General features: G+C 70.5%; 101 protein-coding genes and 1 pseudogene (1 of these 102 cut by a window edge). 67 read left to right on the top strand and 35 right to left on the bottom strand.

The window, feature by feature from the left end; all coding sequences use genetic code 11:
* Window positions 1-132 precede the first annotated feature (132 nt).
* Window positions 133-504 carry a hypothetical protein gene (locus KSO98_RS03885; RefSeq protein ID WP_225283602.1) on the top strand — a complete coding sequence of 124 codons (372 nt, stop codon included), beginning with the start codon at window positions 133-135 and terminating at the stop codon, window positions 502-504.
* A gap of 1 nt (window position 505) precedes the next feature.
* On the opposite strand, the gene KSO98_RS03880 is transcribed toward KSO98_RS03885, so the two are convergent.
* Complete coding sequence (locus KSO98_RS03880; protein ID WP_225283601.1) at window positions 506-1,984, bottom strand: leucyl aminopeptidase; 1,479 nt, start codon at window positions 1,982-1,984, stop codon at window positions 506-508.
* Window positions 1,985-2,014: 30 nt separating this feature from the next.
* Here KSO98_RS03880 and gcvT point away from each other — a divergent pair, with 30 nt between their 5' ends.
* From gcvT to KSO98_RS03790, 18 genes are all read left to right on the top strand, one after another.
* Complete coding sequence (gcvT, locus tag KSO98_RS03875; RefSeq protein WP_225283600.1) at window positions 2,015-3,148, top strand: glycine cleavage system aminomethyltransferase GcvT; 1,134 nt, start codon at window positions 2,015-2,017, stop codon at window positions 3,146-3,148.
* A complete protein-coding gene (locus KSO98_RS03870; protein ID WP_225283599.1) occupies window positions 3,149-3,400 on the top strand; it encodes a hypothetical protein in 252 nt (83 codons plus the stop codon). It abuts the gene before it with no gap.
* Window positions 3,400-4,893 (top strand): amino acid permease, encoded by a 1,494-nt coding sequence (locus tag KSO98_RS03865; RefSeq protein WP_225283598.1) that lies wholly within the window; start codon window positions 3,400-3,402, stop codon window positions 4,891-4,893. Before KSO98_RS03870 ends, KSO98_RS03865 begins: the two co-directional genes overlap by 1 nt.
* Before the next feature lie 95 nt (window positions 4,894-4,988).
* Window positions 4,989-6,341, top strand: coding sequence for an NCS2 family permease (locus KSO98_RS03860; protein WP_225283597.1), 1,353 nt, complete (start codon window positions 4,989-4,991; stop codon window positions 6,339-6,341).
* A gap of 146 nt (window positions 6,342-6,487) precedes the next feature.
* Entirely contained in the window at window positions 6,488-7,333 is an 846-nt protein-coding gene (locus tag KSO98_RS03855) for a PhzF family phenazine biosynthesis protein (RefSeq protein WP_225283596.1), read from the top strand.
* 9 nt (window positions 7,334-7,342) lie between these two features.
* Complete coding sequence (locus KSO98_RS03850) at window positions 7,343-8,152, top strand: thymidylate synthase (RefSeq protein WP_225283595.1); 810 nt, start codon at window positions 7,343-7,345, stop codon at window positions 8,150-8,152.
* Window positions 8,145-8,663 (top strand): dihydrofolate reductase, encoded by a 519-nt coding sequence (locus tag KSO98_RS03845; protein WP_225283594.1) that lies wholly within the window; start codon window positions 8,145-8,147, stop codon window positions 8,661-8,663. Before KSO98_RS03850 ends, KSO98_RS03845 begins: the two co-directional genes overlap by 8 nt.
* A 12-nt stretch (window positions 8,664-8,675) precedes the next feature.
* Entirely contained in the window at window positions 8,676-9,788 is a 1,113-nt protein-coding gene (locus tag KSO98_RS03840; protein ID WP_225283593.1) for a calcium:cation antiporter, read from the top strand.
* Between the two features lie 145 nt (window positions 9,789-9,933).
* Complete coding sequence (locus tag KSO98_RS03835) at window positions 9,934-10,431, top strand: hypothetical protein (RefSeq protein ID WP_225283592.1); 498 nt, start codon at window positions 9,934-9,936, stop codon at window positions 10,429-10,431.
* Between the two features lie 105 nt (window positions 10,432-10,536).
* Window positions 10,537-11,472: an LLM class F420-dependent oxidoreductase gene (locus KSO98_RS03830; protein WP_225283591.1), complete on the top strand. Its 936-nt coding sequence runs from the start codon at window positions 10,537-10,539 to the stop codon at window positions 11,470-11,472.
* A 34-nt stretch (window positions 11,473-11,506) separates the two neighbouring features.
* Window positions 11,507-11,728 (top strand): hypothetical protein, encoded by a 222-nt coding sequence (locus tag KSO98_RS19025; protein WP_225283590.1) that lies wholly within the window; start codon window positions 11,507-11,509, stop codon window positions 11,726-11,728.
* On the top strand, window positions 11,695-12,585 hold the full coding sequence (dapA, locus tag KSO98_RS03820; protein WP_225283589.1) for a 4-hydroxy-tetrahydrodipicolinate synthase: 891 nt from the start codon (window positions 11,695-11,697) through the stop codon (window positions 12,583-12,585). The genes KSO98_RS19025 and dapA overlap by 34 nt, the downstream gene beginning before the upstream one ends.
* Window positions 12,586-12,625: 40 nt before the next feature.
* Complete coding sequence (locus KSO98_RS03815; protein WP_225283588.1) at window positions 12,626-14,311, top strand: ribonuclease J; 1,686 nt, start codon at window positions 12,626-12,628, stop codon at window positions 14,309-14,311.
* 120 nt (window positions 14,312-14,431) lie between these two features.
* Window positions 14,432-17,179, top strand: a complete 2,748-nt coding sequence (locus KSO98_RS03810; protein ID WP_225283587.1) for a DNA translocase FtsK — start codon at window positions 14,432-14,434, stop codon at window positions 17,177-17,179.
* Window positions 17,179-18,741: a helix-turn-helix domain-containing protein gene (locus KSO98_RS03805; RefSeq protein ID WP_225283586.1), complete on the top strand. Its 1,563-nt coding sequence runs from the start codon at window positions 17,179-17,181 to the stop codon at window positions 18,739-18,741. Before KSO98_RS03810 ends, KSO98_RS03805 begins: the two co-directional genes overlap by 1 nt.
* A 126-nt stretch (window positions 18,742-18,867) precedes the next feature.
* Window positions 18,868-20,316, top strand: coding sequence for a 30S ribosomal protein S12 methylthiotransferase RimO (gene rimO / locus KSO98_RS03800; RefSeq protein WP_308012728.1), 1,449 nt, complete (start codon window positions 18,868-18,870; stop codon window positions 20,314-20,316).
* Window positions 20,317-20,372: 56 nt separating this feature from the next.
* Window positions 20,373-20,984: a CDP-diacylglycerol--glycerol-3-phosphate 3-phosphatidyltransferase gene (gene pgsA, locus KSO98_RS03795; protein WP_225283584.1), complete on the top strand. Its 612-nt coding sequence runs from the start codon at window positions 20,373-20,375 to the stop codon at window positions 20,982-20,984.
* A gap of 177 nt (window positions 20,985-21,161) precedes the next feature.
* A complete protein-coding gene (locus KSO98_RS03790) occupies window positions 21,162-28,139 on the top strand; it encodes an ExeM/NucH family extracellular endonuclease (protein ID WP_225283583.1) in 6,978 nt (2,325 codons plus the stop codon).
* A 37-nt stretch (window positions 28,140-28,176) separates the two neighbouring features.
* Here the strand turns inward: KSO98_RS03790 and KSO98_RS03785 are convergent, their stop codons facing one another.
* Window positions 28,177-29,976 carry a glycoside hydrolase family 15 protein gene (locus KSO98_RS03785; protein WP_225283582.1) on the bottom strand — a complete coding sequence of 600 codons (1,800 nt, stop codon included), beginning with the start codon at window positions 29,974-29,976 and terminating at the stop codon, window positions 28,177-28,179.
* Window positions 29,977-30,007: 31 nt separating this feature from the next.
* On the opposite strand from KSO98_RS03785, the gene KSO98_RS03780 reads away from it, so the two are divergent.
* Together KSO98_RS03780 and KSO98_RS03775 are read left to right on the top strand one after the other, a co-directional pair.
* A complete protein-coding gene (locus KSO98_RS03780) occupies window positions 30,008-30,514 on the top strand; it encodes a CinA family protein (protein WP_225283581.1) in 507 nt (168 codons plus the stop codon).
* Between the two features lie 45 nt (window positions 30,515-30,559).
* The gene (locus KSO98_RS03775; RefSeq protein WP_225284141.1) at window positions 30,560-30,859 is read left to right on the top strand and encodes a helix-turn-helix domain-containing protein; all 300 of its coding nucleotides are present in this window, start codon (window positions 30,560-30,562) and stop codon (window positions 30,857-30,859) included.
* Window positions 30,860-30,919: 60 nt separating this feature from the next.
* Here KSO98_RS03775 and KSO98_RS03770 read toward each other — a convergent pair whose 3' ends face one another.
* The 3 genes from KSO98_RS03770 to KSO98_RS03760 are packed head-to-tail and all read right to left on the bottom strand — an operon-like array spanning window position 30,920 to window position 37,515.
* Complete coding sequence (locus tag KSO98_RS03770) at window positions 30,920-31,687, bottom strand: DNA-formamidopyrimidine glycosylase family protein (protein ID WP_225283580.1); 768 nt, start codon at window positions 31,685-31,687, stop codon at window positions 30,920-30,922.
* Window positions 31,674-36,224 (bottom strand): ATP-dependent helicase, encoded by a 4,551-nt coding sequence (locus KSO98_RS03765; RefSeq protein WP_372457764.1) that lies wholly within the window; start codon window positions 36,222-36,224, stop codon window positions 31,674-31,676. The genes KSO98_RS03770 and KSO98_RS03765 overlap by 14 nt, the downstream gene beginning before the upstream one ends.
* Before the next feature lie 19 nt (window positions 36,225-36,243).
* Entirely contained in the window at window positions 36,244-37,515 is a 1,272-nt protein-coding gene (locus tag KSO98_RS03760) for an APC family permease (RefSeq protein WP_225283578.1), read from the bottom strand.
* 62 nt (window positions 37,516-37,577) lie between these two features.
* Between KSO98_RS03760 and KSO98_RS03755 the strand changes: the two genes are divergently transcribed.
* The 7 genes from KSO98_RS03755 to KSO98_RS03725 all read left to right on the top strand — a co-directional run bounded on the left by KSO98_RS03755 (window position 37,578) and on the right by KSO98_RS03725 (window position 42,319).
* Window positions 37,578-38,120: a DinB family protein gene (locus tag KSO98_RS03755; RefSeq protein ID WP_225283577.1), complete on the top strand. Its 543-nt coding sequence runs from the start codon at window positions 37,578-37,580 to the stop codon at window positions 38,118-38,120.
* The gene (locus KSO98_RS03750) at window positions 38,120-38,314 is read left to right on the top strand and encodes a DUF3046 domain-containing protein (RefSeq protein ID WP_225283576.1); all 195 of its coding nucleotides are present in this window, start codon (window positions 38,120-38,122) and stop codon (window positions 38,312-38,314) included. The genes KSO98_RS03755 and KSO98_RS03750 overlap by 1 nt, the downstream gene beginning before the upstream one ends.
* Before the next feature lie 214 nt (window positions 38,315-38,528).
* Window positions 38,529-39,575 (top strand): recombinase RecA, encoded by a 1,047-nt coding sequence (recA, locus tag KSO98_RS03745; RefSeq protein WP_225283575.1) that lies wholly within the window; start codon window positions 38,529-38,531, stop codon window positions 39,573-39,575.
* 14 nt (window positions 39,576-39,589) lie between these two features.
* Window positions 39,590-40,228 (top strand): regulatory protein RecX, encoded by a 639-nt coding sequence (locus KSO98_RS18780; RefSeq protein WP_225283574.1) that lies wholly within the window; start codon window positions 39,590-39,592, stop codon window positions 40,226-40,228.
* A complete protein-coding gene (locus tag KSO98_RS03735; RefSeq protein WP_225283573.1) occupies window positions 40,225-41,127 on the top strand; it encodes a PPK2 family polyphosphate kinase in 903 nt (300 codons plus the stop codon). Before KSO98_RS18780 ends, KSO98_RS03735 begins: the two co-directional genes overlap by 4 nt.
* A complete protein-coding gene (locus KSO98_RS03730) occupies window positions 41,124-41,900 on the top strand; it encodes a HipA family kinase (protein WP_225283572.1) in 777 nt (258 codons plus the stop codon). The genes KSO98_RS03735 and KSO98_RS03730 overlap by 4 nt, the downstream gene beginning before the upstream one ends.
* Complete coding sequence (locus KSO98_RS03725) at window positions 41,897-42,319, top strand: DUF3037 domain-containing protein (protein ID WP_225283571.1); 423 nt, start codon at window positions 41,897-41,899, stop codon at window positions 42,317-42,319. The genes KSO98_RS03730 and KSO98_RS03725 overlap by 4 nt, the downstream gene beginning before the upstream one ends.
* An 82-nt stretch (window positions 42,320-42,401) precedes the next feature.
* Here the strand turns inward: KSO98_RS03725 and KSO98_RS03720 are convergent, their stop codons facing one another.
* Genes KSO98_RS03720 through KSO98_RS03710 form a run of 3 tightly spaced genes read right to left on the bottom strand, consistent with a single transcriptional unit; the run spans window position 42,402 to window position 45,659 of the window.
* On the bottom strand, window positions 42,402-43,145 hold the full coding sequence (locus tag KSO98_RS03720) for a sirohydrochlorin chelatase (RefSeq protein WP_225283570.1): 744 nt from the start codon (window positions 43,143-43,145) through the stop codon (window positions 42,402-42,404).
* A gap of 49 nt (window positions 43,146-43,194) precedes the next feature.
* Window positions 43,195-43,938: a phosphoadenylyl-sulfate reductase gene (locus KSO98_RS03715; RefSeq protein WP_225283569.1), complete on the bottom strand. Its 744-nt coding sequence runs from the start codon at window positions 43,936-43,938 to the stop codon at window positions 43,195-43,197.
* Window positions 43,935-45,659 carry a nitrite/sulfite reductase gene (locus KSO98_RS03710; RefSeq protein WP_225283568.1) on the bottom strand — a complete coding sequence of 575 codons (1,725 nt, stop codon included), beginning with the start codon at window positions 45,657-45,659 and terminating at the stop codon, window positions 43,935-43,937. Before KSO98_RS03710 ends, KSO98_RS03715 begins: the two co-directional genes overlap by 4 nt.
* A 431-nt stretch (window positions 45,660-46,090) precedes the next feature.
* Here KSO98_RS03710 and KSO98_RS03705 point away from each other — a divergent pair, with 431 nt between their 5' ends.
* Window positions 46,091-47,533, top strand: a complete 1,443-nt coding sequence (locus KSO98_RS03705) for a glycine hydroxymethyltransferase (protein WP_225283567.1) — start codon at window positions 46,091-46,093, stop codon at window positions 47,531-47,533.
* Between the two features lie 111 nt (window positions 47,534-47,644).
* Here the strand turns inward: KSO98_RS03705 and KSO98_RS03700 are convergent, their stop codons facing one another.
* Window positions 47,645-48,292 (bottom strand): response regulator, encoded by a 648-nt coding sequence (locus tag KSO98_RS03700; protein ID WP_225283566.1) that lies wholly within the window; start codon window positions 48,290-48,292, stop codon window positions 47,645-47,647.
* Entirely contained in the window at window positions 48,289-49,443 is a 1,155-nt protein-coding gene (gene macS / locus KSO98_RS03695) for a MacS family sensor histidine kinase (RefSeq protein WP_225283565.1), read from the bottom strand. Before macS ends, KSO98_RS03700 begins: the two co-directional genes overlap by 4 nt.
* Window positions 49,444-49,511: 68 nt before the next feature.
* Here macS and KSO98_RS03690 point away from each other — a divergent pair, with 68 nt between their 5' ends.
* On the top strand, window positions 49,512-49,802 hold the full coding sequence (locus tag KSO98_RS03690; protein ID WP_225283562.1) for a YiaA/YiaB family inner membrane protein: 291 nt from the start codon (window positions 49,512-49,514) through the stop codon (window positions 49,800-49,802).
* 67 nt (window positions 49,803-49,869) lie between these two features.
* On the opposite strand, the gene KSO98_RS03685 is transcribed toward KSO98_RS03690, so the two are convergent.
* The 6 genes from KSO98_RS03685 to KSO98_RS03660 all read right to left on the bottom strand — a co-directional run bounded on the left by KSO98_RS03685 (window position 49,870) and on the right by KSO98_RS03660 (window position 56,278).
* A complete protein-coding gene (locus tag KSO98_RS03685; RefSeq protein WP_225283561.1) occupies window positions 49,870-50,874 on the bottom strand; it encodes a DUF2804 family protein in 1,005 nt (334 codons plus the stop codon).
* Window positions 50,875-50,952: 78 nt separating this feature from the next.
* A complete protein-coding gene (locus KSO98_RS03680) occupies window positions 50,953-51,303 on the bottom strand; it encodes a GntR family transcriptional regulator (protein WP_225283560.1) in 351 nt (116 codons plus the stop codon).
* A complete protein-coding gene (locus tag KSO98_RS03675; RefSeq protein ID WP_225283559.1) occupies window positions 51,300-52,700 on the bottom strand; it encodes an MFS transporter in 1,401 nt (466 codons plus the stop codon). The genes KSO98_RS03680 and KSO98_RS03675 overlap by 4 nt, the downstream gene beginning before the upstream one ends.
* Window positions 52,697-54,394 (bottom strand): acyl-CoA dehydrogenase family protein, encoded by a 1,698-nt coding sequence (locus tag KSO98_RS03670; RefSeq protein WP_225283558.1) that lies wholly within the window; start codon window positions 54,392-54,394, stop codon window positions 52,697-52,699. The genes KSO98_RS03675 and KSO98_RS03670 overlap by 4 nt, the downstream gene beginning before the upstream one ends.
* 204 nt (window positions 54,395-54,598) lie before the next feature.
* Window positions 54,599-54,850, bottom strand: coding sequence for a DUF3263 domain-containing protein (locus tag KSO98_RS03665; RefSeq protein ID WP_225283557.1), 252 nt, complete (start codon window positions 54,848-54,850; stop codon window positions 54,599-54,601).
* Between the two features lie 30 nt (window positions 54,851-54,880).
* Window positions 54,881-56,278: a pyridoxal phosphate-dependent decarboxylase family protein gene (locus KSO98_RS03660; protein WP_225283556.1), complete on the bottom strand. Its 1,398-nt coding sequence runs from the start codon at window positions 56,276-56,278 to the stop codon at window positions 54,881-54,883.
* Between the two features lie 54 nt (window positions 56,279-56,332).
* On the opposite strand from KSO98_RS03660, the gene KSO98_RS18405 reads away from it, so the two are divergent.
* Window positions 56,333-56,467 (top strand): hypothetical protein, encoded by a 135-nt coding sequence (locus tag KSO98_RS18405; protein ID WP_263642329.1) that lies wholly within the window; start codon window positions 56,333-56,335, stop codon window positions 56,465-56,467.
* A 10-nt stretch (window positions 56,468-56,477) separates the two neighbouring features.
* On the opposite strand, the gene map is transcribed toward KSO98_RS18405, so the two are convergent.
* Window positions 56,478-57,245 carry a type I methionyl aminopeptidase gene (gene map / locus KSO98_RS03655; RefSeq protein ID WP_225283555.1) on the bottom strand — a complete coding sequence of 256 codons (768 nt, stop codon included), beginning with the start codon at window positions 57,243-57,245 and terminating at the stop codon, window positions 56,478-56,480.
* Between the two features lie 61 nt (window positions 57,246-57,306).
* Here map and KSO98_RS03650 point away from each other — a divergent pair, with 61 nt between their 5' ends.
* Entirely contained in the window at window positions 57,307-57,705 is a 399-nt protein-coding gene (locus KSO98_RS03650) for a limonene-1,2-epoxide hydrolase family protein (protein ID WP_225283554.1), read from the top strand.
* 82 nt (window positions 57,706-57,787) lie between these two features.
* A complete protein-coding gene (locus tag KSO98_RS03645) occupies window positions 57,788-58,189 on the top strand; it encodes an SRPBCC family protein (RefSeq protein WP_225283553.1) in 402 nt (133 codons plus the stop codon).
* Between the two features lie 12 nt (window positions 58,190-58,201).
* On the opposite strand, the gene KSO98_RS03640 is transcribed toward KSO98_RS03645, so the two are convergent.
* The 3 genes from KSO98_RS03640 to KSO98_RS03630 are packed head-to-tail and all read right to left on the bottom strand — an operon-like array spanning window position 58,202 to window position 61,324.
* Entirely contained in the window at window positions 58,202-59,890 is a 1,689-nt protein-coding gene (locus tag KSO98_RS03640; RefSeq protein WP_225283551.1) for an ABC1 kinase family protein, read from the bottom strand.
* 55 nt (window positions 59,891-59,945) lie between these two features.
* Window positions 59,946-60,617: an MBL fold metallo-hydrolase gene (locus KSO98_RS03635; protein WP_225283549.1), complete on the bottom strand. Its 672-nt coding sequence runs from the start codon at window positions 60,615-60,617 to the stop codon at window positions 59,946-59,948.
* Window positions 60,617-61,324, bottom strand: coding sequence for a maleylpyruvate isomerase family mycothiol-dependent enzyme (locus KSO98_RS03630; RefSeq protein ID WP_225283547.1), 708 nt, complete (start codon window positions 61,322-61,324; stop codon window positions 60,617-60,619). Before KSO98_RS03630 ends, KSO98_RS03635 begins: the two co-directional genes overlap by 1 nt.
* 56 nt (window positions 61,325-61,380) lie before the next feature.
* Here KSO98_RS03630 and uvrA point away from each other — a divergent pair, with 56 nt between their 5' ends.
* The 10 genes from uvrA (at window position 61,381) to whiA (ending at window position 75,672) form a co-directional block, all read left to right on the top strand.
* A complete protein-coding gene (uvrA, locus tag KSO98_RS03625; protein WP_225283546.1) occupies window positions 61,381-64,350 on the top strand; it encodes an excinuclease ABC subunit UvrA in 2,970 nt (989 codons plus the stop codon).
* Between the two features lie 77 nt (window positions 64,351-64,427).
* Complete coding sequence (locus KSO98_RS03620; RefSeq protein WP_225283545.1) at window positions 64,428-64,865, top strand: Rieske (2Fe-2S) protein; 438 nt, start codon at window positions 64,428-64,430, stop codon at window positions 64,863-64,865.
* A 16-nt stretch (window positions 64,866-64,881) separates the two neighbouring features.
* Window positions 64,882-66,843 carry an excinuclease ABC subunit UvrC gene (gene uvrC, locus KSO98_RS03615; RefSeq protein ID WP_225283544.1) on the top strand — a complete coding sequence of 654 codons (1,962 nt, stop codon included), beginning with the start codon at window positions 64,882-64,884 and terminating at the stop codon, window positions 66,841-66,843.
* Complete coding sequence (rapZ, locus tag KSO98_RS03610) at window positions 66,843-67,736, top strand: RNase adapter RapZ (RefSeq protein WP_225283543.1); 894 nt, start codon at window positions 66,843-66,845, stop codon at window positions 67,734-67,736. Before uvrC ends, rapZ begins: the two co-directional genes overlap by 1 nt.
* Before the next feature lie 2 nt (window positions 67,737-67,738).
* Window positions 67,739-68,740, top strand: coding sequence for a gluconeogenesis factor YvcK family protein (locus KSO98_RS03605; protein WP_225283542.1), 1,002 nt, complete (start codon window positions 67,739-67,741; stop codon window positions 68,738-68,740).
* Window positions 68,741-68,879: 139 nt separating this feature from the next.
* Window positions 68,880-70,205: an ABC transporter substrate-binding protein gene (locus tag KSO98_RS03600; RefSeq protein WP_225283541.1), complete on the top strand. Its 1,326-nt coding sequence runs from the start codon at window positions 68,880-68,882 to the stop codon at window positions 70,203-70,205.
* Between the two features lie 9 nt (window positions 70,206-70,214).
* On the top strand, window positions 70,215-71,246 hold the full coding sequence (locus KSO98_RS03595; RefSeq protein ID WP_225283540.1) for a carbohydrate ABC transporter permease: 1,032 nt from the start codon (window positions 70,215-70,217) through the stop codon (window positions 71,244-71,246).
* Entirely contained in the window at window positions 71,243-72,130 is an 888-nt protein-coding gene (locus tag KSO98_RS03590) for a carbohydrate ABC transporter permease (RefSeq protein WP_225283539.1), read from the top strand. The genes KSO98_RS03595 and KSO98_RS03590 overlap by 4 nt, the downstream gene beginning before the upstream one ends.
* 103 nt (window positions 72,131-72,233) lie before the next feature.
* Window positions 72,234-74,633, top strand: a complete 2,400-nt coding sequence (locus KSO98_RS03585) for a beta-xylosidase/alpha-l-arabinosidase (RefSeq protein ID WP_225283538.1) — start codon at window positions 72,234-72,236, stop codon at window positions 74,631-74,633.
* Window positions 74,634-74,688: 55 nt separating this feature from the next.
* Window positions 74,689-75,672 carry a DNA-binding protein WhiA gene (gene whiA / locus KSO98_RS03580; RefSeq protein ID WP_225283536.1) on the top strand — a complete coding sequence of 328 codons (984 nt, stop codon included), beginning with the start codon at window positions 74,689-74,691 and terminating at the stop codon, window positions 75,670-75,672.
* A gap of 24 nt (window positions 75,673-75,696) precedes the next feature.
* Here the strand turns inward: whiA and KSO98_RS03575 are convergent, their stop codons facing one another.
* Window positions 75,697-76,677 (bottom strand): acetylxylan esterase, encoded by a 981-nt coding sequence (locus tag KSO98_RS03575; protein WP_225283534.1) that lies wholly within the window; start codon window positions 76,675-76,677, stop codon window positions 75,697-75,699.
* Complete coding sequence (locus tag KSO98_RS03570; RefSeq protein ID WP_225283533.1) at window positions 76,677-77,726, bottom strand: LacI family DNA-binding transcriptional regulator; 1,050 nt, start codon at window positions 77,724-77,726, stop codon at window positions 76,677-76,679. The genes KSO98_RS03575 and KSO98_RS03570 overlap by 1 nt, the downstream gene beginning before the upstream one ends.
* A gap of 227 nt (window positions 77,727-77,953) precedes the next feature.
* Between KSO98_RS03570 and gap the strand changes: the two genes are divergently transcribed.
* From gap to KSO98_RS03545, 5 genes are read left to right on the top strand one after another with little or no spacing between them, the layout of a single operon-like run.
* On the top strand, window positions 77,954-78,952 hold the full coding sequence (gene gap / locus KSO98_RS03565; RefSeq protein ID WP_225283532.1) for a type I glyceraldehyde-3-phosphate dehydrogenase: 999 nt from the start codon (window positions 77,954-77,956) through the stop codon (window positions 78,950-78,952).
* 3 nt (window positions 78,953-78,955) lie between these two features.
* Window positions 78,956-80,167, top strand: coding sequence for a phosphoglycerate kinase (locus tag KSO98_RS03560; RefSeq protein ID WP_225283531.1), 1,212 nt, complete (start codon window positions 78,956-78,958; stop codon window positions 80,165-80,167).
* Between the two features lie 24 nt (window positions 80,168-80,191).
* Window positions 80,192-80,962 (top strand): triose-phosphate isomerase, encoded by a 771-nt coding sequence (gene tpiA, locus KSO98_RS03555; protein WP_225284140.1) that lies wholly within the window; start codon window positions 80,192-80,194, stop codon window positions 80,960-80,962.
* Window positions 80,963-80,995: 33 nt separating this feature from the next.
* Entirely contained in the window at window positions 80,996-81,226 is a 231-nt protein-coding gene (secG, locus tag KSO98_RS03550) for a preprotein translocase subunit SecG (protein WP_225284139.1), read from the top strand.
* Between the two features lie 31 nt (window positions 81,227-81,257).
* Window positions 81,258-81,617, top strand: a complete 360-nt coding sequence (locus tag KSO98_RS03545; RefSeq protein ID WP_225283530.1) for an RNA polymerase-binding protein RbpA — start codon at window positions 81,258-81,260, stop codon at window positions 81,615-81,617.
* A 69-nt stretch (window positions 81,618-81,686) separates the two neighbouring features.
* Here KSO98_RS03545 and pgl read toward each other — a convergent pair whose 3' ends face one another.
* The 6 genes from pgl to tkt all read right to left on the bottom strand — a co-directional run bounded on the left by pgl (window position 81,687) and on the right by tkt (window position 89,956).
* Window positions 81,687-82,421: a 6-phosphogluconolactonase gene (pgl, locus tag KSO98_RS03540; protein ID WP_225283529.1), complete on the bottom strand. Its 735-nt coding sequence runs from the start codon at window positions 82,419-82,421 to the stop codon at window positions 81,687-81,689.
* Window positions 82,418-83,362 (bottom strand): glucose-6-phosphate dehydrogenase assembly protein OpcA, encoded by a 945-nt coding sequence (locus KSO98_RS03535; RefSeq protein ID WP_225283528.1) that lies wholly within the window; start codon window positions 83,360-83,362, stop codon window positions 82,418-82,420. The genes pgl and KSO98_RS03535 overlap by 4 nt, the downstream gene beginning before the upstream one ends.
* Window positions 83,359-84,930, bottom strand: a complete 1,572-nt coding sequence (zwf, locus tag KSO98_RS03530; RefSeq protein WP_225283527.1) for a glucose-6-phosphate dehydrogenase — start codon at window positions 84,928-84,930, stop codon at window positions 83,359-83,361. The genes KSO98_RS03535 and zwf overlap by 4 nt, the downstream gene beginning before the upstream one ends.
* A gap of 7 nt (window positions 84,931-84,937) precedes the next feature.
* Window positions 84,938-86,608 (bottom strand): glucose-6-phosphate isomerase, encoded by a 1,671-nt coding sequence (gene pgi / locus KSO98_RS03525; RefSeq protein WP_225283526.1) that lies wholly within the window; start codon window positions 86,606-86,608, stop codon window positions 84,938-84,940.
* A gap of 4 nt (window positions 86,609-86,612) precedes the next feature.
* Window positions 86,613-87,731, bottom strand: a complete 1,119-nt coding sequence (tal, locus tag KSO98_RS03520; RefSeq protein ID WP_225283525.1) for a transaldolase — start codon at window positions 87,729-87,731, stop codon at window positions 86,613-86,615.
* A gap of 107 nt (window positions 87,732-87,838) precedes the next feature.
* On the bottom strand, window positions 87,839-89,956 hold the full coding sequence (gene tkt / locus KSO98_RS03515) for a transketolase (protein WP_225283524.1): 2,118 nt from the start codon (window positions 89,954-89,956) through the stop codon (window positions 87,839-87,841).
* 116 nt (window positions 89,957-90,072) lie between these two features.
* Between tkt and KSO98_RS03510 the strand changes: the two genes are divergently transcribed.
* The gene (locus KSO98_RS03510; protein WP_225283522.1) at window positions 90,073-91,023 is read left to right on the top strand and encodes a heme o synthase; all 951 of its coding nucleotides are present in this window, start codon (window positions 90,073-90,075) and stop codon (window positions 91,021-91,023) included.
* Between the two features lie 72 nt (window positions 91,024-91,095).
* On the opposite strand, the gene KSO98_RS03505 is transcribed toward KSO98_RS03510, so the two are convergent.
* The 4 genes from KSO98_RS03505 to KSO98_RS03490 form a co-directional block, all read right to left on the bottom strand.
* Complete coding sequence (locus tag KSO98_RS03505) at window positions 91,096-92,046, bottom strand: DUF559 domain-containing protein (protein WP_225284137.1); 951 nt, start codon at window positions 92,044-92,046, stop codon at window positions 91,096-91,098.
* Between the two features lie 198 nt (window positions 92,047-92,244).
* Window positions 92,245-93,159, bottom strand: a complete 915-nt coding sequence (locus tag KSO98_RS03500; RefSeq protein ID WP_225284136.1) for a COX15/CtaA family protein — start codon at window positions 93,157-93,159, stop codon at window positions 92,245-92,247.
* Window positions 93,156-93,950 carry an ABC transporter permease gene (locus tag KSO98_RS03495; protein ID WP_225283521.1) on the bottom strand — a complete coding sequence of 265 codons (795 nt, stop codon included), beginning with the start codon at window positions 93,948-93,950 and terminating at the stop codon, window positions 93,156-93,158. Before KSO98_RS03495 ends, KSO98_RS03500 begins: the two co-directional genes overlap by 4 nt.
* The gene (locus KSO98_RS03490) at window positions 93,931-94,755 is read right to left on the bottom strand and encodes an ABC transporter ATP-binding protein (RefSeq protein WP_263642355.1); all 825 of its coding nucleotides are present in this window, start codon (window positions 94,753-94,755) and stop codon (window positions 93,931-93,933) included. Before KSO98_RS03490 ends, KSO98_RS03495 begins: the two co-directional genes overlap by 20 nt.
* A gap of 147 nt (window positions 94,756-94,902) precedes the next feature.
* Here KSO98_RS03490 and KSO98_RS03485 point away from each other — a divergent pair, with 147 nt between their 5' ends.
* From KSO98_RS03485 to KSO98_RS03425, 13 genes and pseudogenes are all read left to right on the top strand, one after another.
* Complete coding sequence (locus tag KSO98_RS03485; RefSeq protein ID WP_225283519.1) at window positions 94,903-95,613, top strand: helix-turn-helix transcriptional regulator; 711 nt, start codon at window positions 94,903-94,905, stop codon at window positions 95,611-95,613.
* The gene (sufB, locus tag KSO98_RS03480) at window positions 95,610-97,028 is read left to right on the top strand and encodes a Fe-S cluster assembly protein SufB (protein WP_225283518.1); all 1,419 of its coding nucleotides are present in this window, start codon (window positions 95,610-95,612) and stop codon (window positions 97,026-97,028) included. Before KSO98_RS03485 ends, sufB begins: the two co-directional genes overlap by 4 nt.
* Entirely contained in the window at window positions 97,028-98,215 is a 1,188-nt protein-coding gene (gene sufD, locus KSO98_RS03475) for a Fe-S cluster assembly protein SufD (protein ID WP_225283517.1), read from the top strand. Before sufB ends, sufD begins: the two co-directional genes overlap by 1 nt.
* The gene (gene sufC, locus KSO98_RS03470; RefSeq protein WP_225283516.1) at window positions 98,215-98,973 is read left to right on the top strand and encodes a Fe-S cluster assembly ATPase SufC; all 759 of its coding nucleotides are present in this window, start codon (window positions 98,215-98,217) and stop codon (window positions 98,971-98,973) included. Before sufD ends, sufC begins: the two co-directional genes overlap by 1 nt.
* A 3-nt stretch (window positions 98,974-98,976) precedes the next feature.
* Window positions 98,977-100,272 (top strand): cysteine desulfurase, encoded by a 1,296-nt coding sequence (locus KSO98_RS03465; protein ID WP_225283515.1) that lies wholly within the window; start codon window positions 98,977-98,979, stop codon window positions 100,270-100,272.
* A 14-nt stretch (window positions 100,273-100,286) separates the two neighbouring features.
* Window positions 100,287-100,754, top strand: a complete 468-nt coding sequence (sufU, locus tag KSO98_RS03460; protein WP_225283514.1) for a Fe-S cluster assembly sulfur transfer protein SufU — start codon at window positions 100,287-100,289, stop codon at window positions 100,752-100,754.
* Window positions 100,751-101,062 carry a metal-sulfur cluster assembly factor gene (locus tag KSO98_RS03455; protein ID WP_225283513.1) on the top strand — a complete coding sequence of 104 codons (312 nt, stop codon included), beginning with the start codon at window positions 100,751-100,753 and terminating at the stop codon, window positions 101,060-101,062. The genes sufU and KSO98_RS03455 overlap by 4 nt, the downstream gene beginning before the upstream one ends.
* A gap of 1 nt (window position 101,063) precedes the next feature.
* A complete protein-coding gene (locus KSO98_RS03450; protein WP_225283511.1) occupies window positions 101,064-101,537 on the top strand; it encodes an ASCH domain-containing protein in 474 nt (157 codons plus the stop codon).
* A 186-nt stretch (window positions 101,538-101,723) separates the two neighbouring features.
* The gene (locus tag KSO98_RS03445; RefSeq protein ID WP_225283509.1) at window positions 101,724-102,314 is read left to right on the top strand and encodes an acVLRF1 family peptidyl-tRNA hydrolase; all 591 of its coding nucleotides are present in this window, start codon (window positions 101,724-101,726) and stop codon (window positions 102,312-102,314) included.
* 10 nt (window positions 102,315-102,324) lie between these two features.
* Complete coding sequence (locus KSO98_RS03440) at window positions 102,325-102,699, top strand: DUF6054 family protein (protein WP_225283507.1); 375 nt, start codon at window positions 102,325-102,327, stop codon at window positions 102,697-102,699.
* Window positions 102,700-102,704: 5 nt separating this feature from the next.
* A pseudogene (locus KSO98_RS03435) lies at window positions 102,705-103,364 on the top strand (ABC transporter ATP-binding protein); the annotation flags it as partial.
* Between the two features lie 77 nt (window positions 103,365-103,441).
* Window positions 103,442-105,031, top strand: coding sequence for an ABC transporter permease (locus KSO98_RS03430; protein ID WP_225283505.1), 1,590 nt, complete (start codon window positions 103,442-103,444; stop codon window positions 105,029-105,031).
* Between the two features lie 10 nt (window positions 105,032-105,041).
* Window positions 105,042-105,944: an aminoglycoside phosphotransferase family protein gene (locus KSO98_RS03425; protein ID WP_225283503.1), complete on the top strand. Its 903-nt coding sequence runs from the start codon at window positions 105,042-105,044 to the stop codon at window positions 105,942-105,944.
* Between the two features lie 96 nt (window positions 105,945-106,040).
* Here KSO98_RS03425 and ypfJ read toward each other — a convergent pair whose 3' ends face one another.
* The 3 genes from ypfJ to KSO98_RS03410 form a co-directional block, all read right to left on the bottom strand.
* Window positions 106,041-107,009, bottom strand: coding sequence for a KPN_02809 family neutral zinc metallopeptidase (gene ypfJ, locus KSO98_RS03420; protein ID WP_225283501.1), 969 nt, complete (start codon window positions 107,007-107,009; stop codon window positions 106,041-106,043).
* Window positions 107,010-107,082: 73 nt separating this feature from the next.
* Window positions 107,083-108,429, bottom strand: a complete 1,347-nt coding sequence (locus KSO98_RS03415; protein WP_225283500.1) for an APC family permease — start codon at window positions 108,427-108,429, stop codon at window positions 107,083-107,085.
* Window positions 108,426-109,340 (bottom strand): carbon-nitrogen hydrolase family protein, encoded by a 915-nt coding sequence (locus KSO98_RS03410; RefSeq protein ID WP_225283499.1) that lies wholly within the window; start codon window positions 109,338-109,340, stop codon window positions 108,426-108,428. The genes KSO98_RS03415 and KSO98_RS03410 overlap by 4 nt, the downstream gene beginning before the upstream one ends.
* A gap of 119 nt (window positions 109,341-109,459) precedes the next feature.
* On the opposite strand from KSO98_RS03410, the gene KSO98_RS03405 reads away from it, so the two are divergent.
* From KSO98_RS03405 to KSO98_RS03385, 5 genes are all read left to right on the top strand, one after another.
* Window positions 109,460-110,242: a FadR/GntR family transcriptional regulator gene (locus KSO98_RS03405; protein WP_225283498.1), complete on the top strand. Its 783-nt coding sequence runs from the start codon at window positions 109,460-109,462 to the stop codon at window positions 110,240-110,242.
* Window positions 110,239-111,834, top strand: a complete 1,596-nt coding sequence (locus KSO98_RS03400; protein WP_225283497.1) for an ABC-F family ATP-binding cassette domain-containing protein — start codon at window positions 110,239-110,241, stop codon at window positions 111,832-111,834. Before KSO98_RS03405 ends, KSO98_RS03400 begins: the two co-directional genes overlap by 4 nt.
* A gap of 215 nt (window positions 111,835-112,049) precedes the next feature.
* Complete coding sequence (locus tag KSO98_RS03395) at window positions 112,050-112,313, top strand: hypothetical protein (RefSeq protein ID WP_225283496.1); 264 nt, start codon at window positions 112,050-112,052, stop codon at window positions 112,311-112,313.
* Window positions 112,295-114,190, top strand: coding sequence for an ABC transporter ATP-binding protein (locus tag KSO98_RS03390; protein WP_308012724.1), 1,896 nt, complete (start codon window positions 112,295-112,297; stop codon window positions 114,188-114,190). Before KSO98_RS03395 ends, KSO98_RS03390 begins: the two co-directional genes overlap by 19 nt.
* Window positions 114,190-114,681, top strand: partial view of a GrpB family protein gene (locus tag KSO98_RS03385; protein WP_225283495.1) — the 5' portion only. The gene runs 69 nt beyond the window's last position; 492 of the gene's 561 nt are visible here — the first part of the coding sequence; its start codon is at window positions 114,190-114,192; its stop codon lies off the right edge, out of view. The genes KSO98_RS03390 and KSO98_RS03385 overlap by 1 nt, the downstream gene beginning before the upstream one ends.

Raw genomic sequence — 114,681 nt, 5'->3', positions numbered from 1 at the left:
GGAGTTCCTTCGCTGCGACTGGTGGTGACCCAATCTTGGCACCCTGCCCCCATGTGTCCAGAACCCGGTTCGGATACCAGTGAGTAACCGGAGATGCCACCACGCGGTGGCCCGGGGCGGCACACTTCATCCATGGCCTGGTGGGATCGGTGGCGCCGCGGTCGGCGCTGGAGTGCTCCGACGCGCGACAGCGCCCGTACGGGATCGACGCGCGTACGCGCCGCGGACGGTGCCGACGTCGCGCACCTGGAGTCGTTCATCGAGGCCCGCAAGGGCGTCGAGGGCTTCGTCGAGCCGCGCACGGCGGTCAGCGAGGTGACCCTGCTGCTGGTCGCCCACGACGGTGAGTGGACCCGCCGCCGGGTGCCGTCGGTGCGTTGGGCGCACGAGTTCTGCAACGACCGGCACGTGCCGTCCTACGACGCGGCGGTCGTCGGCGTGCCGCAGCGGATGCGCGACTACAACAGCCGCATCTCCAAGCAGCGCAAGCTCGAGGGCAGATGAGTCAGCCGGCGAGAGCCCGGGCGTAGTCGACCAGCGTCGCCACCGCGGTGCCCGTGCCGCCGGTGGTGATGTGCCCGTACGCGCCGCCGCCGTTCCAGGACGGGCCCGCGATGTCGAGGTGCGCCCACGGCAGGCCGGCGGTGAACTCGCGCAGGAAGGCGCCCGCGAACAGGCCGCTGCCCCAGCGGATCGCGTCGTACTGGGACAGGTCGGCGATCTTCGAGGAGTGCACCCGCTCGGTCATGATCTCGGGCAGCGGCATCGGCCAGGCGTCCTCCCCGGCGGACTTCGCCGCGGCCAGGATCGCCTCGACGGTCCCGTCGGTGCCCATCACGCCGGTGATCCGGTCGCCGAGGGCGGCCACCATCGCGCCGGTCAAGGTGGCGACGTCGATGATCGCGTCGGGTGCGACCTCGGTGGCCCGCACCAGCGCATCGGCCAGGATCAGGCGGCCCTCGGCGTCGGCGTTGAGCATCTCCGAGGTGGTGCCGCCGTAGTGGGTGATGATGTCGCCGGGGCGCATCGCGGCGCCGGAGATCATGTTCTCGGCCATCGGCACGAACGTCGAGATCCGTACGGGGAGCCCGAGCGCGGCGATCACCAGCGTCGCCTGCACCACGCTCGCGGCGCCGTGCATGTCGGACTTCATCGTCGCCATGCCGGAGCCGGGCTTGATGCTCAGGCCGCCTGAGTCGAAGGTGATGCCCTTGCCGACGAGCGCGAGATGCGCGACGGGGTCGGCGGGGGAGTAGGACAGCTCGACGAGCCGCGGCGGGGCCGACGACCCCGAGCCGACGGCCAGGATGCCGCCGCAGCCCATCTCGGCCAGTGCGACCTCGTCGAAGACGGTCGCGCTGACGCCCTGGACCTCGGTGGCCGCGGCCAGGACGGCGTCGGCGAAGACGGGCGGAGTGAGATCGGCCGGCGGCGTGTTGACCCAGTCGCGGACCGTACGGACCGCGGCGGCCAGCGTCTGGGCCTCCTCGAAGGCGGTGACGATCTCGGCCTGCTTCGCGGCCGAAGAGAGCAGGATGACGTCCGCGGGCGCCGGGGAGTCGTCACCGGACCTGTAGGCGGTGAAGGTGTAGCCGCCGAGGATCACGCCCTCGGTCACCGCGCGCACCAGCTCGGGGGAGTCGGCGGGCAGCGCGAGCGCGACCGACGTCGCGTTCGGGACCGCGCGGGCGGCGGCACCGGCACCGCGGCGGAGCGCATCGGTGCTCACCGCGTCGCCGAGGCCGACGAGCACGAGCAGCTGGGCGGACAGCGCATCGCCGGCCGGGACCCGGACGACCTCGCCGGCCTTGCCGGTCACGCCGAGCTGGGCGAGCAGCCCACGGGCCTTGCGACCGTATGCCGCGGTCACCTCCTCGGCGCCGGCGGCGAGCACCGGGCCCTTGGGGCTCTGGAGCACGCCGACCACGACCGCCTCGGCACGGGTCTTGGCAGGGCTCGCGGAACGCAGGGAGTAGGTCGTCACGCGCGCAGCCTACGCGGTACGTTCATGCGCATGGCGGACTCCTCCACTGACCTGCTGACCTCTCCGCTGCACGAGCGCCACGTCGCTCTAGGAGCCAAGTTCGGCGAGTTCGGCGGCTGGTCGATGCCGCTCGAGTACGCCGGCGGCGGCGTGGCCAAGGAGCACACCGCCGTACGGGAGGCGGTCGGGATCTTCGACGTCAGCCACCTCGGCAAGGCGACCGTCCGCGGCCCGGGCGCCGCGGCGTACGTCAACGCCTGCCTCTCCAACGATCTGGGCCGGATCGCGCCCGGCAAGGCGCAGTACACGCTCTGTCTCGACGACGCGACCGGCGGGATCATCGACGACCTCATCGCCTACTACAAGGACGACGAGCACGTCTTCCTGATCCCCAACGCGGCCAACACGACCGAGGTCGTCCGGCGCCTGGCGGCGAGCGCGCCCGAGGGCGTCAGCGTCACCAACCACCACCGCGACTACGTGGTCCTGGCCGTGCAGGGCCCGAAGTCCGACGAGGTGCTCGACGCCGTCGGCCTGCCGTCCGGCCACGAGTACATGTCGTTCGCCGAGGCGCCGTTCGAGGCTCCCTCGGGCGAGATCAGCGACGTGACCGTCTGCCGCACCGGCTACACCGGTGAGCGCGGCTACGAGCTCGTCGCCGCCAACGAGGTCGCGGGCGCCCTGTGGGACGCCCTCCTGGCCGCCGGCGCGCCGTACGGCATCCTCGCCAGCGGCCTCGGCGCGCGCGACACGCTGCGCACCGAGATGGGCTACCCGCTGCACGGCCAGGACATCTCGCCCACCATCAACCCGCTCGAGGGCGGCGTCGGCTGGGCTGTCGGCTGGAAGAAGGAGGCCTTCTGGGGTCGCGAGGTGCTGCTGCCCGTCAAGGAGGCCGGACCGAAGAGGATCCTGCGCGGCATCATCGCCACCGGCCGGGCCATCCCGCGCCCGCACATGAGCGCCTCGATCAGCCCGCACCTCCTGATCGGGGAGGTCACGTCGGGCACGTTCAGCCCGACCCTCAAGCAGGGCATCGGTCTCGTCCTGATCTCTGCGACAGTGGATCCCGAGGCCGAGATCGGCATCGATGTCCGCGGTCGACGCGAGATCTTCCAGCTCACCCGTCCGCCGTTCGTCCCTTCACACGTCCGGGAGCAATGAATGACCGACGCGCCGTCGCCCTACCGTCCGCCCTCTCCGCCGGAGCTGACCTGGTGGTGGCGCCTCCTCGACGCCGCCGGCCAGGAGGTGAGCGTGAGCAGCGAGTACGCAGGCCAGCGCTTCCCCTCGCAGGGTGACGCCGAGTCGTGGGTCGGGGAGGTATGGCGTGAGCTCGCCGACGAGGGGGTGACGGGAGTGACGCTCCTGGAGAACGACCGCGAGGTCTACGGCCCGATGTCGCTGGAGGGCTGATGACCAGCGCGATCGAGCGGGAGCAGCTGGACGAGCAGGAGGGCTACCAGCAGACACTGGGCCGGCGCCAGGTCCAGATGATCGCGATCGGCGGTGCCATCGGCACCGGGCTCTTCCTCGGCTCCGCCGCCCGGCTCAACAGCACCGGCCCCGCGCTGGTCGTCTCGTACGCCGTGGTCGGCGTGATCGCGTACTTCCTGATGCGGGCCCTCGGCGAGCTGGTCCTGCACCGCGCCACCTCGGGCGCGTTCGTGTCCTACATGCGGGAGTTCTACGGCGAGCTCGGCGCGTACGTCACCGGCTGGATGTACTGGCTCAACTGGGCGCTGACGGGCATCGCCGACCTCTCGGCGGTCGGGCTCTACGTCAAGCACTTCAACGCGAGCATGCCCTCGTGGCTGACCGTGCTGATCGCGCTCGCGGTGGTGCTGCTGGTCAACCTCCTGTCGGCCAAGGCCTTCGGCGAGTTCGAGTTCTGGGCCTCGCTGCTCAAGGTCACCGCGATCATCGCGTTCCTGCTCGTCGGCGTGGTGCTGGTCGTCGGCCGGCTCCACATCGGCGACCACCGCGCCGGCATCCAGAACCTGTGGAGCAACCCCGGCGGCTTCTGGCCCACCGGCGGCGGCTACCAGTGGTACGGCCCGGTGCTGATCATGTCGAGCGTCGTCTTCGCCTACGCCGCGATCGAGATGGTGGGTGTGGCGGCCGGTGAGATGAAGGACGCGCGCCGCGAGGTGCCGCGCGCGGTCAACGCGGTCATCCTCCGGATCGGCGTCTTCTACGTCGGCTCGCTGCTGCTGCTCGTCTCGATGCTCCCGACCAAGGACTACGAGTCCGGCACCAGCCCCTTCGTGAGCGTCTTCGACCGGCTCGGCTTCCACGCCATCGGCGACGTGCTGCAGGCGATCCTGATCATCGCCGCGATGTCGAGCCTCAACTCGGGTCTCTACACGACCGGTCGCGTGCTGCGCAGCCTCGGCATCGCCAAGCAGGCGCCCGGCTTCACGCTCAGGATGAGCGGCTCGGGCGTCCCGTACGCCGGCATCCTCATGACCGCGGTGATCTACGCGCTCGGTGCCATCCTCAACGCGATCGCGCCGGGCTCGGCCTTCGACATCGCGCTGGAGTGCGCCTCCATCGGGGTGCTCTTCACGTGGGGCTCGATCTTCGTGTGCCAGATCCGGCTGCGCCAGCTCAGCGACCGCGGCGTCATCCCGCCGAGCACCCTGCAGACGCCGTTCTCGCCGTGGACGAGCATCATCGGGCTCGTCTTCATCGTCCTGGTCGTCGTCGGCATGGCCGTCTCCGGCTGGCAGTCCGATCCGCAGTTCTGGCACAAGACGACGTTCATCGTGGTCGTCTTCGGCATCCCGGCGATCGCGCTGGTGCTCACCATCGGCTGGCTGGTCGCGCGCCCGAAGGTGATCGCCACCACCGGCGGCCGCATCGGCGCGCTGTGGACGCTGGACGGGCCGCGCTACCCGGACCGCTGAGCCGCTCAGGCGGTGACGATCGAAGACGGCAAAAGGTTCCCGGGGTGATATGTATTCCCCTGTTTCATCCCCCGTAGACGCTAGGACGTCCCTCCATGGATCGCTTCTTCCGCATCAGCGAGCGCGGCAGCACCGTGCGCACCGAAGTCATCGGTGGTCTGGTGACCTTCGCGACGATGGCCTACATCGTCGCCCTCAACCCGGCCATCCTCGGCAACGTCAAGGACGGCGCCGGCCTGCAGCTCGACTTCGGTCAGCTCGTCACCGTCACCGCGCTGGTCGCCGGTGTCATGACGATCGCGATGGGCCTGTTCGCCAACGTGCCGATGGCACTCGCGGCCGGCCTGGGAGTCAACGCGTTCGTCGCGTTCACCCTGGTCGCGGGCCGCGGCCTGAGCTGGGCGGACGCCATGGGCGTCATCGTCATCGAGGGCGTGGTGATGCTGATCCTGGTCCTGGTGGGCCTGCGTGAGGCGATCATGAACGCGATCCCGGACGGCCTGAAGCGCGCGATCGGTGCCGGCATCGGTCTCTTCATCGCGCTCATCGGCTTCGTCAACGGCGGCATCGTGATCCACCCCGAGGGCGGTGGCACCGTCGTCGCGCTGAACGAGCACTTCCGCAACTGGAACACCTTCGTCTTCGTCCTCACCCTGCTGGTCGCCGCCGTCCTGATGTCGCGGCGGGTCCCGGGCGCACTGCTCATCGCCATCGTCACCGGCACCGTCGCCGCGATGATCGTCAACGGCGCCTCGGACGGCACGCCGGTCGCGTACGCCACCTGGCCCGACAAGGTCTTCGCCGCCCCGGACTTCGGCCTCATCGGCGACGCCCGCTTCCACGTCTTCACCGTCCTCGGCTGGGGAGCGGGCATCGGCCTGGTCCTGACCGTGCTGATGGCCAACTTCTTCGACGCGATGGGCACCGCCCTGGCGATCGGTCGCGAGGCCGACCTCGTCGACGCCGAGGGCCGCCTCCCGCAGATGCGCCAGGTCCTGCTCGTCGAGTCCGTCGGCGCGGTCGCGGGTGGCGCGGCCTCCGCCTCGTCCAACACGATCTTCGTCGAGTCGACCTCCGGCGTGGCCCAGGGCGCCCGTACGGGCCTGGCGAACATCGTCACCGGCGTGCTGTTCCTGCTGGCGATGTTCGTCTCGCCGATCGTCGGCATCATCCCCTCCTCGGCCACCGGCCCCGCCCTGGTCATCGTGGGTGCGCTGATGATCAGTCAGGCCGCGGGCATCGACTGGTCCGACATGGGCATCGCCGTCCCGGCGTTCGCCACCATGACGCTGATGCCGTTCACGTATTCGATCGCCAACGGTGTCGGTGCGGGCGTCGTCCTCTACGTCCTGATCGCGCTGGGCCAGGGCCAGTGGCGCAAGGTCCACCCGCTGCTGGCGATCGTGGCCGCCTTCTTCGTCTGGTACTTCCTGCGCGGCGTCGTCTGACCCACGCCGGACACGTACGAACGCCGAGGGGCGGGCCGGCTGGTCCGCCCCTCGGCGCGTTCGGGCGCCCGGGCGCCGGCCGTGCTCCGACGCTGCAGGGGTTCCGATTTCGTCCGCCGCGCGCTCGCCTTGGGTAGCGTCGTCGCATGCGTGCCTTCCGCCAGGTCGATGTCTTCTCCGCTGAGCCCCTGATGGGCAACCCGGTCGCGGTCGTGCATGACGCCGACGGCCTGAGCGACGAGCAGATGGCGGCCTTCGCCCGCTGGACCAACCTGTCCGAGACGACCTTCCTGCTCGGGCCCACCGACGCCTCCGCGGACTACCGGGTCCGGATCTTCACTCCTGGGGGCGAGCTGCCGTTCGCGGGCCACCCGACGCTGGGCACCGCGCACGCCTGGCTGGAGGCAGGCGGCGCACCGCGTGGCGAGCGGGTGATCCAGGAGTGCGGCGTCGGCCTGATCGAGGTGCGTCGCGAGGAGGGCCGGCTGGCCTTCGCCGCGCCGCCGCTGCGCCGGTCCGGTCCGGTGTCGCCGCAGGAGCTGCGTGAGATCGCCGCCGGGCTGCGGATCGGGCCCGAGGAGGTCGTGGACGCGCAGTGGGCGGACAACGGCCCGGGCTGGGTCGTCGTACGCCTCGAGGACGCCGCGGCCGTGCTCTCGATCTGGCCGGACCCGGCCTCGCTCGGCGACCTGGCCGTCGGGGTGGTCGGGCTGCAGCCGGCGGGCTCCGACAGCGCCATCGAGGTGCGCGCCTTCGTCGGCGGGCTGGGGGTGGCCGAGGACCCGGTGACCGGCTCGCTCAACGCCGGCATCGCACAGTGGCTGATCGGCGAGGGCGTCCTGCCGCCGTCGTACGTGGCGAGCCAGGGCACCGCGCTCGGGCGCCGCGGGCGCGTCCACATCGACGCGGTCGGCGACACCATCTGGGTCGGGGGCGAGACGCGGACGACGATCGCCGGGACGGTGGATCTGGCCGAGCTCCCGCGCGGCTAGGCTGACCCCGTGCAGTCGTACCTGGATCTCCTGACCCGCATCCTCGACGAAGGGGTGGAGAAGTCGGACCGCACCGGCACCGGCACGCTGAGCGTCTTCGGGCACCAGACCCGCTACGACCTCACCGCCGGCTTCCCGCTGCTGACGACCAAGAAGGTCCACACCCGCTCGGTCTTCGGCGAGCTGCTGTGGTTCCTGCGCGGGGACACCAACGTGCGCTGGCTGCAGGAGCGCGGCATCACGATCTGGGACGAGTGGGCCGATGAGAACGGCGACCTCGGCCCGGTCTACGGCGCGCAGTGGCGCTCATGGCCGGCGCCGGACGGGCGACACATCGACCAGCTCGCCCTCGTGATCGATCAGATCCGAACGAGACCGGACTCGCGGCGCCACATCGTCTCGGCCTGGAACCCTGCCGAGGTCGACGACATGGCCCTGCCGCCATGCCACTCGCTGTTCCAGTTCTACGTCGCCCCCCAGGAGAACGGTCCGGGCCGGTTGAGCTGCCAGCTCTACCAGCGCTCCGCGGACGTCTTCCTCGGCGTGCCGTTCAACATCGCGTCGTACGCGCTGCTGACGCACATGGTCGCCCAGGTGACGGGCTTGGAGGTCGGCGACTTCGTGCACACCCTGGGCGACGCGCACCTCTACCTCAACCACCTCGACCAGGCCCGCCTCCAGCTCACCCGCGACCCGCGCCCGTTGCCGCGGCTGGTCCTCAACCCGGACATCACCGAGATCGACGGCTTCGACCTCAACGACATCGCCGTCCAGGGCTACGACCCGCACCCGGCGATCAAGGCGCCGATCAGTGTCTGAACCCGGTGTCGCCGAGCGCATCACCCTGATCGCGGCGGTAGCCCGCAACGGCGTCATCGGCAACTCTCCGGAGCGGGTCGCCGAGGGCGCTGCCGCGATCCCGTGGCGCCTGCCCGGGGAGCTCGCGGAGTTCAAGGCGATCACCATGGGCGGCGTACTGGTGATGGGCCGGGCCACCTACGACACCATCGGGCGCCCGCTGCCGGGGCGTACGACCGTCGTGGTGACGCGCGACCCGTCCTGGACCGCGGACGGGGTGACCGTGGCGCACTCGCTGGAGGCCGCGCTCGAGGCGGCGCGCGAGGCCGGCGGCGAGACCTTCATCGCCGGCGGTGCCCAGATCTACGAGCTCGCCCTGCCGCTGGCCACCGACCAGATCCTCACCCTGGTCCCGCTCGACGCCGATGGCGACATCGCCTACCCGGAGTACGACCCCTCCGACTGGGTCGAGACCGGGCGCGAGCACCGCGAGACCTACGACCGCGTGCGCCTGCGCCGCGCGGTCGGCTGAGGGCGCGCGCCGATGCTGCTGCGCCTCCAGGGCCTGATGACCCGGCTGCGGTGGACCATCACGCTGCCGATCATCGCCGACATCGAGCTCTTCGTGACGTGGGGGAGTCACCCCTCCGGCTTCGTGGTGGTCTTCATCGCGGGACTGATCGTCGGCGCGGTCCTGGCCGCGGTGCATCACGCCGAGGTCGTCGCCCACCAGGTCGGTGAGCCGATGGGCTCGCTGCTGCTCGCGGTCGCGGTGACCGTGATCGAGGTGGGTCTGATCGTCGCGCTGATGGTGTCCGGCGGGTCGGGCACCGAGGCGTTGGCCCGCGACACGGTCTTCGCGGCCGTGATGATCTGCATCAACGGCATCGCCGGTCTCGCGCTGCTGATCGGCGCGATCCGCAACCGGATGGCGGTCTTCAACCCCGAGGGCACCGGCGCCGCCCTGGCCGCGGTGGCCACCGTCGCGGTGCTGTGCCTGGTGCTGCCGCGGTTCACCACCTCGCACCCGGGGCCGATCTTCACCGGCCCGCAGCTCGCCTTCGCGGCCCTCGCCTCGCTGGCGGTGTACGTGCTCTTCGTCCTCACCCAGACCGGGCGCTACCGCGACTTCTTCCTGCCGGTCGCGCTCGACGGCACGTCGCGCGACCTCGACGACGACGGCCACGCCGACCCGCCCGGGCGCCGCTCGGCCGTGATCAGCGGGGTCACGCTCCTGGTGGCACTCGTCGGCGTGGTCGGGCTGGCCAAGGTCGAGTCGGGCGCGATCAAGGACGGCGTGCACGCCCTCGGCCTGCCCGACGCGGTCGTCGGCGTCATCATCGCGCTGATGGTGCTGCTGCCCGAGTCGATCGCGGCCGTACGGCAGGCGCGCGCGGACCGCGTCCAGATCAGCCTCAATCTCGCGTACGGCTCGGCGATGGCCTCCATCGGTCTCACCATCCCGGCGATCGCGCTGACCTCGCACTGGATCGACGGTCCGCTCGTCCTCGGCCTCGAGCCGACCCAGATGGTGCTGCTCGCGCTCACCCTGGTGGTGAGCACGCTGACCGTCGTCCCGGGCCGCGCCAAGACCCTGCACGGCGGGATCCACCTGATCCTGCTGGCCGCGTTCCTCTTCCTCGCCGCCAGCCCCTAGCCGACTCGGCCCTCGCGCACCGCCGACTCGGCCCCCGCGCACCGCTGACTCGGCCCCCGCGCACGGCCGACTCGGCCCCCGCGCACGGTCGACTCGGCCCTTGCGCATGGTCGACTCGGCCCTCCCGCCGGGGGAGGATCGGACCATGCGTCCGATGCCGTCGATGAAGTACGCGCGGGTCGAGTCCGAGCGGAAGTTCCTTCTCCGATCCGTGCCCGCCGGGGCCCTCGAGGTCTCGACGATCGTGGACCGCTACCTCGACGGCTCGCGGCTGCGGCTGCGGCTCATGGCGCGCGCCGACGGCAGCAGCGTGCGCAAGCTGGGGCAGAAGATCCCGATCGAGCCCGGCCGGGTCGTGCACACCACGATGTATCTCGATGACGCCGAATGGGGCGCGTTGGCGCATCTGCCGGCCGCCGAGCTGCGCAAGGTCCGCCACCACTACCCAGGTGGCCTTGCCGTCGATGTGCTCCCGGACGGCACCGTTGTCGCGGAGGTCGACGGTGGCGAGGAACTGCCGTCCGTCGTGCCGGCGTTCCTGGACGTGATCCGCGAGGTGACCGGCGAGGAGAAGTGGACCGGCGCGGCGCTCGCGCGCACCGGCCCCTCGGCCCTACCGCACGCCGGAGGGCCGACTCGCTGACGCCGGAGGGCCGACTCGCTGACGCCGGAGGGCCGACTCGCTGACGCCGGAGGGCCGAGTGGGGGCTGCGGCAGGGCCGAGTCGGTGGTCGGTAAAGTCTCGGGCATGGAGCTGCGCATCTTCACCGAGCCTCAGCAGGGCGCCTCGTACGACGACCTCGTGACCATCGCCCAGCGGGCCGAGAAGCTGGGGTTCGGAGCGTTCTTCCGCTCGGACCACTACCTCAAGATGGGTGACGTCTCCGGGCAGCCCGGGCCGAGCGACGCGTGGATCACGCTGGCCGGCATCGCGCGCGAGACCTCCACCATCCGGCTCGGCACGCTGGTCACCAGCGCCACCTTCCGCCACCCCGGTCCGCTGGCGATCACGGTCGCCAACGTCGACCAGATGTCCGGGGGCCGGGTCGACTTCGGCCTGGGCGCCGGCTGGTTCGACGCCGAGCACAGCGCGTACGGCATCCCGTTCCCGGCCGTGGGGGAGCGCTTCGACCGGCTCGAGGAGCAGCTCGAGCTGATCACCGGACTGTGGGCCGCCGAGGGCACCTACGACTTCGTCGGCAAGCACTACGAGCTCAGCGACAGCCCGGCGCTGCCCAAGCCGGCGCAGACCGGCGGCCACCGTGGCACGATCCCGGTCCTCGTCGGCGGTCACGGCAAGCGACGCACCCCGGAGCTGGCCGCGCGCTACGCCGACGAGTTCAACGCGCCGTTCGCCAGCCTGGAGGCCACCGCCACCCAGTTCGGCCGGGTCCGCGCCGCGATGGAGGCCGCCGGCCGCGACGCCGCCTCGATGACCTTCAGCACCGCCCTGGTCGCCTGCGTGGGCGCGACCGAGGCAGAGGTCGAGCGTCGCGCCGCTGCGATCGGCCGCGACAAGGCCGAGCTGCGCGAGAACGGCCTGGCGGGGACGCCCGAGGAGGTCGTGGAGAAGATCAAGCGGTTCGCCGAGGCCGGCGCGAGCCGGATCTACCTCCAGATCCTCGACCCGCGCGACCTCGAGCACCTCGACCTGGTCGCCGCGGAGGTCATGCCGCATCTCTGAGGGCGCGTGATGCCCGTCCAAGCTCGAGTACGCGATGAACAAGCAGTGGGAGCGCACCACCTCCGACAACGTCAACCGCACGACCACGACGCTCAAGGGCCTGACCGCGGGTCATCCCACCCTGACGTTCTGGGCGGTCGACCCGGTGCACCGTCCGCCGCTCGCAACCCGCGGGCGGCGGACGGTGCATTCCCAGTGGAGGAGGGACGATAGGCTCAGGCCATGTCGTCTGCTGCTCCGTTCGGAACCGTTCTGACCGCGATGGTCACCCCCTTCGACGCCGACGGCGCCGTGGACCTGGAGCAGGCCCAGAAGGTCGCCGAGCACCTCATCGACAACGGCCACGACGGCCTGGTCCTCTCCGGCACCACCGGCGAGTCGCCGACCACCACCGTCGAGGAGGACGGCCAGATCCTGCGCGCCGTGCGCGAGGCGGTCGGCGCCGACGTCCCGCTCGTGGCCGGCATCGGCACCAACGACACCCGTACGACCCTCCAGCTCGCTGCGCAGGCCGAGGCCAACGGGGCTGACGGCCTGCTGCTCGTCTCCCCGTACTACTCCAAGCCGGGCCAGCGCGGGCTGATCCACCACTTCAAGCAGGTCGCCGACGCCACCAAGGCGCCGATCATGCTCTACGACGTCCCCGGTCGCACCGGCACCAAGATCTCCGCGGAGGTCTACCGCGAGGCCGCGACCTGGGGGCGGGTGAGCGCGGTCAAGTGCGCCGCCGGCGATGTCGCCGAGGCCGGCTTCCTCACCGACCTCGGCTTCTCCGTCTACTCCGGTGACGACCCGCTCACCCTCGGCTTCCTGGCCTACGGTGCGGTCGGCGTCGTCTCCGTCGTCGCGCACGCCGCAGGCACTCAGATCCGCTCGATGATCGAGGCCTTCCAGGCGGGTGACGTCGCGACCGCGCGCAAGATCGACGCGCAGCTGCGCCCGGCGTACGCCGCCGTGATGGGGGTGCCCAACTACGGCGCCGTCACCGCCAAGGGCGCGCTGCAGGCGCTCGGCGTCCTCGACAACCGCTTCGTCCGCTCCCCGCTCGTCCCGCTGGACGACGAGGAGTACGTCGCACTCACCGCCGGCCTCAGCGCCGCCGGTCTTCTGTGATCCATCGCTGAGCCTGAACGACTCGCAAGGAAGGGCCCCTATGAGCCACCCCCATCCCGAGCTCTCCGCTCCGGCCGAGCTCCCCGAGGGCGCACTGCGGGTCACCCCGCTCGGCGGCCTCGGCGAGGTCGGCCGGAACATGACGGTCTTCGAGTACGCCGGCCGGCTGCTCATCGTCGACTGCGGTGTCCTCTTCCCGGAGGACAATCAGCCCGGTGTCGACCTGATCCTCCCGGACTGGTCCTCGATCCGTGACCGCCTCGACGCCATCGAGGCGCTGGTGCTCACGCACGGTCACGAGGACCACATCGGCGCCACGCCGTACCTGCTGCGTGAGCGCCGCGACATCCCGCTGGTCGGCTCCAAGCTGACCTTGGCGCTGCTCGGCTCCAAGCTGCGCGAGCACCGGCTCAAGGAGACGGTGCACCACATCGTCAAGGAGGGGGAGCGGATCACCTTCGGCCCCTTCGAGCTGGAGTTCGTCGCGGTCAACCACTCCATCCCGGACGCGCTCGCTGTGGCGATCCGTACGGGCGCGGGGATGGCGCTGCACACCGGCGACTTCAAGATGGACCAGCTCCCGCTGGACGGCCGGATCACCGACCTGCGTGCCTTCGCGCGGCTCGGGGAGGAGGGCGTCGACCTCTTCCTGACCGACTCGACCAATGCCGAGGTCCCCGGCTTCACCACCGCGGAGAAGAAGATCACCCCGGCGATCGAGCAGGTCTTCCGCGAGTCCTCGCAGCGCATCATCGTGGCCTGCTTCGCCTCGCACGTGCACCGCGTGCAGCAGATCCTCGACGCGGCGGAGAAGTACGGTCGCAAGGTCGGCTACGTCGGCCGCTCGATGGTCCGCAACATGCAGATCGCCTCCGACCTGGGCTACCTCAACGTCCCCCCGGGCGTGATCGTGGACGCCAAGGAGCTCGCCGACCTCCCGCCGGAGAAGCAGGTGCTGGTCTCGACGGGATCCCAGGGCGAGCCGATGTCGGCGCTGTCGCGGATCGCCAACCGGAGCCACAACTTCGTCCAGCTCGCGCCGGGCGACACCGTCCTGCTCGCGTCCTCGCTCATCCCGGGCAACGAGAACGCCGTCTATCGCGTGATCAACGGCCTGGCCCGCCTGGGCGCCAACGTCGTGCACAAGGGCAACGCCCTGGTCCACGTCTCCGGCCACGCCTCGGCCGGCGAGCTGCTCTACTGCTACAACATCGTCCGCCCGCGCAACGTGATGCCGGTGCACGGCGAGGTCCGCCACCTGCAGGCCAACGGCGCGCTGGCCAGCCAGGTCGGCATCGAGAACGTCGTGTACGCCGAGGACGGCTTCGTCGTCGACCTCATGGACGGCGTCGCGAAGGTCGTCGGCAAGGTCGACTGCGGCTACGTCTTCGTCGACGGCACCTCCGTCGGCGACATCACCGAGGCCGACCTCAAGGACCGCCGGATCCTCGGCGAGGAGGGCTTCATCTCGGTGATCATCGTGGTCGACTCGGTCTCCGGGAAGGTCTCCGCGGGTCCCGAGATCCACGCCCGCGGCAACGCGTGGGACGAGTCCACCTTCGACGACATCCGTCAGCCGATCGTGGACGCGGTCAACCGGGTCATCGCCGAGGGCGCCACGGACACGTACGCCATGCAGCAGGCCATCCGCCGGGCGATCGGTCGCTGGGTCTCCGACACCCACCGCCGCCGGCCGATGATCGTCCCGGTGGTCATCGAGGCGTAGCCAGTGGGCCGCGCGTGAGGCGCGCGGCCCCAGCAACGCTGAGGCGCGTGGTGGGGGAGTGGGCGACACGCACTCCTGAGGTCCCTGTGACGGGTGTGATCAACAAATAGGGTGGCCAGCATGGCGACCCGTACGTCTTCCCCGCCGCGTGCCGCCGCGAAAGCACCCGCACGTGGCAGCAGCACCAGGAGCACAGCCAAGGCTCCTGCCAAGAGCGCTGCCCGGCGACCGGCCGCACGCCCGGCCCAGCGTCCGGCGCCGCGCGCCGTCCGTACGGGCCGCGGGCCGATCGCACACACCTTCGACGCGATCGCGCGCCTGATCGCCACGATCTGGATGGGCATCGCCCGCGGCGTCGGAGCGGTGGCGCGCAGCGTCGGCCACACCGCCCGCGACCTCGAGCCCGAGCACCGGCGCGACGGCGTCGGCCTGTTCCTGCTGGCCGTCTCCCTGGTGGTCGCGGCCGCCGTCTGGTTCCAGCTCGCCGGCCAGGTCTTCCACGTCACGCGCGTTGCAGTCGCCGGCTCCGTGGGCAAGGTCGGCTGGCTGGTCCCCCTCGGCCTGGTCTACGCCGCCGTCCGCACCCTGCGCGACCCGCAGAAGGGCGGCCCGGTCGGCCGCCAGGTGATCGGCTGGGGCGCGCTCGCGCTCGGAGTGCTCGGCATCGTGCAGATCGCCAACGGCAACCCGCAGCCCGTCAACGGCGACTCCACCGATCTGCAGTCCGCCGGCGGAGCGATCGGCTACGTCGTCGCCAGCCTGCTGCTCGACCTGCTGCGCTCCGACTTCGTGGTCGTCCCGCTGCTGGCGCTACTCGCCTTCTTCGGCGTCCTGGTCATCACCGCGACCCCGCTCTACCAGGTGCCCCACCGCCTCGCGGAGTTCCGCGACCGCGCACTCGGCCTGCACCACGACGACGACGAGGCTCACGTCGATCTCGACGGCGACCGCTACGACGGCCGGTCGCGTCGTGACCGCTCCAACAAGCTCTTCGCCGACGAGACCGGCAGCCGCAGCGAGATCCCCGCGTACGACAGCCCCGTGCTCGCCGAGCCCCAGCCCAAGAAGCGGCGCGGGAAGAAGGCCGCGGCCGAGAAGGACGCGCTCGACCTGGCCCAGGAGTTCAGCAGCGTCGACCTGCTCGGCCAGGGCGACGATGTCGGGGTCGACCTGTTCCAGGACGCGCCCGGGGAGACGACCGGCTTCTTCGACGCAGCCGCCGACGGGTTCGAGGACGAGGACGGCTCCGAGCGGACCAACCCGCGTCTGAAGAAGATCGCCGACAAGCCGGCCCGTACGGCCCCGGTCGGCGCCCGCGAGCCCGAGAACAAGGGCGAGCTGGAGCCGCCGCCGCACGCCCAGCTCCCGCAGCGCGTCGAGCAGCTCGCGCTCTCCGGCGACATCACCTACACGCTGCCCGACAGCTCGGTGCTCAAGGCGGGCGACGCGCACCAGACCCGTACGGCCGCCTCCGACGAGATCGTCAGCCGTCTCCAGGGCGTGCTCGACGAGTTCGGCATCGACGCGCGTGTCACCGACTACACCCGCGGCCCCACGGTCACCCGCTACGTCGTCGAGGTCGGCGTCGGCGTCAAGGTCGAGAAGATCCTCGGCATCCAGAAGAACATCGCCTACGCCGTCGCCTCCTCCGAGGTGCGCATCCTGAGCCCGATCCCCGGCAAGTCCGCGGTCGGCGTCGAGATCCCCAACCGGGACAAGGAGATCGTCTCGCTGGGCGACGTCCTGCGCTCGGGCAACGCGCGCTCGAACACCCATCCGATGGTGGTCGGCCTCGGCAAGGACGTCGAGGGCGGCTTCGTCGTCGCGAACCTGGCGAAGATGCCCCACCTCCTGGTCGCCGGCGCGACCGGCTCGGGCAAGTCGTCCTTCATCAACTCGATGATCACCTCGATCCTGATGCGCTCCACGCCCGACGAGGTCCGGATGATCATGGTCGACCCGAAGCGCGTCGAGCTGACCGCCTACGAGGGCGTCCCGCACCTGATCACCCCGATCATCACGAACCCGAAGAAGGCCGCCGAGGCGCTCGAGTGGGTCTGCCGTGAGATGGACATGCGGTACGACGACCTCGCCAACTTCGGCTTCCGTCACATCGACGACTTCAACAAGGCCGTGCGTGCGGGCAAGGTCGAGGTGCCCGAGCACAGCGAGCGCGTGCTGAGCCCGTATCCGTACCTGCTCGTCGTCATCGACGAGCTCGCCGACCTGATGATGGTCGCCCCGCGCGACGTCGAGTCGTCGGTCGTACGCATCACCCAGCTCGCCCGTGCGGCCGGCATCCACCTGATCCTGGCCACGCAGCGACCCTCGGTCGATGTCGTCACCGGCCTGATCAAGGCGAACGTGCCGTCGCGACTCGCCTTCGCCACCTCGAGTCTCGCCGACTCGCGCGTCGTGCTCGATCAGCCGGGCGCCGAGAAGCTGGTCGGCCAGGGTGACGGTCTGTTCCTGCCGATGGGCGCCTCGAAGCCGATCCGCGTGCAGGGCTCGTGGGTCGGCGACAGCGAGATCGAGGCTGTCGTGAAGCACGTCAAGACCCAGCTCGAGCCGACGTACCGCGAGGACGTCACCGCCGCGCCGGAGTCCAAGCGCGTCCTCGACGACGACATCGGCGACGACATGGACCTGGTCGTCCAGGCCATCGAGCTGGTCGTCAGCACCCAGTTCGGCTCGACGTCGATGCTGCAGCGCAAGCTCCGCGTCGGCTTCGCCAAGGCGGGACGCCTCATGGACATCATGGAGAGCCGCGGCGTGGTCGGACCGTCGGAGGGCTCCAAGGCCCGCGACGTCCTGGTCAAGCCCGACGAGATCGACGGCGTGATCGCCACCATTCAGGGAGAGATGTGATGGTCGAGATTCGACGCAACGCCCGGCTCGCCGGCGTCATCGCGGCGGTCGCGCTGCTGCTGGGCATCGGGTTCGTGCTGCGCGGCGGTGGCTCGCTCGTCGTGGGCGCCCTGCTGCTCGCGCTGGGCCTCGGCTACGCGTTCGCCGCCTGGGACGCCCGGACCCCGCTCACCGTGGTGGACCAGTACGGCGTACGGATGCGGCTCGGCCGCACCTGGTGCGGCCTGCCGTGGGGCGAGATCGACGAGGTCGAGCATCAGCCCCGCCCGGCCGGAGTCGCCGGACTGTGGCGCGACGGCCGTCTCACCGTGCTGCCGGTCGACAACGCCGCCCAGCTCGACGGCCTCTCCGGGCTCGCGCGGCGCCTCGGGCGTCTCGGCGAGCGGATGTACGGCGTGCCGTTCGCGGTCCCGCTCGGGCTCGGCACCACCGTCTCCGGCGCGGGCGAGAGCCTGACCGACACGCTGCTGGCCCTGGCACCGGCGGAGGTCGACGTCGTCGAGATCGACCCGACGCTGGCGGCCTCGACCGAGGCCGGCGACGTCGCGGATCTCTCCGACACCGCCGAGCGCCCCGTGGTGCCCGCGACCGACACCGCTGAGCGTCCCGCCGTGGTCGAGGAGCCCGCCGTCGTCGAGGAGCCCGCCTTCCTCGCCAGCCCGACCCCGAGCCCGCTGCGCGAGCCCACCGTGGCCGTCCGTGCGGAGGTCGTCGGCCAGGCCGCGCTCGCGCCGATGGATGCCGACCTCGACGCCACCCAGTACGTCCAGGTCGTCCCCGAGCACAGCGACCAGCGCCGCGAGGTCGTCTTCGACGATCTGGTCGACTCCGCCATCATCCCGGCGGCGAACCCGGTCGTCGGCCCGCAGCTGGCCGCCGCCCGCGCCCGGGTCGGCCTGAGCATCGACCAGCTCGCCGAGCGCACCCGGATCCGTCCGCACGTGCTCGAGTCGATCGAGGTCGACGACTTCCTGCCCTGCGGCGGCGACTTCTACGCCCGCGGCCACCTGCGCACCATCGCCCGGGTCCTCGGCGTCGACGCGGCCCCGCTCCTCGAGACGTACGACGCCACCTACGCCGACGCGCCCGTCGACCCGCGGGCGGTCTTCCAGGCCGAGCTGGCCAGCAGCCACGGCGGCGGTCTGCGCCCGGTCCGCGGCGGCCCGAACTGGTCGGTCCTGGTGGCCGCCGTGATGGCGGTCGTCCTGATCTGGTCGGTCGCGCGCCTGGTGATGGCCGGCTCCCCGTCCTCACCCGCCCCGCAGATCAGCCTCGACAGCGGCTCGGCCGGCACCAGCAATCCGTACGGCAAGACCGCCTCGCCGGTGCCTGTCACGCTGACCGCAGCGGGCGGCGGCGCGCAGGTCGTCGTGCGTGACGCCACGGGCACGGTCGTCTTCACCGGTGACCTGTCCTTCGGCCAGAGCAAGACCCTCAAGGTCGCCCCGCCGGTCCGCGTCCAGTCGAGCGACGGCTCGCTCGCCGTCTCGGTCAAGGGCGGCAAGCCCGAGGCGATCGGCTCCATCGGCCAGTCCGCGCAGAAGACGTACACCGCCGACTGACGCACGCTGCAGCATGCCGAATCAGGGTCCTCGCGAATCGTCGCGAGGACCCTGATCGCGTCATACTCGACTGCGATGACTGAGACTGCCGAGGCCGCTGACCCTGCTGCGACGACCGCCCCTGTTCTGTCGGTGGCGATGGTGACCCTCGGGTGCACCCGCAACGAGGTCGACTCCGAGGAGCTGGCCGGCCGTCTCCTGGCCGGCGGCTTCAAGCTCGTCACCGACCCCTCCGAGGCCGACACCGTGGTGGTCAACACCTGCGGCTTCGTCGAACAGGCGAAGAAGGACTCGGTCGACACGCTCCTCGAGGCAGCCGACCTCAAGGAGAACGGCAAGGCCCAGGCCGTCGTCGCCGTCGGCTGCATGGCCGAGCGCTACGGCAAGGAGCTGGCCGACCAGCTGCCCGAGGCCGACGCCGTGCTCGGCTTCGACGACTACCCCGACATCGCCGCCAAGCTTCGCGCGATCGTCGCCGGCGGCCACCACGAGGCGCACACGCCCAGCGATCGGCGTCTGCTGCTCCCGATCAGCCCCGTCGAGCGCGACGCCACCACGATCTCCGTCCCCGGAATGGGCGAGAACGTCACCGGCATGATCGGGGGAGTCGCCACGGACTTCTCCGCCGTACGCGCTCGTCTCGACGACGCCCCGTGGGCGCCGCTCAAGCTGGCGTCGGGCTGCGACCGTCGCTGCACCTTCTGCGCCATCCCCAGCTTCCGCGGCTCCTTCGTGTCGCGCCGTCCGAGCGACGTCCTGCACGAGGCACAGTGGCTCGCCTCGCAGGGCGTCAAGGAGCTCTTCCTCGTCTCGGAGAACTCGACGTCCTACGGCAAGGACCTCGGCGACATCCGGCTGCTCGAGTCGCTGCTGCCCGAGCTCTCCGCCGTCGAGGGCATCGAGCGCGTTCGGGTCTCGTACCTCCAGCCGGCGGAGACCCGTCCGGGTCTGATCAAGGCGATCGCGACCACGCCGGGCGTGGCCCCGTACTTCGACCTCTCGTTCCAGCACGCCTCCAACGCGGTGCTGCGCAAGATGAAGCGCTTCGGCGACCCGGAGTCGTTCCTCAAGCTGCTCGAGCAGGTCCGCGAGTACGCGCCGACCGCGGGCATCCGGTCCAACGTCATCGTCGGCTTCCCAGGCGAGACCGAGCAGGACCTCGAGATCCTCTGCGACTTCCTCGAGGCCGCGCGTCTCGACGTCACCGGCGTGTTCGGCTACTCCGACGAGGAGGGCACCGAGGCCGCCGGCTTCACCGACAAGCTCGACGAGGACGAGGTCGCGGCCCGTCTGGCGCACGTCTCCAACCTGGTCGAGGAGCTCACCGCGCAGCGCGCCGAGGAGCGCATCGGCGAGGTCGTCGACGTGATCGTGGAGATCATCGACGACGTCGATGGAGAGGACGGCGAGCCCGAGAGCGGTGTCGAGATCGTCGGCCGCGCGGCCCACCAGGGCCCCGACGTCGACGGCATGACCACCCTGGTCGGAGACCTCGACGGCGTACGCCGCGGCGATCTGATCCGCGCCACGGTCGTCGCCAGCGAGGGCGTCGACCTCATCGCCGAGGTGCAGTAGCGCACCGTCCGCTGCGGATCGGGGCTCCGTCCCCGGGAGCAGATAGGGTCGCCTTCGTGACCGAGACCCAGGCCGCGAAGCCGAGCAACTGGAACGTCCCCAACATCTTGACGACGTTGCGGATCGTGATGGTGCCCTTCTTCGGCTGGGCGCTGCTGGCCCACGACGGCAACGACGCGACCTGGCGTCTGATCGCCTGGCTGATCTTCTTCGTCGCGATGGCGACCGACAAGATCGACGGCGACCTGGCGCGCAAGCACAACCTCATCACCAACTTCGGCAAGATCGCCGACCCGATCGCCGACAAGGCGATCACGGGGATGGCCTTCATCGGCCTGTCGATCATCGGCGAGGTCTGGTGGTGGGTGACCATCCTGGTGCTGATCCGGGAGTGGAGCGTCACCTTCGTCCGGCTCGCCGTCGCCTCCAAGGTGGTCCTCGCTGCGGACACGCTGGGCAAGTGGAAGACCTTCATCCAGGGCATCGCGCTCGGCGGTCTGGTCCTCCCGCTCACCGACCCCGACGCTCCCGACTGGTGGGAGATCCCGGGCGACACCCTGCACTGGCTCTTCGAGGGCGCCCTCGGTGTCGCCGTCATCCTGACCTTCTGGTCCGGTGCCCAGTTCTACGCCTCGATCTGGAGCCAGCGAGCCAAGCTCCGCAGCTGATCTGACAGTGGGTGCACAGGTCGGGATATTGATGTATCTCTTGGCCTGTTCTTACGTGTTGTTAACCTTCCGGACCTCGTGCGGTAGTGCGACTTCGGTTGGGTTCAAGCGTCTGCGGGGCTAGGCATCTCGGGCTCGACCTCCGCGCATCCACTTGTCGATCGGGGAGCCCTCCAGATGTCAGCAGCACGCCGCGTAGCCGGTGCATTTCTCGGGGCGGCTCTCGCCGTCGCGGGCCTTCAAGTCCTGACGCCGGGCGTCGCCCACGCGAATGCAACAGGCACCGGACTGGTGATCAACGAGGTCTACGGCGGTGGCGGTAACACCGGCGCGGCATACACGTACGACTTCGTCGAGCTCTACAACCCGACCGACGCCGCGATCTCCCTGTCCGGGATGAGCCTGCAGTACAGGTCGGGTGCGAGCACGGCCGTGCCTGGGGCGGCAGGCGTGAACACGCTGAGCGGCTCTGTCGCCAAGCACGGGCACTTCCTCGTGCAGCTCGCCGCCGGAACCTCCGTCACGGACAAGCCACTGCCGGGCGTGGACCTGGCCGTCACCGCATCCCCGTCGGCCCTCAGCGGCAGCGGCGGACAGATCTACCTGGTCAACGGGACGAGCCCCGTGGCCGCCCAGACGAACAGCGCAGCACCGTGGACGTTCGCCACGTCTGTCGTCGACTTCGTCGGCTGGGGCACCTCGACCACCGTCTTCGAGGGCTCGAACCGCGCCGGTGCGACCGCCAACGGCACCTCGATCTCGCGCGGCGCGCTGGGGGTCGACAGCGACGACAACGCCGTCGACTTCGCGCCTGCGGCGACGCCGACACCGGAGGGTTCGGCTTCGGACGGGGGCGCTCCGGCACCGCTCGCGCTGGCGACGGTGCCCAACACGAAGATCCTCGCCGGCTCCTCGGTGAGCATCCAGACGTCGGCCAGCGGTGGATCCGGCGACGTCACGTTCGCCCTGACGGGTACGCCGGACACGGCGGGTCTGTCGATCAGCTCGAGCGGCCAGATCACCGGCAAGCCGACGACGGCGGGCACGTACACCATCACCGTGACCGCGACGGCCGGCGCCGAGTCGGTCGCGAAGAGCTTCACGCTCACCGTCGTGGCCCCGAACCGTGCCGACCACGTCCTCATCAGTGAGGTCTGGGGCGACGGCGGCTACACGGACGCCCCGTTCTCGAACGACTACATCGAGCTCTACAACCCGACGGCCGCACCGGTGAACCTCACCGGCTGGGCGATCGCCTACCGAGGCTTCACGACCACGAAGAACCCGGTCGACACCTACCCGCTCACGATCACCGGCTCGGACACCATCCAGCCGGGCGGCTACTACCTGATCCAGGGCCAGGCCGACGCCAACGGCGGCGGCGCGAGCCTGCCGGACCCCGATGCGACGGTCGACATCGACTACAACACCTTCGACTACCGCGACGGCTTCGTCGCCCTCCTCGACACGACCACCGCTCCGACCCTGCCGACGGGTGACATCACCGCCTCCGAGGGCACCCAGCACATCGTGGACGCGCTCGGCTACGGCCCGACGAACACGTTCGAGGGTGCGAAGCAGACGGCCCAGACGAGCAGCGAGACCGCTGCGATCCGCCAGCCCGTCGACAACGACTCGAACGACAACACGCTCGACTTCGTCCTCGGTGACCTGACCCCGACGAACTCCAACGGCGTCGTCGGCGACGACGGCAAGGTCGTCCTGCCGACCACCTGTGACAGCACGCTCCCGGCCAACCCCGCGATCGCGCAGGTCCAGGGGACCGACGCCGGCTTCTCGCCGTACATCAACTGCAGCGTCACGACCACCGGGGTCGTCACCGCGATCTACGCCAAGGGCTTCGACGCCAGCGGCAAGGCGACGTGCGGCTACTGCGGCTTCTACATCCAGACCCCGGGTGCCGACAGCACGCCGGGTGCCTCGGACGCGGTCTTCGTCTCGGCCGGCACCAAGTTCGACGGCAAGACCGTGCCCGGCACGGGGACCGCGCTCGCGGTCGGCGACGCCGTCCAGATCAAGGGCAAGGTCGGCGAGTACGGCAGCGGCGAGACGCTCACCCAGGTCGTCGTCGACCCGACGGTCGCAGGCAACATCGCCGTCACGACTCCTCAGGCCGGCGGCGTCGTCACGCGAGGCGCGGCCCCGACCACGTACGCGGCGCGCGAGGCGCACGAGGGCGAGCTCTTCGACCCGACCCACGTGGTCGTGACCGACTCGTACAACTTCGAGAGCCAGGGCGAGCTCGGTCTTGCCGCGGGCGCTCCCGACCCGGCGGGCCCGGTCGCGAAGGCGCTCGGGGACGTCGCCGAGGCGCCCCTTCAGCAGCCGGGCCAGATCTGCCGCGACGGGGACTCGACCTGCATCCAGGCTGCCCAGGCCGACCTCAAGAATCGCGGCTACTTCCTGACCGGTGGCACGACCTACCTCGGTACGTCGAACATCTACCACCCGGACAAGGCCAAGAACTCCGATCTGCCGTACCCGTTCATCGACAAGGACCACTCGGCCCGCGTCGGCGCGGACGTCACCTTCCCGCAGGGCGCGATCCTCGACTTCCGCAACAAGAAGTGGTACCTCGAGCCGCCGCGATCGGTGGTCGCGACCTGCGCCAACACGACCGCGCCGCACGGCACCTGCACCCCGGACCTCGGCGCCGACGTGGTCACCTTCGAGGACACGCGTGCCCAGAACCTCACCCCGGTGACGGCACCGGCAGGCAGCAACATCAGGTTCGCGACGTACAACGTGGAGAACTTCTTCTCGGTGACGATGAACGAGTTCGCCGCCAAGAACCCGCTGTACACCTGCGAGTACGACAACGACCGCACGGGTGCGGGGTTGCTGTCCTACCAGTGCACCAACCCGGCCGGCATGGCCACGGCATGGGACCCGGTGACGGGCGCCGTCACGGCGTACAGCTCCTCGCTCGCCAACGCCCCTCGCGGCGCCGGCCGTTCGCAGGATCTCGATCGTCAGACGTCGAAGATCGTGACCGCGATCAACCGGCTCGGCGCCGACGTCGTCGCCCTCGAGGAGATCGGCAACCCGAACAAGCTCAAGCTGGGGGTCACCAACGACCCGCTGCACCCCGACCTGAGCAACAAGAAGGACCAGGGCCAGGGGACCGCGATCCAGTGGCGTGACGAGACGGTCGCCTACCTGGTCGACCACCTCAACGCGAAGCTCGCGCCCAGTGACGACCAGTGGGCTTTCGCGGCCTCGCCGGAGGAGACCACCGACGCGACCTCGGTCCCGGGGATGTGCACGACGGTGCAGCCCAACGGCACCCCGGTGCCCGGCCCGGCCAACCTCGCCGGCACCTGCTCGTACGCGAGTGGTCAGGACGTGATCCGCTCGGCCTTCATCTACAAGAAGGCCAAGGTCGTCCCGGTGGGCCAGGGGGACCTCGACCTGCCCGGCTACTCCGTCAACGGCACGCCGGACCCGTGGGGCAACCACGTCTTCACCGATGCTGCCGGCAAGCCGACGAGCTCCCCGTTCGACAGTGCTCGCGAGCCGTTCGCCCAGTACTTCAAGCCGGTGGGCGCGAAGAACGACGAGGGCTTCGCGCTGATCGTCAACCACTACAAGTCCAAGGGCGACGCCGCTGCTCCGGCGGGTCCGGCCAAGGGCGGGGACAAGAACGACCCGCTGCACGGTGCCTTCAACGCCACCCGTGTCGCTCAGTCGAAGGAGCTCATCCGCTTCGCGAACGCGTTCGCCCACAAGTGGAACACCGACAAGGTCTTCCTGCTCGGTGATTTCAACGCCTACAGCGGCGAAGACCCGGTGACCACGATCGAGGACGCCGACGACACCGTCGACCCGCTCGACTTCAAGGAGATCCACTCCGACGACAAGAGCGACACCAGCTATGTCTTCAGCACCAAGGTGAACGGCATCGGGTACGGCGGGGCGGGCTCGCTCGACCACATCTTCGCCAGCGCCGGCGCCCGGGCCACGAGCCCGCACACCGACATCTGGGAGATCAACGCCAACGAGCCCGACGTCTACGACTACGGCCGCTACAACACCAACGCGACCGACTTCTTCGACGGCAACGCTCCGTGGCGCGGCTCGGACCACAACCCGGAGGTCATCGACCTGACCCTGCCAAGCGCTTCGGCCGCGAAGCAGGTCACCGACGTCCAGATCCTCGGCATCAACGACTTCCACGGTCGCCTGATCGCCGATGCCTCGGACGGCGGCGCGGCGCCGCTCGCCGGTGCGGTCGCGTCGCTGCGTGGCATCTACGGTGCGGATGAGACCGTCCTGGCGTCAGCCGGCGACAACGTCGGCGCGTCGATCTTCGAGTCCTTCACCCAGCACGACAAGCCGACCCTGGACGCGCTGAACGAGATGGACCTGCAGGTCTCGTCCGTGGGCAACCACGAGTTCGACCATGGCGTGAACGACCTGCTCAACCGGATCGAGAAGCCGTACGACGCCGACACCAACAAGTACGGCGCGGACAAGGCGCTGACCTGGGGCGACTACCTCGCCGCGAACGTGGTCTGGAAGGACTCGTCCAACGGCCACACCGCGGGCGACCCGATCTCGGCGCCGACCAGGATGATCGAGGTGCCCAACTCGCTGTCCGGGACCCCGATCAAGATCGGCTTCGTCGGCGCGGTCACCTCGGACCTCCCGTCGCTGCAGAGCCCGGAGAACCTCGCCGGCGTGACGGTGCTCAACAACGCCGACACGATCGCCAAGGTCAACGACTACGCGGCCGACCTCAAGGCCAAGGGCGCCGACCTGGTGATCCTGCTCGACCACGAGGGCGCGGCCACGACCGACTGCAGCACGATGAAGTCGGCCGGCACGGCCTTCTCCTCGATCGTCAACGGCGTCGACGACGACGTGGACGCGATCCTGTCGGGTCACACCCACCTCGAGTACTCCTGCACCTTCCGGAAGAAGGCCACGGCCAGCAACCCGCTGACCGTCCGTCCGGTGATGCAGGGCGCCTCGTACGGCACGGCGCTCGACCAGCTCGTCTACTCGTTCGACGCGAGCAACAAGCCCGTCGACCTGATCGCCAACAACGTCGGTGTGAAGGGCCCGAGCGGCGCGCTGTTCAACTACGGCGCCGACCCTGACGTCCAGCCGATCGTCGACAAGGCCGTCGCGGACTCGGCGGTGGCGGGAGCACAGGTCCTCGGCACGATGACCGCTCCGATGTACCGCTCGAAGCTGAGCGACGGCACCGACAACCGCGGTGGCGAGTCGACCCTGGGCAACCAGGTCGCCGAGATCCAGCGCTGGGCGACAGCCGGCGTGCAGCAGGGTGGCGCGCAGATCGCCTTCATGAACCCCGGTGGGCTCCGTGCCGACGCCGAGGGCACCAAGAACGGGGACGCCTACGACCTCACCTACCGTGAGGCCGCCGACGTCCAGCCGTTCGCCAACGAGCTGGTCAACATGAGGCTCACCGGCGACCAGATCAAGACGGTGCTCGAGGAGCAGTGGCAGCGCGACGCCAAGGGCGACATCCCGGCGCGTCCGTTCCTCAAGCTCGGCATCAGCAAGGGGTTCACGTACACCTACGCCGAGCAGCAGGACCCGGCGAAGCCGGCGGGCGCGATGCACGGGACCGTGACGGGGATGTGGCTCGACGGCACGCCGATCGACCCCGAGGCGACCTACTCGGTCACGGTCAACAGCTTCCTGGCCACCGGTGGTGACAACTTCTGGGAGCTGAACAACGGCGCCGAGAAGCTCGACACCGAGCAGACCGATCTGCAGGGTCAGGTCGACTACATGAGGCAGTACGGCACCACGCCGCTGCAGGTCGACTCCTCGCAGCGCGGCATCAAGGTGACGCTCCCGGCCGACGCTCCCGCGTCGTACAAGCCGGGCGACGCGGTGGTCCTGCGTCTCGGCTCGCTGGACATGAACGGCGGCTCGGACGCCGACAAGCCCGTCCAGGACAGCACCGTCAGCATCAAGGTCGGCGATGAGGTCGTGGCGGCCGACATCCCGGTCACGCACGGCAACAGCACGACGCCGGACGACCACTGGGGCACGACCGACCAGATCTCGTTCGTGGTTCCGGCCAGTGCGGTGGCGGGTGACACGGTGCGCGTCGTCGGTGCCGCCACGGGCACCGACGCGATCCTGCCGCTCGCACTCGATCTGCCCAAGCGGGCCTCGACCGTGACGGCGGCGGCGCAGACGCTCACCTACGGTGCCTCCGGCGCGCTCGTCGCGAGCGTGGCTGCTGCGAACGGAAGCGAGGTCCCGACCGGAACGATCACGTTCCGCGAGGGCTCGACGGTGATCGGGGCAGCCCCGGTCAACGGCAGCGGGGTGGCGACTCTCGCCATCAGCGAGGTCACGCTCGGCGCGGGTGTACCGCACGCCATCACGGCGGTGTACAGCGGCGACGCGGCCTTCGACGGCGACACGAAGACGTTCGATCTGACGGTCACCCAGGGTGCGCCCACCGTGGCCGCCTCGAGCGTCACCGTGACGCAGGGGACCAGCGCGACCTTCCCGGTCACCGTCTCCGCGTCCGCGACGTCGAAGCCGACCGGCACCGTCACGATCATGGAGGGCAGCAGCCAGCTGGCCAGCGGCACGTTGACCAACGGCGCCGTCACCATCGCGGTGGCGACCGGCGCCCTGTCGGTGGGTGCGCACACGCTGACCATCACCTACGGCGGCGACGACAACTTCGCCACCGCCGGTGTCGGGGTGACCCTCACCGTCGACGCGCCGGACACGGGCGATGGTGGCGGTGACACGGGCGGCAGCACGACGCCGACCCCGACCCCGACGCCGACTCCCACCACGACCCCGACGCCGACACCCGGCAACGGCCATGGACACCCGCCGACGGACACGCCGCCCGTCGTGGTGAACCTGCCCTCCGTGCCGGCGCACCCGACGAAGCCGATCGTGATCCACGTGGAGGTCAACGGCGAGCCGGTGACCGGCAAGGTCGTCGTCAAGGTCGGGGACCGTCAGGTCACGGTCCAGGCGGTCAACGGCACGGTGAGGCTCAGCGCGGGCAAGATCCGCCGGCTGCTCGGTGACCGGCATGGCAAGGTCAAGGCCAAGATCCACCTCGTGGGCAGCGCGAAGACCACGTCCTTCACCTTCACCGTGAAGGGACACCGTCACCACTGACCCGGTGAGCGTTGATGGAGCGCCGGTCGGTGCGGAGCTACTCCGTACCGGCCGGCGCTTCGGCGTCGGCGAGCGCGAACGCCGCCTGGATGAGCGCCAGGTGGCTGAAGGCCTGGGGGAAGTTGCCGACCATCCGGTCGTTGCCCGGGTCGTACTCCTCGCTCAGCAGGCCGACGTCGTTGGTCAGCCCGACGAGCCGGTCGAGGAGGGCGTGTGCGTCGTCGAGGCGGCCCGCCCGGGCGTACGCGCTGACGAGCCAGAACGAGCAGGCCAGGAACGGGTGCTCGTCGCCGCCGAGACCGTCGACGCCGCTGGTGGTGCGATAGCGCAGCACCAGACCGTCGCGCATCAGGTCCTGCTCGATCGCCTCGATCGTGCCCAGGATCCGAGGGTCGTCACCGGGCAGGAACCCGACCAGCGGCAGGATCAGCAGTGAGGCGTCGACCTCGCTGGTGGCGTCGTGCTGGACGAACGTGTTGCGGGCGGCGTCGTACCCCTTGGTCAGCACCGCGTCGCGGATCTCCTCGCGGATGGCGCGCCAGTCCTCGACCGGCGCATCCAGGCCGTGCTTCTCGACGGCGGTGATCGCACGGTCGAAGGCGACCCACATCATCACCCGGGAGTGGGTGAACTGCCGCGGCTCGCCGCGGATCTCCCACAGCCCGTTGTCGGGCTCGTGCCAGTGCTCAGCGAGGTCGCCGATGAGGGCGCGTTGCAGGGCCCACGCGTTCTGGTCGATCCGGCCGCCCCGGTCGCGGTCGTCGGCGAGCGCGTCCATCAGCTCGCCGAGCACGTCGTGCTGGAGCTGGTCGACCGCCGCGTTGCCGATCCGCACGGGGCGCGAGTCGGCGTAGCCGGGGAGGTGGTCGAGTGTGGTCTCCGGGAGGCGGCGACGGCCGTCGACGCCGTACATGATCTGGAGGTCCTGCGGGTCGCCCGCGACCGCGCGCAGCAGCCACTCGCGCCACAGGGTCGCCTCGTCGACGTACCCGGCCCGGATCAGGCTGGCGACCGTGAGGGAGGCGTCGCGCAGCCAGCAGTAGCGGTAGTCCCAGTTGCGCTCGCCGCCGAAGTCCTCGGGCAGGGAGGTGGTGGGCGCGGCCACGATGCCACCGCTGCGCGAGTCGGTCATGAGCCGCAGCGTCATCAGCGAGCGCAGCACGACGTCGCGATGCGGCACCTGGGCGGTGCAGCGCGCCGCCCATTCCTGGTCCCGGGCGATGGTGCGCTTGGCCGCGCGCAGGACGTCGGAGACGTCGGCGAGCTCCTGGAGGCTTGCGTACGAGGGCAGCCAGGTGGTCACGAAGACGAGCTCGTCGCCCTCGGTGACCTCGAAGGTGTCGCTGTGCTGGTGGTCCACCGCGCGGGGAAGGCGCGGACCGCGCAGCACCAGCATGTCCGGACCCGCGATCGCGGTGATCGCGGGCTCGCGGTGGACGGTGCGGCGGCGCACCCACGGCACGATCTCGCCGTAGTCGGCCCGGACGGCCCAGTGGTGATCGATGGTCACCGTGCCGACGACGCCGCGCACGATCCTGACGAGGTCGGCCTGGCCATCGCCCTCGGGCATCAGATCGGTGAGCGTCACCTCCCCGGTCGCGGTGGTGAACGTCGTCTCCAACGCGCTCGAGTCCCCGAGGTAGCGCCGCCGCACCTGGTACTCGTCGGTCGGCACGAGCTGCCAGTGGCCGTGGTCCTCGGTGCCGAGCAGGGCGGCGAAGCATGCGGGCGCGTCGAACGACGGCAGGCACATCCAGTCGATCGATCCGTTGGTCCCGACCAGCGCGGCGGTGCGACGGTCCCCGATCAGGGCGTACTCCTCGATAGGCAGAGCCATGCGTGTGAGGTTACGTGTCAGGATGCTTTTCATGAGTGAGGTGCCGCTGCCGACCCGGGTCTATCTCGCGATGCGTGCCGCAGGGGAGACCCTGGCGACCGCCGAGTCCCTGACGGGAGGGCAGCTCGCGGCGTTGATCACCGACGTGCCCGGCGTCTCGGACATCTACCTCGGCGGTGCGGTCACGTACGCCACCGAGCTGAAGGTCTCGCTGCTCGGGGTGCCGGAGTCGGTGGTGGAGACGTACGGCGTGGTGTCGGAGCAGTGCGCGACCGCGATGGCGTCCGGAGTGCGGGCCGTGACCGGCGCGACCTGGGCGCTGGCGACGACCGGAGTCGCGGGACCGGCCGAGCAGGAGGGCAAGCCGGTCGGCACGGTGTACGTCGGGATCGCCGGACCGGGGTACCTGGAGGCCGTTGGGCTCAGACTCGACGGTGACCGGCCGACGATCCAGGCAGAGACGTGCACCCGGGCGCTCGCCGCGCTCGAGGAGGTCTTGACTGACCAGGTGGCACGGGAATCACAGCGCCTCGGGTAGCGTTGGCACACCACAGCGATGGACGGAAACTCAGGAGGCAAGCCGATGGTGCTGTTCCGGCGGGTGCTCGGTGAGGTGCTCCGTGCCCAGCGTGTGGACCGCGGCATGACGTTGCGCGAGGTCTCCGCCGGCGCGCGGGTCAGCCTCGGCTACATCTCCGAGATCGAGCGCGGTCAGAAGGAGGCCTCCTCGGAGCTGCTCGCCTCGCTGTGCTCGGCGCTGGACGTCAGCCTGGCCACGGTGCTGCGTGAGGTCTCCGACGCGGTCGCGGTCGAGGAGGCGGCGCTGTTGCCGACCCCGATCCCCGTGCGCGCGACCGCTGCCGTGGTGGCGTCCGCGGCCTAGTCGCTGGTACGCCGGGCCCGGCATTCGCCGCCGGCGGACAGCGCCGTCGTCGGCTCGGACCTAGCGGGAGCCTGACCGCTCCGGCTGGCAGGACGGACAGAAGTACGCCGGTCGCAACCGATCCGGTCCGCCCATCTCGATGCGCCGGACGGGACCGGCGCACCGCGGGCACTGCGCACGGCTGCGGCCGTAGACGGCGTTCACCGGTGGGCGACGCGTCACCGCCTGGTCGAGCTTGAGGCGAGCGACCCGCAGCATCCGGGTGAGGTCCGGGACCTCGGCGACCACCGTGGTGGGGTGGACGCCCATCGTGAAGCAGACCTCCGCGGCCCACATGGTGCCGAGACCGGCGAGATTGCGCTGGTCGCGCAGGGCATCGAAGATCGGCTGATCCTGGTGGTCGCTCAGCCTGCGGGCCGCCTCCTTCTCGTCCCAGTCGGGGCCGAGCAGATCGGGGCCGAGGTAGGCGAAGGCCGCGGCCTCCTCCGCGCGCGGGATCAGCTCCACCACCCCGAGCTGGAAGCCCACTGCGTGGGTCGTGTCCGTCTCCAACACGACCCGGGCCAGATGCGCGGCCTTCGGCCAGCGCTGGCGCGGACGCAGGATCGCCCACGAGCCCTCCATCTTGAGATGGGTGTGCAGCGTCCAGTCCGAGCCGATGCGGGTGAGCAGGTGCTTGCCACGGGTGCTGGTGGACTCCACCCGCTGACCGCCGAGATCGACGGTGGCCAGTTGCGGCACCCGGAAGTCGGTCCGCGCCAGGAGCTGGCCGGACAGAGCGCGGTCGAGCCTGTGCGCCGTGCGCAGGACCGCATCACCTTCCGGCATCGGAGATCCTCAGGCCGCGGGGGGTCGCGACGAAGCCGGCCTGCTGCAGTGCCTGGCGCAGAGCCGTGTCACCTGAGCCGAGCAGCGGCGCACCGTCGGCCTTCTCGACAGTGAGGCGCCCCAGGGCACCTCGGCGCACGGCCCGTGCGAGCTCGGCGGCTGCGGCCGTGAGGGGTGCGAGCTCGTCGGTCCAGGAGAGCAGGGTGCGGCCGCCGCGCTCCACATAGAGGGTGAGTGCGCCGCCGACCAGCACGACGACGGCGCCGGCCTTGCGCCCGGGCTTGTGCCCGAGCTCCTCGTCGCGGGCGTTGGGCCACGGGAGCGCCGCACCGTACGGGTTCGCCGGGTCGGTCGCGGCGAGACAGATGGCGCTCGGGTCGTCCGTGCTGTCGCTCGGGCCGAAGGTACGCAGCCGGTCGACCGCGCCGGCGGTGCCGAACTGGGCGGCGCCCAACCCCTCGACGAAGTAGCCGCGCCGGCAACGACCGGACTCCTCGAACGCCGAGAGCACCTTGTACACCGCGGCGAAGCCGCCGGGCACCCGCTCGGCGCTCACCGAGCCGCGGGTCACCACGCCGTACCGATCGAGGAGCCGCTCGGCCGCCGCATGCGCCCGGCGGGTCGGGTCGGCGTCGATCGCCGGCAGCAGCGACCATCGCCCGGAGGTCTCCGGCGGCCCGGTGCGGACGGGCATGCGTGGGCGGCTGCCGGCGAGCCGGGTGCGCGGTGCGGGGCGTCGGGATCGATGCGCCGGAGTGCCCGAGCGGGTCAGGGCGCGTAGCGGGGCGAGCGTGTCGTTGCCGATCCGGCCCGCCCAGGCGAGCTCCCAGAGCGTGGCGCTGAGCGCGGCATCGTCGGTGGCGCCGACGGCGTCGGAGAGCTGCCGGAAGAACCACGCACCTCCCGGCGCCAGCGTCTCGAGCAGACGCTCAGCAAGCTCGCTGGCCTCGAACGGTTGCGGCTCGGGCAGCGTCAGATCGGCCGTGTCCGCCAGATGCAGTGAGACCCAGCCGTCGCTGCCGGGCAGCGCACCGTGCCCCGACCAGAGGACCTCGCCAGAGGCGGTCAGCTCATCGAGATAGGCCGGCTCGTAGTCGCGGACCCGTGCCGCCAGGACCAGCGGTTCCAGGGCGCTGGCCGGCATCGGCGCACCGGCCAGCTGCTCGATGGCCGTGAGCACGCCATCGACACCGCGCAGACCCTTGCTGCCACCGGCCGTGCCGGTCGCGACCCGCTGCCACGCCGGGAGGAAGCGCGCCAAGGTGGTCGGCTCGACGGGCTCGATCTCATGGCGCAGCTTGGCCAGCGAGCGGCGTCGCAGGGTCCGGAGCACGTCGGCGTCGCACCACTCGGTGCCCGAGCCGCCCGGGCGGAACTCGCCGTCGAGGACGCGCCCGCGCGCGGCCAGTCGCTGCAGGGTGTGCCGGACGACCGCGACGCCGACGCCCAGCCGGTCGGCCACCTGCTCGGCAGTGAACGGTCCGTGGCTACGGGCGAAGCGCGAGACCAGGTCGCCCACGGGATCCTCGACCGGCTCCGCGAACGTCGACGGAGTGCCGGGCGGCACCGGGACCCCGAGCCCGTCGCGCAGCCGGGCGACGTCCTCGACGACGCTCCAGCGTGGCTCGCCGGCCATCCGGACCTCGACGACGCGCCGACTCGCGCGCAGGACCTCGAGCCAGTCAGCGACCGGAGCCTCCGGCACGGAGCGATCGATGATCTCGGCGGTGCTCAGTGGGCCGATCAGGCGGATCAGATCGGCGAGTCCCTCCTCGCCGCGCGCCCGCCGGTCAGGTGCGGTGCGCTGCAGCTCGTCCTCGACCTCGGCGAGCACGTCGGGGTCGAGCAGCTCGCGAAGCTCGGCGCGGCCGAGCAGCTCGGCCAGCAGCCCCTGATCCAGCGAGAGCGCTGCGGCGCGGCGCTCGGCGATGGGGGAGTCGCCCTCGTACATGAACTGAGCGACATAGCCGAAGAGCAGGCTGCGCGCGTACGGGGAGGGCTGGGGGGTCGCCACGTCCACGACCTGGATCTCGCGGCGCTCGACGCGACCCAGCAGGGTGACGAGGGCGGGCAGGTCGTAGACGTCGCGCAGGCACTCGCGTACTGCTTCGAGGACGATCGGGAAGCTCGGGTACTGCGCCGCGACCTCCAACAGCGACGCGGCCCGCTGGCGCTGCTGCCACAGCGGCGAGCGGCGGCCGGGGTCGCGGCGGGGAAGGAGCAGGGCGCGGGCCGCGCACTCGCGGAAGCGGGAGGCGAAGAGCGCCGAGCCGCCGATCTCGGAGGTGACGATGTCCTCGATCTCGTCGGGTGCGAAGACGATGACGTCACCGCTGGGCGGCTCGGCCTCGGTGTCGGGGATGCGCAGCACGATCCCGTCGTCCGAGGCGACCGCCTGCCCGTCGATCCCGTACCGCTCGCGCAGGCGGGCGTTGATCGCGAGCGCCCACGGTGCATGCACCGGCGTCCCGTACGGGGAGTGCACGACCAGGCGCCAGTCGCCCAGCTCGTCGCGGAAGCGCTCCACCACGATGCTGGTGTCGCTCGGCAGGATCCGGGTGGCCTCGAGCTGCTCGTGCAGGTAGCCGAGCAGGTTGCCGGCGGCGAAGGCGTCGAGCCCGTTCGCCTGCACGCGCTCGGTCGCCTGCGGGAGGGGAAGTGCGGCCAGCTCACGGGTGAACCCGCCGATCGCGGCACCGAGCTCGGCGGGGCGCCCGAGAGCATCGCCCTTCCAGAACGGCAGCTTGCCGGGGACGCCGGGTGCGGGGGAGACCAGCACCCTGTCGTGGGTGATGTCCTCGATGCGCCAGCTCGTCGCGCCGAGCGCGAAGACGTCGCCGACGCGCGATTCGTAGACCATCTCCTCGTCGAGCTCGCCGACCCGCTTGCCGCCCGCCGCGCTCTCTCCGACGAGGTACACGCCGAAGAGTCCGCGATCGGGGATGGTGCCGCCGCTGGTCACGGCCAGGCGCTGTGCGCCCGGGCGGCCGGTGAGCGTCCCTGCGACACGGTCCCAGACGATCCGGGGCCGCAGCTCGGCGAACTCGTCGGAGGGGTAGCGGCCCGCGAGCAGGTCGAGGGTCGCGTCGTACGCGCTGCGCGGCAGTGAGGTGAAGGGAGCGGAGCGGCGGATGAGCTCGAAGAGCTCGTCGACCGGCCAGGCGTCCATCGCGGTCGCGGCGACGACCTGTTGGGCGAGCACGTCGAGGGGGTTGGCCGGCACCGAGAGCGACTCGATCTGACCCGAGCGCATCCGCTCCACCGCGACGGCCGTCTGGGCGAGGTCGCCGCGATGCTTGGGGAAGAGCACCCCGCGGGAGACCTCACCGACCTGGTGGCCCGCCCGCCCGACGCGCTGCAGGGCGCTCGCGACGCTGGGGGGTGACTCGATCTGGATGACCAGGTCGACCGCGCCCATGTCGATGCCGAGCTCGAGGCTGCTGGTCGCCACCACCGCTGGGAGCCGGCCGCGCTTCAGGTCGTCCTCGATGAGCGCGCGCTGCTCCTTGGAGACCGAGCCGTGGTGGGCCTTGGCGATGACGGTGGCCGCGCCGTGGGACTGGCCGGCCTGGGCCATCAGCTGCGCCGGCGGCGTCGTGCCGTCCGTATCGACGCCCGAGGCGATCTCATTGAGCCGGGCGGTCAGCCGCTCGGCGAGCCGGCGCGAGTTGGCGAAGACGATGGTGGAGCGGTGCTCGGCGATCAGGGCCGCGACATGCTCCTCCACGTGAGGCCAGATCGAGCCGGCCCGCCGGGGGTCGGCGGCGTTCTCGTCGTACTCGCCCGGGGCCGTCATGTCCTCGACGGGCACGACGACCCGCAGGTCCCACTCCTTGGCCGAGGGTGGCGCGACGATCTCCACCGGTGCGGCGCCGCCGAGGAAGCGCGCCACCTCCTCGAGCGGCCGCACCGTGGCGGAGAGCCCGATCCGCTGGGCGGGCCGCGCGAGCAGTGCGTCGAGACGCTCGAGGCTCAGCGCGAGGTGGGCGCCACGCTTGGTGCCGGCGACGGCGTGCACCTCGTCGATGATCACCGTCTCGACGCTGCGCAGGGTCTCGCGCGCCTGGCCGGTGAGCATCAGGAAGAGCGACTCCGGTGTCGTGATCAGCACGTCGGGCGGCGTCGTCGCGAGCCGTCGCCGATCCGCCGCGCTGGTGTCCCCGGAGCGGACACCGACGCGCACCTCGGGTACGTCGATGCCGAGTCTGTCGGCGGTATGGGTGATGCCGGTCAGCGGAGAGCGCAGGTTGCGCTCGACGTCGACCGCGAGCGCCTTGAGCGGGGAGATGTAGAGGACGCGGCAGCGCTCTGGCTTCGGCGGGACCGGCTCGCTCATCAGCCGGTCCAGGGACCAGAGGAACGCGCTGAGCGTCTTACCGGAGCCGGTGGGTGCCACGACGAGCGCGTGGCGGCCCTTGCTGATCGCTTCCCAGGCACCCGCCTGCGCGGGGGTCGGTGCCGCGAAGGCAGCCGTGAACCACTCCCGGGTGGGTGCGCTGAAGCCGCTCAGCGGGTCGGCGGCGGCGTCCGGGGGCATGGCGTCCATCCAACCAGGGTCAACCCAGCTCGGGCAGCGGTGCCGGTGGCAACGGAGCGGCGGGCTCCCGCTTGCTCAGCCACGCCCAGAGTGCGCCCGCGAGACCGATCGCGACCGGGATGAGCACGGCTCGGCCGGTCGCGACGACCAATCCGATGGAGGCGAGGACCGAGGCGAGCGCGGCGTACCAACCGGCGGTGCCCCTGGGCAGCAGCCGGACCGCGGCGAGGGTGGCCACCAGGTACGCCATCGCGAAGGCCCCGGTGGTGGCAAGCAGCGTGCGCTCGGTCCCGCTGTGGGTCAGGGCCATCACGCCCAGCGTGCCCAGCGCGAGCGCCGCGATGACGGCCAGCGCCCGGCGCGGCTCGCCGCGTTCGTCGAGCCAGCGGGGGAGGGAGCGCTCGCGCGCGAGTGCGGCACCGAGTCGTGACGCCCCGGCGAAGTAGGAGTTCATCGTGCCGACCGTCAGCAGCAGCGCTACCACCGTCATGACCGGGCGAGCCGCCTCCCCGACGCCGGCCACCAGGAGCTCGGAGAGCGGAGCCCGACCGGGCCGGGCGCCGAGCACCGCGGTCGTGGCGAACGCGACGCCGAGGTAGAGCACAGCGACGATCACCAGGGTCGCTGCGGCGGCGCGGGGGATGTCGCGGGCCGGGTTCTCGTACTCGCCGGTGACCGAGGCCATGATCTCCCAGCCGGCGAAGGCCCAGACCAGGGCCCCTGCTGCTGCGACGACGCCGTGCAGTCCGTGCGGGGCGAAGGGGCGCAGGTTGCCGGCGTGGGCGTGGGGGAGCGCCACCAGGACGGTCACCGCGAGCACCCCGGCGAGGAGGATCGCGATCCCGAGCTGGACCCGGGCCGAGAGCCGGATGCCGAACCAGTTGAGCGTCGTGACGACGAGGATGATCGCGGCGGACACGGCCAGGGTCGTACCGCGTCCGCGTCCGAGGGCATCGGCGACGTACTCCCCGGCGAAGCCGGCCGCGACCGGTGCGCCGACGCCGATGGTGAGGAAGAACGCGCAGCCGAGCGCGGTCGCCGCGTGGTCGCCGAAGGCGAGCCGGGCGTACGTGGTGACACCGCCTCCTCCGGGGTAGCGGGTGCCCAACGCGGCGAAGGTGGCCGCGAGGGGGATCGAGACGAGCAGCAGCGCCGCCCAGGCGATCAGTGACGCGGGGCCCGCCTTCGCCGCGGCGATCGCGGGCAGCGAGATCACACCGGTGCCGAGCACCGCCCCGAGGGTCAGTGCCGTGCCCTGGAGCACGGAGATGCCCGGTCCCGATCGAGTCATGCGGCGAACGCTAGTGGGGACCACTGACAAATTCGCTTGAGCGATCGTGGGAGAGTTTCAGCATGAGCGAAACCGTGATCGAGCCGGACACCAAGGACTGGACGTGGGTCCTGGACGAGGCCTGTCCGGAGTGCGGCTTCGAGGCCGGCCGGATCGGCGTCGAGCAGCTCGCGCCGGCCATCCGCGACGACGCCACCGGCTGGGAGCGCACGCTCGCAGGCGAGGGCGCCCGGACGCGACCGCGGCCTGACGTCTGGTCCCCGACCGAGTACGGCGCACACGTCCGTGACGTCCACCTGATCTTCGCCGAGCGCATCCGCTTGATGCTGGCCGAGGACGAGCCGACCTTCGCCAACTGGGATCAGGACGCCACCGCGCTCGAGAAGCGGTACGACCTCGCCGACCCCGCGACCGTGGCCGGCGAGCTGCTCGACGCCGCGACGGTCGTCGCGGACCTGTACGAGGCCGTCCCGCCCGACGCCTGGGGCCGGCGTGGGCTGCGCTCCAACGGGAGCGTGTTCACCGTCGAGTCCCTCGGCCGCTACCACCTCCACGATCTGGTTCACCACACCTGGGACGTGACCGGGGCTTGCTGGGGCGGCTGATGCGGCACACGGAGTTCTGGCGGCGGATGGAGGAGGCGCTCGGCGCGGGCTATGCCGAGGTATGGGCGTCCCAGTACGTGCTCGCCGATCTCGGTGGCAGGACTGCCACGGAGGCGCTCGCCGACGGCTATTCCGCCAAGGAGGTCTGGGAGGCCGTCTGGGCCGCCCGTGAGCTTCCGGCGAACCTGCGCTGACCGTCGCGGCCGCGCGACACGCCCATCCCGAATGCGTGGATCGAACACCTGTTCGGGTTAGATTTCTTCCACAGGTGACGTTGCGAGCAGCCCTTTCCACAGGCGCCGATCCAAAACTGTCGGTGGCTCCATCTAGCGTCCAGCCTTGATGACGAAGACGCGAGGAAAAGTGGCAAAGACTCCGGGCCCCAAGGCCCTACAGGGAAGGACCATCATGGCTGGTGGAGGCGACCGCGAGAAGGCTCTCGAGCTGGCTCTCGCAAGCATTGAGAAGTCGTACGGCAAGGGCTCGGTCATGCGACTGGGCGACGACACCCGGGCTCCGCTCGAGGTGATCCCGACCGGCGCGATCGCGCTCGACGTGGCCCTCGGCCTCGGCGGGCTGCCGCGCGGCCGTGTCGTGGAGATCTACGGTCCGGAGTCCTCCGGTAAGACGACGGTGGCGCTGCACGCCGTTGCCAACGCTCAGCGCGCGGGTGGCATCGTCGCCTTCATCGACGCCGAGCACGCGCTCGACCCCGACTACGCCAAGGCGCTCGGTGTCGACACCGACGCGCTGCTGGTGAGCCAGCCCGACTCCGGTGAGCAGGCGCTCGAGATCGCCGACATGCTGGTCCGCTCGGGCGCTCTCGACCTGATCGTCATCGACTCGGTCGCCGCGCTCGTGCCGCGCGCCGAGATCGAGGGCGAGATGGGCGACAGCCACGTCGGTCTGCAGGCCCGACTCATGTCGCAGGCCCTGCGGAAGATGACCGGCGCGCTCAACAACTCCAAGACGACCGCGATCTTCATCAACCAGCTGCGCGAGAAGATCGGCGTCATGTTCGGCTCGCCGGAGACCACCACCGGTGGTCGTGCGCTGAAGTTCTACGCCTCGGTCCGCCTCGACGTGCGACGCATCGAGACGCTCAAGGACGGCACCGACATGGTCGGCAACCGCACCCGCGTCAAGGTCGTCAAGAACAAGGTGGCCCCGCCGTTCAAGCAGGCCGAGTTCGACATCATGTACGGCAAGGGCATCTCCCGCGAGGGTGGCCTCATCGACGTCGGCGTCGAGGCCGGACTCGTCCGCAAGGCCGGCGCCTGGTTCACCTACGAGGGCGACCAGCTGGGCCAGGGCAAGGAGAACGCGCGCAACTTCCTCAAGGACAACCCCGACCTCGCCAACGAGCTCGAGAAGAAGATTCTGGAGAAGCTCGGCGTGGGCCCGACGGTCGATGAGTCCCCGCTCGCCGAGCCGATCGGCGTCGAGGACTTCTGATCCCCGAGCAGACGGTGTCAGCCACTGACCCGTGGGCGGCCGGGAATCCGCCCGACTGGCTCGGTGACGTCTCTGTCGGGGTGGACGCGTGGACGAAGCGCGCCACCCCGGCGGAGTCGTCGGAGCCGCCCGTCGACGAGAAGGCGAAGGGCCCGGAGGCTGATCCGGAGTCCGTGGCCCGCAAGATCCTGCTCGACCAGCTCACCGGTCAGGCGCGCACGCGCAAGGAGCTCGCAGATCGACTGGCGAAGAAGCTGGTCCCGCAGGAGATCGCCGATCGCTTGCTCGACCGGTTCGAGGAGGTCGGGCTGGTCGACGATGCCGCGTTCGCTCGGCTCTGGGTCGACAGCCGCCAGTCCGGCAAGGGCCTGGCCCGTCGCGCCCTCGCCCAGGAGCTGCGCCGCAAGGGCGTGGCCGACGACGTCGCCCGTGAGGCGCTCGACGAGGTCGACCCGGAGGACGAAGAGGCCGCGGCGCGTGCCCTGGTGGCGAAGAAGATCCGCTCCCTGGGCCGGTTCGACGACGTCACGAAGACCCGCCGGCTGGTCGGGATGCTGGCCCGCAAGGGATACCCGCCCGGGATGGCGATGAGCATCGTGCGCGAAGCCGTCCGATCGGTCGGCGAGGAAGACCTGCCAGAATCGGCCCTGTGACTGTCACGAAGCTGGCTCGCGCCCTGCGTATCAAGCCCGGCGCCGTCGATCTCTCGTCCTACCCGACCGATGCGACGCCTGCCATCAAGGGCGGTCGGGAGCAAGGCGAGCGCGAGCTTGCCGAGCTCGGCGAGGAGCTCCTGGACCTGCAGTCCAAGTTGTTCGCCCTCGGCAAGAGCGGAGACAGGCGGCGGCTGCTGCTCGTCCTCCAGGGCATGGACACCTCCGGCAAGGGCGGGGTCCTGGTCCACACCGTCGGCCTGCTCGATCCGCAGGGCCTGCGGATCACCTCCTTCAAGGCGCCGACCGAGGAGGAGCGTGAGCACGACTTCCTGTGGCGGATCGAGAAGGTCGTCCCGAGTGCCGGCTACGTCGGAGTCTTCGACCGCTCCCACTACGAGGACGTGCTGATCGGCCGGGTCCGCGAGCTCGCGAGTCCTGAGGAGATCGAGCGCCGTTACGACGCGATCAACGCCTTCGAGCAGCGTCTCGTGGAGGACGGCACGGTGATCCTCAAGTGCATGCTGCACATCTCGCCCGAGGAACAGCTGAAGCGTCTGCAGAGCCGCCTCGACAACCCGACCAAGTACTGGAAGTACAACGCCGGCGACCTCGACGAGCGTCAGCTCTGGGCCGACTACACCGAGGCGTACCAGATCGCGCTGGAGCGCACCCACACCGAGCACGCGCCCTGGTACGTCATCCCCAGCGACAAGAAGTGGTACCGCAACCTCGCCGTCGCTGAGCTCCTCCTCGAGACGCTCGAGGCGATGGACCTCGACTGGCCCGGGCCGGGCTTCGACATCGAGGCCGAGAAGAAGCGGATCGCCTCGGACACCATCACCTCCAAGGCCGTCGCGAAGGAGCTCAAGAGGCGGCGCATGGAGTCCGGCGCGTGAGCCTGCCCAGCGCCCTGCCCCAGGTCACGGTCACCCGCTACGTCACACCGCTCCGCGAGGGCGGCAGCCTGCCCGGCATCGTCGAGGGCGACGACCTCGGCACCTATGTCTGCAAGTTCCGGGGCGCCGGTCAAGGTCTTCGGGTCCTGGTCGCCGAGGTGATCGCGAGCGGCATCGCGACCCGCCTCGGCCTCAAGACGCCGCGCCTGGTGATGCTCGACGTCGACCCCGCGATCGCGCGCTACGAGGCCGACGAGGAGGTCCAGGACCTCCTCAACGCGAGCGCCGGCCTCAACCTCGGCATCGACTTCCTCCCCGGCGCCTTCGGCTACGACAGCGACGTCGTCGGTGAGATCGATCCCGCCCGGGTGCTCTGGTTCGACGCGTTCATCGCGAACGTCGATCGCAGCTATCGCAACCCCAATCTGCTGCTCTGGGGGAGCGACCTGTGGGTCATCGACCACGGCGCCAGCCTCTACTTCCACCATGCGTGGGCCGGCGGCATCACGGATCCGCAGCGCTTCGCCAACCAGCAGTGGTCCAGCGACGACCACATCTTCGGCACCTACGCGGACCGGCTGCCGACGGTCGATGCGGCCGTCACGCCGTTGCTCGACGAGGCGAGCCTGACCACCATCGTCGCGGCGGTGCCCGATGAGTGGCTCGAGCCGGTCCCCGGCGCCGAGACACCGGCTGAGCTGCGTGCGGCGTACGTCCGGTTCCTCCGCGCGCGGCTCGGGACGCGCCAGTGGCTCCCGGTGGCGGCGGCATGACCACCGGCCTCATGCCCTACCAGTACGTCGTGCTGCGCTGCGTCCCTCGCCCGGACCGGGAGGAGTTCCTCAACGTGGGCGTCGTGCTGTTCTGCGAGGAGGCCGGCTTCCTCGGCGCGGCCTGGCATCTCGAGCGGCCCCGCGTGGAGGCGTTCGCTGCCGGCCTGTCGTTCGAGCGTCTCGAGTCGGCACTCGACGGCATCGACCAGATCTGTCGCGGTGAGGCGCACGCCGGCTTCGCGACCGGCCAGCGCGCCACCGCGTACGGCACCCGCGAGCTGGTCGACTCGGCCAACTCCCGCTTCGGCCTGATCAAGGCGCCCAAGAGCACGGTCCTGCAGCCGGGCCCGGTCCACGGCGGCCTCACCGCCGATCCCGCTGCCGAGATAGACCACCTGCTGCAGCGCCTCGTCGGTTGAGAGGTCACCTGTTGCGGCTCGAGAGGTCACCTCTTGCGGCACAAGAAGTGACCTCTCGAGCCGCAGAAACTGACTTCTCGACCTAGACGGGGACGAGCTCCACCGCGCCGACGGCGTACCGCGCCAGCACCGTACGAGCGACCTCGGGGTGGGCGCCCAGGGGCTCGGAGACGGCGACCGCGCCGGCCTCGAGGGCGAGCTCGGCGGCCCGGTCCGGCAGGAAGCCCGGAGCCAGGAAGAGCGAGGCGACCGCGATGTGGCGCCGGCCCTCGCCCCGGAAGGCGCGGACGGCCTCGCCGGTCGCGGGCGGGGTCGAGGAGGCGTACGCGGCCGTCACCGGCAGCCTGTGGTGCGCGCCCCAGATCCGCGCCAGGCGGGCCACGGTCTGGTTGGCGAGCGGGTCCGAGGAGCCGGCCGCGGCGAGCACCAGGGCGTCGAGCTCACGGACGCGGGCGGCCGACAGGGCGGCGCGCAGACGCTCGTCGAGCACCTCGAGGAAACACGCCTCGAGGCCGAGGATCGAGGTCGCCCGCACCTTCACCGTCGGGTGCTTCGCCGTCACCTCGGCGACGGCCGAGGGGACGTCGACCTTGGCGTGGTAGGCCTCCGTCAGGAGCAGCGGTACGACGACGATCTCGTCGTACCCGGCCTTGACGAGCCGGTCGACCACGGTGTGGAACGACGGGCGCGACAGCTCCAGGAACGCGGACTCGACCCGGAGGTCGGGGCGCTGGGCCCGGATCTCGGCGACGAGTGCGTTGATGGTGGCGGCGGAGCGGGGGTCACGGCTTCCGTGAGCGAGCGCCACCAGGGCGGGTGCGGCCATCAGTGGTCTCCCTTCGTGGTCGTAACGGGGTGGAGGTGGAGGGGCTGCATCAGGTGTGGATGCCACACTCGGTCTTGTTCATCCCGGCCCAGCGGCCGCTGCGCGGGTCCTCGCCGGGGGCGACCCGACGGGTGCAGGGTGCACAGCCGATCGAGGGGTAGCCGTCGTAGACGAGCGGGTTGACGAGGATGCCGTTGTCGGCGATGTACGCCTCGACCTGCTCGTCGGACCAGCGGGCGATGGGGGAGACCTTGACCTTCCCCTTCTTCGCGTCCCAACCGATGACCGGCGCGATGACGCGGTTGTGGGTCTCGGCGCGGCGCAGGCCTGTGGCCCAGGCGTCGTAGCCGGCGAGTCCGTCGGCCAGCGGCTTGACCTTGCGCAGCGCGCAGCACAGGTCGGGGTCGCGGGCGAAGAGATCCTTCCCGTACTCGGCGTCCTGCTCGGCGACGCTCTGCACCGGCGTCAGCGTGATGAGGTTGACCGGCAGGGTCGCCTCGACCGCGTCGCGGGTGCCGATGGTCTCGATGAAGTGGTAGCCGGTGTCGAGGAAGACGACGTCGACGCCGGGCACCACCTTGGAGGCGAGGTGCGCGAGCACCGCGTCGCCCATCGAGGACGTCACGCAGAAGCGGTCGCCGAAGGTCGCGGCGGCCCACTCGATGATGACCTCGGCCGGCGCCAGCTCGAGCTCGGCACCCCAGTGGGAGACCAGCTCGCGCAGCTCCTCGGGCTCACGCCCGGTGGTCAGCGACCCGCGGTTCGCGCGTGCCGCAGCGGTGGACAGACTCATGATCCGACCGTCTCGACCGACTTGTCGCCGCGCAGCAGCTCCTCGTCGGCACGCTCGACCCACGTCGCGAAGGTCTCGCCGTCGGCACGGTCGGCGAGGAAGTTGCGCACCACGGTCTCGACGTACGCGTCCAGGCCGGCGCTGGTCACCTTGTGGGCGCGCAGCTTGCGACCCCATCGGGTGATCTCGCCGATGCCGCCGCCGAGGTGGACCTGGAAGCCCTCGACCTGGTTGCCCTCGTCGTCGAGGACGAGCTGGCCCTTGAGACCGATGTCGGCGACCTGCGAACGGGCGCAGGAGTTGGGGCAGCCGTTGACATTGATCGTCACCGGCACGTCCAGGTCGGGCAGCTTCTGTTCCAGCGAGGCGATCAGGTCGGTCGCGCGCTGCTTGGTGTCGACGATCGCGAGCTTGCAGAACTCGATGCCGGTGCACGCCATCGTGGAGCGCCGCCAGTTCGACGGGTTGGCCTGGAGGCCGATCTTGTCGAGCTCGGCGACGAGCGCGTCGACCTTGTCGCCGTCGACGCCGATGACGACGATCTTCTGGTACGACGTCAGGCGTGCGCCCGCGGCGCCGTACTGCTCGAGCAGGTCGCCCAGGGAGGTGAGCAGCGCGCCGTTGACACGGCCGACGACGGGGGCGACCCCGATGTAGAACTTGCCGTCCTTCTGCTCGTGCACGCCGATGTGGTCGCCGTTGCCGGTGGCGGCGACGGGGGAGACGTGGGAGATGAGCTTGCGCTCGAGGTACTCGTTCTCCAGGACCTCGCGGAACTTGTCCTTGCCCCAGTCGGCGACGAGGAACTTCAGTCGGGCCTTGGAGCGCAGGCGGCGGTAGCCGTAGTCGCGGAAGATGCCGGCGACGCCGGCCCAGACGTCCGCCACCTCGTCCAGCGGGATCCAGACGCCGAGGCGCTGGGCGAACATCGGGTTGGTCGAGAGGCCGCCGCCGACCCACAGGTCGAAGCCCGGGCCGTGCTCGGGGTGGTCGACGCCGACGAAGGAGACGTCGTTGACCTCGGGGGCGCCGTCGAGGCTCGGGTGGCCGCTGACCGAGGTCTTGAACTTGCGCGGGAAGTTCGAGAACTCCGGGTTGTTCAGGTAGCGACGCTTGATCTCCTCGAGCGCCGGGGTGCCGTCGATGATCTCGTCCTTGGCCACGCCGGCGACCGGCGAGCCGAGGAACGGTCGGGGGCTGTCACCGCACGCCTCGACGGTCTGCAGGCCGACGGCCTCGAGGCGCTCCCAGATGGCCGGGACGCTCTCGATCTCGATCCAGTGCAGCTGGATGTTCTGCCGGTCGGTGACGTCGGCGGTGCCACGGGCGTAGTCGGTGGAGATCGCGCCCAGCTCGCGGACCGCGGCCGGCGACAGCAGGGCGCCGTCGGTGCGGATGCGCATCATGAAGAAGCGGGCGTCCAGCTCCTCCTCCTCCAGCGTCGCGGTCTTGCCGCCGTCGATGCCCTCCTTGCGCTGGGTGTAGAGACCCATCCAGCGGAAGCGGCCGCGGAGGTCGGCCGGGTCGATCGAGTCGAAGCCACGCTTGGAGTACGTGTAGAGGATGCGGTTGCGCACGTTGAGCGGGTCGTCGTCCTTCTTCGACTGCTCGTTCTTGTTGAGCGGCTCGGTGTAGCCGAGCGCCCACTGACCCTCGGCGCGCTTGGGGCGCGGGATCTCGGTGTGGGCAGCGGTCTTCGCCGTGAAGCGCAGGTCAGGCATCGGTGTCAGATTTCCTAGCGTGTGAAGACGCGCTGTACGACGAAGCACCGCGGGGATGTACGGGGAGCCTCTCGTGGTCGCGCGCCCGGGCGGATCGTTGTCGGGCGGCGTCGCAACACCGGGTGCCGGCGGGATGATGCCGGCGGGATCTGGCGTTGTCTCAGCGAGGGCAACAGATCATGCTGCCGGTACGCCCGAAGTCCACGTGGCGACGTACCACGAGGTGCATGTGCGTAGCAGCGGAGACCATGTCAAGCAGTCTCACGGGTCGGACAGGGTTGCAACAAGAGCGAATCCCGAGGTTTGAGACGCCTGTCCGACATTCGGACGGCGCGTCCCGCTGGGAGTGGGGGCATGTGGCTCAGGTCACGTCGTGGAGGCGCGTTCGCCGATCGTGCAGGTTCCGGGGTCTTGTCACTAGGATTCGCCCTATGGCTGACCTGTCGTCCCTGACCAGCTCCGCGTACCAGCAGGCTCTCGAGGTCATCGCCTCGGTCGAGCCGCGGGTCGCGGAGGCTACGCGCAAGGAGCTCGCCGACCAGCGAGCCTCCCTCAAGCTCATCGCCTCGGAGAACTACGCGTCTCCGGCCGTGCTGATGACGATGGGCACCTGGTTCTCCGACAAGTACGCCGAGGGAACCGTCGGCCACCGCTTCTACGCGGGCTGCCAGAACGTCGACACCGTCGAGGCGCTCGCTGCCGAGCACGCCCGTGAGCTCTTCGGCGCCGAGTACGCCTACGTCCAGCCGCACTCCGGCATCGACGCCAACCTGACCGCCTACTGGGCGATTTTGGCGCACCGCGTCGAGGGCCCGTGGCTGCAGAACGCCGGCGTGAAGAACATGAACGACCTCTCCGAGGCCGACTGGGAAAAGCTCCGCAACGAGCTCGGCAACCAGCGTCTGCTGGGCATGTCGCTCGACGCCGGCGGCCACCTCACGCACGGCTTCCGCCCGAACATCTCCGGCAAGATGTTCCACCAGAACCAGTACGGCACCGACCCGGAGACGGGACTGCTCGACTACGACGCCGTCGCCAAGAAGGTCAAGGAGTTCAAGCCGCTCATCCTGGTGGCCGGCTACTCCGCCTACCCGCGTCGCGTGAACTTCGCCAAGATGCGTGAGATCGCCGACTCGGTGGGCGCGACCCTGATGGTCGACATGGCCCACTTCGCCGGTCTCGTGGCCGGCAAGGTGTTCCAGGGCGAGGAGAACCCGGTTCCCTACGCCCACGTCGTCACCTCGACCTCGCACAAGTCGCTGCGCGGCCCGCGCGGTGGCTTCATCCTCGCCACGGAGGAGTACGCGCCGTCGGTCGACCGCGGTTGCCCGATGGTCCTCGGCGGCCCGCTCTCGCACGTGATGGCTGCCAAGGCCGTCGCCTTCGCCGAGGCGCGCACCGAGTCCTTCCAGACGTACGCGCAGAACGTCGCCGACAACGCCCAGTCGCTCGCCGAGGGCTTCAAGAAGCGCGGCGCCAAGCTGGTCACCGACGGCACCGACAACCACATCGTGCTCGTCGACGTCTCCAACTTCGGCCTGACCGGCCGCCAGGCCGAGTCGGCGCTGCTCGACGCCGGCGTGGTCACCAACCGCAACTCGGTCCCCTCGGACCCGAACGGCGCCTGGTACACCTCCGGCGTCCGCCTCGGCACCCCGGCGCTGACCACCCGCGGCTTCGGCCACGACGAGTTCGACAAGGTCGCCGAGCTCATCGTCGACGTCCTCAAGAACACCCAGCCGGGCACCACCAAGGACGGCGGCGTCTCCAAGGCCTCGTACGTCCTCGCGGACGGCGTCGCCGACCGCACCAAGGCCGCCTCGGCCGAGCTGCTCGAGAAGAACCCGCTCTACCCGGGTCTCGAGCTCAGCTGATCCTGTGCGCCCACGGGCGGAGCGAGCGCGGCGTCATCGTCGCTCGATGGCCGCTCCGCCCGTGAGGCCGCGCTCGCTCCGCCGCCTTGCGGCCGCACGCCGCGCGGACGCTCAGACCTCGTCGTCGACGTCGAGCCCGCGCTCGATGGCGTAGCGCGTCAGCTCGACGCGGTTGTGCATCTGCAGCTTGCGCAGCACGTTCTGGACGTGGTTCTGCACCGTACGGTGCGACAGCACGAGCCGCTCGGCGATCGCCCGGTACGACATGCCCTTCGCGACCATCCGCAGCACCTCGGTCTCACGGTCGGTCAGCCGCGGCTCGTCGGGCTCTGCGGCCGAGCGACGCTGGAACTCCCCGAGCACGAGGCCGGCCAGGCCGGCGGTGAAGACCGGCTCGCCGTCCGCCACGCGGGCGACGGCGGCCAGGAGCTCCTCGCGGGAGGCGGACTTGACCAGGTAGCCGGTGGCGCCCGCCGTGACGGCGGCGAGCACGTCGTCCTGCTCGCCGGACGCGGAGAGCACCAGCACCCGCGTCTGCGGCCGTCGGTCGATGATGTCGGTGGTGACCGCCACCCCGTCCGGCGCCGGGATCTGCAGGTCGAGCACGACGAGGTCGGGCTCGGTCGCGGCGAAGCGGGCGAGCGCCTCCCGACCGTTCGCGGCGACCGCGACGACCTCGTAGCCCGCTCGGGTCAGATCGCTCTCCACGGCGTCGCGCCACATCGGGTGGTCGTCGACCACCATCACCCGTACGGTCATCGCGCCTCCTCGCGCAGGGTCGTACGCGGCAGCACCAGCGACCACTCGGTCCCGTAGCTGCCGCTGGTCACGGTGGCGGTGCCGCCGAGGTCGGCAAGACGCCCGCGGATCGACCCGCTGACGCCGAGCCGCCCCTCGGCCTCCGCCTCCTCGAGCCTGCCGGCAGGGATACCGGGGCCCTCGTCGCGCACGGTGACCTCGATCCGCTCCGGCGCTGCTTCGAGCAGCACCCAGGCGGGTGCCTCCTGGCCGACGTGGCACCGGACGTTGGCCAGACAGGCGTCGACCGCGGCGACCAGCTCGGTGACGACCGGGGCGGGCAGCTCGATCGCGAACCCGGGTGCCGACACGGTGACGCCGGGCCGCTCGAGGCGCGACAGGGCGGTCACCAGGTCCAGTTCGCCCGGTGCGGGAGCCCCCGAGAGCTCTGCGGCCGTCGCAGCGTCGGATGCGCGCAGCAGGGAGCGCAGGGACTGCTCCTGGTGCGCCGCCAGCGCGCCCAGCTCGGCGGCCTCGCCGCCGAGGTCGTGGCCGCGGCGCTGCACCAGCGCGAGCACCTGGAGAGTCCCGTCGTGGACCACCCGGGCGAGCCGGGCGCGCTCCGCGGCGCGTGCCGCTGACCGCTCCGCCGCGTCCCGCTCGGTCGCCATCTGCTGCAGGGAGCCGCACATGAAGCCGACCACCGGCCCGGCGATGACCAGCAGGAACGCGTCATTGTAGTCGCTGGCGTGGTGCTGCTGGCGCAGCGCGAGGTCGGCCGCCGCGAGGACGAGGCCCGCGACCAGGCCGCCGCGCAGGCGGAAGTGGATCGCCCAGGCGAGCATCGCGCCCGCGATCCAGAAGCCCGGGATGGTGGCGTCGAAGTCGCCGCCCTTGACCAGCGGCGTGGCCGCCAGGAGCGCCACGGCGACCCCGAGATCGGCGACGAGCAGCAGCCGGGTCCGACGGCGCGGATCGACGTAGGCCCAGGCGGCGTACCCGGTCCAGGCGACCATCGCGAGCACGCAGCCGGCCGCGGCGAGCGGGTGATCGACGTCCCCCGAGCGGTAGATGTTGAGCCCGACCGCGTTGGCGAGCAGGACCAGTCGCAGCACCGTGAGCGCGCGGAGCAGTCGGCTCTCGACGGCGATGGCGGCGCCTGCGGTGCTCACCCGAGGCAGTCTGGCAGGTGAGTACGCGTACGGATGTGGGCAACGCCGGATCCGCGAAGACTCGGCGCATGGACAACCACACTCCCTCCGCCAAGAACACCGCCGCCTTCTACATGCAGAGCGCGATCGCCTTCGGCGCCGCGCTCTTCGCCATGCTGCTCGCGATCTACCTGCTGCCGAGCGCGCCGTGGCCCAAGGCGTTCCTCGCCCTCGGCACGCTGTTCCTGACGACCTCGACGTTCTCGCTGGCCAAGTGCGTTCGCGACGCCCAGGAGAGCCTCTCGGTCACCGCCCGTCTCGAGCAGGCGCGGGTCGACAAGATCCTCTCCGAGCACAACCCGTGGAAGGAGGTCGCCTGACCGGCGAGACCGGTACGACACACCAGCCCCGGTCGCCGAGGCGACGGGGGCTGGTGTCATGTCAGGCTCAGAGCCGGGCGTCCATCTTCTCCATCACGCCACGGACCTGCGTGACGCGCCGGCCGGCCACCGTGCCGGACCAGGTGCCATAGAGCTGCCAGTAGTCGATCGCGGCCACCAGGAGCTGATGCTTGACGTCCTTGCGGCCGTCGGGGGTGAAGGTGACGTCGAGCAGGCCGTCGTGGGAGAAGCCGTGCCAGCGGGCGAGCGGCTCGTCGGACTCGGCGACGAAGGCGACCTCGTCGAGGCCGATGCAGGCCGGCCGGCCGGACGGGTCGGGCAGCCACAGGCAGGACTCGCCGGGCGTGCCGGGAGCGTCGGGTCGCTCGCAGAAGTTCGCGCCGACGATGCCGTCCTCGTGCCGTTCGGCGAACGTGCCCCACAGCCAGTGTGTCCGGTACGGCAGGAACGTCTTGTGCTCGTCGAGGATGACCAGGTCGCGGTCGGCCCGGAACTCGTAGGTGTGCTCGCCGACGCTCAGCGAGCCGGAGACCGGGAAGACGAGCTTATGGGTGTACATCTGGCCGCGGGGGAGCAGCGGCTGGCTCACCGAGAGCGGCGCCGAGGAGCCGGCGCCGTCCAGCTCGAGCTCGGCACGGATGGCCGGCTCGTCGCCCTTGGCCGCGATGTCGACGTGGAGCCGGTGGATGCCGCCGAGCGGCCCGAGGTCGTAGGCGATCCGGTAGCCGGGCCTGTCGATCTTCGGCGAGCTGCCGTAGAACGCCTCCGGCAGCTGCAGGCTGCCGCCGCGCGCGCTCGCGCTGTGCTGGGTCAGCCGCTGGGAGACGGCGTCGCGGACGTAGATCTCCGAGCTGGCCAGGTAGTTCGCGTCCTGGAGGATCATCGAGGCCGACAGCTCCGGGTGCATGAAGGTCCAGCCGATCCACTCCTTGAGGCGCAGGCGCTGGACCGCGCGGCGGGGCGCTGGGAACGCGTCGAGCGGGTTGACCCGGGTGGGGCGGACGTCGAACAGGCCGGTCGCCCGGTGTCCGTGTGTGACCAGCGTCTCCATGGCGGCAACCTACCGGAAGGTAGGAGGTCCGGATGAGGGAACCCGGGCGTGCGTCAGCGGCACTCCGGCTCCCGGCCCCTAGGCCACGTCGAGCGCCCGCTGGATGTGCTGGAGCGCCTCGGCGGGGGTGAGCCCCAGCGCCGAGACGCGGGCGACGTACGCGGCGGCCGCGGCACGCGCCTCCCGATCCACGCCGGGCCCGGTGACGAAGCTGCCGGCGCGACCACGGGTCTCGATGACGCCGGCCTGCTCGAGCTCGCGGTAGGCCTTGGCGACCGTGTTCGCGGCCAGCCCGAGCTCCTCGGCGAGCTGTCGCACCGGCGGGAGGCGGGTGCCCGCGGCCAGCGCGCCGCTCGCCGCCTGGCCGGTGATCTGCGCCTTGACCTGCTCGTACGGCGGCTCGGCGGCGGTGACGTCGATCGTGATCACGAGCCCATCCTCTCGGGCCGACGGATGGTGAGCCAGGACAGGGCGCCACCGGCGACCAGGAGGCCGGCGCAGATCAGCATCGCATGGTGGAAGGCGCCGTCGAAGGCGCCTGGGTCGGCGTAGTCGTCGCCCCCGAGCCCGACCGCGATCGGGAGGGCCGCCACCGCGAGGAGCGATCCGGCGCGGGCGACCGCGTTGTTCACGCCGCTGGCCAGCCCGGCCTGCTCGTCGGGCGCCGCGGCCAGCACCGTCGCGGTCAGCGGGGCCACCATGATCGCGAGGCCGAGACCGAACACGATGACAGCCGGGAGGACGTCGACCCAGAAGTCCACGTCGGGCCCGATCCGGGTCATCGCGAGCGTCCCGAGCGCCATCACGAGCGGGCCGACGCTCATCGGGAGCCGCGGCCCGATCCGCTGGCCGAGCCGGCCGCCCGCGGAGGCGAGGAGGACCATCACGAGAGTGAGCGGAACGAACGCGGCACCGGCGGCGAGCGCGGACCAGCCGGCCGCGGTCTGCAACTCGAGCACGACGAAGAAGGTCAGTGCCCCGAGAGCGCCGTAGACCAGCAGGGTCATCGCGTTGGAGGCACTGAAGGTGACGTCGTGGAAGAGCCGCAGGTCCAGCATCGGCTCGGGCTCACGCGCCTCGACCACCACGAACGCGACGCCTGCGGTGACGCCGAGGATCGCAGCGACGACGGCGGCCGTGCTGCCCCACTCGATGAGCGCGTACGTCGTGGCGCCGAGCGCGAGGGCGGCGAGCACCGCGCCCGACAGGTCGAAGCGGGAGGACGCGCGCGGGTCGCGGGTCTCCGGCACCGCCCGCACCGCGATCAGGACGGTGATCGCGGCCAGCGGGAGGTTGAGCAGGAAGATCCAGCGCCAGCTCGCGTAGTCGATCAGGGCGCCGCCGACAAAGGGCCCGATCGCGGCCGCGATGCTGCCGAGTCCGGACCAGGCGCCGATCGCCGGCGCCCGGTCCTCGGGGGTGAAGGCGCCCTGGATCATCGCCAGGCTGCCCGGCGTCAGCAGCGCGCCGCCGATGCCCTGGAGCGCGCGGGCGGCGATCAGCACCTCCACGTCGGGCGCGAGGCCGCACGCCAGCGACGCCACGGCGAACCAGACCACGCCGATCACGAAGACGCGCCGTCGGCCGAAGCGGTCGCCGAACGAGCCGCCCAGCAGGATGAGGCTGGCCAGGGTCAGCAGGTAGGCGTTGGTGATCCACTGCAGCTGCTGCAGCGAGGCGTCGAGGTCCTCGCCGATGCGGCGCAGCGCGACGTTGACCACGGTCCCGTCGAGCAGGGCCATGCCCGAGCCGAGGGTCGCCGCCGCGACGACGGCCCGCCCGGTGGGCGTGCCCATCCGGACCGCGGACACGGCAGGGACGCTCACGCGGACATCGGCGTGGTGCGCTCGACGATCGCGGCGAGGTCGCCGCCGGCGAGCATGCCGTACGTGCCGTCGTGGCCGTTGCCGTCCGCCCAGCCGAGGCGCGAGGCGCAGAAGACGTCGGCGACCTCGGCGGGTGCGTACCGAACCAGCAGCGAGCCCTGCAGCACCGCGGCCATCCGGCCCGCGAGGCGCCGCGCCGAGGCCTCCAGCTCCTCCGGGGAGCCCATCAAGGTGCCGAGCATGGCGAGCAAATGGTCGATCGATCGATCCAGCCGGGCGTCGGCGCCGCGGGCGGAGCCGATCTCGGTGAGATAGGCGTCGAGCACCTCCGGCTCGCGGGTCAGCGCGCGCAGCACGTCGAGGGCGTTGACGTTGCCGGAGCCCTCCCACACCGAGTTGAGCGGCGCCTCGCGGTAGAGCAGCGGCAGCCCGGACTCCTCGACGTACCCGTTGCCGCCCAGGCACTCCAGCGCCTCGGCGACCATGCCGGGGGTGCGCTTGCAGACCCAGAACTTCGCCAGCGGGAGCGCGATGCGGCGCAGGGCCGCCTCGTGCGGGGTCTCGGCGCGGTCGACCGCGGCCGCCAGGCGCATCGCGAGGGCGGTGGCGGCCTCGGACTCGACCGCGAGGTCGGCGATGACGTTGCGCATCAGTGGCTTGTCGGCCAGCAGCCCACCGAACGCCGAGCGGTGCGCGACGTGCCACGACGCCTCCGCGACGGCCTTGCGCATCAGGGAGGCCGAGCCGACCACACAGTCGAGCCGGGTGGCGGCGACCATCTCGATGATGGTGCGCACCCCGCGGCCCTCGTCGCCCAGACGGCGCACCACGGTGCCGTCGAACTCGAGCTCCGACGAGGCGTTGGAGCGATTGCCCAGCTTGTCCTTGAGCCGCACGACGTCCATCCGGTTGGGGCTGCCGTCGGGCAGGACGCGGGGGAGGACGAAGCAGGTGACCCCGCCGGGCGCCTGCGCCAGGACGAGGAAGAGGTCGTTCTGCGGGGCGGAGGTGAACCACTTGTGCCCGTGCAGCGTGTACTCGCCGTCGGTCCCGGTCGGGCGGGCGGTCGTCACGTTCGCGCGTACGTCCGAGCCGCCCTGCTTCTCGGTCATCCCCATCCCGGCCAGCGCACCGAGCTTGGCGCTCGCGGGGCGCATCCCCGGGTCGTAGCGCAGCGAGGCGAGCAGCGGCGTCCACTCCACCGCGAGGGCGGCGTCGGCGCGCAGCGCGGGCACGGCGGCGTACGTCATCGAGATCGGGCAGCCGTGGCCGGGCTCGGTCTGCGACCAGGCCAGGAAACCGGCGGCGCGACGCAGGTGCGCGTGGGCGTCTCCGCCGGCCTGCTGCTCCCAGGGCGCCGCGGCCAGGCCGTGCCCGACCGCGCGCTCCATCAGCCAGTGCCACGACGGGTGGAAGCGGATCTCGTCGACGCGGTTGCCGAAGCGGTCGTAGTTGACCAGCTCCGGGTGATGGGTGTTGGCCAGCAGGCCGTGCTCACGGGCGTCAGCGGTGCCGGCCTCGGCGCCGAGCGGCACCAGCGAGTCGAGCACGTCCTCGGAGCCGTGCCTGCGTACGGCCTCGGCGAGGGCCGCGTCGCCGGTGACGACGTTGTGCCCGACCAGCGGGGGAGCCTGGTTGCTCGCGGTGCGGAGCTCGAAGCGGGTGGGGATCGTGCCGGGTGCTGAGGACGCCATGGGGCGAGCGTAGTCACCGGCGCGGCGCTGGAGATCTAAAAAGCCGAACCGCTGACGTCTCGGGTCATCAGCGGTTCGGCAAGATGAAGCGTAGGTCGATGCGCGACACAGTGTCACGGTCAAGCGGCCAAGATGATCACGATGGTTGGTTTAGATAGCCCGTTCGGACTACTCGTGGGGTCAGTACGGCGCGCGGCCCACTGCTCAGTCCTGGCTGCGGCGGGCCGATCGCTCGCGCTGACGGGTGAGTCGCTGGCGTCGCAGACGGCGTACGAGGAGCGGGTCGGCGTCCATCGCGGCGGGGTGGTCGATCAGGTCGCCGAGCATCCGGTAGTAGTCCCCGGCGCTCAGATCGAACGTCTCGCGGATCGCGGACTCCTTGCCGCCGCCGTGCGTCCACCACGAGCGCTCGAAGCCGAGGATGTCGGTCTCGCGCTCGCTCAGTCCCTGCTGCATGGCGCACAGTGTCGCAGGGGTCGCCCCAGGTCAGCGCATCGAGTCGAGCACCCGGGCGATGTCGGCGATGGTGGTGAGCGGGTTGACCACCGCGATCCGGGTGCAGACCTGGCCGCGATGCCGGCTGGGCGTGATGAAGGCGACGTCGCGGGCGAGCAGGTCGGCGCTCCACGCGGTGTAGTCGTCCTGCGTCCAGCCCGTACGCGCGAAGATCAGCACCGAGAGGTCCGGCTCCACAAGAAGCTCGAGGTGGTCGGCGTTGTCGATCAGCGCGTGCGTGGCGCGGGCGGTGTCGAGGGTCTGCTCGATGGCCTCGGCGTACGCGTCGGTGCCATGCACCGCCAGGGAGAACCAGAACGGCAGCCCGCGGGCGCGGCGGCTCAGCTGGACGGCGAAGTCGCTCGGGTTCCACTCGCTGTCGACGTTGACGACCTCGAGGTAGCTCGCGTGCTGGGTGTGCGCGGCCCGGGCCAGCACCGGGTCGCGGTAGAGCAGCGCGCAGGCGTCGAAGGGCGCGAAGAGCCACTTGTGCGGGTCGACGATGAGCGAGTCGGCACGCTCGACGCCGGCGAAGAGATGCCGGACGGACGCCGCGGCCATTGCGGCGCCGCCGTAGGCGCCGTCGACGTGCAGCCACCAGTCGTGCGCCTCGCAGACGTCGGCGATGCCGTCGATGTCGTCGACCACGCCGAGGTTGGTGGTGCCCGCGGTGGCGACGACCGCGAAGACGGCCTCCCGCTCCTCGGGGGTGGCGGCTGCCACCCAGGCTGCCACCGCCTCTCCGGTCATCCGGCCGCGCTCGTCACCGGGGATGACGATCACGTCGACGTCCATCACCGACTCGAGCGAGTGGCGTACGGACGAGTGGGTCTCCTCGCTGAGCAGCACCGCCCAGCGGACGGGCCGGCTGCCACGGCGGCGTTGGACGGCGGCCCGCGCCGCGACGAGGGCCGAGAGGTTGCCGGCGGTGCCGCCCTGGACGAAGACGCCGCCGGCCTCGGCCGGCAGCCCGGCGAGGTCCGCGATCCAGCGCAGGGCCTGGTTCTCGGCGTAGACCGCGCCGGCGCCCTCGAGCCAGCTGCCGCCGTAGACGCTGGAGGCGCCGATGAGCATGTCGAACGCGGCCGCGGCCTTGGCCGGCGCGCTCGGGATGAAGGCGAGGTAGCGCGGGTGGTCGGTGGAGATGCAGGCGCGGGAGAGCACCTCGTCCCACAGCGTCGTCACGGCATCGCCGCCGAGTCCCTGGGCCGTGACCGTGTCGCCGGCGGCGGCGTTCAGCGCTTCGTACGTGGCGGTCCCGTCCAGCGGGACGGGGTCGCGCAGCCGTGCCACGCTCAGGTCCGCCAGGCGGCGCGCAAGCTTGTCCGCTTCGGGTCCGTACCGGTGCATCCGGGCAGGATCGCTCACTGCCTCCCTCGCCGAGTCCATGGCTCGCAGCGTAGCCCGGACCATGGTTGGGGCTGTTCAGCAACGCGAGGCGGCGTGCGGCCGGCTTTCGCGGCGTCGTGCGTGCTCGCTGCGGTCGCGTCTCTCGCCGCGGGCGGCACGTACGTCCACGAGGACGAGCCGGCGATCAGCGAGGCCGCCGCGAGTGTGGCGCTGCCCGAGGGAGGGTGAGGAGCGGGGCTCAGTCGCGGGCGGTGAGGATCAGCGGGCCGTCCGCGGTGATCGCCACCGTGTGCTCCATGTGGGCGCCGCGCGAGCCGTCCTTGCTGCGCAGGGTCCAGCCGTCCTTGTCGGTGTAGATCTCGTCGGTGGTGTGCAGGAACCACGGCTCGATCGCGATGACCAGACCCGGCTGCAGCTTGAAGCCACGGCCCGGGCGGCCGTCGTTGGGGATGTGCGGGTCGCCGTGCATCGTGCGGCCGACGCCGTGACCGCCGAACTGGGTGTTGATCCTGAGCCCCGCATCGCGAGCGACCTCGGCGATGGCGTGCGAGATGTCGCCGACCTTGTTGCCGGGTCGGGCCGCTTCGATGCCGGCCTCGAGGGCGCGGGTGGTGGTCTCGATCAGGTCGAGATCCTCCTGGCGGGCGTTGCCGACCACGACGGAGAGTGCCGAGTCGGCGACCCAGCCGTTGACGCTGGCCGCGAAGTCGACGCTGAGCAGGTCGCCGTCCTGGAGGGCGTAGTCGAACGGCAGGCCGTGCAGGACCGCGTCGTTGACGCTGGTGCACAACACCTTGCCGAACGGGCTCGCGCCGAAGCTCGGGTGGTAGTCGACGTAGCAGGACTCCGCGCCGGCGTCCTTGATCATCGTGTGCGCGAGGGCGTCGAGCTCCAGCAGGTTCACGCCGACCGCGGCCGCGTCCTTGAGGGCCACGAGCACGTCGGCCACGAACCGGCCGGCGGGCTTCATCTCTTCGATCTGGGTGGGGGTGCGAAGCTCGATCACGTGTCTCAGCCTAGAACGCGGGGCTATCGAGGAAGACATCGTCGTGGGTACCGTCGCAGGCATGAGCGACGCCGTGACCGTGGTCCGTACCTTCCTCGATCTGCTCGCCGGCGGCCGCGCCGCCGAGGCGGTCGAGATGCTGACCGAGGAGGCCGAGTGGCGCAACACCGGTCTGCCGACGCTGCGCGGCGCGCGGGTGAGGAAGACGCTGCTCGACCTGGAGCGGCGCAACGTGAAGTTCTGGGCCGACATGAACGCCATCGCCGCCGACGGCGACAAGGTGCTGACGGACCGCACCGACTTCCTGCGGGTGGGCCGCTGGGAGTCGTCGTTCTGGGTGTGTGGCACCTTCACGGTGCGCGACGGCAAGGTCGCGGTCTGGGATGACAAGTACGCGATGGGCAATGTGCTCGCCGGGTCGGCGCGCGGCGTGTTCAACATGATCCGGGGCCGCGGCTGAGCCAGGCTACGCGGGTGGACATCGCGTACTGGCTCCTCGCGGCCTTCGACGCTGACGCCGGGCTCCCGGCGGCGCAGTGATCATGGGCCACCCACGTTCGCGGCACGTCAGCGTCTGGATCTCGCGGCCGGCGGCCGAGGTCTACGCCTTCGCGGCGCGCCCCGAGAACCTGCCGCAGTGGGCCGGCGGCCTGGCCGGTGCTGTCGTCGAGTGGACCGGCTCGGCGTGGGCGACGGACTCGCCGATGGGTGCGATCACCTTCACCTTCGCGCCGCCCAACGAGCTCGGCGTGCTCGACCACGACGTCCGCCTGCCGTCGGGGGACGTGGTCTCCAACCCGCTGCGCGTTCTCGCCTACGGCGACGCCAGCGAGCTGGTCTTCACCCTGCGTCAGCTGCCGGGCATGAGCGACGAGGACTTCGACCGCGACGCCACGATGGTGGCGGCGGACCTCAACCGGCTGAAGGAGCTCTTCGAGCGCTGAGGGCGCGCCCGCTCAGATCCGAGGCACGTCCTTGGTCGCCCGCAGCTCGGTACGGGCGACCTTGCGGTCGGTGACCACGATCCAGCCCGCCAGCGCCGCACCGCCGAGGATGGCGAGCGCGAAGAGGACGATCGCGAGCGCCGGGTAGCCGAGCAGGCGGTGCTTGGTCGGGACCTGCATCAGCTGGGAGGCGCCCAGGATCGCCGCCGCGATGATGAGACCGAGCGTGAGCCGGTTCGCCAGTCGCTGCAGGACGGTGTGGAGGCGCTCCTCGTCGACGGCGTCGACCCGCAGCCGCAGCTGACCGTCCGCGAGGCTGTCGAGGATGCGGTTGGCCCGTCGAGGCAGCTGGGCGGTGAACTCCTTGGCGTCCAACGCGGCGGTGACGAGGTTGCCGGGCGACGTCCGCAGGCCACCGCGCAGGATGCGTGGCAGGTTGCCGCGGATCGCGTCGCCGGGCACGAAGCCGGGGTCGAGATGCAGCGTGCTCTGGTCGAGGTTGAGCAGCGCCTTCCCGACCATCGCCATCTCCGGGGGAGGACGCAGGCCGTGGACCCCCGAGATCCGGCTGAGCTCGACCAGCACCCGTCCGGCCTGCAGGTCGGGGCCCTCGGCCACGGCGTCGGCGACCAGATGGGTGACGTCGTCGCGGAAGGCCACCGGGTCGTAGCGCTCCAGCGGCTGCCCCAGGTCGGCCAGGACGCTCGCCGCCTGCTCGCCGTTGTCGTCACCGATGGCGACGAGGAGCCGCACGACCTTGTCCTGGATCCGGGGCGGGATCGTTGCGACCATGCCGAGGTCGATGATCGCCAGCCGGCCGTCGTCGGTCACGAGGAGATTGCCGGGATGTGGATCGGCGTGCAGGAAGCCGTGGTCCAGGATCGAGGTGAGATAGGCGGAGAAGAGCTGCTCGACGAGCGCCGGCGCATCGATGTCGAGCAGGCCAAGCGGTCCCACATCGGTCACCTTGCGGCCCTCGATGTAGTCCATCGTCAGCACCTTGCCGGTGGTGAGGTCGTGGACCGCCTGGGGGACCACCAGCAGGTCGTAGCCGCGGACGAGCTCGGCGAAGCGGGTCAGGTTGCGGGCCTCGCGGCGATAGTCCAGCTCGAGCTGCAGCGACCTCTCGAACTCGCGCAGCAGCCCGGCGAACCCGTACGTGCGACCCAGGCCGCTGCCCTTGTCCGCCATCGCGGCGAGCCGCGCCAGCGTCGCCATGTCGCCGCGGACCTGCTCGCGGACCCCGGGGCGCTGGACCTTCACGACGACCTCGCGGCCGCTGTGCAGCCGCGCCCGATGCACCTGACCGAGCGAGGCCGCAGCCAGGGGCTCGGGGTCGAACTCCGCGAAGAGGTGCCGTACGTCCGCGCCGAGCTCGGCCGCGATCGTCTCGCGCACGACATCGACGTCGATCGGCTCCACCTCGTCCTGCAGCCGGCTCAGCGCGGTCGTGTAGGCGGCGGGCAGGAGGTCGAAGCGGGTGGAGAGCAGCTGGCCGAGCTTGATGTACGTCGGCCCCATCGCCTCGAGGTCCGCCGCGAACGCCTCGGCCTTGTCGGTGGTCTCCTCGGGCGCCACGCCAGCGTCGTCGGCTGCGTACTCGTCGAGGTTCGCGCCCGTCACCAGGTCGGAGCGGCCGTGGCGGAGCAGGAGCCGGGCGAGGGCGGCGTAACGCCGGGTGGAAGACTCATCGGACGACATGTAGGCCAGGGTGCCCACGGGGCGGACCTCTCAAGCGGTGCCCGCGGATCCGCGCCTACCAGCCGCGCTCGCGCCACTCCGCCAGATGGGGACGCTCCTGGCCGAGGACGCCGTCGTTGCCGTGGCCCGGATAGAAGAGCGTGGCATCGGGGAGGCGCTGGAAGATCCGCTCCTCGACATCGGTGATGAGCTGCTCGAAGGCGGCCTCGTCACCGAAGGTCGCGCCGACGCCGCCGGGGAAGAGCGAGTCGCCCGTCCACAGATGCGGGGTGCCGTCCGGCTCGGTGTGCAGCAGACAGATCGAGCCCGGGGTGTGCCCGCGGATCGCGATCACCTCCAGGGTCACCTCGCCGACGGTGACGGTGTCGCCCTGGGCGAGCGTGCGAGAGATCGGGACGCCGGTCGCGTCGGTGATGGCAGCGGCGTCAGGCTCCCCGGCGAGTGCGGCTGCGCCGCTCACCGCGATGACATCAGCCAGCGCGCGGTGGTGGTCCCAGTGCTGGTGGGTCGTCACGACGGTGGCGAGCCCGGCCGTCCCGATCAGCGGGAGCAGCGTCGAGGCGTCGGCGGCCGCGTCGATCAGCAGCTGCTCCCCGGTGGCGGCGCACCGGAGCACGTAGCAGTTGTTGGACATCTTCGGATCGACCGCGACCTTGGTGATCGTCAGCGCCGACAGCTCGCGCACGTCGGCCGGGCCGCCCGGCTTCACCTCGCCGGTGTAGCCCATCAGAGTGTGCCGATCCGCGGCAGGTCGCCGCCCTCGACGCTGAGCTCGATGCCCTCGTACGGCGGGCGGCCGGTGAGCCACCACGCCAGCCCGTGGGCGGGACCGGTGACGGTCGGGCCGCCGGTGCCGAGCTGGTGCTTCCAGTCCAGGTCCGAGGCGACGAGCAGCGCGTTGACGCCCGGGACCGGCCGGGAGAAGCCGGCGCCGAGAGCCTCGCGGACGAAGGACGCGGGCCAGTCGGCCGGGCTGTACCCGACCCCGAGGTCGACGTGGTGGATCTCCACCTCGCTCATGCGCATCCCCGGCGTCGCGCCGGCGGCGAAGCGACGTGCGCTTCCCGGCGTCCGCTCGATGAGCGACTCGACGACCTCGGCGGGGGACTCGGCGAGGGCAGAGAACGCCTCGTCCAGTCGTGCGCTCGCCACCTTGAAGCGCCGCCAGAGCGGATCGCGATGGGTGGCGGCCAGCTCGGCGATGTCGGCGTCCCGCGCCTCGTCCGAGGCGTACATCGGGTGGGGCTCGCCCTCGATGACGCCGATGACGGCACCGGCCAGCGCCTCGGCGTTCAGGGTGAGGTGCGCGATGACATGACCGCGGCTCCATCCGGGTAGCGTGCTGGGGGCCGCCCACTCGTCATCGGAGAGCGCTTCGACGTCGTCGATGAGGCGCTGGGTGGCCGCGTTCAGGGGATCCGCAGGTGAGGTCACACGGCCATACTGCCACCCTGTACGATGGCGAACACATGTTCGATCAGAGGAGTGTCGTGACCGACCAGCTCATCATCCGGGGTGCTCGCGAGCACAACCTCAAGGACGTCTCGCTCGACCTTCCCCGCGATGCCCTGATCGTGTTCACCGGTCTCTCCGGTTCCGGCAAGTCCAGCCTCGCGTTCGACACGATCTTCGCCGAGGGACAGCGCCGATACGTCGAGTCGCTGTCCGCGTACGCGCGCCAGTTCCTCGGCCAGATGGACAAGCCGGACGTCGACTTCATCGAGGGCCTGAGCCCGGCGGTCTCGATCGACCAGAAGTCCACGAGCAAGAACCCGCGCTCGACGGTCGGCACGATCACCGAGGTCTACGACTACCTGCGTCTGCTCTACGCCCGCGCCGGCCGCGCACACTGCCCGACCTGCGGCGCCCCGATCGAGCGGCAGACGCCGCAGCAGATCGTCGACCGTGTCCTCGCGATGGAGGAGGGGCTGCGCTTCCAGGTCCTCGCGCCCGTCATCCGGGGCCGCAAGGGCGAGTACGTGGAGCTCTTCAGCCAGCTCCAGCAGCAAGGCTTCAGCCGCGCCCGCGTGGATGACGAGACCTACACCCTCGACAGCCCGCCGAAGCTGGACAAGCAGAAGAAGCACACCATCGAGGTGGTCGTCGACCGTCTGTCGGTCAAGGAGAGCTCCAAGCGTCGCCTGACCGACTCGGTCGAGACCGCGCTCGAGCTCGCCGGCGGCCTGGTGGTCTTCGACTTCGTCGACTCCGGCGAGCAGGTGAAGTTCAGCGAGAAGATGGCGTGCCCCAACGAGCACCCCATCGAGACCGACGACCTCGAGCCGCGCTCCTTCTCCTTCAACAGCCCGTTCGGTGCCTGCCCGGCGTGCTCCGGCCTCGGCACCCGGATGGAGGTCGACCCCGAGCTGGTCGTGCCCAACCCGCAGGCGACGCTGGGGGAGGGCGCGATCCAGCCGTGGAGCCACGCCCACATCGCCGAGTACTTCATCCGGCTGATGGGAGCGCTCGGCGACGAGCTCGGCTTCGACCTCAACACGCCCTGGGAGGAGCTGCCCAAGCTCGCCCAGAGGGCGATCCTCGACGGCCACAGCACCAAGGTCCACGTCGTCACCCGCAACCGGTACGGCCGCCAGCGCGCGTACGACGCCGACTTCGAGGGCGTGCGCCGCTACATCGAGCGCCGGCACCGTGAGGCCGAGTCCGACACCAGCCGCGAGCGCTTCGAGGGCTTCATGCGCGAGGTGCCGTGCCCGACGTGCCAGGGCAGCCGGCTGAAGCCCGTCTCCATGTCGGTCACCCTCGGCGACAAGGACCGGGGCGGCAAGAACATCGCCGAGGTCTGCGCGCTGCCGATCAACGAGGCCAGCGCCTACCTCAACGCCGTCGAGCTCAGCGAGCGCGAGAAGCAGATCGCCGAGCGCGTCCTCAAGGAGATCCAGGAGCGGCTGCGCTTCCTGCTCGACGTCGGTCTCGACTACCTCTCCCTGGACCGCCCGAGCGGCTCGCTGTCCGGCGGCGAGGCGCAGCGGATCCGGCTCGCGACCCAGATCGGCGCCGGCCTGGTCGGCGTCCTCTACGTCCTCGACGAGCCGTCGATCGGCCTGCACCAGCGCGACAACCAGAAGCTGATCGAGACCCTCGTCCGGCTCAAGAGCCTCGGCAACACGCTGATCGTGGTGGAGCACGACGAGGACACGATCAACGTGGCCGACTGGGTCGTCGACATCGGCCCCGGTGCCGGCGAGCACGGCGGCCACGTCGTGCACAGCGGCACGGTGAAGGAGCTCTACGCCAACGAGAAGTCGCTCACGGGTCAGTACCTCGCCGGCAAGCGCGAGATCCCGGTCCCGGCGGTCCGTCGTCCCCGTACGCCCGACCGCGCGCTGACCGTCCACGATGCGCGCGAGAACAACCTGAAGAACGTCACCGTCGACTTCCCGCTCGGCGTCTTCTGCGCCGTCACCGGCGTGTCGGGCTCGGGCAAGTCGACGCTGGTCAACGACATCCTCTACACGTCGCTGGCCAAGCAGATCTACGGCGCGCGCACCATCCCGGGCCGCCACCGCACGATCACCGGGCTCGAGCACGTCGACAAGGTCATCCATGTCGACCAGTCGCCGATCGGCCGTACGCCGCGGTCCAACCCGGCGACGTACACGGGCGTCTTCGACCACGTCCGCAAGCTCTTCGCCGCGACCCCCGAGGCGAAGATGCGCGGCTACCAGCAGGGCCGCTTCTCGTTCAACGTCAAGGGCGGCCGCTGCGAGGCGTGCTCCGGCGACGGCACGATCAAGATCGAGATGAACTTCCTGCCCGACGTCTACGTGCCGTGCGAGGTCTGTCACGGGCAGCGCTACAACCGCGAGACGCTCGAGGTGCACTACAAGGGCAAGAACATCGGCGAGGTGCTCGACATGCCGATCGAGGAGGCCGTCGACTTCTTCGCCGCCGTCCCCGCGATCAACCGGCACCTCACCACGCTGGTGGAGGTCGGTCTCGGCTACGTCCGGCTCGGTCAGCCTGCCACCACGCTGTCGGGCGGCGAGGCGCAGCGCGTCAAGCTCGCCTCGGAGCTCCAGAAGCGCTCCACCGGCCGGACGGTCTACGTGCTCGACGAGCCGACCACCGGTCTGCACTTCGAGGACATCCGCAAGCTGCTCAAGGTGCTGCAGAGCCTCGTCGAGAAGGGCAACACCGTCCTCACGATCGAGCACAACCTCGACGTCATCAAGACGGCCGACTGGCTGATCGACATGGGCCCCGAGGGCGGTTCGCGGGGCGGCACGGTCGTCGCCGAGGGCACACCGGAGCAGGTTGCCGCCAACCCGGCCAGCCACACCGGCCGCTTCCTCGTCCCGCTGCTGGAGGGCAGGCACGCCGAGCAGCCGGCCGAGCCGAAGAGGGCCCGGAAGTCGGCCGCGGCGGCGACGAAGGCACCGGCGAAGAAGGCACCGGCGAAGAAGCCCGCCGCCAAGCGGGCGACGGCCAAGACCGCCTGACTTCTCGGGAAGTTCTCAGGCTCTGTGCAGTCGGCCCGCGTAGCGTGACGTTTCAACCATTTTCGAGAGGATCTGTCGTGATCGAGCAGAAGATCAGCCGTCGTCATGTCATCGGCGGTGCGACCGTGGCCGGCGTCGGCGTCCCCCTCCTGGCCGCGTGCGGCTCGGGCGACAGCATCGCCTCCGACAACGGCGCCGGCTCCGGCAGCACCGGTAGCACCGGCGGCCCGGTCACCCTCGGCCCGACCTCCGACGTCCCGGTCGGCGGCGGCAAGATCTACGCCAACGCGAACGTCGTCGTGACCCAGCCGACCGCGGGTGACTTCCAGGCGTTCAGCGCCACCTGCACCCACCGCGGCTGCCAGGTCTCCTCGATCACCGCGGACACCATCGACTGCGGGTGCCACGGCAGCAAGTTCTCCCTCAAGGACGGCTCGGTCGTGACCGGCCCGGCGACCCAGCCCCTGGAGAAGGCCACCGTGAAGGTCGACGGCACCAACATCGTCGAGGGCTGAACGTAAACTCGGATCCGTGCCAGACCCCCGTACGTACCGCCCTAAGCCGGGGGAGATCCCGACCGATCCCGGGGTCTATCGCTTCCGCGATGCCAAGGGCCGGGTCATCTACGTCGGCAAGGCCAAGTCGCTGCGCCCACGGTTGACGTCCTACTTCCAGGACATCATCAACCTCCACCCCCGCACCGCCACGATGGTCACCACCGCGGCCAGCGTCGAGTGGACCGTCGTCAACACCGAGGTCGAGGCGCTCGCGCTGGAGTACTCCTGGATCAAGGAGTACGACCCGCGGTTCAACGTGAAGTACCGCGACGACAAGTCGTACCCGTGGCTCGCGGTCACACTGAGCGACGAGTTCCCTCGCGTCATGGTCGGGCGCGGCGCGAAGCGCAAGGGCACCCGCTACTTCGGCCCGTACGGACATGCCTGGGCGATCCGCGAGACCGTCGACGTGCTGCTCCGGGTCTTCCCGATGCGCTCCTGCTCCAACGGCGTCTTCAAGCGCAGCCAGCAGATCGGGCGCCCGTGCCTGCTCGGCTACATCGACAAGTGCAGCGCGCCCTGCGTCGGCAAGATCAGCCCCGAGGACCACCGCGCGATCGTGCAGGACTTCTGCGACTTCATGGGCGGCCAGACCGCGGGCTTCCTGCGCCGCATCGAGAAGGAGATGTACGCCGCCAGCGACGAGCTCGACTTCGAGCGCGCCGCCCGGCTGCGCGACGACCTCGGTGCGATGAACCGCGCCCTGGAGAAGCAGGCCGTCGTGCTCGGCGACGGCGCCGACGCGGACGTCATCGCGCTGGCCGAGGACCCGCTCGAGGTCGGCGTGCAGATCTTCTACGTGCGCGGCGGGCGGATCAAGGGCCAGCGCGGCTGGGTCGCCGACCGCGTGGAGGAGGGCGAGACCCCCGAGCTCGTCGAGCACTTCCTGCTCCAGCTCTATGTCGGCGAGGACGCGGAGGCGATCCCCCGCGAGATCCTCGTCCCGGCGCTGCCGCCGGACGTGGCGACGATGGAGACGCTGCTCAGCGACGTGCGCGGCGCCAAGGTCTCCATCAAGGTGCCGCAGCGCGGCGACAAGAAGACCCTCCAGGAGACGGTGGCGACCAACGCCAAGCAGGCCCTCGCGCTGCACAAGACGAAGCGCGCCTCCGACCTCACCACCCGCAACCGGGCCCTGGAGGAGATCCGCGACGCCCTCGACATGGAGGAGGCGCCGCTGCGGATCGAGTGCTACGACATCTCCCACCTGCAGGGCACCGAGATCGTCGCCTCGATGGTGGTCTTCGAGGACGGTCTGGCCCGCAAGAGCGAGTACCGCCGCTTCATCATCAAGGGCCAGGACGGCTCCGATGACGTGAAGGCGATGCACGAGGTCATCACCCGCCGCTTCCGGCGGCTGCTCGACGAGCAGGCCACCTCCGTCGCCGACCCCGAGGGCGGCCCGATGCTGGTCGACCCGGAGACGGGCCGGCCCCGCAAGTTCGCGTACGCCCCGGGCCTGGTCGTCGTCGACGGTGGCGCGCCCCAGGTCGCGGCCGCCGTACGGGCTCTCGACGAGCTCGGCATCGACGACATCCCCGTCGTCGGCCTGGCCAAGCGGCTGGAGGAGGTCTGGGTGCCCGGCGAGGAGGACCCCGTCATCCTGCCGCGGTCCTCGGAGGGTCTGTACCTGCTCCAGCGACTGCGCGACGAGGCGCACCGCTTCGCCATCACCCATCACCGCGGCCGGCGCAGCGCCACCATGGTGGAGAGCCTGCTCGACGACGTGCCCGGGCTGGGGGAGGTGCGGCGCAAGACGCTGCTCAAGCACTTCGGCTCGCTGCGCAAGCTCAGGGCCGCCACGGCCGAGGAGATCGCCCAGGTGCCGGGCATCGGACCGAGCACCGCGGCCGCGATCAAGGACGCCGTCGCCGAGTCCGCCAAGTCGCCTAGGGTTTCGGTGAACGTCACCACCGGCGAGATCGAGGAGATCTGATGACCGACACCGGCCCCGACCCCCAGGAATCCGTGGCGGCAGGTGAGGTCGTCGTCGTCACCGGCATGACCGGCGCCGGGCGCAGTACGGCGGCCAAGGAGCTCGAGGACCTCGGCTTCTACGTCATCGACAACCTCCCGCCGAGCCTGCTGCCCGACGTGGTGAGCCTGGTCGACGCCTCCCAGGGCAGGCAGCAGCCGATCGCGGTCGTGGTCGACGTACGCTCCGGCGCCTTCTTCTCCCAGCTGGTCGACGCGATGGCCCATGACGTGCTGGGCCGCCAGTCCACGCTGCTCTTCCTCGAGGCGGCCGACGACGTCCTCGTCCGGCGTCAGGAGGCCGCTCGACGGCCGCACCCGCTCCAGGGCAAGGACCGGCTGCTCGATGCTCTGCAGCGCGAGCGGGTCGTGCTGGGGGAGCTGCGAGCCTCGGCCGACCTGGTCATCGACACCAGCGCTCTCAACGTCCACCAGCTCACCGACCGCGTCACCCAGGCCTTCGGGACGCCCGAGCGCACCCGCCTGTCCGTGACGGTGATCAGCTTCGGCTTCAAGTACGGCATCCCGGTCGACGCCGACTACGTCGCCGACATGCGCTTCCTGCCCAACCCGCATTGGGTGCCCGAGCTGCGCGCCCACAACGGCACCGACGCCGACGTCGCGGAGTACGTGTACGCCCAGCCGGGCGCGCAGCAGTTCCTCGACGACTACGTCAAGGTGCTCGCGGGCGTCGCACCGGGCTACCTGCGCGAGGGCAAGCGCTTCATGCGGATCGCGATCGGCTGCACCGGCGGCAAGCACCGCAGCGTCGCCATGTCGGAGGAGATCGCCCGCCGCCTGCGCGCGCTCGGCCACGACGCGGCCACGTCCCACCGCGACCTGGGCCGGGAGTGAGCATGGCGCCGATCCCCGGGGCCCAGCCGGGGCCGCCGGGCGGCGGGCGGGCGCTCTCGCTGGTCGCCTTCGGCGGCGGACACGGCCTCTTCGCCTCCCTGTCCGCGCTCCGGATCCTGCTCGAGGAGGTCGTTCTCGACGAGCTCACCGCGATCGTGACGGTCGCGGACAACGGCGGCTCGTCGGGACGCCTGCGCGGCGAGTTCGGCGTCCTGCCGCCCGGAGACCTGCGGATGGCTCTCGCGGCGCTGTGCAGTCACGACGACTGGGGCGTCACCTGGGCCAACGTCCTGCAGCACCGCTTCAACGGCGACGGCGAGATGAACGGCCACAACCTCGGCAACCTGCTCATCGTCGGCCTGTGGGAGCAGCTCGGCGACCACGTGGCCGCCCTGGACTGGGTGGGCAGGCTACTCGGCGCCCACGGCCGGGTCCTGCCGATGGCGCTCGTGCCGATGGACATCACCGCAGAGGTACGCGGACTGGACCCCTCCGCGCCCGACCGGCTGACCACGGTGCGCGGGCAGGTGGAGGTCGCCACCACCGACGGGACGATCGACTCGATCGCCCTGGAACCGGCCGATCCGCCTGCGGCGCCGGAGGCGCTCGAGGCGATCGCGAGCGCCGATTGGGTCGTCCTCGGCCCCGGCTCGTGGTTCTCCTCGGTGATGCCGCACCTGATGGTCCCGGCGCTGCGTCAGGCGCTGGTCGCCACCGGTGCCCGGGTCCTGGTCGTGCTCAACCTGGCCGAGCAGGCGGGGGAGACGCAGGGCTTCGGCCCGGCTGACCACCTGGGAGTGCTGTGCGCGCACGCTCCCGACGTCACCATCGACACCGTCCTCGCGGACGCGGAGATGGAGGGCCTGGACGCCCTGCGGGAGATGACCGATGCGATCGGTGCGCGCCTGGTGATCGACCGGATCGCGATGGCGGACGGTTCACCGCGGCACGATCCGGTCCTCCTCGCAGCCGCGTACCAGCGAGTTCTGACGTCGGAGTACTAGCGGCTAGAGGGTGTGACCGTCGTCGCAAAGTTGTTTGCGAAAACGTTATCGATAACGATTGACATCGCCCCTCGTGCTTGAGAGGCTTCCATGCGTTGTGGCGTGCGACACACGCCGACCTGACTCAACGAGGTGCTTGATGTCTTTCATCCCCCTGCAGACCAAGCGGGCGGCCTTCGCCGTCGCCGCTGCCGGTCTTCTTCTCACCACGGCTGCCTGTGGCGGCTCTGACAACAGCTCGTCCAACGCTGCTGGCGGCGACAAGGGCGGCTCCGGTGCGGTCACGATGACGCTGTGGACCAACTCCACCACGGGTCCGGGCGTCGACTTCTTCAAGAAGGCCGCGGACGACTTCCACGCGCAGAACCCGAACGTCACCATCAAGGTCCAGAGCGTCCAGAACGAGGACTACGACGGCAAGATCCAGACCGCGCTCCAGGCCGGTCAGGGCTCCGCTCCGGACATCCTGTTCCAGCGCGGTGGCGGCAAGATGCTCGCGATGGTCCAGGCCAACCAGCTGAGCCCGATCACGCCGTCGTCGGACGTCACCACGAACATCAGCGCCGGCGTTCTGTCGCCGTTCCAGGTCGACGGCAAGACCTACGGTCTGCCGACCTCCCTCACCCCCGAGGGCATCTGGTACAGCAAGGACGTCTTCAAGAAGGCCGGCATCACCTCCACGCCGACCACCATCGACGAGCTCGCCGCCGACGCGAAGAAGCTCAAGGCCGCCGGCACCCCGCTGGCCGTCGGTGGCAAGGACGGCTGGCCGGCCGCCCACTGGTACTACATGTTCGCCATCCGCGACTGCAGCCAGGACGCGCTCAACGCCGCTGCCACCAGCGCGAAGTTCGACGACCCGTGCTTCAAGCAGGCCGGTGTGGACCTCGGCAAGTTCATCGCGACCGACCCGTTCGAGGCCGACGCGTTCAACATCGCTGCCCAGGGTGCCGCCTCCGCGACCGCTGGTCTCCTCGCGAACCACAAGGTCGCCGGCGAGCTCATGGGCGCGTGGGAGCCGGGCGTCGTGGGTGACCTCACCCCGAACAAGAAGCCGCTGCCGGACCTGGGCTACTTCCCGTTCCCGTCCGTCCCGGGTGGCCAGGGTGACCAGTCGGCGATGATGCAGGGCTCCGACGGCTACTCCTGCTCGGCCTGGGCGCCGAAGGAGTGCGGTGACTTCCTGAACTTCATCGAGACGGCCGACAACCAGAAGGCCTACGCCAAGGCGTTCGGTGCGATCCCGGCGAACGCTGCCGCGCAGACCGACGTCACCGACTCGGCCACGAAGGACGCCCTCACGGCGGCCAGCAACGCCAAGTACTCGGTGCTCTTCCTCGACACCCTGTTCGGACAGACCATCGGTGGTGCGCTGAACACCGCCGTGGTCAACTTCATGTCGGGTCACAACAACGACCCGCAGAGCATCGTTGACGCGGTCAACAACGCTTCCTCGAAGGGCTAATGGCAAGTCATGAGTGACACTCCCCAGGCCCCCTCGGCTCTGGAGAGCTCGCTCGACGGCAACACCACGGTGATGGGCGGCACGAACTCCGTGTCGCCCATGACCGCCGTCGGTCGGGCTCCTCGCCAGCGCACCAGCTGGCGCGAGCGCTTCGAGATCACCCTGTTGTCGGGACCGGCGATCCTGGTCTTCCTCGCCTTCGTGATCGCCCCGGTCGTCGCCGCGTTCTACTACGGCTTCTACCGCTGGAAGGGCTTCGGGCCGCCGACCGACTTCATCGGGCTGCACAACTACAAGGTCATCCTCACCGACCCCGAGTTCCACCGCGCGGTGCTGCACAACTTCGAGATCCTCGCGCTCTCGCTGCTGATCCAGGGGCCGCTCGCGATCCTGCTGGCGCTGCTGCTGAACCGGAAGATGCGTGGCCGCTCGGTCATCCGCGTGCTCGTCTTCGTGCCGTGGGTCGTCTCCGAGGTCATCGCCGGCACCGGCCTCGGCCTGATGCTCCCGGTCAACGGCGCGATCAACGCTCTCCTGACGAACATGCACATCTTCGGTGACGTCAAGATCCAGTGGCTCGGCCCGCACATGGCGCTGTGGACACTGATGGCGATCCTCACCTGGAAGTACCTCGGCTTCGCGATCATCCTGCTGATGGCCGGTCTCCAGAACATCCCCGAGGAGCTCTACGAGGCGGCCTCGATCGACGGTGCGAGCTACTGGCAGCAGCAGCGACGGATCACCCTGCCGCTGCTCGGCCCGACGATCCGGATCTGGGCCTTCCTGTCCATCATCGGCGCCCTGCAGCTGTTCGACCTGCCGTGGATCGTCTGGGGCGAGTTCAACGTCGACCGCGACGGCATCTCCACGATGGCGACCTACATGGCGCACTACGGCCCGCGTACGGGTCTGTACGGCTACGGCAACGCGGTCGCGGTGGTGCTGTTCATCATCTCGATGATCGTCGCCGTGCTCTACCAGCGCCTCGTGCTCAGTCGCGACGTCGACGGTGCAGTGACTGACGGAAGGAAGAAGCGATGACCACCGCATCCCTCGAGGCGCCGCGCGCCAAGAAGAACCGCTCGGCCCAGGGCGGCAGCAAGCCCAAGGACCCGTGGGGCAGCCCGGCGGTCTACTTCATCGCGCTGGTCGTCGTCGCGCTGACCGTCGCGCCGGTGGCCTACATCGTGCTCGGCGGCTTCCGCGACAACTCGCAGATCACGGTGGACCCGGCCGGGTTCCCGAGCCCGTGGCGTCCCGAGACGTACGCGCACATCCTGCAGTCGTCGTCGTTCTGGCACCAGTTCCTCAACTCGACCATCGCGGCGCTGTTCACCGCCGTCCTGGTGATCGCGCTCGGCCTCAGCGCCAGCTACGTGCTCGCCCGCTACAAGTTCCGCGGTCGCGGCCTGATGTTCGGTCTGTTCGCGGCCGGTCTGATGTTCCCGATCACGGTGGCGATCACGCCGCTGTTCATCCTCCTGAACAACCTGCACCTGACCAACTCCCTGATCGGCGTCATCCTGCCGCAGGTCGCCTTCGGCCTGCCGACCACGATCATCATCCTGGTGCCGTTCCTGCAGGCGATCCCGGAGGAGATCGAGGAGGCCGCGGCCGTCGACGGCTGCAGCCGCCTGAGGTTCTACTTCAAGATGGTCCTGCCGCTGTCGCTGCCGGGAGTGCTCACCACCGGCATCCTCACCTTCGTGGCGAGCTGGAACAGCTACCTGCTCCCGCTCTTCGTCCTCAGCGACACGAACTCGTTCACGCTGCCGCTGGGCGTCCAGCAGTTCCGTGGCGTGCACGGCTCCGACACGGCCGCGGTGCTCGCGTTCACGTCGCTCTCGATGATCCCGGCGCTGCTGTTCTTCACCGCGTTCGAGCGCCGCATCGTCGGCGGCCTCCAGGGCGCCGTCAAGGGCTGACCCCACGTGCCGGGTGCCCCCGTCCCCCCACCGGGGCACCCGGCACGGGCCGTCTTCGGCCCGTACCTCTTCTTCACGCTCGCAACCTGAAAGAGCTCCATTCGTGACCTCCCATTCTGTGGCGATGCCGCGCGTCTCCGACCGCGTCGCCGACCTCCATGCCCGCATGACCCTCGAGGAGAAGCTGGCGCAGATCGTCGGCTACTGGCTCGACCACGGCGGCGAGGTCGTCGCGCCGATGGCCGGCGAGATGAACAACTCGCGCGAGGGCTCCAAGCTCTCCGAGATCACCGAGCACGGCCTCGGCCACTACACCCGCGTCTACGGCACCCGTCCGGTCGACCCCGCCGAGCGCGCCGCCTGGCTGTGGTCGGAGCAGAAGCGCCTCATCGCCGAGACCCGACTCGGCATCCCGGCCCTGGTCCACGAGGAGTGCCTCACGGGCCTCGCCGCGTGGAAGGCCGCGACGTTCCCGACGCCACTGGCGTGGGGCGCCTCCTTCGACCCCGAGCTCGTCCAGGAGATGGCCGAGCGGATCGGCGCCGACATGAAGGGCCTCGGCATCCACCAGGGCCTCGCGCCCGTCCTCGACGTCATCCGTGACCCCCGCTGGGGCCGTACCGAGGAGGCCATCGCCGAGGACCCGTACGTCGTCGGCACGATCGGCACCGCGTACGTCAAGGGCCTCCAGGGCGGCGGCGTCCACGCCACCCTCAAGCACTTCGTCGGGTACTCCGGCTCCCGTGCGGGCCGTAACCACGCCCCGGTCTCGGCCGGCCCGCGCGAGCTCGCCGACACCTTCCTCCCGCCGTTCGAGATGGCGCTGCTCGACGGCGGCGTCAAGTCCGTGATGGCGTCCTACAACGACATCGACGGCGTCCCGCAGCACGCCGACGCCGACCACCTGACCGGCATCCTGCGCGACCGGTGGGGCTTCGAGGGCACCGTCGTCGCCGACTACTTCGGCGTCGCGTTCCTCACCGTCATGCACGCCGTCGCCGCCGACCGAGGCCGCGCCGCCGCGCTGGCCCTCGAGGCCGGCGTCGACATCGAGCTGCCCAGCGGTGACGCCTACCTCGAGCCGCTGATCGCACTGATCAAGGCCGGCGAGGTCGACGAGGCGCTCGTCGACCGGGCCGTCCTGCGCGCCCTCAAGCAGAAGGAGGAGCTCGGTCTCCTCGACGACGAGTTCACCGCCACGCTCGGCGCCGCGCCCACCGAGATCGACCTCGACTCGCCGCGTCACCGTGAGATCGCGCGCCGTCTCGCCGCAGAGTCGCTCGTCCTGCTCGCCAACGACGGCACCCTGCCGCTGCCCGCCGACGAGATGCCGGGCAAGGTCGCGATCATCGGCCCCAACGCCGACCGCGCCGAGGCTCTGATGGGCTGCTACTCGTTCGCCAACCACGTGCTGCACGGCAAGCCGGAGTTCGAGCTCGGCATCGACGTCCCGACCATCGCCGAGGCGCTCCGCGGCTCCCTTGCCGGCTCCGAGGTCACCGTCGTCGAGGGCTGCGCCGTCGAGGGCGATGACACCTCCGGCATCCCGGCAGCCGTCGCGGCCGCCAGCGACGCCGACCTCGCGATCGTGGTCGTCGGGGACCAGGCGGGTCTCTTCGGTCGCGGCACCGTCGGCGAGGGCAACGACGCCGACTCGCTCGACCTGCCCGGCGTGCAGCGCGAGCTGGTCGAGGCCATCACCGCCACCGGCACCCCGGTCGTCCTGGTCTTCGTCACCGGTCGCCCGTACGCCATCGGCTGGGCCTTCGAGGGCGACCACGCCCCCGGCGCGATCCTGCAGGCGTTCTTCCCCGGTGAGGAGGGCGGCGCGGCGATCGCCGACGTCATCACCGGAGCGACCAACCCCTCCGGCCGTCTGCCGGTGAGCCTGCCGCGCGCCTCCGGCGCCCAGCCGTACTCCTACATCCAGCCGCTGCTCGGCGGCCCGTCGGAGGTCACCTCGACCGACCCGACGCCGATCCGTCCGTTCGGCTTCGGCCTGTCGTACACCTCCTTCGCCTACAGCGGCCTGAGCGCCTCGGCGTCGGCCGCGACCGACGGCGTCTTCGACGTCACCGTCACGGTCACCAACACCGGCGACGTGGACGGCACCGACGTGGTCCAGCTCTACGGCCGCGACCTGCTCGGCTCGATCGTCCGCCCGGTCTCCCAGCTGCTCGGCTACCAGCGCGTCGCGCTGGCGGCGGGGGAGTCGGCCACGGTGACGTTCGCGGTGCCGACCACCCGGTTCGCGTTCACCGATCGCTCGCTGACCAGGGTCGTCGAGCCCGGGGACGTCGAGGTCTGGGTCGCCGCGTCGGCGGGCGAGAAGGTCGACACGGCGGTCGCCGAGGGCATCGCCGACAGCGACACCGCCTCCGACTCGATCGCAGCCCCGGCCAAGGGCGCCGACGTCGAGCGTGCGATCGTCACCCTCGCCGGCGACGTCCACCGCGTCACCACCGCCGATGCCCGCGTAGTGACGGCGACCATCTTCCGTTGACCGTTTCCAGCCTCTGGGTCCGAGGGTCGTTGACTGACGTGGGAGACTTCCCGGCATGGCGATGACGGGACAGGTGAAGGCCGAGCTCTCGAGCACCCAGATCACGAAGACGTGCTGCCGCAAGGCCGAGGTGGCCACGACGCTGCGCTTCGCGGGCGGCCTCCACATCGTCAACGGCAGGATCGTCGTCGAGGCCGAGCTGGACACCGGCGCGGCCGCACGACGGCTCCGCAAGGACATCGCCGAGGTCTACGGCCACACGGCCGAGGTCGCGATCGTGCAGGGCAACGGCATCCGCAAGGGCTCGCGCTACATCGTGCGGGTCGTCAAGGACGGCGAGGCGCTCGCGCGACAGACCGGTCTGCTCGACCAGCGCGGTCGTCCCGTACGCGGGCTGCCGCCGGCCGTCGTGGCCGGCGCGGCCTGCGACTCGGTCGCGTCGTGGCGCGGGGCCTTCCTCGCGCACGGCTCGCTGACCGAGCCGGGCCGCTCGAGCTCGCTCGAGGTGACCTGCCCCGGTGCCGAGGCCGCGCTGGCGCTCGTCGGCGTCGCCCGTCGCCTCGGGATCCAGGCCAAGGCCCGCGAGGTGCGTGGCGTCGACCGGGTCGTCATCCGCGACGGCGACGCCATCGGCCAGCTCCTCACCCGCCTCGGTGCGCACGAGTCGCTGATGGCGTGGGAGGAGCGGCGCATGCGCCGCGAGGTCCGCGCCACCGCCAACCGGCTCGCGAACTTCGACGACGCCAACCTGCGCCGCTCGGCCCGTGCGGCGGTCGCCGCCGGCGCGCGCGTCGACCGGGCGATGGAGATCCTCGGCGACGAGGTCCCCGACCACCTCAAGATGGCCGGCGAGCTCCGGCTCGAGCACAAGCAGGCCTCGCTCGAGGAGCTCGGTCAGCTGCACGTGCCGCCGCTGACCAAGGACGCCATCGCCGGCCGCATCCGTCGCCTCCTCGCGATGGCCGACAAGCGTGCCGACGAGCTGGGCATCCCGGACACCGAGGCGTCCCTGACGCCGGACATGCTCGTCGACGACTGAGGTCGGCCGCCGGTCGCGGCGCCGTCAGGGACCGAGGGTGGCCTTGAGCCAGCTCACCTGGGCGCGGGTGTGGAACGCCCCGCCGCCCTCGTGGTCGTTGAACTCGTAGACCTGGATGCGCTTCTGGCCCGCGTACGCGTGGTAGGCGGCGAAGACCGTCGACGGCAGACAGATGGTGTCCATCATCGCGACCGAGAAGAGGGCCGGGGCGCTCGCGCGCTTGCCGAGGATCGCCGCGTCGAAGTGCGCCAGTGTCTCGAAGGCCTGCTTGGTGCGACCGCGGTGCGCTCCGAGATAGCGGGCGACCTCGGCGTACGGGTCGCCGGGGGAGAGGTCGACCGCGCGCCGGAAGTGCGAGAGGAACGGGACGTCCGGCATCACGGCGACGACGTGGGGCGAGAGTGCCGCGACGCCGAGGGTGATGCCGCCGCCCTGGCTGTGGCCGGTGACCGCTACCCGGGACGCGTCGACGGCGTCGTGGGCCCGGAGCACCTCGACCGCTCGGAACGCGTCGACGAAGACACGACGGTAGAAGTGCTCGTCGGGGCTCTCGATGCCCCGGGTGAGGAAGCCGCCCTGGGACGGTGCGCCGCCGTTGCCGGGGTCGGGGGTGTCGCCGTTGGTCCAGCCGCTGCCCTGGCCGCGGGTGTCCATCACGAGGTGCGCGTAGCCGGCCTGGGCCCAGAACGTGAACTCGTGCGGGAGACCGCGGCCGCCGTTGTAGCCGTGGTACTGCACCACGCCGGGCAGTGCCGCATCACCGCGCAGGGGCGCAGCCGGCAGGTGCAGCCAGGCCTTGATCGGATGACCGCCGAAGCCGGTGAAGGTGACGTCGTACGTCTCGATCGTGGTGAGCACCGTGTCGACGCGCGTCGTCGTGACGTCGAGCGCGATCCGTGCGGCCTCGGCCAGCGTGCGACTCCAGAAGGCGTCCAGGCCGGCAGGCTCCGGCAGCTCCTCGCGCCACTCCCACAGCTCGGCGAGCGACAGGTCGATGCGCGGCATCAGCCGAGGCGGACGGAGCCGGGCACCAGCGCGGGCGCAGCGGTCGAGGCGCGGGGCACGAGGCGGGTGTCGAGTCGGACGTGGATGCCCGAGGGCACCGGGGCCAGGTCGGCGGCGTGCAGGCGCTCGATGAGGAGCAGCGCGGCGCGGCGACCCATCTCACGGATCGGCTGCTCGATCGTGGTCAGGCCCGGCGTGCACATGGCCGCGTCGGGCACGTTGTCGAAGCCGATGACCGAGAGGTCGTCGGGCACCCGGAGGCCGAGGGAGCGGGCCACGTCGATGGTGGCCAGGGCGGTCGCGTCGTTCGCCGCGAAGACGGCGGTCGGTCGCAGACCGGGAGGCATGGTCAGCAGCGCGTGCGCGCTCTCGCGCGCGATCGCCGGGTCGTAGCCGCCGGGGACGAACTGGAGACCGCTGCTGGGCAGGTGAGCGTCGCTGAGCGCGGCCCGGAAGCCGTCCTCGCGCAGCTGGGAGGACATCAGGTCGGGGCGACCGGTGACCATCGCGATCCGGCGGTGCCCGAGGGCGAGCAGGTGCTGGGCGGCGAGGTAGCCGCCGCGGGAGTTGTCGGAGTCGACGGTGGGGATGTCGGAGCGGCCGGCGTGCGGGTCGACCGCGACCACCGGGATGTTGGCGACGACGTCGGTCACGGTCGGGGTGACCAGGACGGCGCCGTCGATCAGGGTGCCGCTCAGGCGGTTGAGGTGGCGGCGCTCCCAGCCGACGTGCTCGCCCAGGCGGGCGGCGCCGGCGTAGGCGACCAGCTCGTACTCGGTGCCGCGCAGCACGTCGGCGACACCCTTGAGGACCTCGGCGCTGAACGGCTCGAGGTCGGCGACCAGGACGCCGATGACGTTCGTCTTCTGGTTGCGCAGGCTGCGGGCGACCAGGCTGGACTCGTAGCCCAGGTCCGCGATGACGCCCCGTACGCGGTTCGCGGTGGCCTCGGAGACGCCGTAGCGATCGTTGAGCACCTTGGAGACTGTGGCGACCGAGACGCCTGCCGCCTGTGCGACCTCGCGGATCGTTACCCGGGGCGGAATCATAGCCTGACAGTACCTATCGAAATCGATATCGACAACGGTTTCGGCGCTTGACCGTCATGAAACGTACGCATCCGCACGGTTGTGCTCTGCGCCACTCTATCTCACCGTTGGATCGTGCCAGTGGCTACCGGCCCGTAGGCACCGGCAGACTCGGTAGGGTCGACCGCGGGTCACCGAAGGCCCGCATGACAGAGGGTCACCAAAGGCCCCCGACATTTGGAGAGAACATGACTGTTCGCGTAGGCATCAACGGCTTCGGCCGCATCGGGCGCAACTTCTTCCGCGCCGTGCGCGCCTCCGGTCTCGACATCGAGATCGTGGCCGTCAACGACCTGTCCGACAACGCGGTGCTCGCGCACCTGCTCAAGTACGACACGATCCTCGGCGTCCTCGACGCCGACGTGACCGCGACGGACGGCGAGATCAAGGTCGGCGACCAGGTCGTCAAGGTCTTCTCGGAGCGCGACCCCGCGAACCTGAAGTGGTCGGACTACGACGTCGACATCGTCGTCGAGTCGACCGGCTTCTTCACCGACGCCACCAAGGCCCGCGCGCACGTCGACAACGGCGGCGCCAAGAAGGTCATCATCTCCGCGCCGGCCTCCAACGAGGACGCCACGATCGTGATGGGCGTCAACGAGGGCATCTACGACCCGGCCAACCACGTCGTGGTGTCGAACGCGTCGTGCACCACCAACTGCCTCGCCCCGCTGGCGAAGGCGCTGCACGAGGGCATCGGCATCAACAAGGGCCTGATGACCACGGTCCACGCCTACACCGCGGACCAGAACCTCCAGGACAACATCCACAAGGACCTGCGTCGCGCCCGCGCCGCCGCCGTCAACATCGTGCCCACCTCGACCGGCGCCGCCAAGGCCATCGGCCTGGTCCTGCCGGAGCTCAAGGGCAAGCTCGACGGCTACGCCCTGCGCGTCCCGACCCCGACCGGCTCGCTCACCGACCTCTCCTTCGAGGCCTCGCGTGAGACCACCGTCGAGGAGATCAACGAGATCGTCCGCAAGGCGGCCGACGGCAAGTTCCTGGTCTACTCGACCGCCCCGATCGTGTCCTCGGACATCGTCACGAACCCGGCCTCGTCGATCTTCGACGCGCCGCTGACCAAGGTCATCGGCAACCAGGTCAAGGTCGCGTCCTGGTACGACAACGAGTGGGGCTACTCCAACCGCCTCGCCGACCTGATCGACTACATGGGCAAGACCCTCTGATCGATGGGTGACTTCGCCGGTCTGGGCGAGGTGCGCGGCAAGCGCGTCCTCGTCCGCTCTGATCTGAACGTGCCGTTGAAGGGCGAGGGAGCATCGGCGGCCATCACCGATGATGGCCGCATCCGCGCCTCCGTCCCTACCATCCAGGCACTCGCCGGCGCCGGTGCTCGCGTCGTCGTGACGGCCCACCTGGGCCGTCCCGACGGCGCCCCCGACGCCAAGTACAGCCTCGCGCCGGTCGCCGCTCGCCTCGGCGAGCTGCTCGGCGCGCCGGTCGCGTTCGCCTCCGACACCGTCGGCGCCTCCGCCCAGGAGACTGTCGCCGGTCTGGCCGACGGCCAGGTCGCGCTGCTGGAGAACGTCCGCTTCAACGCCGGTGAGACCAGCAAGAACGACGCCGTACGCGGCGCGTTCGCCGCTGAGCTCGCCTCGCTGGCCGATGCGTTCGTCTCCGACGGCTTCGGTGTCGTGCACCGCAAGCAGGCCAGCGTCTACGACGTGGCCCAGCTGCTGCCGCACGCCATGGGCGGTCTCGTCCAGACCGAGATCGACGTCCTGCGTCGTCTCACCGATACCCCGGAGCGCCCGTACGCGGTCGTCCTGGGTGGCTCGAAGGTCTCCGACAAGCTCGGCGTGATCGACAACCTGCTCGGCAAGGCCGACACCCTGCTCATCGGTGGCGGCATGGTCTTCACCTTCCTCAAGGCCCAGGGCCACGAGGTCGGCACGTCGCTGCTCGAGGAGGACCAGATCCCGACCGTGCTGGAGTACCTCGAGCGCGCGAATGCCAACGGCGTCGAGATCGTGCTGCCGACCGACATCGTCGTTGCCGACTCGTTCGGCGACGAGGCGTCGGCCCGCGTGGTCGCCGCCGACCAGATCCCGGCCGACTCGCTCGGCCTGGACATCGGTCCCGAGTCGGGCCAGGCCTTCGCGGCGGTCGTCTCCAAGGCCCGTACGGTCTTCTGGAACGGCCCGATGGGCGTCTTCGAGCAGGCCGCCTTCGCCGAGGGCACCCGCGCGGTCGCGAAGGCGCTGACTGTCGTCACGCAGGCCGGCGGCCTGTCGGTCGTGGGCGGCGGCGACTCCGCCGCGGCGGTCCGCGCGCTCGGCTTCGAGGATGACCAGTTCGGTCACATCTCGACCGGCGGCGGCGCGTCGCTGGAGTACCTGGAGGGCAAGGAGCTCCCCGGGATCACGGTTCTGGAAGGCTAGAAGTTGGCTAAGCGCACCCCGCTCATGGCGGGCAACTGGAAGATGAACCTCAACCACCAGGAAGCGGTGGTTCTGGTCCAGAAGCTCGCCTGGACGCTGTCGGACAAGCGCCACGACTACGGCAAGGCCGAGGTCGTGGTGGTTCCGCCCTTCACCGACATCCGGTCGGTGCAGACCCTGGTCGACGGCGACAAGCTGTCGATCCGGTACGGCGCCCAGGACGTCTCCGTCCATGAGTCGGGTGCGTACACCGGCGAGATCTCGGCCGCGATGCTGGCCAAGCTCGGCTGCTCGTACGTCGTCGTCGGCCATTCCGAGCGGCGCCAGTACCACGGCGAGACCGACGCCCTGGTCGCGCAGAAGGCCGCCGCGGCGCTGGCCGCCGGCATCACGCCGATCGTCTGCGTCGGCGAGGGCCTCGCGGTCCGCCAGGAGGGCGCGCACGTGCCCTTCTGCACCGAGCAGGTCGCGGGATCGCTCACCGGTCTCACCGCCGAGCAGGTCGCCGGCCTCGTGCTGGCGTACGAGCCCGTCTGGGCGATCGGCACCGGCGAGGTGGCCACGCCCGAGGACGCGCAGGAGGTCTGCGCGTCCCTGCGGGAGACCGTGGCGAAGCTCCACGGGGCCGAGGCGGCCGCGTCCGTCCGGGTCCTCTACGGCGGCTCGGTGAAGGCGAACAACATCGTCGGCATCATGGCCAAGCCCGATGTGGACGGGGCCCTGGTGGGCGGCGCGAGTCTCGTCATCGACGAGTTTTCGGGTATCTGCCGTTTCTATGACCTCCCGGCGCTGTGATCGCCCGGGCGTGACGTAGGATTCCCGATCGTGCTGGAACTTCTCTTCACCATCATCCTGGTGATCACGAGCGCCCTGATGATCCTGCTGGTGCTGCTGCACAAGGGTCGAGGCGGTGGTCTCTCGGACATGTTCGGTGGCGGCGTCTCGAGCTCGCTCGGCGGCTCGTCGGTCGCAGAGCGCAACCTTGACCGGCTGACCGTCGGCATCGGCGTCATCTGGTTCGCGTGCGTGATCGCACTCGGGCTGCTGCTCGCCTACTGAGCGGCGTACTTACCAAAGAAGGACGAGATACATGGCTGGTGGAGCGAACGCGATCCGGGGTAGCCGGGTCGGCGCTGGCCCGATGGGCGAGGCGGAGCGCGGCGACGCGGCTCCGCGACGGGCGGTCACATACTTCTGCGCGCGTGAGCACCGCACGGTGATCACGTTTGCGGTGGAGGCGACTCCGCCGGAGGCCTGGGACTGCCCCAAGTGCGGTCTCCCGGGCGGCCTCGATGCGGAGAACGCCCCGGCGGCTCCGAAGATCGAGCCGTACAAGACGCACCTGGCGTACGTGAAGGAGCGGCGCTCCGACAAGGAGGCCGAGGACATCCTCGACGACGCCATCAACCTGTTGCGCTCGCGCCGCAAGTCGGGCGAGATCATCTTCTGATCTCAGACACACAGCGAAGAGCCCCACTCCGCCTCGGCGGAGTGGGGCTCTTCCACGTTGCGGGGTCGCCTACAGCTTGGAGGCGGCGGCCCGGTCGAGGAACCAGATGGTCTCGGCGTGGCCGTACGCGCCGACGGCCGGGATCTCGTGCAGGTCCGCGCCCCCGAGCGCGCCGGCGACCGCGTCGGCCTTGCCGTCGCCGCTGACCAGGAACCACACGGCCGAGGAGTCGCGGATGGCCTGGTAGGTGAGGCTGATCCGCTCCGGCGGCGGCTTCGGGGAGCCGGTGACGCCGACGGCCAGGGCGTTGGTGGTGTCGAGCTGGGGGAAGCCCGGGAAGAGCGAGGCGATGTGGCCGTCGGGGCCGACGCCGAGCATCACCACGTCGAAGTGGCCGCCCATGGCGAGCAGCTCCTGGGCGTACGCGTCCGCGCCGACCTCGACGTCCGCGACCTCGGCGGTCGACGGCATCTGGTGGATGCGGTGGGCGGGGACGCCGACCTCGTCGAGGAAGGCGGCCTTGGCCTGACCGGCGTTGCGGTCGGGGGAGTCGGGGGCCACGAAGCGCTCGTCGCCGAACCAGATCTCCACGGCGCCCCAGTCGACGCCGGAGTCGTCGGCGAGCCGGGCGACCTCGCGGTGGATCGCCTCGGCGATGGTGCCGCCGGTCAGGCAGATGTTGGGGATCGCGCCGGAGGCCTGGGCGTCGGCGATCCGGTCGAGCAGCTCACCGGCGACTGCGGTCGCCAGGGTGGCGGCGTCCTCGTGAACCTCGACGCGGGCCTCGGCGTTGGGGGTGGTCACTTCTTGGTGGCCTTTCTGGTCGTGCCGCCGCGGCTGGCGATGCGGCGGGTGAGGAATCGGGCGGTCTGGGCGTAGATGTCGTCCTCGTCGAGGCGGCGCAGCTCCTCGGCGAGCAGCTCCGGCACGTCTCGGCGCGCGAGGGCGATCGGGCGATCGGGGTTGCCCGGGGTGCTGAGGACCGCGTGCCGGCCGTCGTCGCGGGTGATCCGGATCGGTCCCTTCGCGGTCTCCAGTACCACCTCGGTGATGCCGGGGCCGTCGGAGGAGCGGCGCTTGATGTCGACCTTGAGCCTGCTGGCGAGCCAGGCGACCATCAGGTCGGCGCCCGGGCTGAGTCGCTCGGCGCTGACCGCGCCCGCGGTGACCTTGAACGGCTGCTGGTCCAGGGCTGCGGCGAGCAGCGCCCGCCACGGCGTGAGGCGGGTCCAGGCCAGATCGGTGTTCCCCGGGGCGTAGGAGGCGCACTGGACGTGCAGCGCCTTGGCACGGCTCGTCTCGACGGCGTGGGCGTCGGTGATGCGTCGGGTCGCGAGTCGACCCAGCGGGTCGGTGGACGGATCGACCGGTGCGGCGCCCGGCCACCAGGCGACGACGGGGGAGTCGGGCAGCAGCAGCGGCAGCACGACCGACTCGGGATGGCGTACGACCTCGCCGGAGAGCCGGATGAGGGCCATCTCGCCGCTCCAGCCGGTCCCCACGGTGACCTCGGCGTCCACGGCGGCGGCGCCCCGGGCCGAGCCGGACACGACCGCGAGGACGCGAGCGGGATGCTCATGGGAGGCGGCGCGGGCGGCCACGAGGGCGTCGGCGGAGCAGTCCTCGTCGACGACGATGATGAGGGTCATCACCATGCCCATCGCCGGGCTGCCGGCGTGGGTGCGGGCCCGGACGAACTCGGCCGCGATCGCGGCGCTGGTGGTGTCGGTCAGCGTGCGGGTCATGGCCGCCTCCAGACCCGGCCGTCACGGGCGAGCATCGCGTCGGCCGAGGCCGGGCCCCAGCTGCCGGAGTCGTAGGCCTCGGGGCGCTTCCCCTTCTGATCCTGGGCGGCCCAGAAGTCGAGGATCGGATCGAGGATCCTCCAGGACAGCTCGACCTCCTCGTGGCGCGGGAAGAGCGGCGGGTCGCCGAGCAGGACGTCGAGGATGAGCCGCTCGTACGCCTCGGGGGAGGCCTCGGTGAACGTGCTGCCGTAGGCGAAGTCCATCGTCACGTCGCGGATCTCCATCGTCGTGCCCGGCACCTTGGAGCCGAAGCGGACTGTCATGCCCTCATCGGGCTGGACCCGGATGACCAGGACGTTCTGGGTGAGCTCCTCGGTGGCGTCCGGGTTGAAGAAGTGGTGCGGCGGGCGTTTGAAGACGATCGCGACCTCGGTGACGCGGCGGCCGAGTCGCTTGCCCGTGCGGAGGTAGAACGGGACGCCCGCCCACCGCCGGTTGTCGACATCGAGGGTGATCGCGGCGAAGGTCTCGGTCGCCGACTTCGGCGCGATGCCGTCCTCCTGCAGGAAGCCGGTCACCTTCTCGCCCCCTGCCCAGCCGGCGGCGTACTGTCCGCGGGCGGTGGTGGCGGCCAGGTCGTCCGGGAGCCGGATGGAGGAGAGCAGCTTCTGCTTCTCGATCCGCAGGGCGGCGGCCTCGAAGGAGGTGGGCTCCTCCATCGCGACCAGCGACATCAGCTGGAGCAGATGGTTCTGGATGACGTCACGCGCCGCGCCGATGCCGTCGTAGTAGCCGGCGCGCCCGCCGATGCCGACGTCCTCGGCCATCGTGATCTGGACGTGGTCGACGTAGTTGGCGTTCCAGATGGGCTCGAACATCGTGTTGGCGAAGCGCAGGGCCAGGATGTTCTGCACCGTCTCCTTGCCGAGGTAGTGGTCGATCCGGAAGATCGAGCCGTCGGAAAAGACCTCGTCGAGGGTGGTGTTGAGCTTGCGGGCCGAGGCCAGGTCGTGACCGAACGGCTTCTCCACGACCACCCGGCGCCACGCGCCGGCCCCGGACTCGGTCAGCCCGTGCTCGCGGAGCTGCCCGACGACGTCGCCGAAGGCACCGGGCGGGATCGCGAGGTAGAAGGCGTGGTTGCCGCCGGTGCCGCGGGTCTCGTCGAGCTCCTCGATGGTGGCACGGAGCCGCTCGAAGGCGGCGTCGTCGGAGAAGTCGCCGGAGACGAAGCGGAAGCCCTCGGCGAGCTGGTCCCACACCTCCTCGCGGAAGGGCGTACGGGCGTGCTCCTCGACGGAGTCGTGCACCACCTGCGCGAAGTCCTGGTCGGCCCAGTCCCGACGGGCGAAGCCGGTCAGCGAGAAGCCGGGCGGGAGCAGGCCGCGGTTGGCCAGGTCGTAGATCGCCGGCATGACCTTTTTGCGCGAGAGGTCGCCGGTGACGCCGAAGAGGACGAGACCGCAGGGCGGGGCGATACGCGGGAGCCGGCGGTCCAGAGGATCGCGCAACGGGTTTCGCTGGGGGTTGCGCCCGGTGTCGGACCGCGCGGCTCCTGAGCTCACCGCGGTGTCACTTCCGGTGCGCCCGGTAGTACTCGATCAACGCTCGGGTGGACGGATCCTGCCCGGCGATGGCCTCGGCGTCGCCGCCGACGGCAGGACTCACCTGGAGCGCGAGCTGCTTGCCGAGCTCGACACCCCACTGGTCGAAGCTGTCGATGCCCCAGACGACGCCCTGGACGAAGGTGATGTGCTCGTACAGCGCGATCAGCTGGCCGAGCACGCTCGGGGTCAGCGCGGGCGCCATGATCGAGGTCGTCGGGCGGTTGCCGGTGAAGGTGCGCGCGGCGACGATCGCGTCGCTCTGGTCCGGAGCCTCGGCGCGGACCTCGTCGGCCGTCTTGCCGAACGCGAGCGCCTTGGTCTGGGCGAAGAAGTTGGCGAGGAAGAGCTCGTGCACGTCGACATCGGCGCCGGCGGCGTCGTCCTTCAGCGCATAGGCCGGGTTGGCGAACGCGATGAAGTCGGCCGGGATCAGCCGGGTGCCCTGGTGGATCAGCTGGTAGAAGGCGTGCTGGCCGTTGGTGCCGGGCTCGCCCCAGAAGATCTCGCCGGTGCCCGTGGTGACCGGCGTGCCGTCCCACCGCACGCCCTTGCCGTTGGACTCCATGGTCAGCTGCTGCAGGTAGGCCGGGAAGCGGTGCAGGAGCTGGGAGTACGGCAGCACGGCGTGGGTGTGGGCGTCGAGGAAGTTGACGTACCAGACGTTGAGCAGGCCCATCAGGAGCGGCACGTTCTCGGCCGGGGGAGCCGTCCGGAAGTGCTCGTCCATCGCGTGGAAGCCGGCCAGGAAGTCGGCGAAGCCCTCGGGGCCGATCGCGATCGCGAGCGCGGTGCCGATCGCGGAGTCGACCGAGTATCGACCGCCGACCCAGTCCCAGAACCCGAAGGCGTTGGACGGGTCGATGCCGAAGGCCGCCACCTTCTCCAGGTTGGTGGACACGGCTACGAAGTGCTTGGCGACCGCGTCCTTCTGGTCGACGGCGTCGCCGAGCTGCTCGAGGAGCCAGGCCCGGCACAGTCGTGCGTTGGTCAGCGTCTCGAGGGTGCCGAAGGTCTTGCTGGCGACGATGAAGAGAGTGGTCTCCGGGTCGAGGCCCTGCAGCGTGAGCGCCGCGTCGGTGGGGTCGATGTTGGAGATGAAGCGGCACTCGATCTCGGGGTGACGGAAGGGCGCGAGCGCCTCGTACGCCATCACCGGGCCGAGGTCGGAGCCGCCGATGCCGATGTTGACGACCGTACGGATGCGCTTGCCCGTGGTGCCGGTCCATGCGCCCGAGCGGACCCGCTCGGCGAAGTCGTAGATGCGACCGAGGACCTCGTGGACGTCGGCCACCGCGTCCTGGCCGTCGACGCTCAGCCGAGCGCCGGCGGGAAGCCGGAGCGCGGTGTGGAGCACGGCGCGGTCCTCGGTGACGTTGATGTGCTCACCGGAGAGCATCGCGTCGCGGCGGCGCGCCACGCCGACGGCCTCGGCCAGGTCCAGCAGGGCCGCCAGGACCCCCTCGTCGACCAATCCCTTGGACAGGTCGACGCGGAGGTCGGCGGCGGTATGCGTGAAGCGGTCCACCCGCCCCGGGTCCTGGGCGAACCAGGCGCGCAGGTCGGGGGTGAAGCCCTCAGCGAGGGCGGTGAGCTGCTTCCAGGACTGGGTGGCCGTGGCGTCGACGGGCGCGCTCACGAGATCAGGCCCCGGCCTTCGCCATCTGGCCCTTGACGGTCTCCAGGAGATCGGTCCAGGAGGCCTTGAACTTGTCGACGCCCTCGGTCTCGAGGACGACGAAGACGTCGTCGAGGTCGATGCCGACGGCGCTCAGCTGCTCGAAGACCGCCTTGGCCTCGGCAGCCTTGCCGGTGACGGCGTCGCCGTTGTTCTCGGCGACGAGCTCACCGTGGTCGGCGAAGGCCTGCATGGTCTTCTCCGGCATGGTGTTGACGGTGTCGGCGACGACCAGGTCCGTGATGTACATGGTGTCGGAGTACGCCGGGTTCTTCACGCCGGTGGAGGCCCACAGCGGACGCTGCGCGTTGGCGCCGGCAGCGGCCAGAGCGGCCCAGCGCTCACCGGCGTGCACCTCCTGGAAGGCGGCGTACGCGAGGCGGGCGTTCGCGACGGCGGCCTTGCCGCGCAGGGCGAGGGCCTCGTCGGTGCCGATCTTCTCGAGGCGCGCGTCGATCTCGGAGTCGACGCGGCTGACGAAGAAGGAGGCGACCGAGCGGATCGTCGACAGGTCGTGGCCGTTGGCCTTGGCCTGCTCGAGACCGGCGAGGTACGCGTCCATGACGGCGCGGTAGCGCTCCTCGGAGAAGATCAGGGTCACGTTGACGCTGATGCCCTCGGCGGTGACGGCGGTGATGGCCGGGAGGCCCTCGAGGCTCGCCGGGATCTTGATCAGGGCGTTGCCGCGGTCGACGGCGGCCCACAGCGCCTTGGCGCTGTCGATCGTCCCCTGGGTCTCGTTGGCCAGCGTCGGCTCGACCTCGATGGAGACCCGGCCGTCGTCCTTGGTCGCCGCGGCGACGGGGGCGAGGATGTCGCACGCGTTGCGGACGTCCTCGGTGGTGAGCTCGAAGATCACCTTGTCGACGTCGGCGCCGCTGGCGACGAGCTCGCGCAGCTGGGCGTCGTAGCGCTCACCCTTGCTGAGCGCGCCCTGGAAGATGGTGGGGTTGGTGGTGACGCCCACGACCGAGGAGTCCTTGACCAGATCGGCCAGGTTTCCGGTCTCGATGCGCTCGCGCGACAGGTCGTCGAGCCAGATGGAGACGCCGGCGTCGGCCAGCGCCTTGAGACGGTCACTCATTCAGGAACTCCTCGTTCGGTAATTTGATCGATCCAATTCCAAGTCTAACGCGGTGCTGGAGGTTCGACCGGTGGCGGGTCACCAGTACCCGCCACCGGCCGGAACGATCAGCGTCGGGTCGCCTGCATGCTGTCCTTGGCGGCCTGGACGACGGCCTCGGCGGTGATGCCGAACTCCTGGAAGATCCGGGCGCCGTCGGCGCTGGCACCCCAGTGCTCGATGGAGATCGAGCGGCCGGCGTCGCCGACGTACTCGCGCCAACCCTGCTTGATGCCGGCCTCGACGCTGACGCGGGCCTTGACGCCTGGGAGCAGCACCTGGTCCCGGTAGGCCTGCGTCTGCTGCTCGAACCACTCGACGGACGGCATCGAGACGACGCGGGCGTTGATGCCCTCGGCCTTGAGCTGCTCGCGGGCGGCGACCGCCAGCTGCACCTCGGAGCCGGTGCCGATCAGGATGACGTCGGGCTGGCCGCCCTCGGCGTCGATGAGGACGTAGCCACCCTTGCCCACGTTCTCGGTCGTCGAGAAGCCGTCCTCGCCGCGGGGGACCGTGGGGAGGTTCTGGCGGCTCAGGATGAGCGCGGTCGGGCGGTCGGTGTGCTTGAGCGCCTGGAGCCACGCGGCGGCGGTCTCGTTGGCGTCGGCCGGGCGGACCACGTCGAGACCCGGGATGGCGCGCAGCGCCCACAGGTGCTCGATCGGCTGGTGCGTCGGGCCGTCCTCGCCGAGGCCGACCGAGTCGTGCGTCCACACGTGGATGACCGGCGCGCCCATGAGCGCACCGACGCGGACCGCGCCACGCATGTAGTCGGAGAACTGGAGGAAGGTGCCGCCGAAGACGCGGGTGCCGCCGTGGACGGCGATGCCGTTCATGATCGCGCCCATCGCATGCTCGCGGATGCCGAAGTGCAGCACGCGGCCCTGGTACGGGTCGCCGGTCCAGTCGTGGGTCGAGCGGCTCGCCGGGATCGCCGAGGAGGCGTTGGCGATGGTGGTGTTGTTCGAGCCGGCGAGGTCGGCCGAGCCGCCCCACAGCTCGGGCATCACGTCGGCGATCGCGTTGATCACCTTGCCGGAGGCGGCGCGGGTGGCGACACCCTTGGCGTCGGCCGGGAAGGTGGGCAGGGCGGCCTCGAGGCCCTCGGGCAGGGACCGCGACTTCATCCGCTCGAGGATGGCGACCTGCTCCGGGTTGGCGGCGGCCCAGGTGGCGTACCGCTCGTTCCAGGCGGCCTCGAGCTCCTTGCCGCGCGCGATCAGGCCGCGGGTGTGCTCGAAGACGTCGGCCGGGACCTCGAAGTGCTGCTCGGGGTCGAAGCCCATCAGCTTCTTGGTGGCGACGATCTCGTCGGCGCCGAGCGCCGAGCCGTGCGAGGCCTCGGTGTTCTGCGCGTTCGGGGCCGGCCAGGCGATGATCGTCTTGAGGACGATGATGCTGGGCTGGTCGGTGACGGCGGCGGCCGCCTGGATGGCTGCATAGAGCGCCGGGACGTCCTCGTGGTAGTTCGCGCCGTCGGTGTGGTCGCCGTTGTGGGTCCAGTCGACGGTCTGGACGTGCCAGCCGTACGCCTCGTACCGCTTCGCGACGTCCTCGTTGAACGCGACGTTCGTGTCACCCTCGATCGAGATCCGGTTGGCGTCGTAGATGACGGTGAGGTTGCCGAGCTGCTGGGTGCCGGCGATCGAGGAGGCCTCGCCGCTCACGCCCTCCTGCAGGTCGCCGTCGGAGGCGAGGACGTAGATGTTGTGGTCGAAGAGCGACTCGCCCTCGGCCGCGTTCGGGTCGAGCAGGCCGCGCTCGCGGCGAGCGGCGATCGCCATGCCGACCGCGTTCGCGACGCCCTGGCCGAGCGGGCCGGTGGTGACCTCGACGCCGGCGGTGTGGCCGTACTCCGGGTGGCCCGGGGTCTTGCTGCCCCACGTGCGGAGCGACTCGATGTCCTCGATCTCGAGGCCGAAGCCGCCGAGGAAGAGCTGGTTGTACAGCGTGATGGACGAGTGGCCGCAGGAGAGCACGAAGCGGTCACGTCCCAGCCAGCTCGGGTCGGAGGGGGAGTGCTTCATCACCTTCTGGAAGAGAAGGTAGGCGGCCGGCGCGAGGCTCATGGCGGTACCGGGGTGTCCGTTACCGACCTTCTGAACTGCGTCCATCGCCAAGACCCGAGCGGTGTCAACGGCCTTCTTGTCAAGGTCGGTCCACTCAAGGGCAGGAGTTGTAGTCACGGGGGTCCTCTCTGAGACGTACGTCAACTCCGAGCCTACCGATGCTCGGGGTTAGACTCACACCCGCTGTCTGGCGATGATGGCGAAGTCGTATTTACCAGTGAGTAGGGATGTCCGTGACGTACGTCGGTGAGAGCGCCCCGGGTGTGGACATCCAGGAGGCCGACTCGAGCCGCGCGACGTTCAAGGACGTGGTGGCCGCCTACGTCGGCCTGACCAAGCCCCGCGTCATCGAGCTGCTGCTCCTGACGACCGTGCCGGTGATGTTCTTCGCCGCCCGCGGCGTGCCGGGGCTCGGCCTCGTGGTCGCGACCGTCATCGGCGGCACGCTATCGGCCGGCTCCGCGTCGGTCTTCAACTGTGTGTACGACCGTGACATCGACGAGCAGATGCGTCGCACACGACGCCGCGCGCTGCCGCGCCACATCGTCTCCCCGGTCTCCGCGCTGGTCTTCGGCGTCGTCCTGGCGGCGCTCTCGACGGTCATCCTGCTGGCCTGGGTGAACCCGCTGTCGGCGGCGCTGTCGCTGGGCGCCAACGCGTTCTACGTGTTCGTCTACACGATGCTGCTCAAGCGGCGGACGACTCAGAACATCGTCTGGGGCGGCATCGCGGGCTGCTTCCCGGCCATGATCGGCTGGACCGCGGTCACCAACGAGCTCTCGTGGGCGCCGTTCATCCTGTTCCTGGTCGTCTTCTTCTGGACGCCGCCGCACACCTGGGCGCTGGCGCTGCGCTACCGCGAGGACTACGCGAACGTCGACGTCCCGATGCTGCCGGTCGTGAAGCCCGCCCGCGAGGTCGGACGCCAGATCGTCCTCTACTCGTGGGTGATGGTGGCCGTCTCGCTGCTGCTGTGGCCGGTGGCCTCCACGGGCTGGTTCTACCCCGCGGCCGCCGCCGTGCTCGGTGCCGTCTTCCTCGTCCAGGCCCACCGCATGCACACCCGGGCCCGCGGCACCGAGGACCTCGCGATCATCCAGCCGATGCATCTCTTCCACAGCAGCAACCTGTACCTCTCGCTGCTCTTCGTGGCCGTCGCCATCGACCCCCTCGTCACCCGCTGACCCCGACTCGGCCCTCGCGCACCGCCGACTCGGCCCTCGCGCACCGCCGACTCGGCCCTCGCGCGTCGTCGGTCACCAACGGCGAGTCGTGTACGGCTTCGCGAGCTCGTCACGCAGCTGGCGGATCCACCGGTCGAGATGGTCCCCGGTGAAGTCGCCGAGGCGGATGACGATGATCGTCCAACCGTGTTCCCGTAGCCAGGCTCGTCGCTCCGCGTCGTACCGCCGCTGATCGGCCGTCTTCTCATGGAAGTCGAAGCCGTCGTACTCGACGCAGATCCGCCTCCGGACGTAGGCGAAGTCGAGGCGGTACGTGGCGACACCGTCGATCTCGATCCAGAACTGTGGCTCCGGCATCGGAAGACCCGCGTCGTGGATCTGTAGCCACGTCCATGACTCGCGGGGCGATTCGATGCGCGGCTCGACGAGCTCGGTGAGCTCGCGAAGCTGGATGACGCCGCGATGGCCCTTGAATCGCGGTACCTGCGCGCGAAGGTCTTCCTTGCGGAGCCCGTGTAGGCGCGCGAGCGCGTTCATCGCGGCCATCGCCTCTCGGCGCTTCAGGTTGCGGCCCAGATCCAGTGCGGTCCGCAGTGGTGTGGTGACGCGCAGCCCGTTGATCTCCATGATGTCGCGACCGGCGAGATCACGGGTCCTGCCGTCGACGTCTGCACGTTTCGTGGTGCGTCTGTCGAGCGGCGCCGCCGTTTCGATCGGCGGCGTCCTGTCGTCAACCTCCGCGAAGCCGAAGGTGCTCACACCGTGGATGGCGGCCGCGGTGCGGTCGATCGCCACGTGGTCCTCGGCGACGACGAGAGCAACCGCCGCGGCACGTAGCTCGACGCTATCGACGAGGTAGGCCCGCACGTACGCATCGCGCACGACGGCACGGAGTGCGCCCTCGCGGAGCAGGCGCTCGAAGTCAGCCCGCGTGTAGCCGAGGTCGCGCAGGTCGGCACGCCGTACCGGCCGGTCAGGGACTGCGATGGGTGCAGGGGAGATGCTCATGCCGCTCAGCGTCATCCGCACCGCGGAGCGCGTACAGGCGCCGATCCGAACCTGTGGATAGGCGGGTTTCCAACGCGCGATGTGGACGGAAACCGGCGTAACCACGGATCCGCGCCAGGGCCAGGTCAGCGGTGCACGAGGGCCAGGTCAGCGGTGCGCGAGGGCCGGGTCAGCGGTGCGCGAGGGCCGGGTCAGCGGTGCGCGAGGGCCAGGTCAGCGGTGCGGGAGGGCCGAGTCGGGGTGGGGGTGGGTGGACAGCACGACGCGGGCGAGACCGGCGGCGGTCAGGGCTGCGCCCAGCATGTGGAGGCCGACGACCCAGGCGGGCAGGCCGGTCTCGTACTGGATCCAGCCGACGACGCCCTGGGCGAGCTGGACACCGAGCAGGACGGCGACGACCAGGCGCTGATAGGGCTGACGACGCACCACGACCAGCAGCCAGACGGTGAGCGCCACGAGCACGTAGACCGCGAAGGCGTGGATGTGCGACATGGTCGCCGGGTCGAGGCCGGTGCGCTTGGACTCGAGGTCACCCGAGTGCGGGCCGGAGCCGGTGACGACCGTGCCGAGCCAGAGCACGACCCAGCCGGCCGCGAAGGTGGCCCAGGCCAAGCCCCGTACGCCACCGGGCGAGCCGCCCCGGACCGGGGACCAGAGGATGTCGAGCATCCACACGCACAGGCAGATCATCGCCATCGAGGCGAGCAGGTGGAACGACACCACCCACGGGTTGAGGTCGGTGAGCACGCTGATGCCGCCGATGACGGCCTGGAGCGGGATGCCGAGAGCGATCCCGACGGCGAGGCGGCGTACGCGCCCGACGTGCTTCCACGCCGCCACCACGACCGCGATCGCGATCGCCGTCAGCACGTAGGTCAGCATCCGGTTGCTGAACTCGATGACCCCGTGGATGCCGGTCGCGCCGTGGCGGACGTACGAGCCCTCGGTGCACTTCGGCCACGTGGGGCAGCCCAGGCCCGACGACGTCAGCCGTACAACACCGCCGGTCACCACGAGCAGGATGTTCGCGCACAGGTTCGCGATCGCCAGCGGCACGAGACGCGCCCGCAGCCAGCCGGTGATCCGGCCCGGGGTCCTCGTGTCGGGCGAGACGGGGGCGGCGGTCATTCCCACTTGAAGGTCCTTGCGGTCAGGGAGGTCCCGAGGACCGCCCATACGGTGAGCACGCCCAGATCGCGCCACGCGACCGAGCCGTCGAGGAAGGCGGAGCGCATGGCCTCGCCGAGGGCGCCCGAGGGCAGCCAGCGCGCGACGTGCCCGAACGAGCCGTACGCGCTGATCGGCAGCACCACGGCGCCGCCGGCCATCAGGAGCAGGTAGATCAGGTTGGCCGCCGCCAGCGTCGCCTCGGCGCGCAGCGTGCCCGCGACGAGCAGCCCGAGGGCGGCGAAGGCCGCTGTGCCGAGGGCCACCGCGAGCACCGCGCCCAGCACCCCGGCCTTCGGGGTCCAGCCGAGCAGCTGCCCGACCCCGCCGATCAGGATGATCTGCACCAGTTGCACGCACAGCAGCGCGAGGATCTTGCCGAGCAGCAGCCCCGACTTCGGCAGCGGCGAGGCGCCGAGGCGCTTGATCACGCCGTAGCGCCGCTCGAAGCCGGTCGCGATGGCCAGTGACGTGAACGACGTCGACATCACCGCGAGCGCGATCACGCCGGGGGTGAAGATGTCGACCAGCGGGCGCGGGTCGCTCAGCTTCAGCGACAGGTGCTCGCCGGCCGTCACACCGCCGACCAGGATCAGCACCGGCACCACCACGGCGAGCAGCAGCTGCTCCCCGTTGCGCAGCATCAGGCGGGCCTCCATGGACGCCTGGGCCAGCACCTGGCGGGCGAACGGCGCGCCGCCCGGGTGCGGAGCCAGATCGAGTCGTACGGCGTCACGCGTCGTGTCGGTCATGCTCGATGTCCCTTCCGGTCAGCTCGAGGAAGACATCCTCCAGGGTCCGCGAGCCGAAGCTCATCGAGCGCACTCCGATGTCGTACTGCTCGCTCCACGACGAGACCGATGCGCGCAGCGCCGCCTCGGCGCCGGCGGGCAGCTCCTTGTCGACGACCAGCCGGATGGTCGCGGACGTGCCGCGGGTCAGCTCCTCGGGCGAGCCCGAGGCGATCAGCCGGCCGTGGTCGATGATGTGCACCTGGTCGGCAAGCTGCTCGGCCTCCTCCAGGTAGTGCGTGGTCAGCACGACCGTCACCCCCGAGGAGCGCAGCTCGCGCAGCAGCTCCCACGTGGTGCGGCGCGCGGCCGGGTCCATCCCGGCGGTCGGCTCGTCGACGAAGACGATCTCGGGGCGCCCCACGATCGCCATGGCGAGCCCCAGGCGCTGCTGCTGGCCGCCGGAGAGGCGGCGGTACGGCGTACGGCCGCACTCGCCCAGCCCGACCCGCTCGGCGAGCTCGTCGACGTCGAGGGGGTTGGCGTGCAGGCGCGCGATGTGGCGCAGCATCTCCATCGCCCGCACACCGCTCCATGCGCCCTGGCCCTGCAGCATCACGCCGACGCGGGGGAGCAGCTCGCGACGCTGGGCGACCGGGTCGAGCCCGAGCACGCGTACGCGCCCCGACTGGGGCCGGCGATATCCTTCGCACGTCTCGAGGGTGGTCGTCTTCCCGGCCCCATTGGGGCCGAGCACGGCCGTGATCGAGCCGGTCTCGACGGTCAGCGAGAGACCGTCGACGGCGGTCTTGGTGCCGTAGGTCATACGCAGATCGGTGACCTCGACAGCGGGGGTTGGCACGCGCGCCAGTGTAGGTATCGCGCCCCTGCGGACCCGATTCGGGGCGGGGCCGAGGCCAGGTAAGGGTGACCTTCGTTGAAACCACCCGACCAATATCGTCACAATAGTGTTGTGAAATTCGACGAGGCGGCTGTTCGGGCCGATGACCAGGGCACGCGTCAGCGTGTGGCCCGGTCGATCCTCGTCGACGGCCCGTCCACCGCGGCAGCGCTCGCGGAGCGGCTCGATCTGACGCCGGCGGCCGTGCGACGCCACCTCGACCAGCTCGTCGAGGACGGCGCCGTCGAGGCGCGCGACCCCCGCAGCACCGGCCACAAGGGACGCGGTCGTCCGGCCAAGGTCTTCGCGCTCACCGAGCGTGGACGCGAGGGCTTCGACCAGCAGTACGACGACCTGGCCGTCCAGGCGCTGCGCTTCCTCGCGCAGACCGCCGGCGACGACGGCCTGCGGGCCTTCGCCGCCAAGCGGGCCGACTTCATCCGCGAGGGCTTCGCGAGCATCAGCCAGCAGCAGCCGGAGCTCACGCCGGCCCAGGTGCTGGCCCAGGTCTTCACCGACGAGGGCTACGTGGCCAGCGTCCGGGAATTGCCGGTGGTGGGTGAGCAGTTGTGTCAACAGCACTGCCCCGTCTCCCACGTCGCGCACGAGTTCCCGCAGCTGTGCGAGGCCGAGACCGCCGCGATCAGCGAGCTGCTCGGCACCCACGTCCAGCGCCTCGCCACCATCGCCCACGGCGACGGCGTGTGCACCACATGCATCCCGAACATCTCCACCAGCAGCACCACCCGCAGCACCGACGAGAGGAAGCAGGTCACGGTATGACCTCGATCGAGGAGCTGAACCCCGAGCTCAAGGGGATCGGCAAGTACGAGTTCGGCTGGGCCGACAAGAACGACGTCGGCGCCAACGCGACGCGTGGTCTGAACGAGGACGTCGTCCGCGACATCTCCGGCAAGAAGTCCGAGCCGCAGTGGATGCTCGACCTGCGCCTGAAGGGCCTCAAGCTCTTCGGCCGCAAGCCCATGCCGACGTGGGGCTCCGACCTGGGCGGCATCGACTTCGACAACATCAAGTACTTCGTGCGGTCCACGGAGAAGCAGGCCACCTCCTGGGAGGACCTGCCCGAGGACATCAAGAACACCTACGACAAGCTCGGCATCCCCGAGGCGGAGAAGCAGCGCCTCGTCGCCGGCGTCGCCGCTCAGTACGAGTCCGAGGTCGTCTACCACCAGATCCGTGAGGACCTGGAGGAGCAGGGCGTCATCTTCGTCGACACCGACACCGCGCTGAAGGAGCACGAGGAGCTCTTCAAGGAGTACTTCGGCACCGTCATCCCGGTCGGCGACAACAAGTTCGCCGCGCTCAACACCTCGGTGTGGTCGGGTGGCTCGTTCATCTACGTCCCGAAGGGTGTCCACGTCGACATCCCGCTGCAGGCCTACTTCCGGATCAACACCGAGAACATGGGCCAGTTCGAGCGGACGCTGATCATCGTCGACGAGGACGCCTACGTGCACTACGTCGAGGGTTGTACCGCTCCGGTCTACTCCTCCGACTCGCTGCACTCCGCAGTCGTCGAGATCATCATCAAGAAGGGCGGCCGCTGCCGCTACACGACCATCCAGAACTGGTCGAACAACGTCTACAACCTCGTCACCAAGCGCGCCGTCTGCGAGGCCGGCGCGACGATGGAGTGGGTCGACGGCAACATCGGCTCCAAGGTCACGATGAAGTACCCGGCCGTCTACCTCATGGGCGAGCACGCCAAGGGCGAGACGCTCTCCATCGCCTTCGCGGGCGAGGGCCAGCACCAGGACGCCGGCGCCAAGATGGTGCACGCGGCCCCGCACACCTCGTCGTCCATCCTCTCCAAGAGCGTGGCGCGCGGCGGCGGCCGTACGTCGTACCGCGGCCTCATCCAGATCAACGAGGGCGCGTACGGCTCCAAGTCCAACGTGCTCTGCGACGCGCTGCTGGTCGACCAGATCAGCCGCTCGGACACGTACCCGTACGTCGACATCCGCGAGGACGACGTCTCCATGGGCCACGAGGCCTCGGTCTCGAAGGTCTCCGACGACCAGCTCTTCTACCTCATGAGCCGCGGTATGGCCCAGGACGAGGCGATGGCGATGATCGTGCGGGGCTTCGTCGAGCCGATCGCCAAGGAGCTCCCGATGGAGTACGCGCTCGAGCTCAACCGCCTCATCGAACTGCAGATGGAAGGAGCCGTCGGCTGATGACTGCCGTCGACACCTCGCTTGACTCGATCAAGCAGTCCCTGGAACTCGACAAGGTCGAGTCCCACCTCCACCCGGAGGGCTCCTTCGACCTGGCGGCCCACCCGGTCCCGACCGGGCGCGAGGAGATCTGGCGCTTCACCCCGCTCAAGCGGCTGCGCGACCTCCACACCGAGGCCGCCTTCGGCGGCACGCTGGACATCACCGAGCAGCTCGCCGAGGGCATCAACGTCAGCGACGACGCTTCCGGCCTGCTGGGCGTGAGCGGCTTCGTGCCGACCGACCGGATCGCCGCCCGCGTCGCGAACGCCGCCCACGGCACTGCGCTGTACGAGATCCCGGCCGAGACCGTGATCGAGGACGCCAGCGTCATCATCGTGCGCGGCACCGGCGTCGAGCAGGCCGTCGCGCAGCACGTCGTGGTCAAGGCGGGCCGCTTCTCCCAGGCGACCGTCGTCTTCCACTTCGAGGGCTCTGCGACGCTCGCCGACAACGTCGAGATCGTGGTCGAGGACGGCGCCCAGCTGACCGTCGTCACCATCGACGACTGGGCCGACGACGCCGTCCACGTGGGTCACCGGCACGTGAAGGTCGGCCGCGACGCCACCTTCAAGCACATCGAGGTCACCTTCGGTGGCGACGTGGTCCGCAGCGACACCACCGCCGAGTACTCCGGCCCCGGCGGCTCCGTCGAGCTGCTCGGCCTGTACTTCGCCGACGCCGGCCAGCACATCGAGCACCGCCTCTTCGTCGACCACACCGCTCCCAAGACCAAGTCCCACGTGGTCTACAAGGGCGCGCTGCAGGGTCACGGCGCCCACACCGTGTGGATCGGCAACGTCCTGATCCGCAAGGTCGCCGAGGGCATCGAGACGTACGAGGAGAACCGCAACCTCGTCCTCACCGACGGCTGCCAGGCCGACTCGGTCCCGAACCTCGAGATCGAGACCGGCGAGATCGAGGGTGCCGGTCACGCCTCGGCCGTCGGTCGCTTCGACGACGAGCAGCTGTTCTACCTGCGCAGCCGCGGCATCCCGGAGTCCGAGGCCCGCCGCCTGGTCGTGCACGGCTTCTTCAACGACCTCATCCGCCAGATCGGTGTCGGCGACCTGGAGGAGAAGCTCACCGCCACCGTGGAGGCAGAGCTCGCCAAGAACGTACTGAACAACGAGAAGGACAACGCCTGATGAGCACGCTTGAGATCAAGGACCTGCAGGTCTCCGTCGAGACCGAGGACGGCCCCAAGGAGATCCTCAAGGGCGTCACGCTGACCATCAACGACGGCGAGACCCACGCGATCATGGGCCCGAACGGCTCGGGCAAGTCGACGACCGCGTACGCCATCGCCGGTCACCCGAAGTACACCATCACCGGTGGCTCGGTCACCCTCGACGGCAAGGACCTCCTCGAGATGTCGCCGGACGAGCGGGCGCGCGCCGGCCTCTTCCTCGCCATGCAGTACCCGGTCGAGGTCCCCGGCGTATCGATGGCCAACTTCCTCCGTACGGCCAAGACGGCCCTCGACGGCGAGGCTCCCAAGCTGCGCACCTGGGTCAAGGACGTCAACGGCGCCCTCGACCGGATGAACCTCGACCCCGCGTTCTCGCAGCGCTCGGTCAACGAGGGCTTCTCCGGCGGCGAGAAGAAGCGCGCCGAGATCGCCCAGCTCGACCTGCTCGACCCGAAGGTCGCGATCCTCGACGAGATCGACTCCGGTCTCGACATCGACGCGCTCAAGGTCGTCTCGGACGGCATCAACGCCTTCGCCTCGCGCGAGGGCAAGGGCGTCCTGCTGATCACGCACTACACCCGCATCCTGCGCTACGTGAAGCCGGACTTCGTGCACGTGTTCGTCGACGGCCGCATCGCGGAGTCGGGCGGCGAGGAGCTGGCCGAGGAGCTCGAGGCCAACGGCTACGCGAAGTACATCGGCGCGGCGGTCTGATCCATGTCCACCTCGTCCCTGCCGGGCCTGCTGCCCGAGCTCGAGATCGTCCGCAAGGACTTCCCGATCCTCGAGCGGACCTTCGAAGGCGTGCCGCTGGTCTACCTCGACAGCGCCAACACGTCGCAGAAGCCGCAGATCGTGATCGACACGATGGTCGACCACCTCGAGCGGCACAACGCCAACATCGCGCGAGCGATGCACCACCTCGGTGCGGAGTCGACCGAGGCGTTCGAGGGTGGCCGGGACGCGGTGGCGCGCTTCATCGGAGCGCCCGACCGCGACGAGGTGATCTTCACCAAGAACGCCTCCGAGGCGCTCAACCTGGTGGCGAACACGCTGATGTGGGCCCGTGGGGACCTCCAGATCGGTGAGGGCGACGAGGTCGTCATCACCGAGCTGGAGCACCACTCCAACATCGTGCCGTGGCAGCTGCTCACCGAGCGGACCGGCGCCACGCTGCGGTGGTTCGGCCTGACCGACGACGGCCAGCTCGACGTCAGCAACATCGACGAGCTGATCACCGAGCGTACGAAGGTCGTCTCGCTGGCGTGGGTCTCCAACATGCTCGGCACGATCCTGCCGATCGCGGAGATCACCAAGCGCGCCCACGCCGTGGGCGACCACGGGCGGGGCGCAGTCGTGGTCGTCGACGCCTCGCAGGCCGCGCCGCAGCTGCCGATCGACCTCGCGGCGATGCCGGCCGACGAGCGTCCGGACTTCCTGGCGTTCACCGGTCACAAGACCGTCGGCCCGACCGGCATCGGCGTCCTGTGGGGCCGGCGCGCGCTGCTCGAGCAGCTCCCGCCGTTCCTGGGAGGTGGCGAGATGATCGCCACCGTACGGATGGAGAAGTCCACCTACGCCGGGATCCCGCACAAGTTCGAGGCCGGCACGCCGCCGATCGTCGAGGCCGTCGGGCTCGGCGCAGCCCTCGACTACCTCAGCCACATCGGGCTCGACGCGATCCACGCGCACGAGCAGGCGATCACCGGCTACGCGCTGGACGGTCTCGCGACCGTCCCGGGCCTCACGGTGCTGGGTCCGCTCGACGCGACCCAGCGCGGTGGCGCCATCGCCTTCGAGCTCGACGGCGTGCACCCGCACGACATCGCGCAGGTCCTGGACTCCCAGGGCATCGCAGTGCGGGCCGGGCACCACTGCGCCAAGCCGGCCCACGCGCGCTTCGGTGTGCAGGCCTCGACCCGGATGTCGTCGTACCTCTACACGACACCGGGCGAGATCGACGCGCTGATCGAGGGCCTGGAATACACCCGCCGCTACTTCAAGTTGGCCTGACGGAAGGAGTGCGCATGTCGACTGCATCTCTCGACTCCCTGTACCAGGACATCATCCTCGACCACGCGAAGCGCAAGCTGAACTCCGGCCTGCGTGAGCCCTACGAGGCCGAGGTCCACCACGTCAACCCGACCTGCGGCGACGAGATCACCCTCCGGGTGCACCTCGACGGCGACGTCGTGAAGGACATCTCGTACGAGAACCTCGGCTGCTCGATCTCCTCGGCCTCCGTGTCCGTGATGACCGAGCTGCTCGTCGGCAAGACCCTCGAGGAGGTCGAGCCGATCCACGCGGCGTTCCTCGAGATGATGCGCGGCAAGGGCCAGGTGGAGCCCGACGAGGACGTCCTCGAGGACGCCGTCGCCTTCGCCGGCGCTGCCAAGCTGACCGCCCGTATCAAGTGTGCGCTGCTGGGCTGGATGGCGTTCCAGGACGCCTCCGCACAGGCCCAAAGCGACACCCAAAAGGAGACTGACAAGTGACTCTCGCGTTCGAAGACGTCAACGAGGCGATGAAGGACGTCGTCGACCCCGAGCTCGGGATCAACGTCGTCGACCTCGGCCTCGTCTACGGCATCCACATCGAGGACGACTCCCGCGTCGTGCTCGACATGACGCTCACCTCGGCGGCCTGCCCGCTGACCGACGTCATCACCGACCAGACCAACTCCGCGCTCGAGGGCATGGCCAGCGACGTGCACATCAACTGGGTCTGGATGCCGCCGTGGGGCCCGGACAAGATCACCGACGACGGTCGCGAGATGCTCCGCGCGCTGGGCTTCAACGTCTGACGTGGGCCAGCCGACTCCCGAGCCGGCCGCGGTGGAGGCCTTCTGGTCCTCCGCCCGGTCGGCTCTCGGCATCTCCGGGCCGACGCCGCAGACCTGGGCCTTCGGCGCCACGCCCGATCTGGCCGACGAGCTGCTCGCGCTGGTCCTCGCCGGCACGAAGACGGCCGGCGCCAGCGAGCTGTGGGACTACGAGGACGCCGGGGACCCGCTGCCGCAGGTCGGCGACCTCAGCATCGTGCTCGACGGGTCAGGGCGACCGCGCGTGCTGCTCCGCGTCGTCGACGTACGGATCGCGCCCTTCGACGAGGTCGACGCCGAGCATGCTCGGCTGGAGGGCGAGGGCGACCTGTCGCTGGACTACTGGCGCCGTGCGCACGAGTGGTTCTGGACGACCTACCCCGGCCACGACCGCGGCTTCTCGTACGCGATGCCGGTCGTGATGGAGCGGTACGAGGTGCTTCACGCCGCCGGGTGAGCCCACTCGGCCACGAGCTTGGCGCTGGTTCCCGCGCTCCCGGCCAGCGCCAGAGCTCGTTCCTCGCTCGCGCTGGCGCTCGCTTGGTCGCCTGGCGGCTTCGCCGCTGGCTCCCGCGCTCCCGGCCAGCGCCAGAGCTCGTTCCTCGCTCGCGCTGCCGCTCGCTTGGTCGCCTAGGGTGGGGGCGTGGCTCAGGTGCTGGTCGGAGTGGGACGGGTCCGTCGCTGGATCGAGAACTTCGCCACCCGGCACGGGGGAGGGGCGGACCTGTCGGTGAGCGACGGGGCGCTGCACGGGGTCGCGCCGGACGGGTCGACCTTCGTCGCCCGGCTGCCGTTCGAGCGCCCGTACGACGGACCGGCGGATCCGGCAGCGTTCGCTGCGGCGGGGGCGCCTCCGGCCGACTGGGGCGTGCTGCTGGTGCGCAAGGGCGGCTTCGCCGTCGCCCGGCTGCACGGCACCGAGATCACCGCCTCCAAGGTCGGCAAGCGGCACGTGCAGGGCAAGACGAAGGCCGGTGGCTGGAGCCAGCAGCGGTTCGCCCGGCGCCGCGACAATCAGGCCCGGGCCGCGATGGCGGCCGCGGACGAGCATGCCGCCCGGATCCTGGACCACCTCGACGGGCCCTTGATCTACGGCGGGGTCGAGGACGCAAGGCCGGAGGACACGGTCCTCCTTCCCGGACATGTGCCGGATCCGAGGAGAGAGGTCCTGAACAAGGCGATCGCCGACGCCCAGGCGGCGCTTTTCAGCGTCATCAACGCCGAGGACCGCTAGCGTCCGGGATATGGCCTGCCATGAAGCCGTCCTCACCGGCGATGTCCACCGACTGATCGCGCACCTGGAGGACGAGATCCTCCGCGGCAGCATCTCCGCGACCCGGGAGGAGGCCTCCGAGCAGACCCTCGGCGACGCGCTGCTGGTCGTGCGGACGTACGAGCGCTACAGCGCGATGGGCGGCAACCGGGTCAGCCTCAACGTCGCCGTCATGGCCGTCGCCGATCAGCTGGCGGTCACCATGACCGCGGCCGGCGGCAGCGAGGCGATGTTCTTCAAGATCAACACCTTCGGCGAGGAGGCCTTCCTCCAGAAGGCCGTGGACGCGCTGGCCGGCTTCGGACGCGGCGAGCGCCGCTCCGGCGGCTCCGACCTGATCGGCTGACGATGATGGGCGGACCGGTCATCGACGTCCGGGGCCTGGTGAAGACCTTCGGTCACGTCCACGCCCTGGACGGGCTCGACCTGCAGGTCGCCCCCGGGGAGGTGCACGGCTTCCTCGGCCCCAACGGCGCCGGGAAGTCGACCACGATCCGCATCCTGCTGGGCCTGATGCGGGCCGGATCGGGAGAGGTACGGCTCTTCGGCGACGACCCCTGGCGTCATGCGCCCGCCCTGCACCGGCGCCTCGCGTACGTGCCCGGCGACGTCAACCTCTGGCCGAACCTGTCCGGTGGCGAGACCATCGACCTGCTGCTGCGGATGCGCGGCGTCGATCCGGCGACCAGCCGCAAGAGCGAGCTGATGCAGCGCTTCCACTTCGACCCGACCAAGAAGGGCCGCGCCTACTCCAAGGGCAACCGGCAGAAGGTCGCCCTCATCGCGGCCTTCGCGGTGGAGACCGAGCTGCTCATCTTCGACGAGCCGACCAGCGGCCTCGACCCTCTGATGGAGCAGGTCTTCCGCGACTGCGTCGCCGAGCACCTCGGCCACGGCGCCACGGTCCTGCTGTCCAGCCACATCCTCTCGGAGGTCGAGCGCCTGGCGGACCGGGTCACGATCATCCGCGACGGCCGCACGGTCGAGGCGGGCACGCTCGACGAGCTCCGCGCGGGCGACCACGCGACAGACCTCGAGACGCTCTTCCTCGACGCCTACCGCACGCCGACCACCGGGGCCGACGGCGCATGAGCAGCGGCACCGGTACGGCCACCGGCGCGGGGCTCCTGCTGCGCCACAACCTGCGTCGCGACCGGGTGATCGTCGCGATCGTCCTCGTGCTGATGGCCGTGATGACGTACGCCTCCGCAGCCTCGACCACCACGCTCTACCAGGACGTCGCCGATCGGGTGAGCGCCGCCCGGGCGATCAACGCCCAACCGGCCCTGCGCGCGCTCTACGGCCGGATCATGGACGTCCACGCACTGGGCGAGGTGGCGATGACCAAGATGACGGTCACCTACGCCGCCTTCGCCTGCGCCCTGTTCATCGCGCTGATCAGGCGCCACACCCGGATGGAGGAGGAGACCGGGCGCGCGGAGCTGGTCGGCGCCACCGCCGTGGGACGTGACGCCGCCATGGTCGCCGCCGTGGTCGAGTCGTCCGCGGTCGCCGTGGTGCTCGCGACCCTGGTCGCGTCGATGTGCCTGCTCGGCGGGCTCCCGGTGGCCGGATCGCTGTGGTTCGGCGTGATCTGGCTCGGCACCGGTCTGGTCGCCACCGGCGTCGGCGCCGTGGCCTGCCAGTGCTCGGCCAGCGCCCGGAGCTGTGCCGGCATCGCCGCCGGCATCATGGGCGTGCTTTTTGCGATCCGGGCCGCGGGGGACGCCTCGAGCGACGTGCAGTGGCTGAGCTGGCTCTCGCCGCTGGGCTGGAACACCCAGCTGCGGGCCTGGAGCCAGCCGCGACCCTGGGTCGCGCCCCTCTACCTCGCCACCTCCGTTGCGCTGCTGCTCGCCGCCCAGGCGATGCGCGGCCGGCGTGACCTCGGCTCGGGGCTGATCGCAGCCCGCCCGGGCCGCGTCGACGGCCGGCGCTGGTTCGCCAGTCCGTACGCGCTGGTCGTGCGCGGTCAGCTCGTCGCACTGACGCTGTGGAGCGCGGGCTGCCTGGCCATGGGGGTCCTCTTCGGACTGATCGCGCCGGGCCTCCAGGACCTGCTCGACTCGGTCGACGTGCAGCAGGTGCTCGATCACCTCGGCGGCGCGCTGATCGCGGCGGTGCTGTCGGTCGCGGGCATCGTGGTGACGTGCTTCGGGATCATGGTGATCACGCACGTGGCCGATGACGAGACCAGCGGCCGGGTCGAGCTCGCGCTGTCCACCGGAGCCTCTCGCGGAGCCTGGTGGCGCGCCGTTGCGTTGGCCGCCCTCGGCGGTGTCGCGTGGCTTCTGGTCCTGACAGGTGCGGGACTGTGGGCCGGCCTGCGGCTGGGCGGCTTCGACCACGACGGCGGGCGTTCCTGGACGGCCCTGGTCGCGGCACTCGCCTGGATCCCGGCGGCATGGGTCGTGGTCGGCGTGGCGCTGCTCTGCCACGGCTGGGGCGCGCACCGTGCCGCGCTCGGCTGGGCCGGGCTCGGCGTCTGCGTCTTCCTCACCGTCGCCGGCGACCTCATCCACCTCCCCGGGTGGATCATCCGCCTCTCGCCGTACTCCTCGGTGCCTGCCTATCCGGCCGATCCGTGGCGCTGGCTGCCGTTCGTGCTGCTCACTCTGGTGGCCGTGCTCCTCGCCGTCGGCGCGTGGCTGCGCTTCGAACGACGCGATATCGGCTAGTTTCCCCATCATGTGGCAGCCCGAGCCGGGGTGGCATCCGATGCCTGGTGGGACGGGCACGTCCACGATCGGGGTGTGGCGGGCCTCGCTCGGCGAGCAGGCGGTGGTCATCAAGCGCCTCGCGGTGCCCGGTCCGCACGACCCGCGCGAGCTCAGCGATCCTCGGCACTTCGCGTACTGGCGGCGTGAGGCCGACGTCGCGACGTACGGGCTGCTCGACCATGCGCCGGGCGTCCGGCTGACGCCGACCGCGGTCGAGGAGGACGCCGAGGGCATCACGCTGACCAGTGAGTGGGTCGAGGACGCCGCCAACGCCGGACTGTTCATCGTGCACGCGCTCGGTCGCTTCGCCGGAGCCGACCTGGCGCACGTGCGCTGGCTCGCCCGCAACCAGCTGCGCGACCGACTGGCCCGGGTCGAGAGCCGCGGCGGCTGGGCCACCCTGGAGCGGACGACGGTCGCCGATGTCGCGCACGAGCTGTGGCGCCGGCGCGAGGCCTTCCTCGACGAGCTGGACGCGCTGCCGCAGGTCGCCCAGCACGGTGACCCGACCCCGGCCAACCTTCCCGGCCGCGACGGCGACCTGTTGGTCGCGCTGGACTGGGCGTGCCTCGGGTACGGCGCCGCCGGGGCCGACCTCGGGCTCTACCTGCTGCCGGCCCGCGAGGAGTTCGAGCCACTGCTCGATGCCTACCTGCTCGGCCTGCCGGAGGGCGTCGCGACGCGCGCCGAGGTGACCCGCGCCGCGCAGATCACCGCGGTCTACACCGCGCTGACCCGGGCCGAGTGGGCGCTGGCCCGCGTCGCCGGGGGAGAGGGCGCGCTCGTGTCGAAGTTCCGCCACCCCGCCGTGGCGCCGCACCTGCGCGCGCTGCAACGGCAGTTCGCTGCGATCGAGGCGCTCCTGGGTTGAGACGTCACTTCTTGCGGTGCGAGAGGTCACTTCCTGCGGTGTGCGAGCTCACGCTTGGCGCATGATGTGACCACTCGAGCCCCGAGATGTGACTTCTCAACCGAGCTTGCGTGCGGAGAAGGTGTCGCAGGCCTTGATGTCGTCGTGGGCGTTCATGCCCGTCTGGAACCAGTGCTCGCGCTCCGCGGAGGAGCCGTGGGTCCACTGCTCCGGGTTGACCCGGCCCCCCATCCGCTGCTGGATGTAGTCGTCGCCGACCTCCTTGGCGGCGCCGATGGCGTGGTTGATGTCCTGCTGGGTCAGGTCCTCGATCAGGACGTTGCCGTCGGAGTCCGGGACGGTCGTCGCGGCGGCCGCCCACATGCCCGCGTAGCAGTCGGCCTGCAGCTCCAGGCGCACCGAGTCGGAGTCGGGACCCTGCTGGGTGCGGACCTTGCCCATCGTGCCGAGCAGGTCCTGGATGTGGTGGCCGTACTCGTGCGCGATGACGTACGCCCGCACGAAGGGCGTCGCGTCTCCGCCGAGCTGCTTGAAGATCGTGTCGTAGAAAGCGGTGTCGAGGTAGATCGTCTGGTCGTCCGAGCAGTAGAACGGGCCCACGTCGGTGGTCGCGTTGCCGCAGCCGTTGGTCTGCACCGAGCCGTGGAAGACGTCGATCGCCTGCTCGGGCTGGAAGTGGCCGCTGACCTGCGGCTGCTTGGACCAGTAGTCGGTCAGCGAGTTCTCCACCGCCACCAGGGCGCACTCATCGCTCCGGTTGGCGTCCTCACCGGTCTCGCAAGTGCCGTAGTCGAACGTCGAGCCGCTCGAGCCGGACAGGCCGACCGAGTTGGTGGTGAAGGCCGAGCCGTTGATCGCCTGGCCGAGACCGCCGCCTCCGCTGCCGCCGCCCTGCATCTGGATGATCACGTAGATGATGGCGATGATCACGCCGACGACGCCGCCGCCGCCCGCCACATGCGGGAGGCCGATGCTGCCACCGCCCGTACGGCCACCACCGCCGACATCGCGGGTCCGGCTCGAGTCGAGGTTGGCCTTGGAGTTGAAGCGCATCGGTCCCCCCATGGGTCCAGGCTGCAGGCAGCGTCGTGACGTCGCGGGCGACACGCGCCCTCGTCCACCCTAGCGACCCGGCGGTCTACTCCGGCTGGTCGACCGCCAGCTCCGGGGGCGACGTGGTGAAGCCGCGGGTGAGGTAGAGCAGCACGCACAGGCCCAGCGCCGCCCAGCTCAGGCCGAGGATGATCGCGTGTTCGTCGAGCTGGAAGAGCAGGTAGACGCAGACCGCTGCGCCGATGAGCGGGAGGAGCAGGTAGCGCACCGGGTTGAGGGCCTCGGCGCGGTGGCGCAGGTAGTAGGCGATGACGGAGAGGTTCACGCAGCTGAAGGCCACGAACGCGCCGAAGTTGATGAACGAGGTGGAGGTCGCGACGTCCAGGAACGTGGCGAGCAGTCCGACCAGCGCGGAGAGCAGGATGCCGGCGACCGGGGAGGAGAACCGGCGGCTCAGACGCCCGAAGACGGAGCGGGGGAGCACGCCGTCGCGGCCCATCGCGTACATCAGGCGCGAGGCCGAGGCCTGCGCGGCGAGACCGGAGGTGAACTGACCGACGACCAGGCCGGCGAGGAAGACTGCGCCGAAGAGGCTGCCGCCGATCTTCACGGCGATGTCGTGAGCGGCCGAGGACGAGTCGGTGAAGTCACCGCCGGGGTGCACCAGCTGGGTCGTGTACGAGACGAGCACGAAGACGACACCGCCGATGAGCGCGACGAGCAGGACCGCACGGGGCACCGTCCGGCGCGGCTCGATGGCCTCCTCGGTGAAGGTGGTCACGGCGTCGAAGCCCAGGAAGGAGTACGCGGCGATGGCAGCGCCCGCGGTCACACCCGAGAAGGTGGCACCGGTGTGGTTGAACGGGGAGAGGGTGAAGAGCGCGCCGCCGCCGTGGTCGCCGGCGACCGAGACGACCGAGAGGACGACGAACAGCAGCACCACCAGGAACTGCGCGACCATCAAGATGAAGTTCGCCCGGTCGGCGACGGTGAGCCCGATGATGTTGAGCACGGTGGTGAGCGCGATGAACAGCAGGACCCAGACCGCGACGGGCACCGACGTGAACTGCGCGTTGAGGTACGCCGCGCCGATCAGCCAGATCACCATCGGCAGGAACAGGTAGTCCAGCAGCACCGCCCAGCCGACCATGAACCCGATCCGGTCCCCGATGGTCCGACGCACGTACGTGTAGGCCGACCCCGCGACGGGGTAGGTGGCCGCCATCCGGCCGTAGCTGGCGGCGGTGAAGAGCATGGCGGCCATGGCCACCAGGTAGGCCGACGCGCTCGCGCCGGAGGTCGTCTCGGCGACCACCCCGAAGATGCCGAGGACGATGATCGGCGTCATGTACGCCAGGCCGAGCAGCACCAGCGAGCGCACCCCCAGGGTGCGTGTCAGGTGCGGCGCGGCGATCTCGGGCGCAGTGGTCATCGGAGAGGCTCGCTTTCGGAGGGGGCGACGTCGCCCGGGTGCTGGAAGGAGGGCTGCCAGGTCGCCGGGTCGATCCGGCCGGCGTAGAGAGGCAGGGGGATCGGGGCGTCGTCGGGCCGGAACTGCGACCACACCCGGTTGACGCCCGCCGTGCCGATGGTGCGGGTGTACTCGATCCGATCGAGGTCGAGGTCGACGACCAGCAGGTCGTCGTGTGCGCCGGGCGACTCGGCCAGCACCTCGCCCTCGGGTCCGGTGACGATGCTGCGGCCGCGTCCTTCCGGGCCCGCGCAGTTGACGCTGACCATGAAGACCTGGTTCACGATCGCGTTGGCCCGTGCGAGCACGAGCTCCTGGGCGCGGTCGTCGGAGGTCGTACGGACCAGGTTCAGCACCACGTCGGCGCCGTACCAGGCCAGGTGCCGGGTCACCTCGGGGAACCAGGCGTCGTAGCAGATCGACAGGCCCAGTCGGCAGTGACCGGGGATGTCGACGACGGTGAAGGCGTCGCCGGGTCGATAGGGCTCGTAGGGGCGCCACGGGAAGACCTTGCGGTAGGCGCCCGCCACCGTGCCGTCGGGGGCGAGCACGATCGCGGTGTTCAGGACGGTGTCGTCCGGGCCCCGCTCGACGAGCGTCCCCGGCACCAGCCACACTCCGAGACGGGCGGCGATGGCCCGCAGCCCGGCGACCATCGGCCCGTCGAGGTCGACCGCGCCGCGCAGGAGCTCGTCGCGCCGAGCGTCGGCGTCGTCGACGGTCGGGCCGAACAGGTGGATCTCCGGGAACGCGAGCAGGTTCGCCCCGGGCGCGCGCCGCAGGATGGCGAGCGCCTGCTCCTCGAAGACCGCGAGGTCGGTGCCCATTGGGAGCGCGGGCACCTGTGCCGCTGCGATCTGGAACGCCGTCACGAGACCTCCTGGAATGCGGGAACAGACGCGGCAGCGAAAATAGATCAAAATGATCAGTATGTCTACGGTTCGGTAGGGTTCGAGCCGTCCGTCCTGTCCATCAGCCCCCAGGAAGCCCTGTGTCGCAGCCCTCCCTGCCTCCCGCCCTGAGCGGTGCCGCGATCTCGAGGATCAAGCGGGTCACGGCGGTCGACACCGTCCGGGCGCGGATCGCGATGGCGGTCAGCCTGGGCCTCCTGCCGCCGGGCGAGCGGCTGCCCGCGGAGAGCGCGATCGCGGCCACCCTCGGCGTCGGGGAGATCACGGCGCGCCGAGCGATCGAGTCCCTCGCCGGGGAGGGGGTGCTCGAGCGACGCCGCGGTCGCGGTGGTGGCACCTTCGTGGCCTCCGGCGGACCGGCGTCGGCACGGGAGGCCGGCGCCGACGCCGTCGCCGCCTACCTCGAGGACGCCGATGAGGTGCACCGGCTCATCGACGTGCGCCTCCTGCTGGAGGCAGCGCTCACCCACCACGCGGCACTCGCTGCGACCGACGACCAGCTCGATGACCTGCACCGTCACATCGATGCCGCCGACGCCGCCACGTCCTGGGCGGAGTACCACCTGGCCGACGAGAGCTTCCACCGCGGCGTCGCGCGGGCGAGCGGGCTCGACTGGGCGACCGGCTACTACGACACCGTCCTCACCGACCTCTACGCCTACTTCCTGCCCTACCCGATCGCCTACCTCCGCGACTCGAACCGGGAGCACCGGGAGCTGCTCGGCGCGCTGCGGCGCCGCGACCCCGTCGCGGCGGTCGGCGTCATCGAGGGCCACGTGGCCGTGCTGCACGACTCCATGTTCATGGGGCTGCGGCGAATGAGAGCTGAGCCGGGATCCGGCCTAGACTCGCCTACCTCATGATCACCGCCCAGAGCCTCGAGGTCCGCGTCGGTGCACGCCTCCTCATGGAGAACGTCAGCTTCCGCGTCGGACCCGGCGACAAGGTCGGCTTGGTCGGCCGCAACGGCGCCGGCAAGACCACCCTCACCAAGGTGCTCGCCGGCGACCTCGCGCCCGCCGCCGGAGAGGTGTCCCGCGGCGAGATCGGCTACCTGCCCCAGGACCCGCGCGTCGGCGACCCCGAGGTCCCGGTCAGCGACCGCATCCTGTCCGCGCGCGGCCTCGACGACGCCGTCCGCCGGCTCCGCGCCGCCGAGGAGCAGATGGCCTCACCCGAGCCGAAGGTGCACGACAAGGGCATGCGCCGCTTCGCGCGGGCGCTCGACGACTTCGAGGCCGGCGGCGGCTACGCCGCCGAGTCCGAGGCCAAGCGGATCGCCAACGCCCTCGGCCTCCCCGAGCGCCTGTGGGAGCAGCCCCTGAAGACCCTCTCCGGAGGCCAGCGCCGCCGCGTGGAGCTCGTCCGGATCCTGTTCTCGCAGGCCGAGGTGCTCATCCTCGACGAGCCGACCAACCACCTCGACGCCGACTCGATCATCTGGCTGCGCGACTGGATGAAGACGTTCAAGGGCGGCTTCATCGTGATCTCCCACGACACTGAGCTGCTCGAGGAGACCGTCAACAAGGTCTTCCACCTCGACGCCAACCGCGCCGCGATCGACGTCTACAACATGGGCTGGAAGCAGTACCTCCAGCAGCGTGAGACCGACGAGGCCCGCCGCAAGCGCGAGATGATGAACGCGCAGAACAAGGCCAAGACGCTCACCGACCAGGCCAACAAGATGAAGGCCCGCGCCTCGGGCGCCTCGGCCGCGCAGTCGATGCTCAAGCGCGCCGCGAAGCTCACGGTCGGCCTCGAGGGCGAGCGCCAGAGCGACAAGGTCGCCGCGATCAAGTTCCCCACCCCGCAGCCGTGCGGCAAGACGCCGCTGATGGCCAAGGACCTGTCGAAGTCCTACGGCGCGCTGGAGATCTTCACCGCCGTCGACCTCGCGATCGACAAGGGCTCACGGGTGGTCATCCTCGGCCTCAACGGCGCCGGCAAGACCACGATGCTGCGCATCCTCGCCGGCGTCGACAAGCCGGACACCGGCGAGATCGAGCCCGGTCACGGTCTCAAGGTCGGCTACTACGCCCAGGAGCACGAGACGCTCGACGTCAACCGCTCCGTGCTGGAGAACATGCAGGCGGCCGCGCCTCAGCTCACCGACGTCGAGGCCCGTACGGTCCTGGGTGCGTTCCTCTTCCAGGGCGACGACGCGCACAAGCCGGCCGGCGTGCTCTCAGGCGGCGAGAAGACCCGTCTCGCCCTCGCGTCACTCGTCGTCAGCCAGGCCAACGTGCTGCTGCTCGACGAGCCCACCAACAACCTCGACCCGGCGTCACGCGAAGAGGTGCTCAACGCCATCCGCACCTACGAGGGCGCGATCATCCTGGTCACCCACGACGAGGGTGCCGTGCACGCGCTCGAGCCGGACCGGGTGTTGATCCTGCCGGACGGCGTCGAGGACCTCTGGAACGACTCGTACGCCGAGCTCGTCTCGCTGCACTGAGCTGGCCGGGCTCGCGCGTGACCGGGTTGACTCTAGGGTGGGATGCGATGCCTCCCCACGACTTCTGCGAACGATGTGATCTCCCGCTGTCACAATGCATCCACGGCATGCCCGCTCCGGCGGCTGTGCCCGAGCCCGCGAAGGCGCCACCGAAGCCGCGCAAGCGCGCCACCTCGGGTGCGCCGGCGTCCGGACGGAGCACGTCGGCGCGACCAGTGACTCGGCGGTGGACGCCGCCTGAGGAGCTGAGCGAGGTCATCGTGGAGCTGCTGCGCGATGCCGGGGGAGCGCTGCCCGGCGAGGACCTCCTGGAGAGGCTGGGCGAGGCCATCGGTCCTCGGCTGCGTCAGGGTGACGAGGACCGCATGCCCAGCGGCGAGCTGCGGTGGCACTACGCCGCCCGACGCGCGCGCCAGGCCCTGATCGCCGACGGCGTGATGGCCCCCGGCACCCACGAGATGTGGACGCTCGCGAGGTGATGGGCGGCAACCTGGGGATGGGCGGGGTCTATCGCAACCTGCGCTCGGACCGTGACGTCCTCGACCAGCGCCTGACGCAGGGGACCGTACGCCGGGTCGTGTCCTTCGCGGGCCCGCACCGGCGCCTGATCAGCGGCTTCCTGGCGCTGATGGTGATCGACGCGGGCCTGGTCGTGATCACGCCGCTGCTCACCAAGTGGATCGTCGACGACGGCATCCTGCACGCAGACGTGTCGCTGGTGGTCTGGCTGGCGAGCGCGATGGCGGCGGTGGCACTGCTGGACGCCGTGCTCGGGATCGGCTCGGGCTACCTCTCCTCACGCATCGGCGAGGGTCTCATCTTCGACCTGCGCACGAAGGTCTTCGCCCACGTCCAGCGCCAGTCACTGGCGTTCTTCACCCGCACCCAGACCGGCGCCCTGGTCTCGCGGCTCAACAACGACGTGATCGGCGCCCAGCGGGCCTTCACCTCGACGCTGTCCAACACCGTCTCGAGCTTCATCTCGGCGGTCGTCGTCGGCGCGACCATGCTGACCCTGTCGTGGCAGGTCACCCTGCTGTGCCTGGCGCTCTTCCCGATCCTGCTGATCACCTCGCGGTGGGTGGGTCTGCGGATGGCCGGGCTCACCCGCGACCAGATGAACGGCAACGCCGACCTCGCCACCGCGATGACCGAGCGCTTCAACGTCGGCGGCGCGATGCTGCTCAAGCTCTTCGGCCGCCGCGCCGAGGAGGACCGGATGTTCGCCGGCAAGGCCGGCCTCGTCCGCGATCTGGGCGTGCGGATCGCCCTGCTCACCCGGGTCTTCTCGATGGCGATGCAGCTGGTGCCGGCGTTGGCCACGGCGCTCGTCTACGGCGTCGGCGGCTGGCTGGTCATCCGCGGGCACTTCTCGCTGGGCACGCTCACCGCGCTCGGGCTGCTGCTCGTGCGCCTCCTCGGGCCGCTGCAGAGCCTGTCCAATGCCCGCATCGACGTGATGACGGCTCTGGTCTCCTTCGAGCGCGTCTTCGAGGTGCTCGACCTGCCCTCGCTGATCCAGGAGAAGCCCGACGCGACCGCCCTGCCGAGCGACCTCGGGGGAGCGGCGAGCCTGCAGTTCGAGCACGTCGCCTTCACCTACCCGCGCGCCGACGAGGTCTCGCTCGCCTCCCTGGAGACCGTCGCCCGCGCCGAGACCGGGGTGAGCGCCGAGGTGCTGCGCGACATCAGCTTCACCGCCGCACCCGGTCAGATGGTCGCGCTCGTCGGTCCCTCCGGTGCCGGTAAGTCCACGGTCACCCACCTGGTGGCGCGGCTCTACGACGTGTCGGCGGGCGCGGTCCGGGTCGCCGGTCACGACGTCCGCGACGTGACGCTCCAGTCGCTCGAGGACGCGGTCGGGTACGTCACCCAGGACGCCCACATGTTCCACGACACCGTGCGCGCCAACCTGCTCTACGCCCGACCGACGGCCAGCGACGACGAGATCTGGGGCGCGCTGCGGGCGGCGCAGATCGACGCGCTGGTCTCGAGCCTTCCCGACGGCCTCGAGACGGTCGTCGGCGACCGCGGCTATCGCCTGTCCGGCGGTGAGCGTCAGCGCCTCGCGATCGCACGCCTGCTGCTCAAGGCGCCCGCGATCGTGGTCCTCGACGAGGCCACCGCCCACCTGGACAGCGAGTCCGAGGCGGCGGTCCAGCGGGCGCTGGACGCGGCGCTGGCCGACCGTACGTCGCTGGTCATCGCCCACCGGCTCTCGACCATCCGACACGCCGACCAGATCCTGGTCGTCGACGGCGGCCGGATCGTCCAGTCGGGCACCCACGAGTCACTGCTCGACGAGGGCGGCCTCTACGCGGACCTCTACCGCACCCAGTTCGCCACCCAGGCCTGATGGCGCACCGGACGCCCGCGTCACGCGGCAGCGACGTCACCGCCACCGAGCTCATCGGCGGGATCGAGAAGCGCGATCTCGCTCTGGCCGACTACGACGACGCGTGGCCCGTGAGGTTCGCGGAGCACGAGCTGTGTATCCGCCGGGCGCTCGGCCCGAGCGTGCAGGTGGAGCACATCGGCTCCACCGCCGTGCCCGGCCTGGCGGCGAAGCCGATCATCGACGTCCTGGTCGTCGTCGACGACATCACGGCCGAGGAGCACTACCTCGGGCAGCTGATCGCGGCGGGCTACGAGCTGCGGGTCCGCGAGCCCGGGCATCGCCTGGTCCGCACGCCCGCGCGGGACGTCCACGTGCACATCCTGCAGGCGGGCGATCAAGCCGTCGGCGACTACCTGCTCCTGCGCGACCGGCTGCGATCCGACGCGGCGGATCGCGAGCTCTATGAGCGCACCAAGCGCCGGCTGCTCACGCAGGACTGGCCGGACATG

The organism is Nocardioides nematodiphilus, from assembly GCF_020216525.1.
GTDB lineage: Bacteria > Actinomycetota > Actinomycetes > Propionibacteriales > Nocardioidaceae > Nocardioides > Nocardioides nematodiphilus.
The sequence above is the reverse complement of the archived record's forward strand: the minus strand, read 5'-3'. Positions and strand labels throughout refer to the sequence as shown.

Excerpts from the sequence above, each read along its gene's own strand:
- KSO98_RS03885 (WP_225283602.1), top strand. The coding sequence starts at position 133 with ATGGCCTGGTGGGATCGGTGGCGCCGCGGTCGGCGCTGGAGTGCTCCG.
- gcvT (WP_225283600.1), top strand. The coding sequence starts at position 2,015 with ATGGCGGACTCCTCCACTGACCTGCTGACCTCTCCGCTGCACGAGCGC.
- KSO98_RS03870 (WP_225283599.1), top strand. The coding sequence starts at position 3,149 with ATGACCGACGCGCCGTCGCCCTACCGTCCGCCCTCTCCGCCGGAGCTG.
- KSO98_RS03865 (WP_225283598.1), top strand. The coding sequence starts at position 3,400 with ATGACCAGCGCGATCGAGCGGGAGCAGCTGGACGAGCAGGAGGGCTAC.
- KSO98_RS03860 (WP_225283597.1), top strand. The coding sequence starts at position 4,989 with ATGGATCGCTTCTTCCGCATCAGCGAGCGCGGCAGCACCGTGCGCACC.
- KSO98_RS03855 (WP_225283596.1), top strand. The coding sequence starts at position 6,488 with ATGCGTGCCTTCCGCCAGGTCGATGTCTTCTCCGCTGAGCCCCTGATG.
- KSO98_RS03840 (WP_225283593.1), top strand. The coding sequence starts at position 8,676 with ATGCTGCTGCGCCTCCAGGGCCTGATGACCCGGCTGCGGTGGACCATC.
- KSO98_RS03835 (WP_225283592.1), top strand. The coding sequence starts at position 9,934 with ATGCGTCCGATGCCGTCGATGAAGTACGCGCGGGTCGAGTCCGAGCGG.
- KSO98_RS03830 (WP_225283591.1), top strand. The coding sequence starts at position 10,537 with ATGGAGCTGCGCATCTTCACCGAGCCTCAGCAGGGCGCCTCGTACGAC.
- KSO98_RS19025 (WP_225283590.1), top strand. The coding sequence starts at position 11,507 with ATGAACAAGCAGTGGGAGCGCACCACCTCCGACAACGTCAACCGCACG.
- dapA (WP_225283589.1), top strand. The coding sequence starts at position 11,695 with ATGTCGTCTGCTGCTCCGTTCGGAACCGTTCTGACCGCGATGGTCACC.
- KSO98_RS03815 (WP_225283588.1), top strand. The coding sequence starts at position 12,626 with ATGAGCCACCCCCATCCCGAGCTCTCCGCTCCGGCCGAGCTCCCCGAG.
- KSO98_RS03810 (WP_225283587.1), top strand. The coding sequence starts at position 14,432 with ATGGCGACCCGTACGTCTTCCCCGCCGCGTGCCGCCGCGAAAGCACCC.
- KSO98_RS03805 (WP_225283586.1), top strand. The coding sequence starts at position 17,179 with ATGGTCGAGATTCGACGCAACGCCCGGCTCGCCGGCGTCATCGCGGCG.
- KSO98_RS03790 (WP_225283583.1), top strand. The coding sequence starts at position 21,162 with ATGTCAGCAGCACGCCGCGTAGCCGGTGCATTTCTCGGGGCGGCTCTC.
- KSO98_RS03785 (WP_225283582.1), bottom strand. The coding sequence starts at position 29,976 with ATGGCTCTGCCTATCGAGGAGTACGCCCTGATCGGGGACCGTCGCACC.
- KSO98_RS03780 (WP_225283581.1), top strand. The coding sequence starts at position 30,008 with ATGAGTGAGGTGCCGCTGCCGACCCGGGTCTATCTCGCGATGCGTGCC.
- KSO98_RS03775 (WP_225284141.1), top strand. The coding sequence starts at position 30,560 with ATGGTGCTGTTCCGGCGGGTGCTCGGTGAGGTGCTCCGTGCCCAGCGT.
- KSO98_RS03770 (WP_225283580.1), bottom strand. The coding sequence starts at position 31,687 with ATGCCGGAAGGTGATGCGGTCCTGCGCACGGCGCACAGGCTCGACCGC.
- KSO98_RS03765 (WP_372457764.1), bottom strand. The coding sequence starts at position 36,224 with ATGCCCCCGGACGCCGCCGCCGACCCGCTGAGCGGCTTCAGCGCACCC.
- KSO98_RS03760 (WP_225283578.1), bottom strand. The coding sequence starts at position 37,515 with ATGACTCGATCGGGACCGGGCATCTCCGTGCTCCAGGGCACGGCACTG.
- KSO98_RS03755 (WP_225283577.1), top strand. The coding sequence starts at position 37,578 with ATGAGCGAAACCGTGATCGAGCCGGACACCAAGGACTGGACGTGGGTC.
- KSO98_RS03750 (WP_225283576.1), top strand. The coding sequence starts at position 38,120 with ATGCGGCACACGGAGTTCTGGCGGCGGATGGAGGAGGCGCTCGGCGCG.
- recA (WP_225283575.1), top strand. The coding sequence starts at position 38,529 with ATGGCTGGTGGAGGCGACCGCGAGAAGGCTCTCGAGCTGGCTCTCGCA.
- KSO98_RS03725 (WP_225283571.1), top strand. The coding sequence starts at position 41,897 with ATGACCACCGGCCTCATGCCCTACCAGTACGTCGTGCTGCGCTGCGTC.
- KSO98_RS03720 (WP_225283570.1), bottom strand. The coding sequence starts at position 43,145 with ATGGCCGCACCCGCCCTGGTGGCGCTCGCTCACGGAAGCCGTGACCCC.
- KSO98_RS03715 (WP_225283569.1), bottom strand. The coding sequence starts at position 43,938 with ATGAGTCTGTCCACCGCTGCGGCACGCGCGAACCGCGGGTCGCTGACC.
- KSO98_RS03710 (WP_225283568.1), bottom strand. The coding sequence starts at position 45,659 with ATGCCTGACCTGCGCTTCACGGCGAAGACCGCTGCCCACACCGAGATC.
- KSO98_RS03705 (WP_225283567.1), top strand. The coding sequence starts at position 46,091 with ATGGCTGACCTGTCGTCCCTGACCAGCTCCGCGTACCAGCAGGCTCTC.
- KSO98_RS03700 (WP_225283566.1), bottom strand. The coding sequence starts at position 48,292 with ATGACCGTACGGGTGATGGTGGTCGACGACCACCCGATGTGGCGCGAC.
- KSO98_RS03690 (WP_225283562.1), top strand. The coding sequence starts at position 49,512 with ATGGACAACCACACTCCCTCCGCCAAGAACACCGCCGCCTTCTACATG.
- KSO98_RS03685 (WP_225283561.1), bottom strand. The coding sequence starts at position 50,874 with ATGGAGACGCTGGTCACACACGGACACCGGGCGACCGGCCTGTTCGAC.
- KSO98_RS03670 (WP_225283558.1), bottom strand. The coding sequence starts at position 54,394 with ATGGCGTCCTCAGCACCCGGCACGATCCCCACCCGCTTCGAGCTCCGC.
- KSO98_RS03665 (WP_225283557.1), bottom strand. The coding sequence starts at position 54,850 with ATGCAGCAGGGACTGAGCGAGCGCGAGACCGACATCCTCGGCTTCGAG.
- KSO98_RS03660 (WP_225283556.1), bottom strand. The coding sequence starts at position 56,278 with ATGGACTCGGCGAGGGAGGCAGTGAGCGATCCTGCCCGGATGCACCGG.
- KSO98_RS03650 (WP_225283554.1), top strand. The coding sequence starts at position 57,307 with ATGAGCGACGCCGTGACCGTGGTCCGTACCTTCCTCGATCTGCTCGCC.
- KSO98_RS03645 (WP_225283553.1), top strand. The coding sequence starts at position 57,788 with ATGGGCCACCCACGTTCGCGGCACGTCAGCGTCTGGATCTCGCGGCCG.
- KSO98_RS03640 (WP_225283551.1), bottom strand. The coding sequence starts at position 59,890 with ATGTCGTCCGATGAGTCTTCCACCCGGCGTTACGCCGCCCTCGCCCGG.
- KSO98_RS03635 (WP_225283549.1), bottom strand. The coding sequence starts at position 60,617 with ATGGGCTACACCGGCGAGGTGAAGCCGGGCGGCCCGGCCGACGTGCGC.
- rapZ (WP_225283543.1), top strand. The coding sequence starts at position 66,843 with ATGACCGACACCGGCCCCGACCCCCAGGAATCCGTGGCGGCAGGTGAG.
- KSO98_RS03605 (WP_225283542.1), top strand. The coding sequence starts at position 67,739 with ATGGCGCCGATCCCCGGGGCCCAGCCGGGGCCGCCGGGCGGCGGGCGG.
- KSO98_RS03600 (WP_225283541.1), top strand. The coding sequence starts at position 68,880 with ATGTCTTTCATCCCCCTGCAGACCAAGCGGGCGGCCTTCGCCGTCGCC.
- KSO98_RS03595 (WP_225283540.1), top strand. The coding sequence starts at position 70,215 with ATGAGTGACACTCCCCAGGCCCCCTCGGCTCTGGAGAGCTCGCTCGAC.
- KSO98_RS03590 (WP_225283539.1), top strand. The coding sequence starts at position 71,243 with ATGACCACCGCATCCCTCGAGGCGCCGCGCGCCAAGAAGAACCGCTCG.
- whiA (WP_225283536.1), top strand. The coding sequence starts at position 74,689 with ATGGCGATGACGGGACAGGTGAAGGCCGAGCTCTCGAGCACCCAGATC.
- KSO98_RS03575 (WP_225283534.1), bottom strand. The coding sequence starts at position 76,677 with ATGCCGCGCATCGACCTGTCGCTCGCCGAGCTGTGGGAGTGGCGCGAG.
- KSO98_RS03570 (WP_225283533.1), bottom strand. The coding sequence starts at position 77,726 with ATGATTCCGCCCCGGGTAACGATCCGCGAGGTCGCACAGGCGGCAGGC.
- gap (WP_225283532.1), top strand. The coding sequence starts at position 77,954 with ATGACTGTTCGCGTAGGCATCAACGGCTTCGGCCGCATCGGGCGCAAC.
- KSO98_RS03560 (WP_225283531.1), top strand. The coding sequence starts at position 78,956 with ATGGGTGACTTCGCCGGTCTGGGCGAGGTGCGCGGCAAGCGCGTCCTC.
- tpiA (WP_225284140.1), top strand. The coding sequence starts at position 80,192 with ATGGCGGGCAACTGGAAGATGAACCTCAACCACCAGGAAGCGGTGGTT.
- KSO98_RS03545 (WP_225283530.1), top strand. The coding sequence starts at position 81,258 with ATGGCTGGTGGAGCGAACGCGATCCGGGGTAGCCGGGTCGGCGCTGGC.
- KSO98_RS03535 (WP_225283528.1), bottom strand. The coding sequence starts at position 83,362 with ATGACCCGCACGCTGACCGACACCACCAGCGCCGCGATCGCGGCCGAG.
- tal (WP_225283525.1), bottom strand. The coding sequence starts at position 87,731 with ATGAGTGACCGTCTCAAGGCGCTGGCCGACGCCGGCGTCTCCATCTGG.
- KSO98_RS03505 (WP_225284137.1), bottom strand. The coding sequence starts at position 92,046 with ATGACGCTGAGCGGCATGAGCATCTCCCCTGCACCCATCGCAGTCCCT.
- KSO98_RS03500 (WP_225284136.1), bottom strand. The coding sequence starts at position 93,159 with ATGACCGCCGCCCCCGTCTCGCCCGACACGAGGACCCCGGGCCGGATC.
- KSO98_RS03495 (WP_225283521.1), bottom strand. The coding sequence starts at position 93,950 with ATGACCGACACGACGCGTGACGCCGTACGACTCGATCTGGCTCCGCAC.
- KSO98_RS03490 (WP_263642355.1), bottom strand. The coding sequence starts at position 94,755 with ATGACCTACGGCACCAAGACCGCCGTCGACGGTCTCTCGCTGACCGTC.
- sufB (WP_225283518.1), top strand. The coding sequence starts at position 95,610 with ATGACCTCGATCGAGGAGCTGAACCCCGAGCTCAAGGGGATCGGCAAG.
- sufD (WP_225283517.1), top strand. The coding sequence starts at position 97,028 with ATGACTGCCGTCGACACCTCGCTTGACTCGATCAAGCAGTCCCTGGAA.
- sufC (WP_225283516.1), top strand. The coding sequence starts at position 98,215 with ATGAGCACGCTTGAGATCAAGGACCTGCAGGTCTCCGTCGAGACCGAG.
- KSO98_RS03465 (WP_225283515.1), top strand. The coding sequence starts at position 98,977 with ATGTCCACCTCGTCCCTGCCGGGCCTGCTGCCCGAGCTCGAGATCGTC.
- sufU (WP_225283514.1), top strand. The coding sequence starts at position 100,287 with ATGTCGACTGCATCTCTCGACTCCCTGTACCAGGACATCATCCTCGAC.
- KSO98_RS03440 (WP_225283507.1), top strand. The coding sequence starts at position 102,325 with ATGGCCTGCCATGAAGCCGTCCTCACCGGCGATGTCCACCGACTGATC.
- KSO98_RS03430 (WP_225283505.1), top strand. The coding sequence starts at position 103,442 with ATGAGCAGCGGCACCGGTACGGCCACCGGCGCGGGGCTCCTGCTGCGC.
- KSO98_RS03425 (WP_225283503.1), top strand. The coding sequence starts at position 105,042 with ATGTGGCAGCCCGAGCCGGGGTGGCATCCGATGCCTGGTGGGACGGGC.
- ypfJ (WP_225283501.1), bottom strand. The coding sequence starts at position 107,009 with ATGGGGGGACCGATGCGCTTCAACTCCAAGGCCAACCTCGACTCGAGC.
- KSO98_RS03415 (WP_225283500.1), bottom strand. The coding sequence starts at position 108,429 with ATGACCACTGCGCCCGAGATCGCCGCGCCGCACCTGACACGCACCCTG.
- KSO98_RS03400 (WP_225283497.1), top strand. The coding sequence starts at position 110,239 with ATGATCACCGCCCAGAGCCTCGAGGTCCGCGTCGGTGCACGCCTCCTC.